The 115,343-nt window shown below is 71.7% G+C and carries 55 protein-coding genes, 2 pseudogenes and 1 riboswitch (2 of these 58 running past the window's edge); of the genes and pseudogenes, 44 read left to right on the top strand and 13 right to left on the bottom strand.

The genetic code is table 11. The annotated features are described in order from the left end of the window. On the bottom strand, nt 1-1,954 hold the 5' portion of the coding sequence (locus OHT74_RS10470) for a restriction endonuclease (protein WP_328620114.1). The gene continues 137 nt to the left of window position 1, outside the view; 1,954 of the gene's 2,091 nt are visible here — the first part of the coding sequence; it begins with the start codon at nt 1,952-1,954; its stop codon lies beyond the left edge, outside the window. Nucleotides 1,955-2,055: 101 nt separating this feature from the next. Then, a complete protein-coding gene (locus tag OHT74_RS10465; protein WP_266662973.1) occupies nt 2,056-4,512 on the bottom strand; it encodes a DNA gyrase/topoisomerase IV subunit A in 2,457 nt (818 codons plus the stop codon). Nucleotides 4,513-4,747: 235 nt separating this feature from the next. Here OHT74_RS10465 and OHT74_RS10460 point away from each other — a divergent pair, with 235 nt between their 5' ends. The 4 genes from OHT74_RS10460 (at nt 4,748) to OHT74_RS10445 (ending at nt 9,503) form a co-directional block, all read left to right on the top strand. After that, nucleotides 4,748-6,097 (top strand): M16 family metallopeptidase, encoded by a 1,350-nt coding sequence (locus tag OHT74_RS10460; RefSeq protein WP_266997374.1) that lies wholly within the window; start codon nt 4,748-4,750, stop codon nt 6,095-6,097. A gap of 20 nt (nt 6,098-6,117) precedes the next feature. After that, complete coding sequence (locus tag OHT74_RS10455; protein ID WP_266672623.1) at nt 6,118-7,485, top strand: M16 family metallopeptidase; 1,368 nt, start codon at nt 6,118-6,120, stop codon at nt 7,483-7,485. A 184-nt stretch (nt 7,486-7,669) separates the two neighbouring features. Further along, a riboswitch (cyclic di-AMP (ydaO/yuaA leader) is annotated at nt 7,670-7,828 on the top strand. A gap of 13 nt (nt 7,829-7,841) precedes the next feature. Then, nucleotides 7,842-8,636, top strand: a complete 795-nt coding sequence (locus OHT74_RS10450) for a M23 family metallopeptidase (RefSeq protein WP_266662969.1) — start codon at nt 7,842-7,844, stop codon at nt 8,634-8,636. Nucleotides 8,637-8,837: 201 nt separating this feature from the next. Then, a complete protein-coding gene (locus OHT74_RS10445; protein ID WP_266997376.1) occupies nt 8,838-9,503 on the top strand; it encodes a GntR family transcriptional regulator in 666 nt (221 codons plus the stop codon). 166 nt (nt 9,504-9,669) lie between these two features. On the opposite strand, the gene OHT74_RS10440 is transcribed toward OHT74_RS10445, so the two are convergent. Then, nucleotides 9,670-9,951, bottom strand: a complete 282-nt coding sequence (locus OHT74_RS10440; protein ID WP_266635998.1) for an HPr family phosphocarrier protein — start codon at nt 9,949-9,951, stop codon at nt 9,670-9,672. Nucleotides 9,952-10,136: 185 nt separating this feature from the next. Here OHT74_RS10440 and OHT74_RS10435 point away from each other — a divergent pair, with 185 nt between their 5' ends. The 12 genes from OHT74_RS10435 (at nt 10,137) to OHT74_RS10380 (ending at nt 25,721) form a co-directional block, all read left to right on the top strand. Further along, nucleotides 10,137-12,905 (top strand): bifunctional acetate--CoA ligase family protein/GNAT family N-acetyltransferase, encoded by a 2,769-nt coding sequence (locus OHT74_RS10435; protein ID WP_328620113.1) that lies wholly within the window; start codon nt 10,137-10,139, stop codon nt 12,903-12,905. Between the two features lie 68 nt (nt 12,906-12,973). Then, the gene (locus tag OHT74_RS10430) at nt 12,974-13,579 is read left to right on the top strand and encodes a DUF5998 family protein (protein WP_078864899.1); all 606 of its coding nucleotides are present in this window, start codon (nt 12,974-12,976) and stop codon (nt 13,577-13,579) included. Then, complete coding sequence (locus OHT74_RS10425) at nt 13,579-14,781, top strand: alkaline phosphatase family protein (protein ID WP_266662962.1); 1,203 nt, start codon at nt 13,579-13,581, stop codon at nt 14,779-14,781. Before OHT74_RS10430 ends, OHT74_RS10425 begins: the two co-directional genes overlap by 1 nt. Nucleotides 14,782-14,842: 61 nt before the next feature. Continuing rightward, on the top strand, nt 14,843-15,493 hold the full coding sequence (locus OHT74_RS10420; protein WP_328620112.1) for a thymidine kinase: 651 nt from the start codon (nt 14,843-14,845) through the stop codon (nt 15,491-15,493). Between the two features lie 157 nt (nt 15,494-15,650). After that, complete coding sequence (locus OHT74_RS10415; RefSeq protein WP_328623293.1) at nt 15,651-16,058, top strand: hypothetical protein; 408 nt, start codon at nt 15,651-15,653, stop codon at nt 16,056-16,058. Further along, nucleotides 16,058-16,615 (top strand): hypothetical protein, encoded by a 558-nt coding sequence (locus OHT74_RS10410; protein ID WP_266997382.1) that lies wholly within the window; start codon nt 16,058-16,060, stop codon nt 16,613-16,615. The genes OHT74_RS10415 and OHT74_RS10410 overlap by 1 nt, the downstream gene beginning before the upstream one ends. Beyond that, on the top strand, nt 16,615-21,279 hold the full coding sequence (locus tag OHT74_RS10405) for a putative T7SS-secreted protein (protein ID WP_328620111.1): 4,665 nt from the start codon (nt 16,615-16,617) through the stop codon (nt 21,277-21,279). The genes OHT74_RS10410 and OHT74_RS10405 overlap by 1 nt, the downstream gene beginning before the upstream one ends. 2 nt (nt 21,280-21,281) lie before the next feature. Next, the gene (locus tag OHT74_RS10400) at nt 21,282-21,722 is read left to right on the top strand and encodes a hypothetical protein (protein ID WP_266662942.1); all 441 of its coding nucleotides are present in this window, start codon (nt 21,282-21,284) and stop codon (nt 21,720-21,722) included. Between the two features lie 231 nt (nt 21,723-21,953). Next, complete coding sequence (locus OHT74_RS10395; protein WP_328620110.1) at nt 21,954-23,150, top strand: cytochrome P450; 1,197 nt, start codon at nt 21,954-21,956, stop codon at nt 23,148-23,150. A 14-nt stretch (nt 23,151-23,164) separates the two neighbouring features. After that, on the top strand, nt 23,165-23,362 hold the full coding sequence (locus tag OHT74_RS10390) for a ferredoxin (protein WP_266662938.1): 198 nt from the start codon (nt 23,165-23,167) through the stop codon (nt 23,360-23,362). A gap of 362 nt (nt 23,363-23,724) precedes the next feature. Continuing rightward, the gene (locus OHT74_RS10385) at nt 23,725-24,708 is read left to right on the top strand and encodes a Gfo/Idh/MocA family protein (protein ID WP_328620109.1); all 984 of its coding nucleotides are present in this window, start codon (nt 23,725-23,727) and stop codon (nt 24,706-24,708) included. After that, nucleotides 24,705-25,721: a Gfo/Idh/MocA family protein gene (locus OHT74_RS10380; protein ID WP_328620108.1), complete on the top strand. Its 1,017-nt coding sequence runs from the start codon at nt 24,705-24,707 to the stop codon at nt 25,719-25,721. Before OHT74_RS10385 ends, OHT74_RS10380 begins: the two co-directional genes overlap by 4 nt. 86 nt (nt 25,722-25,807) lie before the next feature. Here the strand turns inward: OHT74_RS10380 and OHT74_RS10375 are convergent, their stop codons facing one another. After that, on the bottom strand, nt 25,808-27,058 hold the full coding sequence (locus OHT74_RS10375) for an acyltransferase family protein (protein WP_328620107.1): 1,251 nt from the start codon (nt 27,056-27,058) through the stop codon (nt 25,808-25,810). A 410-nt stretch (nt 27,059-27,468) separates the two neighbouring features. On the opposite strand from OHT74_RS10375, the gene OHT74_RS10370 reads away from it, so the two are divergent. The 14 genes and pseudogenes from OHT74_RS10370 to OHT74_RS10305 all read left to right on the top strand — a co-directional run bounded on the left by OHT74_RS10370 (nt 27,469) and on the right by OHT74_RS10305 (nt 90,637). Continuing rightward, the gene (locus OHT74_RS10370) at nt 27,469-28,662 is read left to right on the top strand and encodes a cytochrome P450 (protein WP_328620106.1); all 1,194 of its coding nucleotides are present in this window, start codon (nt 27,469-27,471) and stop codon (nt 28,660-28,662) included. Nucleotides 28,663-28,691: 29 nt separating this feature from the next. After that, nucleotides 28,692-44,156 (top strand): annotated as a pseudogene (locus tag OHT74_RS10365) (type I polyketide synthase); the annotation flags it as partial. A gap of 258 nt (nt 44,157-44,414) precedes the next feature. Continuing rightward, nucleotides 44,415-55,196 (top strand): type I polyketide synthase, encoded by a 10,782-nt coding sequence (locus tag OHT74_RS10360; RefSeq protein ID WP_443047342.1) that lies wholly within the window; start codon nt 44,415-44,417, stop codon nt 55,194-55,196. A 37-nt stretch (nt 55,197-55,233) separates the two neighbouring features. Continuing rightward, nucleotides 55,234-66,087: a type I polyketide synthase gene (locus OHT74_RS10355; protein WP_328620103.1), complete on the top strand. Its 10,854-nt coding sequence runs from the start codon at nt 55,234-55,236 to the stop codon at nt 66,085-66,087. Nucleotides 66,088-66,216: 129 nt separating this feature from the next. Continuing rightward, nucleotides 66,217-71,730, top strand: a pseudogene (locus tag OHT74_RS10350) (SDR family NAD(P)-dependent oxidoreductase); the annotation flags it as partial. Nucleotides 71,731-71,781: 51 nt separating this feature from the next. Next, entirely contained in the window at nt 71,782-82,452 is a 10,671-nt protein-coding gene (locus OHT74_RS10345; protein WP_328620101.1) for a type I polyketide synthase, read from the top strand. Beyond that, nucleotides 82,449-83,243 carry an arylamine N-acetyltransferase gene (locus OHT74_RS10340; RefSeq protein WP_328620100.1) on the top strand — a complete coding sequence of 265 codons (795 nt, stop codon included), beginning with the start codon at nt 82,449-82,451 and terminating at the stop codon, nt 83,241-83,243. The genes OHT74_RS10345 and OHT74_RS10340 overlap by 4 nt, the downstream gene beginning before the upstream one ends. 77 nt (nt 83,244-83,320) lie before the next feature. Further along, on the top strand, nt 83,321-84,418 hold the full coding sequence (locus tag OHT74_RS10335; protein ID WP_328620099.1) for a 3-dehydroquinate synthase family protein: 1,098 nt from the start codon (nt 83,321-83,323) through the stop codon (nt 84,416-84,418). Further along, nucleotides 84,415-85,677: a 3-deoxy-7-phosphoheptulonate synthase gene (locus OHT74_RS10330; RefSeq protein WP_328620098.1), complete on the top strand. Its 1,263-nt coding sequence runs from the start codon at nt 84,415-84,417 to the stop codon at nt 85,675-85,677. Before OHT74_RS10335 ends, OHT74_RS10330 begins: the two co-directional genes overlap by 4 nt. Further along, entirely contained in the window at nt 85,674-86,486 is an 813-nt protein-coding gene (locus OHT74_RS10325; protein ID WP_328620097.1) for a shikimate dehydrogenase family protein, read from the top strand. The genes OHT74_RS10330 and OHT74_RS10325 overlap by 4 nt, the downstream gene beginning before the upstream one ends. A gap of 232 nt (nt 86,487-86,718) precedes the next feature. Further along, a complete protein-coding gene (gene rifK, locus OHT74_RS10320) occupies nt 86,719-87,879 on the top strand; it encodes a 3-amino-5-hydroxybenzoate synthase (protein ID WP_328620096.1) in 1,161 nt (386 codons plus the stop codon). Next, on the top strand, nt 87,876-88,958 hold the full coding sequence (locus OHT74_RS10315; protein WP_328620095.1) for a Gfo/Idh/MocA family protein: 1,083 nt from the start codon (nt 87,876-87,878) through the stop codon (nt 88,956-88,958). Before rifK ends, OHT74_RS10315 begins: the two co-directional genes overlap by 4 nt. A 98-nt stretch (nt 88,959-89,056) precedes the next feature. Then, nucleotides 89,057-89,722, top strand: coding sequence for an HAD-IA family hydrolase (locus tag OHT74_RS10310; RefSeq protein WP_266662908.1), 666 nt, complete (start codon nt 89,057-89,059; stop codon nt 89,720-89,722). 15 nt (nt 89,723-89,737) lie between these two features. Beyond that, entirely contained in the window at nt 89,738-90,637 is a 900-nt protein-coding gene (locus tag OHT74_RS10305; RefSeq protein WP_328620094.1) for an ROK family protein, read from the top strand. Nucleotides 90,638-90,650: 13 nt separating this feature from the next. On the opposite strand, the gene mhpA is transcribed toward OHT74_RS10305, so the two are convergent. Next, nucleotides 90,651-92,291: a bifunctional 3-(3-hydroxy-phenyl)propionate/3-hydroxycinnamic acid hydroxylase MhpA gene (gene mhpA, locus OHT74_RS10300; protein WP_328620093.1), complete on the bottom strand. Its 1,641-nt coding sequence runs from the start codon at nt 92,289-92,291 to the stop codon at nt 90,651-90,653. A gap of 360 nt (nt 92,292-92,651) precedes the next feature. On the opposite strand from mhpA, the gene OHT74_RS10295 reads away from it, so the two are divergent. Next, nucleotides 92,652-93,923 (top strand): cytochrome P450 family protein, encoded by a 1,272-nt coding sequence (locus OHT74_RS10295; protein ID WP_266662902.1) that lies wholly within the window; start codon nt 92,652-92,654, stop codon nt 93,921-93,923. A gap of 108 nt (nt 93,924-94,031) precedes the next feature. Here OHT74_RS10295 and OHT74_RS10290 read toward each other — a convergent pair whose 3' ends face one another. Then, nucleotides 94,032-95,099 carry a methyltransferase gene (locus OHT74_RS10290; protein WP_328620092.1) on the bottom strand — a complete coding sequence of 356 codons (1,068 nt, stop codon included), beginning with the start codon at nt 95,097-95,099 and terminating at the stop codon, nt 94,032-94,034. A 334-nt stretch (nt 95,100-95,433) separates the two neighbouring features. Between OHT74_RS10290 and OHT74_RS10285 the strand changes: the two genes are divergently transcribed. The 4 genes from OHT74_RS10285 (at nt 95,434) to OHT74_RS10270 (ending at nt 99,587) form a co-directional block, all read left to right on the top strand. After that, nucleotides 95,434-96,210, top strand: a complete 777-nt coding sequence (locus tag OHT74_RS10285) for a class I SAM-dependent methyltransferase (RefSeq protein ID WP_266997410.1) — start codon at nt 95,434-95,436, stop codon at nt 96,208-96,210. Between the two features lie 206 nt (nt 96,211-96,416). After that, nucleotides 96,417-97,211, top strand: a complete 795-nt coding sequence (locus OHT74_RS10280) for a thioesterase II family protein (protein WP_328620091.1) — start codon at nt 96,417-96,419, stop codon at nt 97,209-97,211. A gap of 1 nt (nt 97,212) precedes the next feature. Then, nucleotides 97,213-98,544 carry a cation:proton antiporter gene (locus OHT74_RS10275; RefSeq protein ID WP_266662894.1) on the top strand — a complete coding sequence of 444 codons (1,332 nt, stop codon included), beginning with the start codon at nt 97,213-97,215 and terminating at the stop codon, nt 98,542-98,544. A gap of 182 nt (nt 98,545-98,726) precedes the next feature. Next, nucleotides 98,727-99,587 carry a metallophosphoesterase family protein gene (locus OHT74_RS10270; protein WP_328620090.1) on the top strand — a complete coding sequence of 287 codons (861 nt, stop codon included), beginning with the start codon at nt 98,727-98,729 and terminating at the stop codon, nt 99,585-99,587. 29 nt (nt 99,588-99,616) lie between these two features. Here OHT74_RS10270 and OHT74_RS10265 read toward each other — a convergent pair whose 3' ends face one another. Continuing rightward, on the bottom strand, nt 99,617-100,933 hold the full coding sequence (locus OHT74_RS10265; RefSeq protein WP_328620089.1) for a LuxR C-terminal-related transcriptional regulator: 1,317 nt from the start codon (nt 100,931-100,933) through the stop codon (nt 99,617-99,619). Between the two features lie 464 nt (nt 100,934-101,397). On the opposite strand from OHT74_RS10265, the gene OHT74_RS10260 reads away from it, so the two are divergent. Next, nucleotides 101,398-101,844, top strand: a complete 447-nt coding sequence (locus tag OHT74_RS10260; RefSeq protein WP_266662888.1) for a type II 3-dehydroquinate dehydratase — start codon at nt 101,398-101,400, stop codon at nt 101,842-101,844. A gap of 32 nt (nt 101,845-101,876) precedes the next feature. On the opposite strand, the gene OHT74_RS10255 is transcribed toward OHT74_RS10260, so the two are convergent. Next, nucleotides 101,877-102,674 (bottom strand): VOC family protein, encoded by a 798-nt coding sequence (locus OHT74_RS10255; protein WP_266662886.1) that lies wholly within the window; start codon nt 102,672-102,674, stop codon nt 101,877-101,879. A gap of 175 nt (nt 102,675-102,849) precedes the next feature. On the opposite strand from OHT74_RS10255, the gene OHT74_RS10250 reads away from it, so the two are divergent. Beyond that, nucleotides 102,850-103,704 carry a sulfurtransferase gene (locus tag OHT74_RS10250; RefSeq protein ID WP_443047340.1) on the top strand — a complete coding sequence of 285 codons (855 nt, stop codon included), beginning with the start codon at nt 102,850-102,852 and terminating at the stop codon, nt 103,702-103,704. A 157-nt stretch (nt 103,705-103,861) separates the two neighbouring features. On the opposite strand, the gene sepH is transcribed toward OHT74_RS10250, so the two are convergent. After that, complete coding sequence (gene sepH, locus OHT74_RS10245; RefSeq protein WP_266662884.1) at nt 103,862-104,887, bottom strand: septation protein SepH; 1,026 nt, start codon at nt 104,885-104,887, stop codon at nt 103,862-103,864. Nucleotides 104,888-105,424: 537 nt separating this feature from the next. Here sepH and OHT74_RS10240 point away from each other — a divergent pair. Further along, nucleotides 105,425-106,228, top strand: a complete 804-nt coding sequence (locus tag OHT74_RS10240) for a hypothetical protein (protein ID WP_328620088.1) — start codon at nt 105,425-105,427, stop codon at nt 106,226-106,228. Nucleotides 106,229-106,242: 14 nt separating this feature from the next. Here OHT74_RS10240 and OHT74_RS10235 read toward each other — a convergent pair whose 3' ends face one another. Together OHT74_RS10235 and OHT74_RS10230 are read right to left on the bottom strand one after the other, a co-directional pair. Beyond that, the gene (locus tag OHT74_RS10235; protein WP_328620087.1) at nt 106,243-107,580 is read right to left on the bottom strand and encodes a D-arabinono-1,4-lactone oxidase; all 1,338 of its coding nucleotides are present in this window, start codon (nt 107,578-107,580) and stop codon (nt 106,243-106,245) included. After that, on the bottom strand, nt 107,522-108,787 hold the full coding sequence (locus OHT74_RS10230; RefSeq protein WP_266662877.1) for an MFS transporter: 1,266 nt from the start codon (nt 108,785-108,787) through the stop codon (nt 107,522-107,524). Before OHT74_RS10230 ends, OHT74_RS10235 begins: the two co-directional genes overlap by 59 nt. 172 nt (nt 108,788-108,959) lie before the next feature. Between OHT74_RS10230 and OHT74_RS10225 the strand changes: the two genes are divergently transcribed. Both OHT74_RS10225 and OHT74_RS10220 read left to right on the top strand, forming a co-directional pair. After that, nucleotides 108,960-110,129, top strand: a complete 1,170-nt coding sequence (locus OHT74_RS10225; protein WP_328620086.1) for a ferrochelatase — start codon at nt 108,960-108,962, stop codon at nt 110,127-110,129. 12 nt (nt 110,130-110,141) lie between these two features. Then, nucleotides 110,142-110,945, top strand: coding sequence for an inositol monophosphatase family protein (locus tag OHT74_RS10220; RefSeq protein ID WP_443047339.1), 804 nt, complete (start codon nt 110,142-110,144; stop codon nt 110,943-110,945). 128 nt (nt 110,946-111,073) lie between these two features. On the opposite strand, the gene OHT74_RS10215 is transcribed toward OHT74_RS10220, so the two are convergent. After that, nucleotides 111,074-111,241 carry a hypothetical protein gene (locus OHT74_RS10215; RefSeq protein ID WP_199920421.1) on the bottom strand — a complete coding sequence of 56 codons (168 nt, stop codon included), beginning with the start codon at nt 111,239-111,241 and terminating at the stop codon, nt 111,074-111,076. A 244-nt stretch (nt 111,242-111,485) separates the two neighbouring features. Here OHT74_RS10215 and OHT74_RS10210 point away from each other — a divergent pair, with 244 nt between their 5' ends. The 4 genes from OHT74_RS10210 to OHT74_RS10195 all read left to right on the top strand — a co-directional run bounded on the left by OHT74_RS10210 (nt 111,486) and on the right by OHT74_RS10195 (nt 115,002). Further along, nucleotides 111,486-112,139 (top strand): response regulator transcription factor, encoded by a 654-nt coding sequence (locus tag OHT74_RS10210; protein ID WP_030154340.1) that lies wholly within the window; start codon nt 111,486-111,488, stop codon nt 112,137-112,139. A 5-nt stretch (nt 112,140-112,144) separates the two neighbouring features. After that, nucleotides 112,145-113,389, top strand: coding sequence for a sensor histidine kinase (locus tag OHT74_RS10205; protein WP_266662868.1), 1,245 nt, complete (start codon nt 112,145-112,147; stop codon nt 113,387-113,389). A 383-nt stretch (nt 113,390-113,772) separates the two neighbouring features. Next, nucleotides 113,773-114,069 carry a DUF4193 domain-containing protein gene (locus OHT74_RS10200; RefSeq protein WP_053676268.1) on the top strand — a complete coding sequence of 99 codons (297 nt, stop codon included), beginning with the start codon at nt 113,773-113,775 and terminating at the stop codon, nt 114,067-114,069. Nucleotides 114,070-114,081: 12 nt separating this feature from the next. Further along, nucleotides 114,082-115,002, top strand: a complete 921-nt coding sequence (locus OHT74_RS10195; RefSeq protein ID WP_266662866.1) for a hypothetical protein — start codon at nt 114,082-114,084, stop codon at nt 115,000-115,002. 54 nt (nt 115,003-115,056) lie between these two features. Here the strand turns inward: OHT74_RS10195 and OHT74_RS10190 are convergent, their stop codons facing one another. Beyond that, nucleotides 115,057-115,343: the 3' portion of a DUF3093 domain-containing protein gene (locus OHT74_RS10190; RefSeq protein ID WP_266662864.1), read on the bottom strand. Its footprint extends 169 nt past the window's final position; the window shows 287 of its 456 coding nt (coding positions 170-456); the start codon falls outside the window, past its right edge; its stop codon occupies nt 115,057-115,059.

Raw genomic sequence — 115,343 nt, 5'->3', positions numbered from 1 at the left:
GCCCGTCGGAGACGTCCAGTCGGCCGAGTTCCTCGCCGCCGGGGGACAGCAGGCGGATGTGGGCGTCTGTGAACCCGGCGAGGTCGGCGTGCGGATCGGCCTCCGGGTCGATCGCGGCGACGAGGACCAGGCGGTCGGCGGGCTCGGGCAGGGCGTCGAAGGAGACCTCCAGCGCGGCCTTGTCGGGGGCCGAGTGGGCGCGGGCCCGTACCGAACCGTCCGGGGTCCGCGGGTTGTTGAAGAACACGAAGTGGTCTTCGCTCAGCACCCGGTTGCCTGCGCAGACGAGGGCGCACACGTCCAGGGCGACCGCGCCCGACCAGGACATGCCGAGCACGTTGTGGTCCGCCGAAGGGGCGGCGGGCTCCGGCTCGGTCGCGCGCTGCGCCGGACCGCCGCCGAGCCGGCCGCGCAACCCGTACTGGTGGAGCAGCTCGACCAGGTCCGCCCCGGGAACCAACTCCAGCGGCTTGCCGTTGGCAAAGGTGTACGACCCGGGCCCGAAGGACGCGGTGGTGACCAGCACCCCCTTGTTCGCCCCCTTGTCCTGGACCGTGCCGTACAGATCACGCACGGCCGTCGGCGGCACCGTGTTCCGGTAGCGCTTGACCTGCACCACGATCCGCCCGCCCCGGATCGGGGCCGGGTCCAGCGCCTCCACGTCCACTCCGCCGTCGCCCGACCGCTGCGTGGTCACCGCCTCCATGCCCATCGCCCTGAAGAGCTCCGCCACCAGGTTCTCGAAGGCGATCGGATCCATCACGAACAGATCCGGCTCGTCCTCGTCCGCGTCGCCCGCCTGCCCGCCGTGGCTGACGACGCCCCCGCCGACCTCTTCGGGCCGGCGCCCGGGGCGTACCGCCGTCAGCTGGTCGGGGCGCGCCGACAGCTGCCCGCCGAGCCCCGACACCAGACAGTCCACCGCGCTGACCTGCTCCAGCCGCAGCCCCGCGAAAGCGCTGCGCGCCGCCGGCACGGAGGAGAGTACGAACCGCGTCTCCTGCCCCGTCGCCGGATCGTGGCAGTCCACGAACCCGTTGACCACGACCGAGTCCAGTACGCCGAACTCGTCCGCCGCGTACAGCTCGCGCACCACCAGCAGCATGCACTGCGCCAGCAGGTCCCGGTACAGCGCCCGCCGTTCCGTGACCGGGCGGGGCTTCACCCTGTCCTGGTCCGTGCTCGGCAGGTACTGCACCGACCTGGCCTCCGGCACCACCGCGTACCCGGGGAGCTCCCAGTCCAGCACCAGCTGGCGGGCCGCAGGGTCGTACGCGGCCGCCACCTGCCTGGGCAGCGCCTCGGGCCAGGCCGTCGAGGCGTACAGGGCGGCCGAGAAGTACTCCACCGCCGCCTCCGCGTCGCCCGAGCGCAGGGCGCCGGCCAGCTCGGTGAGCCCGCTGTTGTGCGCCCGCACCCCGGCGAGCTGCTGCTCCGCCCACCGGTCGTACTGCTGCCGGTACGCCGCCAGTTGCTGTTGCCGCTGCGCCTCCGCGGCGTTCGCGGCCTGCCAGGCCTGGGTGTACCGGGCGTGAGCCTCCCGCTCCGCCTGGGCCCGGTGGCTCGACCCGAGCGTCCAGCCGCTGCTCTGCTGCTGGAACTGGTCGATGCGTGGCATCGGCACCGGCTGCGCCAGGGCCCCGGGGTCGAAGGATTCCAGTTGCTCGGACCGGGCCAGGGCAGATATCCGGAACGCCGGTGCCCGGCAGCCCGCGACCAACAGGCCCTTGAGGGCGTCGACCTCGGCGTCGAACTGCGCGGTGCGCCGTAGGGCCTCGGCCTCGCGGTACTGCCGGTGGCTCCGGTTCGCGTCGCGTTCGTGGGCCCGCTGCCGGTCCCGTTCGTAGGAGTGCTGCCGGCGCTCGGCCTCCCGCTGCTGGATCAGCTGTGTCTGCTGCTGCCGGCGCTGGGCCTCGGCCCAGTCCCCGATCAATCCGCCCGACCGACGACTCATCAGCTGTGTACTCCCCCCCACCAACACCCGGAGGGAAAACACTAGTCGGCATTCGGGTGGTACGTCCCCCCGGTCGCACCACCCGAACGCCGCCGTACGTCCTACAGCACGCCCCCCGCCAGCGCGGCGACGACCGCGGGCAGCGCGGCACCCGAGCCGTCGCGGCGCGGGTCCACGGCCGGCAGTTCGGCCGGGCTGCCGTTCGCCGCGGCAGCGCGGACCGGTGCGTTGCCGGCCCAGGCCAGTACCAGCAGGTCCTCGCCCTTCAGGAACCGCTGGCAGCGCACGCCGCCGGTGGCCCGGCCCTTGCGCGGGTACTGGTCGAACGGGGTGAGCTTTCCGGACAGCATCGAGTCGTCCAGCGTCCCCTGCGAGCCCGCCACCGTGAACACCACGGCGTCGCGCGCCGGGTCGATCGCCGAGAAGTGGATCACCTTGGCGTTCTCGGCGAGCTTGATGCCCGCCATGCCGCCCGCCGGGCGGCCCTGCGGGCGCACCTGGCCCGCGGGGTAGCGCAGCAGCTGGGCGTCGTCGGTGAGGAAGACCAGGTCCTCCTCGCCCGTGCGCAGTTCGACCGCGCCGACGATCCGGTCGCCCTCCTTGAGGGTGATGACCTCCAGCTCGTCCTTGTTCGCCGGGTAGTCCGGCACGACCCGCTTGACCACGCCCTGCTCGGTGCCCAGGGCCAGGCCCTGCGAGGACTCGTCCAGCGAGGTCAGGCAGATCACCTTCTCGTCCGCCTCCAGCCCGGAGAGGAACTCCCCGACCGGGGCGCCGCCCGCCAGGTTCGGCGCGGCGTGGGTGTCCGGCAGCTGCGGCAGGTCGATCACCGACAGCCGCAGCAGGCGCCCGTACGAGGTGACCACGCCGACATCGGCCCGGGCGGTCGCGGCGACCTGCGAGACGATCAGGTCGTGCTTAGCGCGGGCGCCGCCCTCCTCCTCCGGCAGCGCCTCGCCGTTGGCGGTGCGCGCCAGCAGGCCCGTGGAGGACAGCAGGACCCGGCACGGGTCGTCCGCGACCTCCAGCGGAACCGCGGCGACGGCCGTCCCCGCCGACTCCAGCAGGACCGTACGGCGCTCGGTGCCGAACTTCTTCGCGACCGCCGCCAGTTCCGTGGAGACCAGCTTGCGCAGCTCCGTGTCGGACTCGAGGATCCCGGTCAGCTCGTCGATCTCGCCGGTGAGGCGGTCGCGCTCGGACTCCAGCTCGATCCGGTCGAAGCGGGTGAGCCGGCGCAGCGGGGTGTCCAGGATGTACTGGGTCTGGATCTCGCTCAGCGAGAAGCGCTCGATGAGCCGCTGCTTCGCCTGCGCCGAGTTGTCGCTGTCCCGGATGATCCGGATGACCTCGTCGATGTCGATCAGGGCAACCAGCAGGCCCTCGACCAGGTGCAGCCGGTCGCGGCGCTTGGTCCGGCGGAACTCGCTGCGGCGGCGCACGACCTCGAAGCGGTGGTCGAGGTAGACCTCGAGCAGCTCCTTGAGGCCGAGCGTCAGCGGCTGGCCGTCGACCAGCGCGACGTTGTTGATGCCGAAGGACTCCTCCATCGGCGTCAGCTTGTAGAGCTGCTCCAGCACGGCCTCCGGGTGGAAGCCGTTCTTGATCTCGATGACCAGGCGCAGGCCGTGCGAGCGGTCCGTGAGGTCCTTGACGTCCGCGATGCCCTGGAGCTTCTTCGAGCCGACCAGGTCCTTGATCTTCGCGATGACCTTCTCGGGGCCGACCGTGAAGGGCAGTTCGGTGACGACCAGGCCCTTGCGGCGGGCCGTCACGTTCTCCACCGCGACCGTCGCGCGGATCTTGAACGTGCCGCGACCGTTCTCGTAGGCGTCCTTGATCCCCGAGAGGCCGACGATCCGGCCGCCCGTGGGCAGGTCCGGACCCGGCACGAAGCGCATCAGCGCTTCCAGGTCCGCCTGCGGGTAGCGGATCAGGTGGCGGGCGGCCGCGATGACCTCGCCCAGGTTGTGCGGGGGCATGTTGGTGGCCATGCCGACCGCGATCCCGGAGGCGCCGTTCACCAGCAGGTTCGGGTACGCCGCGGGCAGCGCGACCGGCTCCTGCTCCTGGCCGTCGTAGTTGGCGGTGAAGTCGACGGTGTCCTCGTCGATCGACTCCGTCATCAGCGACGTGGCGTCCGCCATCTTGCACTCGGTGTAACGCATCGCGGCCGGCGGGTCGTCGTTGCCGAGCGAGCCGAAGTTGCCGTGGCCGTCGACCAGGGGCAGCCGCATCGAGAAGGGCTGGGCCATGCGCACGAGCGCGTCGTAGATCGACGCGTCACCGTGCGGGTGCAGCTTGCCCATGACCTCGCCGACGACGCGGGCGCACTTCACGTAGCCGCGGTCGGGGCGCAGGCCCATCTCGTTCATCTGGTAGACGATGCGCCGGTGTACCGGCTTCATGCCGTCGCGGGCGTCGGGCAGGGCGCGGGAGTAGATCACCGAGTACGCGTACTCGAGGAAGGAGCCCTGCATTTCGTCGACGACGTCGATGTCGAGGATCTTCTCCTCGAAATCCTCCGGCGGCGGGGTCTTCGTGCTGCGGCGGGCCATCGCTGCGCGGCTCCTTAACCAAGAAAGAAGGTGTGCTGGGGGTCTTGCGGGTGGTCTGGCGGGTGGTGCGAGAGGGGCTGACGGGGGTTGTCGCGGACCATTGTGGCCCGAGGCACCGACAACGCCGACTCCGACCCAGGTCTGAGCCGGGAACTTCTCCGGTCCCCGACGCGCTTGCATACAGTGGCAGGTCTGACGGAAATCTCTGCATCGCGATCGAAGGGACCACATGCCCATGGGTCACACGGCCACAGCCCAGGCCGGCTCCGGCGGCCTCACAGCGACCGAGCACAGGCTGGCCAACGGCCTGCGCGTGGTGCTCTCCGAGGATCACCTGACCCCGGTCGCCGCGGTCTGCCTCTGGTACGACGTCGGCTCGCGCCATGAAGTCAAGGGGCGAACCGGTCTGGCTCACCTCTTCGAGCACCTGATGTTCCAGGGCTCGGCGAGCGTACCCGGCAACGGCCACTTCGAGCTCGTCCAGGGTGCCGGGGGTTCGCTCAACGGCACGACCAGCTTCGAGCGCACCAACTACTTCGAGACCATGCCGGCCCACCAGCTGGAGCTTGCGCTCTGGCTCGAGGCGGACCGGATGGGCTCGCTGCTCGCCGCCCTGGACGACGAGTCCATGGAGAACCAGCGCGACGTCGTCAAGAACGAACGCCGCCAGCGGTACGACAACGTCCCGTACGGCACGGCCTTCGAGAAGCTGACCGCCCTGGCGTACCCCGAGGGCCACCCGTACCACCACACGCCGATCGGCTCCATGGCCGACCTGGACGCGGCCTCCCTGGAGGACGCCCGCGCCTTCTTCCGTACGAACTACGCGCCCAACAACGCGGTGCTGTCGGTCGTCGGTGACATCGACCCCCAGCAGACGCTCGCCTGGGTCGAGAAGTACTTCGGCACCATCCCCGGGCACGACGGCAAGCAGCCGCCGCGCGACGGCACGCTGCCCGAGATCATGGGCCGGGAGCTGCGCGAGGAGATCGTCGAGGAGGTTCCGGCCCGCGCGCTGATGGCCGCCTACCGGCTCCCGCACGACGGCACCCGCGAGTGCGACGCCGCCGACGTGGCGCTGACCGTCCTGGGCGGCGGCGAGTCCTCCCGGCTGCACAACCGCCTGGTACGCCGCGACCAGACGGCGGTCGCGGCCGGCTTCGGCATGTTGCGGCTCGCCGGCGCGCCCTCGCTCGGCTGGCTGGACGTGAAGACCTCCAGCGGGGTCGAGGTGCCCGACATCGAGGCGGCCGTCGACGAGGAGCTCGCGCGGTTCGCCGCCGAGGGCCCGACGGCCGAGGAGATGGAGCGCGCCCAGGCGCAGCTGGAGCGCGAGTGGCTGGACCGGCTGAGCACGGTGGCCGGCCGCGCCGACGAACTCTGCCGCTTCGCCGTACTGTTCGGCGACCCGCAGCTGGCGCTCAGCGCCGTCCAGCGGGTCCTCGACATCACCGCCGAGGAGGTGCAGGCCGTGGCCGCGGCCCGACTGCGCCCCGACAACCGCGCGGTGCTGGTGTACGAGCCGCTCCCGGCAGAGGCCGACGGGGCCGACGAGAACGACGAGAACGAGGGGGCGGAGCAGTGAGCGACACCGCAGCCGTCACGATGACCTTCCACCCGCAGCCGCAGGCCGGCCAGGCCCGGCCCTGGGCCTTCCCGGCCCCCGAGCGGGGCTCGCTGTCCAACGGGCTGACCCTGCTGCGCTGCCACCGCCCCGGCCAGCAGGTCGTCGCCGTCGAGGTCAACCTCGCCGCGCCGCTCGACGCCGAGCCCCAGGGCCTGGACGGCGTGGCGACCATCATGGCCCGCGCGCTGTCCGAGGGCACCGACAAGCACTCCGCCGAGGAGTTCGCGGCCGAGCTGGAGCGCTGCGGCGCCACGCTCGACGCGCACGCCGACCACCCGGGCGTGCGCGTCTCCCTGGAGGTCCCGGCCTCCCGGCTGGCCAAGGCGCTGGGCCTGCTCGCCGAGGCGCTGCGCGCGCCCGCCTTCGCCGACAGCGAGGTCGACCGGCTGGTGCGCAACCGGCTCGACGAGATCCCGCACGAGCTGGCCAACCCGCAGCGCCGCGCCGCCAAGCAGCTCTCCAAGGAGCTCTTCCCGGCCACCTTGCGGATGTCCCGCCCGCGCCAGGGCACGGAGGAGACGGTCGCCCGGATCGACTCCGCGGCCGTGCGTGCCTTCTTCGAGGCCCACGTACGCCCCGCCACCGCCACCGCGGTGGTCGTCGGCGACCTGACCGGCATCGACCTGGACGCCGTACTGGCCGACACCCTGGGCACCTGGACCGGCAACACCGCCGCGGCGCTCCCGGTGCCGCCGGTGACCGCCGACGACAGCGGCCGCGTGGTCATCGTGGACCGGCCCGGCGCGGTCCAGACGCAGCTGCTCATCGGCCGGATCGGGCCGGACCGGCACGACCGGGTCTGGGCGGCGCAGGTGCTCGGCACGTACTGCCTGGGCGGCACCCTCACCTCGCGACTGGACAAGGTGCTGCGCGAGGAGAAGGGGTACACGTACGGCGTGCGCTCCTTCGGCCAGGTGCTGCGCTCCACCGCCGACGGCAAGGGCGCCTCGATGCTCGCCATCAGCGGCTCCGTGGACACCCCCAACACGGGCCCGGCGCTCGACGACCTCTGGAAGGTGCTCCGCACCCTCGCGGAGGGCGGCCTGACCGACGCCGAACGGGACGTGGCGGTGCAGAACTTGGTGGGCGTGGCCCCGCTGAAGTTCGAGACGGCCGCGGCCGTCGCCGGCACGCTCGCCGACCAGGTCGAGCAGGAGCTCCCGGACGACTACCAGGCCCGGTTGTACGCGCAGCTGGCCCAAACGGGCACGGTGGAGGCGACGTCGGCCGTCCTGGCCGCCTTCCCGGTGGACCGCCTGGTCACCGTGCTGGTGGGCGACGCCTCGCAGATCGAGGCGCCGGTGCGGGCGCTCGGGATCGGTGAGGTCACCGTCGTCACCAACTGACGGACATCCCAAGGGGCTCCAGCGGCTTGTCCACCGGAGCCCCTTTTGTCTGTTTAGTGGAGAGGTTGCTTGTATGCGGTGTGGCGTACGCAACAAAAAGGCGTGTCTGTTTGGCGATTGACTGATGATCCGCCTAGCGTCGGCCGTGCTGTCCGTCAGTTGTACGCGCCGCATCCGCGGCACCGGGCAGCGATCGCCGAGTCCCCGTCAGGCGCGAGCCTGGGGAGCCGGGGACCCACATGTGTCCCTGGGGTGAATCGGACCGCCTCGTCAGAGGGGGCCCGTAGGAGACCTTCCTGCTCCGAACCCGTCAGCTAACCCGGTAGGCGAGAAGGAAGGAAAGGATCAGCCCCTTCATGGCGTTTGGCAGTCGTGCCGCCGGTAAGCACCGTGGTTCCAGTCGTCTGAGCCGCAAGACCGCCGGCTACGCCGGCATCGCCGCCCTCGCCACCACCGGTGTCGTCGGCTCCCTCGCAGGCCCGGCGTTCGCCGCGTCGGACAAGGCCCCCTCCATGGAGGACACCGGCCTGAACGCCGTCGTGACGGCCGAGGACCTTCCCGTCCAGATCGAGGCCCAGGCCGAGGCCCAGGAGCACGCGGCAGAAGCCGCGGCCGCCAAGGCGAAGGCGGAGGCCGACGCTGCGGCGCGCGCCGCCGAGGCCAAGCAGAAGGCCGAGGAGAAGGCGAAGGCCGAGCGCGAGGCCGCCGAGCGCGCCGCCCGCGAGGAGGAGCGCAAGCGCCTCAACACCTTCGTCGCCCCCGTCGACGGCTCCTACATCAGCACCCAGTGGCACGCGGGCGGCGGCATGTGGTCCTCCGGCAGCCACACCGGCATCGACTTCCACGCGGCCTCCGGCACCTCGGTGCACGCGGTGGGCTCCGGCACCGTGGTCGAGGCCGGCTGGGGCGGGGCGTACGGCAACAACGTCGTCATCAAGCACAACGACGGCACCTACACCCAGTACGGCCACATGACCTCGCTGAGCGTCTCCGTCGGCGAGCAGGTCACCCCGGGCCAGCAGATCGGCCTGTCGGGCTCCACCGGCAACTCCAGCGGCCCGCACCTGCACTTCGAGGCCCGCACCGGCTCCCAGTACGGCTCGGACATCGACCCGGTCGCGTACCTGCGCAACCACGGCGTCGACGTCTGACCCGCAGCACTTCACCGAAGGCCCCGGCTCCCCGAGCCGGGGCCTTCGCGTTGTGGCCGCAAGCGGCCGCATTGTGGCTGTAAATATTCGCGATTTCCGTCTGCGCTCGGAAAACATCGCGTGTTGCAATAGAGTCCCAGTACGATCCCAGCACGGTCGCGGCAATGGCGTCGACAGTCGGAAATAGGCGGAGGTCCGGACTTGCGTATTCCTGCGCACGCGGTATGCACGGCAATCCGCGACGACATCGTCTCCGGAGTCTTCGAGCCGGGCGGCCGGCTGACCGAGGAGCTGCTGGCCCGCCGGTACGGGGTCTCCCGCGTCCCGGTCCGTGAGGCGCTGCGGACCCTGGAGTCCGAGGGCTTCGTCACCACCCGGCGGCATGCGGGTGCCTGCGTTGCCGAGCCCACCGAGCAGGAGGCGGCCGACCTCCTGGAACTGCGGATGCTGATCGAGCCGCTGGCAGCGGCCCGGGCCGCCCGCCGGCGGACCGAGGCCCACCTCAAGGTGCTGCGCGGGCTGGTCAGGCTGGGCCAGGAGCGGGCCAGGCGGGGTCAAGGGGAGGATCTGCGGTCCCTGGGAGGCTGGTTCCACGAGACGCTCGCCCAGGCCTCCGGCAGCCCCGGGCTGATCGCGCTGCTCACGCAGATGCGGCACAAGATCGCGTGGATGTACGCCGTGGAGGCGCCGGCCCGGCCCGTGGAGTCCTGGGCGGAGCACGGGGCGATCGTGGACGCGCTGGCGCGCGGGGACGCCGAGCGGGCGCGGGCGCTCACGGCGATCCACGCGGACCGGGCGGCCGGGGCGCACCGTCTGCGCGTGAGGACTTCGCAACATCCCGTAAACATGGCGAGCGGTCCGCATTAACAAATAGCGCGTATTAATGTGGAGCGGCGGCCTAATTCACGGCACATTGGCAGTGCATTCGCGCTCGCCCGGCGCGGACGATGGAATTCCTGAAAACGGCGAAGCCGCGGCATCCGGAATTCCGGCGGCCGCGGCTTCGTCACATGCCCGGGGCGAACCCGAAGGGTCAGACGGTCTCGGGGAGCTCCTCGAGACCCTCGGCGACCAGCTTCGCGAGGCGGTCCAGCGCCGCCTCGGCGCCCTCGGCGTCGGACGCGAGGATGATCTCCTCGCCGCCCTGGGCACCCAGGCCCAGCACCGCGAGCATGGACGCGGCGTTGACGGGGTTCCCGTCGGCCTTCGAGATGGTCACCGGGACGCCGGAAGCGGTCGTCGCGCGGACGAAGATCGAGGCGGGACGAGCGTGCAGGCCCTCGGCCCAGCCGACGTTGACGCGGCGCTCTGCCATGGTGATGCCCTTCAGGGTTCTTACGGTTGTCTAGACCAGTCTCTCACGACGCCTCGAATGCTCCGACCGACCTTCGGCCCGGATCCTCCGCCGTTCGACCTACCCCAGCTTGCACTCATTTGCCCCTACTTGCCTCGCGCGCCGCGCAGGGGCTGTCCGGCCTGTCCTGGCCTTAAGATCGCCGCATGACCACCGCGTCGGACCCCTCGTACCCGGCCCACTGGGAAGCGGACGTCGTCCTGCGCGACGGCGGCACCGCCCGGATCAGGCCCATCACCACGGAGGACGCGGGCCGGCTGGTCAGCTTCTACGAGCAGGTCTCCGACGAGTCGAAGTACTACCGCTTCTTCGCGCCCTACCCCCGGCTGTCCGACCGCGACGTGCACCGCTTCACGCACCACGACTACGTGGACCGGGTCGGCCTCGCGGCGACCATCGGCGAGGAGTTCATCGGCACCGTCCGCTACGACCGGATCGGCCCCGACGGCCGGCCCGCCTCCGCCCCCGCCGACGAGGCGGAGGTGGCCTTCCTCGTCCAGGACGCCCATCAGGGCCGCGGGGTCGCCTCTGCCCTCCTCGAACACATCGGCGCGGTCGCCCGGGAGCGGGGCATCCGCCGGTTCGCGGCCGAGGTGCTGCCCGCCAACAGCAAGATGATCAAGGTCTTCACCGACGTCGGCTACCAGCAGAAGCGCAGCTTCGAGGACGGCTCCGTCCACCTCACCCTCGACCTCGAACCCACCGCAGAGTCCCTGGCCGTGCAGCGCGCCCGCGAGCAGCGCGCCGAGGCCCGCTCCGTGCAGCGGCTGCTGGCCCCCGGTTCGGTGGCGGTGATCGGAGTCAGCCGCTCCGGCGGGGGAGTCGGCGCGGCGGCCCTGCGGAACCTGCGCGACGGCGGCTTCCAAGGCCACCTGTACGCCGTGAACGAGGCCGTCACCACCGACCTGCTGGACGGCGTACGGGCCTACCGCGCGCTCGGCGACATCGACTCCCCGGTCGACCTCGCGGTGATCGCGATCCCCGCCGAGCGCGTCCCCGAGGCCGTGGCCGCGTGCGGGGAGCACGGGGTGCAGGGGCTGGTGGTGCTTTCCGCCGGCTACGGGGAGAGCGGCGCCGCCGGGCTCGACCGGCAGCGCGAACTGGTGCGCCAGGTGCGCTCGTACGGGATGCGGCTGATCGGGCCGAACGCGTACGGCGTGATCAACACCGCGCCGGAGGTCGGACTCAACGCCTCCCTGACCCCGGCGCCCGCGCCGATCCGGGGCCGCATCGGGCTGTTCACCCAGTCCGGGGCGATCGGCATCTCGCTGCTCTCCGCACTGCTGCGGCGCGGCGAGGGCCTGTCGTCCTTCGTCTCGGCGGGCAACCGGGCGGACGTCTCCGGCAACGACATCCTGCAGTACTGGTACGAGGACGAGGCCACCGACGTCGCGCTGATGTACCTCGAAACCCTGGGCAACCCGCGGAAGTTCACGCGGCTCGCGCGGCGGACGGCAGCCGTGAAGCCGGTGGTCGTCGCGAAGGGCGGCCGCCACACCCCGGCCGGGCACGTGGTCCCGGGGACCAGGCTCCCGGACGCCACGGTCTCGGCGCTGCTCCGGCAGGCCGGGGTGATCCGCGTCGACACCGTGACGGAGCTGGTGGACGTCGGGCTGCTGCTGGCCTCGCAGCCGCTGCCGGCCGGGCCGCGCGTGGCGATCCTCGGGAACTCGGAGTCGCTGGGTGTCCTCACCTACGACGCCTGCCTCACGCAGAGGCTGCGGCCGGGGGCCCCGCTGGACCTGACCACGGCGGCGACGCCGGAGGACTTCCGGGAGGCGCTGGGCACGGCGCTGGCCTCCGCCGAGAACGATGCGGTGATCGTCACCGTGATTCCGTGGGTGAACGAGCAGGAGCCGCAGGACGACCTGGCCGAGGCCCTTCGGGGTGCGGTGGCCGGGCATCCCGGCAAGCCGGTGGCCGTAGTCCACGTGGAGCTGGCGGAGCTCGTCGACGCCCTCTCCCCGGCGGGCCTGGGTGCGGCGCCGCTTCCGGGGGCCCTGTCCCCCCGCCTCCGTGCCTCGAACGCCGGCGGGGCCGGAACGGACGTGCGGATTCCGGCGTATCCGGCAGCCGAGAGGGCGGTACGGGCCGTCGCCGAGGCCGTCCGGTACGGGCAGTGGCGGCGGGCCAACGCCGAGGCCGGGCAGGTGCCCGAGTACGAGGACATCGACGAGGCCGGAGCCGCCGCCCAGCTCGCCGGCCTCCTGGCCGATGCCGGCGACGCCGTCCTCACCCTCACCGAGGCCGACGCCGTCGCACTGCTCGCCCGGTACGGGATCCGGGTGCTCCCCACCCTGCCCGCGCCCACCGCGGACGACGCGGTCAGGGCCGCCCGGGCCCTCGGCTACCCGGTCGCCCTCAAGACCACCGCCCCGCACCTGCGCCACCGCGCGGACCTCGGCGGCGTACGCCTCGACCTCGGAGGCGAGGCCGATCTGCGCCGTTCGTACGAGGAGCTCACCGACCTCCTCGGGACGCCCGGCGAGCTGCTCCCCGTCGTCCAGGCCATGGTGCCCCGCGGGGTCGACACCGTCGTGAGGTCCGTCATCGACCCCGCGGCCGGCGCCGTCCTGTCCTTCGGGCTCGCCGGCGTCGCTTCCGAGCTGCTCGGCGACACCGCCCACCGGCTCGTCCCGGCCACCGAGCGGGACGCCGCCGGGCTGATCCGGTCCATCCGGACCGCTCCCCTCCTCTTCGGCTGGCGCGGCAGCGACCCCGTCGACACCCCGGCCCTCGAGGAGCTCCTGCTCCGGCTGTCCCGGCTCGTGGACGACCACCCCGAAGTGGTGGGAGTCACCCTCGAGCCCGTCGTCGTCGCCACGGAGGGCCTCTCCGTGCTCAGCGCCACGGTCCGGGTGGCCCACCCGCCCGCCCGCACCGATCTCGGCCCCCGGACACTCCCCAGCTATTGAGCCGGTCCGAGGGCCCGGTCCGGAAGGCAGGCCCTTGGGCGCCCGGGGTGCCCCGTACGGGCCTTAGGATGGACCCCATGGCGAAATCCGGTACGACGACCCAGGGGCTGCGCACGGCGATCGAGCGCAGCGGCTACTACCCGGCCCTCGTGGCCGAGGCCGTGGAGGCCGCGGTGGGCGGCGAGCCGATCTCGTCGTACCTGGTCCACCAGGAGACGACCTTCGACTCCAACGAGGTGCGCCGGCACGTCACCGTCCTGGTCCTGACCGGCAACCGCTTCATCGTGAGCCACACCGACGAGCAGGCCGCCGACGCCGGGTCCCCGTCCCCGTACGCGACCACCTCGACCGAGTCGGTCAAGATCGGCGCGATCTCCTCCGTGGTGCTCAGCCGCGTCGTCGCCAACCCCGAGTCGTACACCCCCGGCACCCTGCCCCGCGAGGTCGTCCTGACCATCGGCTGGGGCGCGGTCTCGCGGATCGACCTGGAGCCCGCCGCCTGCGGCGACCCGAACTGCGACTCCGACCACGGCTACACCGGCAACTCCACCGCCGACGACCTCAGCCTGCGCGTGAGCGAGGCCGGCGACGGCCCGGAGGCGGTCCGCCAGACCCTCGTCTTCGCGCAGGCCCTCAGCGAGGCAACGGCAGCCACCTCCACCTCCGCCCGCTGATGGCCTACTCCGCACCGTCGAACTGGGACGAGCCGGAGCTGCTGGACCTGGCCGGCGCCCCCGTGCCGGAGTACGGCACCGGCTCGCTCGCCGACCTGCTGCCGACCCTCGTGGCCGGCCAGGGCGTCCCCGGGTTCACCGCCGCCATCGCCGAGCTGACCCCGGCCGACCGGAACTGCGTGTTCCTGGTCGACGGCATGGGCTGGGAGCAGATCAAGGCCCACCCGGACGAGGCCCCGTACCTGACCTCGCTCCTCGGCAGCTCGCGCGGCGGCACCGGCCGGCCGATAACGGCAGGCTTCCCGGCGACCACCGCCACCTCGCTGGCCTCCGTAGGCACCGGCCTGCCGCCCGCGCGGCACGGCCTGCCCGGCTACGCCGTGCGCAATCCGGCCACCGGCGAACTCATGAACCAGCTCCGCTGGTACCCCTGGACCCAGCCGAAGCCCTGGCAGCCGTACCCGACCGTCTTCCAGCAGGCCGACAAGGCGGGGGTGGCCACGGCCCAGGTGTCCTCGCCCGCCTTCCAGACCACCCCGCTCACCAAGATCGCGCTGAGCGGCGGCACCTTCCTCGGCCGGATGACCGGCGAGGAGCGGATGGACCTCGCGGCCGAGCGCCTCGCGGCCGGCGACCGCTCCCTGGTGTACACGTACTTCAGCGAGCTCGACGGGGCCGGCCACCGGCACGGCGTGAACTCCGACGCCTGGCGCGGCCAGCTGATGTACGTCGACCGGCTGGTGCAGCGGCTCGCCGAGCAACTCCCGCCGCGCACCGCGCTGTACGTGACCGCCGACCACGGCATGGTGGACGTCCCCTTCGACGAGGACTCCCGGATCGACTTCGACGAGGACTGGGAGCTGGGCGCCGGCGTGGCCCTGCTCGGCGGCGAGGGCCGGGCCCGGCACGTGTACGCCGTACCGGGCGCGGAGGCCGACGTCCTGACGGTGTGGCGCGAGGTGCTGGGCGACCGGTTCTGGATCGCGAGCCGTGAAGAAGCCCTGGAGCTGGGCTGGTTCGGCGCGCCGGGGGAGTGCGACGAGCGCGTGCTCGGCCGGATCGGCGACGTGGTCGCGGCCGCCCAGGCCGATGTGGCCATCACCGCCTCGCGCAAGGAGCCCAACGAGTCCGCCCTCGTCGGCATGCACGGCTCCATGACCGCCGCCGAGCAGCTCGTCCCGCTGCTCGAGATCCGCACCTGACCGACCCCTTCCTCCTCCGCCCCTGCCTGCCGCCCACGACCCGAAAGGTCCCGTACTTCCCATGCCCGAGCTGGTGTTCTTCTCCGGAACGATGGACTGCGGAAAGAGCACTCTGGCTCTCCAGATCGGCCACAACCGGTCCGCTCGTGGGCTCCAAGGCGTGATCTTCACCCGGGACGACCGGGCGGGGCAGGGCAAGCTCTCCTCGCGCCTGGGACTGGTGACGGAGGCGGTCGAGGCGGCCCCCGGCCTGGATCTCTACGGGTACCTGGTGGGGCAGATGTCCAAGGGCGACCGGGTTGACTACGTGATCGTGGACGAGGCGCAGTTCCTGGCGCCCGAGCAGATCGACCAGCTGGCGCGGGTGGTGGACGACCTCGATCTGGACGTCTTCGCCTTCGGTATCACGACAGACTTCCGTACCAAGCTGTTCCCGGGCTCGCAGCGGCTGATCGAGCTGGCCGACCGGCTGGAGACCCTCCAGGTCGAGGCGATGTGCTGGTGCGGGGCCCGTGCCACGCACAACGCCCGCACGGTGGGTGGTGAGATGGTCGTGGAGGGCGAGCAGGTCGTCGTCGGCGACGTCAACCGTTCCCCGGAGGAGATCGGCTACGAGGTCCTCTGCCGCCGCCACCACCGCAAGCGGATGACCTCGGCCTCGGCCCACGCCGGTGCCCTCTCCCCGGACGTCCTCCCCGTCAACCACGCCTGACCCGCTGGTCGCAGCGGCGCGCCCGGCACCGAACCGATGGCAGGCCTCCTGGCGGGGGCAGGCCATCGGCCGGGGTGGAACCGTTTGAACCCTGCGTTCCTCTTAGTAACGTGTGCGAATCGGGGACTGCTGACTGCCATCGGGGACAGGGGACATGATGGGACTGGCTGAGGAGATAGCCGCCATGCGGGGCGGATCTGGGCATTCGGGTCGTTTGCTGGGTGAATTCCGCCGCACTGCGCTGCTCGTGCCGCTGTCCGGGGGCGATGACGGCGGTCTGATGTCCGGGTGGCAGGGCGGTGTCCGCTGGATCTACGCGTTCACGGACGAGGAGGCGCTGGCGCGTTTCGCCGTGCAGCGCGGTGCCGGGGTCCATGAGTGGGACTACCTCTCGATCCTGGGTGCCCGTCTCGTCGACGCGGTGATTCCCACGGTCGACGGTCCGACCGGGGTAGCCGTCGATGTGGCGGATGAGGGCGGTTCGATGCTGTTCCCGCCGGTCGTGGGGATCGTTGCGGACGCGTACGCCGTGGACGCCGGGCCCGACCGTGCGGAAGCCGTCTGATGGCCGGCGACGGGGACCTCGAGGTCTCGCCGGCAGCCGTCAAGAACATCCAGGACGGTCTTCGCAAGGCCATCGCCGAGTTGCGCGAGTCGGGGGATGCGGCCGGTGCCTCCCAGGGCGCCGGTTTCAGTGACTTGTCGATGACGGGGATGGAGGCCGGACACATGGGTCTGTCCACCGACTTCGAGGACTTCTGCGAGCGCTGGGAGTGGGGCGTGCGCAGTCTCGTACAGAACGCCAGCACCCTCGCCGGGAACCTCGGCATCGCGGCGGGCACGGTGTGGGAGGAAGAGCAGTACCTCCAGGGGGCCTTCAAGGTCGTCGCGAACGCCGCGTACGGCAATCCGCACGCGAGCGAGGACGAGATCGAGCAGAAGAGCTGGGACGACATCTGGCGGGCGGACGTCTACAAGCCGGACTACAGCGCGGAGTCCTTCGAGAAGAGCCGGCAGGACATCAAGCAGACCTGGTCGGACACGGGCGACAAGCTGACCTCCAGCGGGAAGATCGGCTCGATCAAGGACCTGCTGGACCAGGCCGACGGGGGCGGTAACTGATGGGCTGGCGGGACTTCGTACCGGACTCGGCGGAGGACTGGGTCGAGGACCGGGCCGAGGACGTCGGCGATGCGATCGAGTGGACCGGCGACAAGGTCGCCGACGTGGCGGAGGAAGTCGGCCTCGACGAGGCGGGTGACTGGGTCCGCGACAAGAGCCGTTCCGCTGCCAACCAGCTCGGCGCGGATGTCTCCGAGCTGGAGCTCGGGCAGACCGAGGACCCGAACAAGCTGGTCTACGGCAGCGTGTCGAAGATCCGCGCCCAGGTCTCGCACCTGAACGACTTCAAAGCCTCCTTCACCATGGTCGGCAACGGTCTGAAGGGTCTGGAGGGCGATGGCCTGAAGGGCGCGTCGGCGAACGCGTTCCGGGAGGCGATAGCCAAGGAGCCGCCGCGCTGGTTCGAGGCGGCGGAGGCCTTCGGCAAGGCCGCGGACGCGATGGGCCGCTTCGCGGAGACCGTCGAGTGGGCGCAGGGCCAGGCCAAGGAGGCCCTGGAGGAGTACAACAAGGCCAAGAAGGCCTCGCAGGACGCGCGCACCGCCTACAACAAGTCGATCACCGACTACAAGGCCGCGGTGAAGGCGGAGAAGGACACGCTGCCGCCGCGGCCGGCCGACGACTTCACCGACCCCGCCGATCCGCTGTTCAAGGCGGCCGACGACAAGCTCCAGACCGCGCGCACCCAGCGCAACGAGGTCGCGGAGACGGCCCGTACGGCGGTCCGCGCGGCCCGCGACGCCGCCCCGCCCAAGCCCTCGTACGCCGAGCAGCTCAAAGACGGCATGGACTACCTCGAGCTCGCCGAGACCCACCTCGCCGGCGGCGTGGTCAAGGGCACGGCGGGCCTGGTCAACTTCGTCCGCGCGGTCAACCCGATGGACCCCTACAACCTGACCCACCCCGCCGAGTACCTGACCAGCCTCAATTCGACGGTCGCAGGCCTGGCCGTGGCGGTCAACGACCCCATGGGCGCGGGCAAGCAGATGCTCGACGAGTTCATGAAGGACCCCAGCGAGGGCATCGGCAAGCTCCTCCCCGAACTCGTCGGCACCAAGGGCCTCGGCGCCCTGAAGAAGACGGCGTCGATCGCCAAGCACGCTGACGACCTCCCGGGCCCCGGTCGCAGGCACCTCGACAAGGACGGCCCGGACGGACCCTCCCGCGACTCGTCCAAGGACAAGGTGTGCGAGGAGGACCCGGTCGACGTCGCGACCGGCCGCATGATCCTCACCCAGACCGACGTGGCCCTGCCCGGCACCCTGCCGCTCCTCTTCGAGCGGACCTTCGAGTCCTCCTACCGCGCGGGCCGGTGGTTCGGCCCGGCCTGGGCCAGCACCATCGACCAGCGGCTGGAGATCGACGCCGAGGGCATCGTCTTTCTGCGGGAGGACTCCAGCGTCCTGGCCTACCCGCACCCGGCGCCCGGCGTCCCCGTCCAGCCCACGCACGGCCACCGCTGGCCGCTCTCCCGGGACGCCGACGGGCGCGGTTACCGCATCACCGACCCCCGCACCGGCCGTGTGTGGCACTTCGCCGTCCACAGCGACGAGCTGGCCCTCCTGGTGCAGATCGACGACCGCAACGGCAACCACGTCTCCTTCGTCCACGACGAGGCCGGCACCCCTCAGGAGGTGGTCCACAGCGGTGGCTACCATCTGAAACTGACCACCGCCGAGGGCAGGATCTCCCGGCTCGCCCTGGCGGACGGGACCGAGATCCTGCGCTACGGCTACGCCGACGGCCACCTCAGCGAGGTCACCAACTCCTGCGGCCGCCCCTTCCGGTTCGGCTACGACGACCACGGCCGGATCATCTCCTGGACCGACACCAACGACCGCCACTTCGACTACGCCTACGACGACCGCGACCGCTGCGTCGCCCAGTCCGGCACCAACGGGCACCTCAACGCCCGGTTCGAGTACGGCGACAGCGTCACCACCGTCGTGAACGCCCTCGGACACCGACGCCGGTACCAGGTCAACGAGCGGGCCCAGATCGTCGCCGAGTTCGACGCCACCGGCTCCGCCACCCGCTTCGCCTACGACCGGTTCAACCGACTGGTCTCCCGGACGGATCCGCTCGGCCGCACCAGCCGCATGGCGTACGACGAGGACGGCCGGCTGGTCTCCTTGATCCGGCCGGACGGCCGCGAGGCGACCGCCCGGTACGGCGATCAGGGCGGCCCGACCCACCTCACCCGCCACGACGGCACGACGGTCCGGCGCACCTACGACGAGCGCGGCAACATCACCTCCGCGACGGACAGCGCCCGCAGCGCGACCACCTTCACCTACGACGAGCGCGGCAACCTGGCTTCGCTGACCGACGCCCTCGGCCGCACCACCTCCATCCGCTGCGACCGCTCCGGACTGCCGCTGGAGATCACCGACCCGCTGGGAGCCGTGACCCGCTACCGACGCGACGCCTTCGGACGCCCCGTCTCCGTCACGGACCCGCTCGGCAACACCGCCCGCCTGGCCTGGAGTACCGAGGGCCGCCTGCTGCGCCGTACCGAACCGGACGGCACCGAGCAGTCCTGGGAGTACGACGGCGAGGGCAACTGCGTCCGCCACACCGATGCCCTGGGCGGGGTCACGTCCTACGAGTACGGCGACTTCGACCTCCTGGTGGCACGCACCGGGCCCGACGGGGTGCGCCACGCCTTCGAACACGACGCCGACCTCCAGCTCACCCGGGTCACCAATCCCCAGGGCCTGCACTGGTCGTACACCTACGACCCGGCGGGCCGGCTGATCGCCGAGACCGACTTCGACGGCCGGACCGTGGCGTACGCCTACGACGCGGCGGGTGTGCTGCTGAGCCGGACCAACGCCCTCGGGCAGGCCGTCTACCACCGCAACGAGCTCGGGCAGATCGTCCGCAGGGAGTGCGAGGGGGCGGTCACCACCCTGGAGTACGACGTGTTCGGGAAGCTCGCCCATGCGGCGGGGCCGCACGGCACGCTGACCCGGCTGCGCGACAGCGCCGGCCGGCTGCGCTCGGAGACGGTCGACGGGCGCACGCTGACGTACGCCTACGACGAGCTGGGCCGCCGTACCGGGCGCACCACCCCGGCGGGATCCGTGAGTTCCTGGAACTTCGACGAGGCCGGCCACTGCCGCGAGATGACAGCCTCGGGTCGCACGATCACCTTCGAGTACGACACGGCAGGCCGCGAGCTCGTGCGGCGGATCGGTGACCAGCTCAACCTCTCCAGCACCTGGGATGACCGGGGCCGGTTGGCGGACCAGACCGTCACCGGTCACGACGGCAGGCTGATCCAGCGCCGCGGGTACTCCTACCGCCCCGACGGATCCCTCACCGGGATCGACGACGTGCACGCCGGCCCACGGCGGTTCGAGCTGGACCCGGCCGGACGGGTCACCGCCGTGCGGGCCGCGCAGTGGACCGAGCGCTACGCGTACGACGAGGCGGGCAACCAGACCTCGGCGTCCTGGCCCGAGTCCCACCCGGGCGGCGAGTCCGCCACCGGGGTCCGCTCCTACGAGGGGACGCGGCTGACCCGGGCGGGCCGGGTCACCTATGAGTACGACGCGCTGGGACGCGTCGTCCTGCGTCAGCAGCCCCGGCTCTCGCGCAAGCCCGACACCTGGCGTTACGAGTGGGACGTCCAGGACCGGCTGGTCGCCGTGCGGACGCCGGACGGAACCCGTTGGCGCTACCGGTACGACGAACTGGGCCGGCGCACGGCCAAGCAGCGGCTGACAGAGGCCGGCGAGGTCGCCGAGGAGGTGCTGTTCACCTGGGACGGCTCGACCCTGTGCGAGCAGACGACGCGCACGGCCGGCTCGGCCCGGGAAGTGACCCTCACCTGGGAGCACCGCGGCCTGCATCCGCTGGCGCAGACCGAACGCATCCGCACGGCCGACCAGGGCGAGGTCGACCAGCGGTTCTTCGCGATCGTCACGGATCTGGTCGGCACCCCGACGGAACTGGTCGACGAGCGGGGCACCGTCGCCTGGCGCACCCGCTCCACCCTCTGGGGCAGCACCACCTGGAACCGGGACGCGACGGCCTACACCCCGCTGCGGTTCCCGGGTCAGTACTTCGACCCGGAATCGGGTCTGCACTACAACGTCTTCCGCCACTACGACCCGCTGACGGCCCGCTACCTCAGCCCCGACCCGCTGGGACTGGCCCCCGCGCCGAACCCTTCGACGTACGTCGTCAACCCGCACACCTGGGCCGACCCGCTGGGACTGGCCCCGGACGGCTGCCCGCCCAAGGGCGAGAAGAGCAACCCGTTCAAGACCAGGGAGGAGGCCCGGCAGGCCGCGCACAAGCTGGCCGGGGTGGACCCCGAGGTGGACGACCTGTGGGCCACCTGGAAGGTCACCGACGACATCAGCCTCAAGCACGTCGAGGGCTACACCTACTCCGACAATGCCTCCCACCTGGGTACGTTCTGGCAGTACGAGCTGAAAAACGGCGGGGGTTCCCGCGTCGTCGTGGAGCACACCCACGACCCGGCGGGCCCGCACTTCCATGCGGGCATGCCGAAGGCCATGGGTGAGCGGCCCGACGGGGGTCAGTTCGTCAACTTCGGTTGGGACAACAGTAATTACAAGGAGATGGAACGCTACGCCAAGATCAACAAAGAAGGCGGCGACCATCACCTGTTCTACGAGAACGGCGGCTGAGGATGACAGACGAACAGAGCGGGAACGCGCCGGCGCCGCAGTTGGCGAAGGCCGGGCTGGAGGTCGTGGCCCAGGGCGTCGCCGAGGGGCTGCCTTCGTACGCGCGGGCCTTCAAGGCCGTCGTCAACGTCGAGGTGGCCCCGCAGGCCACCGTGGCGCGCACGGATCCGGGGGCGCTGCAGGAGGCCGACAGGCTGTGGCTGGAGCACGCGCGGGCCGCTGCCGTCATCGACGACGAGGGCTGCTTCCTGGTCCGGGGGGCCGATCGCGACTGGGTCCGGGTGCGCCGCACCGCGCACACCGCGCTCTCCGCCGCCCTCGTGCCCGGGGCCGGCTCCATGGTCATCGCGATGTCCCCGGACGGCCGACGGCTGTGCGCCCTTACCGAGGAGGACGACGACTACTGGATCGTCGTGCACCATTTCGACGACCGTCCCATGTGACCCGGGGCGAGACGGCGCGGTACCGGCGGCAGTGCCCCCGCTCTGTGGAGCCTGCCGCCGTTCTTCGCCTTCGCCTTCGGTTACCACGGCCGGCGTCACGCCAGGCCGATCCGTGCCGCGGCAGGGAGGCTTCAGGCCAGCTCCAACCTCACTCGAACTTCACGTCGTTCCGTAGACGCCTGTCATCTAATGAATATCTGCAAGATGCACCCTTCATTTACGAGGTCTTCGATGACGGACACGAACGCACCCCTCGCCTTCCCTCAGGACCGGACCTGCCCCTACCGGCCTCCTGCCGCCTACGACTCGCTGCGTACGACCCGGCCGCTGTCGCGGATCACCCTTTTCGACGGCCGTGAGGTCTGGGCGGTCACCGGGCACGCGGTCGCCCGCGAACTGCTGGCCGACCAGCGCCTGTCGTCCGACCCCAGCCGCCCCGGCTTCCCCTTCCTCACGCCGTACTTCGTCGACATGGGCGACCGCAAGTTCCCGCTGTTCGGCGTCGACGACCCCGAGCACCGGACCCAACGGCGCGCCATCATCGGTGAGTTCACGCTCCCGCGAGCCGTCGCGCTGCGCCCGCGGATCCAGGAGATCGTGGACGAGCGGATCGACGCGATGATCGCGCAGGGGTCGACCGCGGAACTGGTGAGCGCATTCGCGCTGCCCGTGCCCTCCATGGTGATGTGCGCCGTGCTCGGAGTGCCCTACGCCGACCACGACTTCTTCGAGACGCAGTCGCTGCGGCTGGTGCGCGGCCCTGAGGCCACCGATGTGATGGACGCCCTCAACCAGCTCGAGGCGTACTTCGGCGAGTTGATCGACCGCAAGCGCAAGGAACCCGGCACCGGCCTGCTCGACGACCTCGTGCAGCGCCAGGAGGCGGAGGGCTCCTTCGACCGCGAGGGCCTGATCGCTCTTGCGCACGTCCTGCTGGGCGCCGGCCACGACACGGTCGCCAACATGATCTCGCTCGGTGTCTACACGCTGCTCCAACACCCCGAGCAGCTGGCCGAGTTGCGAGGCGACTCCACGCTGCTGCCCGCCGCGGTGGAGGAGCTGGTGCGAGTGCTGTCGATCGCGGACACGGTGCTGCGCGTGGCGGTCGAGGACATCGACGTGGCCGGGACCACGATCCGGGCAGGCGACGGCGTGGTCTTCGCAGCCTCCGTGGTCAACCGCGACGAGAGCGCCTACCCCGAACCGGACAACCTCGACTGGCACCGTCCGTCCCGCCACCACATCGGCTTCGGCTTCGGCATCCACCAGTGTCTCGGCCAGAACCTTGCCCGCGCCCAGCTGGAGATCGCTCTGGGCACCCTCATCGACCGCCTGCCCGCGCTGCGCCTGGCCGCTCCGGCCGACGAGATCCCCTTCAAGCTGGGTCAGACCGTCCAGGGGATGGTGGAACTCCCCGTGACCTGGTGAGAGGGGCGACGGACATGCATATCGACATCGAGAAGGACGTCTGCATCGGCGCGGGCCAGTGCGCCCTGGTCGCTCCGGACGTGTTCACCCAGGACGACGACGGATTCAGCACCCTCCTGCCGGGCCGCGACGGCGGTCACAGCGCACTGGTGCGGGAGGCGGCCCGGGCCTGCCCCGTTCGCGCCATCACCGTGTCGGAGACGGTGAGCTGACCCCGGCGGGTCCGGGAGGACGACGCCGAGCCGGCGGCAGCGGCTCCGGCTCGGCGATCACCTCGTACGCGGGGACGACACCTGCTGAGACTACCCACGTTGGTGATGCCCCCGACGATCGGTTCGGGCGAGACTGATCAGACCTCAGACGCGCAGGGCGGCGGAAGCCGGGCCAGGAGTGACTCTTCCGCCGGCCGTCCGCATCGGCACTCCATCCGAAGGACCTCGCTTCGCGGTCGGAAGCCCGTCTTCGAGGAGACATGCCAGGAGGCGTACGAGCCGGCCCGAGTCCGGCCGGAGAGCACCGCTCCCTTGGTCGCGCCCGCCTGTGAGGACAACACGGAAGAAGGGCTGGGGATGCCGTGCAACAGCTTGAGGTAGCGCTGATCGGCGCAGGACTGATAGCACGTATACATCTGGACGCGTGGGTCGATGCCGGGGCGTCCGTTCGCATCTATTCCACGGACGACCGGGCCGCGGACCTGGCCCGCGAATTCGGCGTCAAGGCCGTCGGATCCCTGGCCGAGGCGCTGGACGGTGCGGATGCCGTGGACATCTGTGCCCCGACGGGCAGTCACCACGCCATAGCCATGGCCGCCATTGCCGCGGGTGTGGACGTGGTGTGCGAGAAGCCGTTGGCGGCCAGCACTGCAGAGGCCGAGGAGATCGTCGACGCGGCGGAGCAGGCCGGCGTGCGGCTCTACCCTGCCCACGACATACGTTTCGTTTCGGCGTACTCCCGGCTGCACGACCTGGTGGCAGCCGGCCGCGTGGGCGCCGGCGCGGTCGCCCGGTTCACCGTGGCCGCCTACCACCCGCGGCCCTGGACCGGCCACGCGTCCGCGCAGTCGGGCGGGATCCTGACCGATCAGATGATGCACGGAGTCGACATCGCCTATTGGATCTTCGGGGACGTCGTGCGGGTGCACGCCCAGTACCAGGGCGAGATCGCCGCACCGGCACCCCAGGGGGCCGTCGCGGTCGGAACCGTCGTCCTCACCCACGCCAGTGGCGCGCTCAGCCAGATCGTGAGCCGGTGGACCGCGACGCCGCAGCCACCCGTTCGCGTCACGTACCACGTCTCGGGTACGGGCGGGACGGTGCAGTACGACTCCGAGTGGCCTCAGGAGATCCAGGGATACGGCGCCAAGGCGGGGAACTTCGCGCACTTCGGCGAGACGCCGTTCTCCTCCGAGATCCGCGAGTTCGCTCAGGCATTCATGGGCGGTCCCGAGCCGCGTCTGGGACCTCGGGACGCGCTGGCCGCCGTCCGCATCACCCAGGCGGCGGCCGAGTCCGCATGGACAGGCCGTGCCGTGGAACTGCCCGTGAAGGGGGCCGCATGAAGGTCGCTGTGTTGTCGTTCGCCCACGAGCGCGCCGCCACGTACGCCCGGCTGTTGCACGGCATGCCCGGCGTCGACGTGATCATCGCAGACCCTGACGGCTCGCCGGATGATCCGGCTCGCGGTGAGGCCGTGGCCCGGCAGCTCGACGCAACGTACGCCGGCAGCTGGGACGAGGTCTTCGCGCTGCGCCCCGAGGCCGTGGTGGTGACGAGCGAGACCGCCCGCCGTCGGGAACTGGTCGAGCGGGCGGCCGGGATCGGGGCACACGTGCTGTGCGAGCAGCCGATGGCGACCGACGAAGCGGATGCCCGGGCCATGGTGCGCGCCTGCGAGGACGCGGGTGTACGGCTGACTCTCGCCTCCCCGGTGTGCTTCAGTCCGGCGTTCGACGCCGTGCGCAAGGAGCTCGCCGACGGTGACGCCATCGGTCGGCTGACGACCCTTCACGGTGTGTACAACAGCCCGGGGCCGACCCTGTCGCACCCCGAACGGGCGCCCCGGGAACCGGCCGAGGGCGGAGCGCTGGCTGCCAACGCGGCCTTCCTGCTCGACATGGTGGACGCGGTGCTCGGCGGAGAGCCTGCGGAGCAGGTGTACGCGCAGACGAACAGCGTCCTCGGCGCGGAGCCGGGCGTCGAGAGCGCGGCACTCGTCACCGTTCGCTATCCGAGCGGGACGGTCGCGGCCATCGACTGCAGTTGGAGCGTGTCGGCGGACCAGGCGGCAACAGACGGACCCAGGATGACCTTCATCGGCGACCAGGGGAGCCTGGAGTTCAACGCCCGCCCGCGGCTGCTCGGCGGATTCGACTCCGCCGCCGGCGGTGAACGGTGGGAACCCGGCGGGTCCGACGCGGACGCGGCCATGCTCGGCGCGTTCATCGCCGCCGTCGGCACGGGACGGGGAGCCGGTCCGGACGGCGCAGCAGGGGTGCGTACGCTGCGGATCGTCCAAGCGGCCTACGCATCGGCGCACAGCGGCCAACCCGTCGATCCGGCCGTTCGGCCCTGACGGAAACCCGCCGCCGCCTCGGGAAGCGGACCAGCCAGGGGCTGGCGCCTTCCCGAGGCGGCGGCGGGCTGTGTGTCCGGGGTCTTTCAGCCGGCTTCGCGGACCAGCACGGAATCCGAGACCAAGGGCCTGCTCTGCGTCGTCTTTCCGCGCGCGTCCTGCGAGGCCTGCTGTTCGCCGGACTGCTTCTCCTTCTTGCTGCGGCTCCAGCGGCGCATCACCGGCTGCTCCACCAGGCTGTACAGCAGCCAGGCGGCCAGCAGGTTCGCGAGGAACAGGGCGATCTCCAGCCCGACGGCGGGGATGAAGTCGAAGGTGCGGCCTCCCAGCAACTTGGAGCGGCCGTAGAAGATCACCACGCCCTGAAGGATGTAGAAGGCGAAGGAGATCTCGCCCAGCCGCACCATGGTCGGGCTGGTGAGCCAGCCGCCCTTGCCCCGCAGGTCCGACGAGGCCCCGGCGCAGATGATCATGCCGACCGGGATGATCGTGCAAGCGCTGAAGAAGTACGGGGCCGGGACGTGGTTGGCGAGCCAGTAGCCGCCTGCGAAGAGGAGCGCCGAGGGCAGCAGGCCGATGCGCGGCCAGAGGTTCGCGGCGACGATGCGGGCCAGGATCATGCCCAGCACGAACTCGAAGAGGCGCGGCGGGGGGAACGAGTAGGAGAACCAGAACTGGTTGAGCGACAGCTCGTAGCCGAGGTCGAGGCCGCCCCGGACGTACTTCGTCGCCGCGGCCACGGCCATCACACCGGCGACCATGCCGGAGGCCCACAGCCACAGCCTCCGCTCGGCGATCTTCCGCACCGGAATGATGAGCAGCGGGAACAGTGCGTAGAACAGCAGCTCGGAACAGAGCGACCAGGCCACGGGGTTGAGGCTCCCGAAGACCTCCGGCTGCGGTGTGAACGTGTGCACCATGAAGAGGTTCGGCAGCCAGGCGTGCATCGGGGTGGCCGCGGTGAACAGCACCATCGCCAGCACCCAGGTCACGATGTGGTTCGGGTAGATCTTCAGCGCGCGACGCCGCCAGAAGCTCGTGATCCGGTCTCCCGGCGTGGCCGACCACGTCAGGACGAAGCCGCTGAGCACGAAGAAGAACGAAACGCCGATGGCGCCGGCCTTCTCGCAGAAGTCGGCCACCGCCTTCGCGACGCCCTGATCGGCGAAGAAGTTCACCGGCTCCGTGAAGCTCAGGACGTTGTGGAGCATCGTGCTGTGGGTGAGGAACACGAGCATGGCGGCCACGAACCTGAGGCCGGTGAGCGAGGGCAGCGGGGCCCGGCGTTGCGGTGAACTGCTGATGGTCGATGCGGCGGCTGGGTCTGCCGTGAGCATGGCTGTCCTTTCGATCGGAGATGCGGCCTGCTGGGCGGCCGACCCGCGGTGAACCGGTGCATGGGCACTCGACGGCCGATGACACGTCGGCTTTCGTACTCCAGCTCTCGGAGCGGAAGTTAGTCAGCCGAACCTGGGCCCTGGTAGCACGGCGCTCGAGGCCGGGTCGGCATGCGCTGCATTTCCGGGGTGACTGCTCGCGTGCGGCAGGCCTTTCGGAGGAGTATTCGAGCCGCAGGTGAAGCCCCGCCGAGTTGCCGCCCGGGCCCTACCAGGCTGAGGGATGTCGTGCCGTCAGGGCTCGTCTACTGTGAAGTGAGAGATCTAAGAATGCTTTCCGGCGACGATTCGCGGACCGCCTTGGCGCGCGGTTCCCCGAATTGGACATTATCTCGAGTGAGAAGGATTTCATGAGCGACGCAATTTCCTTCGAGGAGCATTGGGCGCGGACCCATCAGTTCGACCCTCCTGCGATATTTGATTCGCTGCGTGAAGAGCGCCCGCTCGCGAGAATGGTCTACCCCGACGGTCACGTCGGCTGGATCGCCACCAGCCACGAGCTGGCGCGCAAGGTCCTCAGCGACCCGCGGTTCAGCCACAGCATGGAGTTCTGTCACTTCCCGACGACGCACTGGGGAGAGCTGACGCCGAACTCTCCCGAGATCCCCGGGATGTTCATCTACATGGACCCGCCCGACCACACCCGGTACCGGCGGCTGCTGACGGGTGAGTTCACCGGCCGTCGGGCGAGCCAGATGACGTCGCGCGTCGAGGCCATGGTCGCCGATCAGATCGCCGCGATGCGCGAGCGCGGGACGGCTGCGGACGTGGTGGAGGACTTCGCCGATCCGCTGGCCCTGCGGGTGTTGTCCGAGGTGATCGGCCTGCCCTACGACGAACGTGACCGCTACGCGAATGCGCCGACCGTCATGCACGACCCGGACTCCAAGATGGAGGACGTCGGGCCCGTCTACGAGCAGGCGCTCACCTTCTTCGCCGAGCTCATCGAGCGGAAGCGGAAGCAGCCCGAGGACGACATCCTCAGCCGGCTCGTCGCCGACGGCGGGCTGACCGACGAAGAACTGTGCAACATGGTCGCCCTGCTGCTGTTCGCGGGCTTCGGGACCACGGCGCCCGCGCTGGCCGTCAGCGTCTTCGCGCTGCTGCACCACGAGGACCAGCTGGCGGCGCTCCGCGCGGACCCGGCGAAACTCGACGGCGCGGTGGAGGAGCTCCTGCGCTACCTCACCATCAACCAGTACGAGATCTTCCGCACGGCGCTGGAGGATGTCGAACTGGGCGGTGAAGTGGTCCAGAAGGGGGATACCGTCACGGTGTCCCTGCCCGCCGCCAACCGTGACCCGGCCAAATTCGGATGCCCCGCGCAGCTCGACATCGAGCGCGACACCGCAGGCCACATGTCGTTCGGCTACGGCGTCCACCAGTGCCTGGGGCAAAATCTCGCACGCGTCGTACTGCGAGTCGGCCTTTCCGCTCTCCTCCGGGAATTCCCCGACCTCCGGCTGGCCGTCGATTTCGACGAGGTGCCGCTTCGGCTCAAAGGTTCCGTCTTCGCGTTGAAGAGCCTGCCTGTCTCCTGGTAGCTCTTTTCTCTGAAAGGATTTGCGGCGCAGTGCGTACCGAACTCATCAAGCCACTTCCCGTCGCACTCCTGGAGAACGCGACCCGTTTCCCCCACAAGGTGGCCTTCGCAGACGACCGGCGAGCGGTCACCTACGGCGACCTGGAGGCGCGCACGCGCCGGCTCGCCGGACATCTGGCGAGCCTGGGCGTCCGGCGCGGGGACCGGGTGGCCATCTGCCTCGGCAACACGGTGTCCACCGTGGAGAGTTACCTCGCGGTCGTGCGCGTCGCCGGCGTCGGGGTGCCGCTCAACCCCGCCTCGGCCCTTGCCGAGCTGGAGTACCTGCTGGCCGACAGCGGGGCCACGGTGGTCATCACCGATTCCGCGCAGGCGGAGAGGTTCCGGCGCTCACCGGCCGTGGCGCCCGGCATCACGCTGCTGGTGACCGGCGAGGTCCCGGCGGGGGTGGGAGCCCACTCGTACGACGAACTCGCCGTCCGCGAGCCGGCCGTGGCCGCCGGGGACGACCTCGGCCTCGACGACGTGGCCTGGATGTTCTACACGTCGGGGACGACCGGCCGGCCCAAGGGCGTCCTGTCGACACAGCGCAACTGCCTCTGGTCCGTGGCCTCTTGCTACGTGCCGATTCCGGGACTGACGGACCAGGACCGGGTGCTCTGGCCCCTCCCGCTGTTCCACAGCCTCTCGCACATCGCGTGCGTCCTGTCCGTCACCGTGGTCGGCGCCACGGCCCGGATCATGGACGGCAGTTCCGCGGAGGACGTGATCAGGGCACTGCGCGAGGACAATTCGACGTTCCTGGCCGGGGTTCCCACCACGTACCACCACCTGGTGACGGCCGCCCAGCAGAACGGTTTCTCCGCACCTCACCTGCGGATCGGCCTGGTCGGCGGAGCAGTCACCGGATCCCGGCTGCGCCGCGACTTCGAGGAGATCTTCGGCGTCCCGCTGGTCGACGCCTACGGCAGCACCGAGACGTGCGGGGCCATCACCATCAACCCGCCGGACGGCGCCCGGGTCGACGGCTCCTGCGGCCTGCCCGTGCCGGGCGTCGGCGTCCGCATCGTCCACCCCACCACCGGGCTCGACGTCCCCGCCGGACAGGAGGGGGAGGTGTGGGTCAGCGGACCGAACGTCATGGTCGGCTACCACAACAGCCCGGAGGCGACGGCCGCGGCGATGCAGGACGGCTGGTACCGGACCGGAGACCTGGCCCGGCGTGACGACGCCGGATACTTCACCATCTGCGGCCGGATCAAGGAACTCGTCATCCGCGGCGGGGAGAACATCCACCCCGAGGAGATCGAGGCGGTCCTGCGCACCGTCGAGGGCGTCGCCGACGCGGCGGTGGCCGGCGTACCGCACGAGACGCTCGGGGAGGTACCGGTCGCGTACGTGGTCCCCGGCCCCTCCGGCTTCGACACCGCGACGCTGATCGACCGGTGCCGCGAGCTGCTCTCCGCCTACAAGGTGCCGGAGCAGGTCCACGAGGTCGACGCCATCCCCCGGACCGCGTCGGGCAAGATCAAGCGCCGCCTGCTGGCCGATCAGCCGAGCCGGCTGCGGTACGAGGCGATCGCGCACCACGACGCACTGCTGGGCAGCCGGCCCGACGCGACCGTCGCGGCAGCCCTGCGTGACCGGCTGTCCGGTCTGGAGGAGCGCGCGCAGCTGGCACTGCTGGAAGACCTGGTCCGTACGCAGGCCGCCGTCGTGCAGCAGCAGCCGGGACCGGATGCCATCCCCTCCGACCGGGCTTTCCGCGACCTGGGCTTCACCTCGATGGCCATCGTCGCCTTGCGCAACCGGCTGGTGGAGAGCACCGGGCTGCCGCTGCCCACCACCGTCGTCTTCGACCACCCCACTCCGGTGGCGCTGGCAGGCTGCATACGGGCCGAGGTCCTCGGGATCACCGGGCCGGTGACCGAGCCGGTCAGGGCGGCCGACCCCGATGAACCGCTCGCGATCGTGGGCATGGCGTGCCGTCTGCCGGGTGGCGTGGCGGGGCCGGAGGACCTGTGGCGCTTGGTGTCCGAGGGCCGGGACGCCCTGTCGTCCTTCCCCGAGGACCGGGGCTGGGATCTGGACGGCTTGTTCGACCCGGACCCCGGCCGTGCGGGTACCTCGTACACGGATCAGGGTGGGTTCCTGCACGAGGCGGGGCTCTTCGACGCGGGGTTCTTCGGGATTTCGCCGCGTGAGGCGCTGGCGATGGACCCGCAGCAGCGGCTGCTGCTGGAGGCCTCATGGGAGGCGCTGGAGCGGGCGGGTATCGACCCGGTCTCGCTGAAGGGCGCCGACGTCGGTGTGTTCTCCGGGCTGTTCGGCCAGGGATACGGGACCGGCGCCGCCGCGGTGGCACCGGAGCTGGAGGGCTTCGCGACCACGGGTTCGGCGACGAGTGTGGCGTCGGGCCGGGTGTCGTACGTGCTGGGTCTCGAGGGTCCGGCGGTCACGGTGGACACGGCGTGCTCGTCGTCGCTGGTGGCGATGCACCTGGCGGCGCAGGCGCTGCGGCAGGGCGAGTGCTCGATGGCGCTCGCCGGCGGTGTGTCGGTCATGGCGACCCCCGACCACTTCGTGGAGTTCTCCCGGCAGCGGGCCCTGGCGGCCGACGGCCGGTGCAAGGCGTTCTCCTCGGCGGCCGACGGAACCGGCTGGGCCGAGGGCGTCGGCGTGGTGGTGCTGGAGCGCTTGTCGGTGGCGCGCGAGCGCGGGCACCGGGTGCTGGCGGTGCTGCGCGGCAGTGCGGTGAACCAGGACGGCGCGTCGAACGGTCTGACGGCGCCGAACGGGCTGTCGCAGCAGCGGGTGATCCGCAAGGCGCTGGCCGGCGCCGGGCTGGTCTCGGCGGATGTGGACGTGGTGGAGGCCCACGGGACCGGTACGGCCCTGGGCGACCCGATCGAGGCGCAGGCACTGCTGGCGACGTACGGGCAGGGCCGGGACGCGGAACAGCCGTTGTGGCTGGGCTCGCTGAAGTCGAACATCGGGCACACGCAGGCTGCCGCGGGCGTGGCCGGCGTGATCAAGATGGTGCAGGCGCTGCGGTACGGGGTGCTCCCGGCGACCCTGCACGTGGACGCGCCCACCCCCCAGGTCGACTGGTCTGCGGGTGCGGTGGAGCTGCTGACCGAGGCCCGGGAGTGGCCGCAGAACGGCCGGCCGCGCCGGGCCGGCGTCTCCTCGTTCGGTGTCAGCGGCACGAATGCGCACCTGATCCTCGAGGAGGCGCCCGCGGAAGAGACGCAGGAGCCGCCGGCGCCCGCGGGTGTGGTGCCGTTGGTGGTGTCGGCGCGGAGTGCCGGTTCGCTCGCGGGTCAGGCCGGGCGGCTGGCGGAATTCGTCGAGGGTGCCGATGCGGTGTCCCTGGCGGAGGTGGCCGGGGCACTGGTGTCGGGCCGTGCGGTGCTGGGCGAGCGCGCGGTCGTGGTGGCCGGCTCGGACGAGGAGGCGCTCGCAGGTCTGCAGGCGCTGGCGCGCGGTGAGAGTGCGCCCGGTCTGGTGACCGGTTCGGGTGCGCCCGGCAAGGTCGTATGGGTGTTCCCGGGCCAGGGCTCCCAGTGGGCGGGCATGGGCCGTGAGCTCCTCGACTCCTCGCCGGTGTTCGCGGAGCGGATCGCGGAGTGCGCTGCTGCTCTGGAGCCGTGGACCGACTGGTCGCTGACCGAGGTGCTGCGCGGCGAGACCGAGCCCGAGCTCCTGGAGCGGGTCGATGTCCTGCAGCCGGCGAGCTTCGCCGTGATGGTGGGTCTGGCCGCGGTGTGGGCGTCGGTGGGCGTGGAGCCGGATGCGGTGCTGGGTCACTCGCAGGGTGAGATCGCCGCGGCGTGTGTGGCGGGTGCGCTCTCGCTGGAGGACGCGGCGCGCGTCGTGGCGCTGCGCAGCCAGGCCATTGCCGAGGAGCTGGCCGGGCGCGGCGGTATGGTTTCGGTCGCGCTGAGCGCGGACGAGGCGCTTGTACGGATCGAGCCGTGGGCGGCCCGCGTCGAGGTGGCCGCGGTCAACGGGCCGTCCTCCGTGGTGATCGCCGGTGACGCAGAGGCTCTGGACGAGGCGCTGGAGGCTCTCTCCGCCGAAGGCGTGCGCGTCCGCCGGGTTGCGGTGGACTACGCCTCGCACACGCGGCACGTGGAGGCGATCCGCGAGGCGCTCGCCGAAACGCTGGCCGGGATCACCGCGCAGGCCCCGATGGTGCCCTTCTACTCCACCGTGACCGGCGGCTGGGTGGCGGACGCGGACGTCCTGGACGGCGCGTACTGGTACCGGAACCTGCGCGGCCAGGTGGCCTTCGGCCCGGCTGTCGCCGATCTGCTCGGTCAGGGCCACGGGGTGTTCGTCGAGGTCAGTGCCCATCCGGTGCTGGTCCAGCCGGTCACCGAGGCCGTCGATGCCGGCCACGCCGATGCGGTGGTGACCGGTTCGCTGCGGCGCGAGGACGGTGGCCTGCGACGGTTGTTCGCCTCGATGGCCGAACTGTTCGTACGCGGTGTGGCCCTCGACTGGGCCGAGCTTCTGCCCGCCGGAGCGACGTCCGCCCGCATTGACCTGCCGACGTACGCCTTCGAGCACCAGCACTACTGGCTCCGGACGGCCGCTTCCGCGACCGACGCGGCATCGCTGGGACTCGCCGGGGCCGGACACCCGCTGCTGGGCGCGGTCGTCGGCATGCCGAACTCGGCCGGTCTCATGGCCACGTCGAGCTGGTCGCTCCGGTCGCAGCCCTGGCTCGTGGACCACCAGGTGTCCGATGCCGTCGTGGTACCGAACGCGGCCCTGGTCGAGATGTCCATCCGGCTCGGCGACCTGGCCGCCGCTCCCGTACTCGACGTACTGACCGTCGATATGCCGGTGGTGCTGCCGCAGCGGGGCAGCCGCAGCATCCAGGTGATCGTCGGCGAGCCCGATGAGGCGGGACGGCGGTCGGTGGAGATCTTCTCCCGCGCCGCGGACGCCCCTCTGGACGCGCAGTGGACGCGGCACGCGCACGGCGCGCTGGCTCCCGCCGGCGCCAACGTGACCTCCGCGAACGACGGGCCCGTCACCGAAGTGGCGCTCGACGGCTCCGCTCTCCGTGACGCCGGCCGTTACGGGGTGCACCCCGCGCTGCTGGACGCCGCCGTCCGTACGGTCGTCCCCGACGGCATGCTCCCGTCCGTGTGGACCGGGGTGTCCCTGCTGGCCTCCGGCGCCGCCGCTCTGCAGGTGCGCCCGGGCGGGACGTCGGCGGAGGGAACCGGTCTGCAGCTGACCGACCCCACGGGGCAGCCCGTCATGACCGTCGACGCGGTACGCGGAACTCCGTTCTCCCCCGAACAGGCAGGGATCGCCGGCGCGTTGCCGCACGACGCCCTGTTCCGCGTCGAGTGGACCGAGTGTGCGCTTCCCGCCCAGGACCGCTCCCTCGACATCGTGACCGTCGCGACCGCCGAGGACGTCGGCGCTTCGGCCGGCTCGGCCACGTCGATTCCCGACGTCCTGCTGTACGAGGCCGACGCCGCGAGCGCGGCGGCCGCCGACCCCCGCGCATCGGTCAACGCGGCGCTGGCCGTACTCCAGGCCTGGCTCGCGGAACCCGCCCTGGCGGAAACCCGGCTGGCCGTGGTCACCGGGGACTGCGCCGAACCCGACGCGGCCGCGGTGTGGGGCCTGGTCCGCTCGGCGCAGTCGGAGCATCCGGACCGGATCGTCCTGGCGGACCTCGACGACGTCTCCCGGTCCGCTCTGGCGGCCGTCGTACTGAGCGGCGAACCGCAGCTGAGGGTGCGGGAGGGCGTGGCGGAGGTGCCCCGGCTGGTCCGCGTGCCCGTCTCGCAGGACCGGTCGCCGTCCGGAGCCGGGCCGCACCCGCGGCCGCTGGACACCGAGGGCACCGTACTGATCACCGGCGGCACCGGGACGCTGGGTGCGATGACCGCACGGCACCTGGTCACCGCGTACGGCATCCGCCACCTGGTCCTGGCCGGCCGCCGCGGCCATGCCCCGGAACTCCACGACGAGCTGATCGCGATGGGGGCGTCCGTCACCATCGCCGCCTGCGACACGGCGGACCGGGCCCAGCTCGAGGCCCTCCTGCGGGCGATACCGGCCGAGCACCCGCTCACCGCCGTGGTGCACTCCGCCGGTGTGCTGGACGACGGGGTGCTCACCGAGCTGACCCCGGACCGGGTCGACACCGTACTGCGGCCCAAGGCGGACGCGGCGCTCCACCTGCACGAGCTCACCCGGGACCTGGACCTTGCCGCGTTCGTGCTGTTCTCCTCGGCGGCGGGCGTGCTGGGCAACCCCGGGCAGGCCAACTACGCCGCGGCCAACGCCTACCTGGACGCGCTGGCGCACCGGCGCCGCGGCCTCGGTCTGCCGGCCGTCTCCCTCGCCTGGGGCTACTGGGCGACGGTCAGCGGCATGACCGAGCACCTGGGCGCCGCAGACCTGCGCCGCAACCGGCGCATCGGCATGAGCGGGCTCTCCGCGGGCGAGGGGATGGCCCTGCTGGACGCTGCCCTGGCCGATGCGGGCACCGCCGACACGCTGGTGGCGGCGAAGTTCGACCTGTCCGCCCTGCGGGCGGCTGCGGCCGAGGCACCGGTCCCGCCGCTGCTGCGGGGTCTGGCCCCGTCGCCGCGACCGGCGGCCCGGGCTGCCGCTCCGTCCGGGCCCGAGTCGCTGAGGGAGCGCCTCGCCGGTCTGGGCGATGCCGAGCAGACCGAGGCCCTGCTCGAACTGGTCCGGCGGCACGCCGCCGAGGTGCTCGGACACACCACCGCCGATGCCGTCCATGCGACCCGGACCTTCAAGGAAGCCGGATTCGACTCGCTGACCGCGGTGGAGCTGCGGAACCGGCTGGCCGTCGCGACCGGGCTGACCCTCTCCCCGGCGATGATCTTCGACTATCCGAAGCCGACGGTGCTCGCCGAGCGCCTGCGCGCCAAGCTGTTCGGCGGTACGCCGCACCGTCCGGCCGAGCCCGAGGCGCCCGCCGGGACGAGCGACGAGCCGATCGCGATCGTGGCGATGGCGTGCCGCTTCCCGGCCGGCGTGCACAGCCCGGAGGACCTGTGGCGGGTCGTGGCCGACGGGGTCGACGTCGTCACCGAGTTCCCCGACGACCGCGGCTGGGACACCGAGCGGGTCTTCAACGCCGATCCCGACCACGCCGGGACCACCTACGTACGCCACGGCGCGTTCCTCGACGACGCCGCCGGGTTCGACGCCGCGTTCTTCGGCATCTCGCCGAACGAGGCGCTGGCGATGGACCCGCAGCAGCGACTGCTGCTCGAGACGTCGTGGGAGGCCTTCGAGCGGGCTGCGATCGATCCGACCACACTGGCCGGGGAGGACGTCGGCGTCTTCGTCGGGGTCAACAGCCACGACTACAGCGTGCGGATGCACCAGGCGTCCGGTGTCGAGGGATTCCGCCTCACCGGCGGTTCGGGCAGCGTCACCTCCGGCCGTATCGCCTACCACTTCGGCTTCGAGGGCCCCGCCCTCACGGTCGACACGGCGTGCTCCTCCTCCCTGGTGGCACTCCACCTGGCGGCGCAGGCGCTGAACCGGGGCGAGTGCTCCATGGCGCTGGCCGGCGGCGTGATGGTGATGGGCACCGTGGAGACCTTCGTCGAGTTCTCCCGGCAGCGCGGACTGGCCCCCGACGGCCGGTGCAAGGCGTTCGCCGACGGCGCGGACGGCACCGGCTGGTCCGAGGGTGCGGGGCTGCTGCTCGTGGAGCGGCTGTCGGACGCCCGTCGCCGGGGCCACCAGGTACTGGCCGTGGTCCGCGGGTCCGCGGTGAACCAGGACGGCGCCTCGAACGGTCTGACGGCGCCGAACGGTCCGGCGCAGCAGAGGGTGATCCGCAAGGCCCTGGCCCATGCCGGTCTCGGCACCGCGGACGTGGACGCCGTGGAGGCGCACGGCACGGGTACGACGCTCGGCGACCCGATCGAGGCGGATGCGCTCCTGGCGACCTACGGCCAGGACCGGCAGGCCGACCGGCCGCTGTGGCTCGGGTCCGTGAAGTCGAACATCGGGCACACCCAGGGGGCGGCCGGCGTCGCAGGCGTGATCAAGATGGTCATGGCCATGCGGCACGGTGTCCTCCCCAGGACGCTGCACGTGGACCGTCCGTCGTCCCACGTCGACTGGTCCGCGGGCGGTGTGGAGCTGCTGACGGAGGCCCGCGACTGGCCGCGCAGCGGCCGGCCCCGCCGGGCCGGCGTATCCTCCTTCGGCATCGGCGGCACCAACGCGCACGTCGTCATCGAAGAGGCCCCCGATCAGCCGCCGGCTCCAGCGCCGGAGTCCGGCCCCGAGCCGGCCGGCGTCCCGGTACCGGTGCCCGTCTCGGCGCGGACGCCCGCCGGACTGCGCGGCCAGGCCGACCGGCTCGCCCTGTTCTTCGACGCCAGGCCCGACGTACCCCTGACCGATGCCGCCCACGCGCTCGCCACCACGCGTGCGCAACTCGACCACCGCGCCGTCGTCCTGGCGTCCGACAGGGAACGGCTCTCTGCCGATCTGAGCGCCTTCGGGCGCGGCGAAGCGAGCCCCGCCGTCGTCTCCGGCACCCCGACCACCGGCAAACTGGCCGTCCTCTTCACCGGTCAGGGCAGCCAATGGGCCGGCATGGGCCGCGAACTCGCGCAGACCTACCCGGTCTTCCGCGAGGCTTTCGCCGCCGCCTGCGCCGCCGTGGAAGAGCACCTGAACGAGCACGCGGCGCGCCCGCTGCGCGACGTGGTGTTCGCCGCGCCGGGGTCGCCCGACAGTGATCTGCTCGACCAGACGATGTACACGCAGGGCGCCCTGTTCGCCCTGGAGACCGCGCTGTTCCGGCTCTTCGAGTCCTGGGGGGTGCGACCGGATCTCGTCGCAGGCCACTCGATCGGAGAGATCACGGCCGCGCACGTCTCCGGAGTGCTCGGACTGGACGAAGCGGGCAAACTCATCGCCGCCCGCGGCCGGTTGATGCAGTCCCTGCCCGAAGGCGGCGCGATGGTCGCCGTCCAGGCGACCGAGGCCGACGTCGCCCCCCTGCTGGCCCGGGCCCGCGGTGTGGTCTGCGTCGCCGCGGTGAACAGCCCCGACTCGCTGGTGCTCTCCGGCGCCGGGGACGCCGTGCTCGCCGTCGCCGACGAACTGGCCGGCCGCGGCCACAAGACCCGCAGGCTGCCGGTCAGCCACGCTTTCCACTCCCCGCTCATGGAGCCCGTGCTCGACGAGTTCCGCACGGTCCTGGAGAGCCTGTCGTACCAGCCGGGCGCTCTTCCCGTCGTCTCCACCCTGACCGGCGAACCCGTCCGGGAGGGGCAGCTCAGCAGCCCCGAGCACTGGGTCGACGAGGCGCGGAACGCGGTGCGGTTCAGCGATGCCGTCATCGCGCTGAGCGACCTCGGAGCGACGACGTTCCTCGAGCTGGGCCCCGGCGGGATCCTCGCCGCGATGGCGCTCGGCTCGCTCGGCGGCCGCGAGCAGAGCTGCATCGCCACCCTGCGCAAGGACGGCGCGGAGCCCGCCGGCGTCCTGACCGCCCTCGCGGAGCTGCACGTACGCGGTGTGGCCGTGGACTGGGCGGCCGTTCTCGGCCGGCCCGCCACGGCGGCCGGGGCCGACCTGCCCACGTACGCGTTCCAGCACCAGCGGTACTGGGTCGAAGCCGACGAGACCGCGAAGGGCGGCGCGGAAGCGCTCGGCACCGCCGGCGCCGGGCACCCGCTGCTCGGCACCGTCATCGAGATGCCGGGCGACGACGGCGAGACCGGCGTCGTACTGACCGGGCGGCTGTCGCCGCGAAGCCGCGGCTGGCTCCCCGGCGCGACGGAGACGGACGGCGCCACCGGGGTTCCGGCCGCCGCGCTCCTGGAGATGCTCGTCAGGGCCGGCGACGAGGTGGGCTGCGGAAGCCTCGAACAGATCGTCGTCGAGGCGCCTTTGACGGTGCCGGGGCACGGCCACACCCAGGTACGGGTGTCGGTGGACGGCCCGGGCCCCGACGGGCGCCGCCGGGCCGCCGTCCACGGCCGGCCCCTCGGCCCGGAGCAAGGGCCCTGGACGTGCCATGCACGAGCCGTGCTCGTCCCCGGAATGCCGCAGTCGGCGTTCGACCTGCGGGACTGGCCGCTGCCCGCAGACGGTGACGCACCCCTCCCGGGGGCGCACCGCGTGTGGCAGCAGGACGGACAGACCTTCGCAGAGATCGCACTTCCGGCCGAACTGGCCGACGAGGCCGCCGAGTTCACCCTGCACCCGGTGCTCCTCGACACCGCGCTGCGCGTCCTGGACGCCCGTACGACTGCGGACCTGTCCGTCTGCGCCCGCTTGGCCGTGTACGCGGAAGGCGCCGCCTCGCTGCGGCTGCGCATCACGCCGGCGCCGGACGGCCGCCACCTGCTGGAGCTCGCGGACCCGGCCGGCGAACCGGTGGCGGTCCTCGGCCCGTTGGCCCTGGGCACCCTGCCCGGAGACGCCGCCGGGGCGCCGGTCACGACCGTCGAGCCGGGCGCCTCCGCTGCCGAGGCGCAGACGACTTCCGGTGCCCTCACCCGGCGCGTGGTGTCGCGGAGCGAAGGGGCCGGCGATGCGATCGCCGGCCGGCTGGCCGGGCTGTCGGCCGCGGAGCAGCAGCGCGTGGTGATGGACCTGGTCCAGCAGAGCACTGCGTTCGTGCTCGGCCACCGCGCGTCGGACGGGCTGGACGAGGAGCAGTCCTTCAAGAGCCTTGGATTCGACTCGCTCAGCGCGGTCAAGCTCTGCAACCGCCTGCGCGACTTCACCGGGGTGGACCTGCCCAGCACGCTGGTCTTCGACTACCCGACGCTCACCCTTCTCGCGGCCCACCTGCGCGGCGAACTGCTGGGCGAGCAGGCAGCGGTGCCCGCCCCGGCCACGGCGGCGGCCTCCGTCTCCGACGAGCCGATCGCGATCGTCGCCATGAGCAGCCGGCTGCCGGGCGGGGCGGACAGCCCCGAGGAACTGTGGAAGCTCGTGGTGGAGCAGCGGGACGCGGTGTCCGGCTTCCCGCTCGACCGCGGCTGGGACCTCGAGGGGCTGTACCACCCGGACCCGGCCCATCCGGGCACCAGCTACACCCGCTCGGGCGGATTCCTCCACGAGGCCGCGCAGTTCGACGCCGGGCTCTTCGGGATCTCCCCGCGCGAGGCGCTGGCGATGGACCCGCAGCAGAGGCTGCTGCTGGAGACGTCCTGGGAGGCGCTGGAGCGGGCGGGCATCGACCCGCAGTCCGCCAAGGGCAGTGACATCGGCGTCTTCACCGGAATCGTCCACCACGACTACGTGACCCGGCTCCACCAGGTGCCCGAGGACGTCCAGGGCTACCTCATGACCGGTACGGCGGCGAGCGTGGCCTCGGGCCGCGTGTCGTACGTGTTCGGCTTCGAGGGCCCCGCGGTCACGGTGGACACGGCGTGCTCGTCGTCGCTGGTGGCCATCCACCTGGCTGCACAGTCGCTGCGGCAGGGCGAGTGCTCGATGGCGCTCGCCGGCGGCGCGACGGTCATGGCCAGCCCGGACGCCTTCATGGAGTTCTCGCGGCAGCGCGGCCTGTCCGCCGACGGCCGGTGCAAGGCGTTCTCCTCGGCGGCCGACGGCACCGGCTGGGCCGAGGGCGTCGGTGTGGTCGTACTGGAGCGGCTGTCGGTGGCGCGCGAGCGCGGGCACCGGGTGCTCGCGGTGCTGCGCGGCAGCGCCGTCAACCAGGACGGCGCTTCCAACGGCCTGACCGCGCCGAACGGTCCCTCGCAGCAGCGGGTGATCCGCAGGGCGCTGGACACGGCGGGACTCACTCCGGCGGATGTCGACGTCGTCGAGGCGCACGGGACCGGTACGGCCCTGGGCGACCCGATCGAGGCGCAGGCACTGCTGGCCACGTACGGGCGGGACCGGGATCCGCAGCAGCCGCTGTGGCTCGGCTCGCTGAAGTCGAACATCGGCCATGCACAGGCGGCTGCCGGTGTGGCCGGTGTGATCAAGATGGTCATGGCCATGCAGCACGGCGTCATGCCGGCCACGCTCCATGTGGACGAGCCCACGCCTCAGGTCGACTGGTCCGCGGGTGCGGTGGAGCTGCTGACCGAGGCCCGCGAGTGGACGCGCAACGGCCATCCGCGCCGGGCCGCGGTCTCCTCGTTCGGGGCCAGCGGGACGAATGCGCACCTGATCCTGGAGGAGGCGCCCGCGGAAGAGGCACAGCAGCCGCCGGCGCCCGCGGGTGTGGTGCCGCTGGTGGTGTCGGCGCGGAGCGCCGGTTCGCTCGCGGGTCAGGCCGGGCGGCTGGCGGCGTACGTCGAGGGCGCCGACGGTGTGCCGCTGCCGGGAGTGGCCGGGGCGCTGGTGTCGGGCCGTGCGGTGCTGGGCGAGCGCGCGGTCGTGGTGGCCGGCTCGGACGAGGAGGCGCTCGCAGGTCTGCAGGCGCTGGCTCGGGGCGAAAGCGCGCCCGGTGTGGTGTCCGGCAGTGCCGGTTCGGGCAAGCCGGGCAAGGTCGTGTGGGTCTTCCCGGGGCAGGGTTCGCAGTGGGCGGGCATGGGCCGGGAACTGCTCGACTCCTCGCCGGTGTTCGCGGAGCGGATCGCGCAGTGCGCTGCCGCTCTGGAGCCATGGATCGACTGGTCGCTGATCGAGGTGCTGCGCGGCGAGACCGAGCCCGAGCTCATGAAGCGGGTCGACGTCCTGCAGCCGGCCAGTTTCGCCGTGATGGTGGGCCTGGCGGCCATGTGGAGCTCCGCGGGAGTGGAGCCGGGCGCCGTGCTCGGTCACTCCCAGGGCGAGATCGCCGCTGCTTGCGTCGCGGGGGCCCTGTCCCTGGACGATGCGGCGCGTGTGGTGGCATTGCGCAGCCAGGTCATCGCGAAGGAGCTGGCGGGCCGCGGCGGTATGGCGTCGGTCGCGCTGAGCGTCGACGACGCGGTTGCGTGGCTGGAACCGTGGGCGGACCGGGTCGAGGTGGCCGCGGTCAACGGGCCGTCGTCGGTGGTGATCGCCGGTGACGCCGAGGCGCTGGACGAGGTGCTGGAGGCGCTGTCGGGTCAGGGTGTCCGGGTGCGTCGGGTCGCGGTGGACTACGCCTCGCACACCCGGCACGTGGAGGACGTTCGCGACACGCTCGCCGAGGCACTGGCCGGGATCGACGCGCAGGCGCCGAAGGTGCCGTTCTACTCCACCGTGACCGGCAGTTGGGTGGCGGACGCCGACGTCCTCGACGGCGGGTACTGGTACCGGAACCTGCGGGGCCAGGTGGGCTTCGGCCCGGCCGTGGCCGACCTGATGGGTCAGGGCCACGGGGTGTTCGTGGAGGTCAGCGCCCACCCGGTGCTGGTCCAGCCGATCACCGAGACCGCTGACGACACCGGGACCGATGCGGTGGTGACGGGTTCGCTGCGGCGCGAGGACGGCGGCCTGCGGCGGCTGTTCGCCTCGATGGCGGAGCTCTTCGTCCGCGGTGTGGCCGTGGACTGGAGCGGTGTCCTGCCGGCCGGCTCAGGGTCCGTACGCGTGGACCTGCCGACGTACGCCTTCGAGCACCAGCACTACTGGCTCCAGGAGGCGGAGGCAGCCACCGACGCCGCCGGCGATGCGGCCGAGGGCGCGGACTTCGACTTCTGGGCCGCGATCGAGCGGGCCGATCTGGACTCCCTCGGCGAGTTGCTGGAGATGGCGTCGACCGACCAGCGCAGCGCCCTGGACACCGTCGTCCCCGTACTGGCGGAATGGCGGGGCAAGCGCCGCGAGCGGTCGACGGCGGAGAAGCTGCGCTACCACGTCACCTGGCAGCCGCTCGAGCGCGAAGCCGCCGGCGTACCCGGTGGCCGCTGGCTGGTCGTCGTACCGTCCGCACGTCCGGACGGCAGTGCGGCCGGCGCCCTCCTGGAGGAGCTGACCGGTCTCGGACTGGGCACCGTCCTGCTGGAGGTCGGTGAGCCCGACCGTACGCGGGAGGGGCTCGCCAAGCGGCTGACCGGCGTCCTGGCCGAACACGACCTCACCGGAGTGCTGTCCCTGCTGGCCCTGGACGAGCGGACGGGCAGCGGTCTGCAGGACCCGACCCCGGTCACGGCGTCGACGCTCGCGCTGATCCAGGCCCTGGGGGACAACAACGCCACCCAGCCGCTGTGGTGCCTGACCAGGGGCGCGGTGAACATCGGCATCCACGACACCCTCACCTCACCGGTGCAGGCGTCGCTGTGGGGCCTCGGCCGCGCCGCCGCGCTGGAACGGCTCGACCGGTGGGGCGGTCTGGTCGACCTGCCTGCCGTGAGCGACCCGCGTACGGCCCAGTACCTGCTCGGAGTGCTGAACTCCGCTGCCGACGAGGACCAGCTCGCGGTCCGGCGATCGGGTGTGTACACCCGGCGCCTGGTGCGCAAGCCCGTCCCGGAGTCCACCGGCGACGCCGGCTGGCAGCCCCGGGGCACGGTCCTGGTGACCGGCGGCGCCGAGGGACTGGGCAAGCACGTCGCGCTCTGGCTCGCGCAGGCCGGCGTCGACCGGCTCATCGTCACCACGACCGCGCAGGCATCCGACGCGAGTGTGTCGGACCTGCGGGCCGAACTGGCCGGGCTGGGCGTCGCCACCACGGTGGAGTCGTGCGAAGACTCCGACCGGGACGCGATCGCGCAGCTGGTCTCCGAGGCGGCCGCGGAGCAGCCGGTCACGGCCGTGGTGCACGCCGCCGACGTCACGCAGACCAGCTCCGTCGACGACACCGGAGTGCAAGACCTCGCCGGGGTGTTCGCGGCCAAGGTGGACACCGCGGTGTGGCTGGACGGGCTGTTCGAGGACACCCCGCTCGACGCGTTCGTGGTCTTCTCCTCGATCGCGGGTGTGTGGGGCGGCGGCGGCCAGGGTCCGTCCGGAGCGGCCAACGCCGTCCTGGATGCCCTGATCGAGTGGCGTCGCGCCCGTGGACAGCGGGCGACGTCGATCGCCTGGGGAGCCCTCGACCAGATCGGCGTGGGCATGGACGAGGCCGCCCTCGCCCAGCTCCGGCGCCGTGGCGTCCTTCCCGTGGCCCCCCGGCTGGCGGTCACCGCGATGGTGCAGGCGGTACAGGGCAACGAGAAGTTCGTGGCAGTGGCGGACATGGACTGGGGGGCCTTCATCCCCGCGTTCACCTCGGTCCGCACCAGCCCCCTGTTCGCCGACCTGCCCGAGGCGAAGAAGGCCCTCCAGGCCTTGCAGGGCGACGGCGAGAACAGCGACGCCGCCACGTCCCTCGCGGACTCCCTGCGGGCGGTCTCGGACACCGAACAGGACCGCATCCTGCTCCGGCTGGTCCGCGGCCACGCCTCGACGGTCCTCGGCCACAGCGGCGCGGAGGGCATCGGCCCGCGCCAGGCGTTCCAGGAGGTCGGCTTCGACTCACTGGCCGCCGTCAACCTCCGCAACAGCCTGAACGCGGCCACCGGACTGCGCCTGCCCGCAACCCTCATTTTCGACTACCCCACCCCGGAGGCGCTGGTCGGATACCTGCGCTCCGAACTTCTCCGGGAGGCCGACGACGGCCTGGACGAGCGGGAGGACGAGCTCAGGCAGGTCCTGGCGTCCGTGCCGTTCGCCCGGTTCAAGGAAGCCGGGGTGCTGGACACCCTCCTCGGCCTCGCCGAGGCCGACACGGACGCGGACGCGGACGCGCCGGAAGTGGAGCCGTCGGCGGCCGCCGACGACGTGGAACTGATCGACGCCATGGACGTTGCCGATCTGGTGCAACGGGCCCTGGGCAAGACGAGCTGATCGCCTGTGAACGAATCGTGGAGGATGGATATGTCGGCGCCCGACCAGCAGGTCGTCGAGGCACTGCGTGCCTCGCTGAAGGAGAACGCCCGGCTTCAGCAGGAGAACAGCACACTCGTCGCGGCAGCCGCGGAGCCCATCGCGATCGTGTCCATGGCCTGCCGGTACGCCGGCGGGATCCGCGGGCCGGAGGACTTCTGGCGGGTCGTGTCCGAGGGCGCCGACGTGTACAGCACGTTCCCCGAGGACCGCGGCTGGGACGTGGAGGGCCTCTACCACCCGGACCCCGACAACCCCGGTACGACGTACGTGCGGGAAGGCGCCTTCCTGCACGACGCGGCGCAGTTCGACGCCGGGTTCTTCGGCATCTCGCCGCGTGAGGCACTGGCGATGGACCCCCAGCAGCGACAGCTGCTCGAGGTGTCCTGGGAGACCTTCGAGCGGGCCGGCATCGACCCCCACTCGGTCCGCGGCAGCGACATCGGGGTGTTCGCCGGAATCGTGCACCAGGACTACGCGCCTGACCTCAGCGGCTTCGAGGGGTACCTCAGCCTGGAGCGCGCCCTGGGCACGGCCGGCGGCGTCGCCTCCGGGCGCGTCGCCTACACCCTCGGGCTCGAGGGCCCCGCGGTGACGGTCGACACCATGTGCTCCTCCTCGCTGGTCGCGATCCACCTCGCCGCACAGGCGCTGCGCCGGGGCGAGTGCTCCATGGCGCTCGCGGGCGGCTCGACGGTCATGGCGACGCCGGGCGGGTTCGTCGGCTTCGCGCGTCAGCGCGCACTCGCGTTCGACGGGCGCTGCAAGTCCTACGCCGCCGGCGCCGACGGCTCCGGCTGGGCCGAGGGCGTGGGCGTGGTGCTGCTGGAGCGGCTCTCGGTGGCGCAGGAGCGCGGGCACCAGGTACTGGCCGTGATCCGCGGCAGCGCCGTGAACCAGGACGGTGCGTCCAACGGCCTGACCGCGCCGAACGGTCCGTCGCAGCAGCGGGTGATCCGCAAGGCGCTCGACAGCGCAGGGCTCTCCCCGTCCGACGTGGACGCGGTCGAGGGCCACGGCACCGGCACGGTGCTGGGCGACCCGATCGAGGCGCAGGCACTGCTGGCCACCTACGGCCAGGGCCGCGACCCGCAGCAGCCGCTGTGGCTCGGCTCGGTCAAGTCCGTCATCGGTCACACGCAGGCGGCGTCCGGCGTCGCCGCCGTGATCAACATGGTCCAGGCGCTGCGGCACCGCACGCTCCCGGCCACCCTGCACGTGGACGCGCCCACACCCCAGGTGGACTGGTCCGCAGGTGCGGTCGAGCTGCTGACCGAGGCGCGGGAGTGGCCGCAGAACGGCCACCCGCGCCGCGCCGGCGTCTCCGCCTTCGGGGCCAGCGGCACGAACGCGCACATGATCCTGGAGGAGGCGCCGCAGGAGGCCCCGGAGCCCGTCACGGAAGAGGCCCGGCCTGCCGGTGCGGTGCCGCTGGTGGTGTCGGCGGGGACCGCCGGCTCGCTGGCGGCCCAGGCCGGGCAGCTCGCGGAATTCCTCGAGGGCGCCGACGAGGTGCCGCTGGCGGACGTGGCCCGAGCGCTGGTGTCGGGCCGGGCGGCGCTGGGCGAGCGCGCCGTGGTGGTAGCGGGTTCGGACGAGGAGGCGCTGGCCGGTCTGCAGGCGCTGGCGCGCGGTGAGAGTGCGCCCGGTCTGGTGACCGGTTCGGGTGCGCCCGGCAAAGTCGTCTGGGTGTTCCCGGGCCAGGGCTCCCAGTGGGTGGGCATGGGCCGGGAACTGCTCGACTCCTCCCCGGTGTTCGCCGAGCGGATCGCGCAGTGCGCGGCCGCGCTGGAGCGGTGGGTGGACTGGTCGCTGCTGGACGTGCTGCGCGGCGAGGCGGACCCCGAGCTCCTGCAGCGGGTCGATGTGCTGCAGCCGGCCAGTTTCGCCGTGATGGTGGGACTGGCGGCGGTCTGGGCGTCGGTGGGCGTGGAGCCGGATGCCGTGCTCGGCCACTCGCAGGGTGAGATCGCCGCGGCTTGCGTCGCGGGTGCGCTCTCGCTGGAGGACGCGGCGCGCGTCGTGGCGCTGCGCAGCCAGGCCATCGCCAAGGACCTGGCCGGCCGTGGCGGTATGGCTTCGGTCGCGCTGAGCGCGGACGAGGCCGTCGCGCGACTGGAGCCGTGGGCGGACCGGGTCGAGGTGGCCGCGGTCAACGGCCCGTCGTCCGTGGTGATCGCCGGTGACGCCGAGGCTCTGGACGAGGCGCTGGACGCGCTCGACGACCAGGGCGTCCGGATACGTCGGGTGGCCGTGGACTACGCGTCCCACACCCGGCACGTGGAGGCCATCCGCGAGACGCTGGCCGAAGCGCTGGCCGGCGTCAACGCGCAGGCCCCGAAGGTGCCGTTCTACTCCACCGTGACCGGCGGTTGGGTGGAGGACGCCGATGTCCTCGACGGCGGGTACTGGTACCGGAACCTGCGGGGCCAGGTGGGCTTCGGTCCGGCCGTGGCCGAGCTGCTGGGTCAGGGCCACGGGGTGTTCGTGGAGGTCAGCGCCCACCCGGTGCTGGTCCAGCCGATCACCGAGACCATCGACAAGAGCGACACCGACGCCGATGTGGTGGTGACCGGCTCGCTGCGCCGTGAAGACGGTGGCCTGCGACGGCTGTTCGCCTCGATGGCCGAGCTGTTCGTCCGCGGTGTGGCCGTCGACTGGGCCGAGGTTCTGCCCGCCGGAGCGGCGTCCGCCCGCATCGACCTGCCGACGTACGCGTTCGACCACCAGCACTACTGGATCCAGATGGCCGGGTCGGCCACGGACGCGGCGTCCCTGGGGCTGACCGGGGCCGATCACCCGCTGCTGGGCGCGGTGGTGCAGCTGCCGCAGTCCGACGGGCTGGTCTTCACCTCGCGGCTCTCGCTGCGGACGCACCCCTGGCTGGCCGGTCACGCGATCGGCGGCGTGGTGATCATCCCCGGCACGATGTACGTCGATCTCGCGGTGCGGGCAGGCGACGAGTTCGGCTACGGCGTCCTGGAAGAACTCGTGATCGAGTCGCCGCTGGTGCTGCCCGAGCAGGGCGGCGTGCGGTTGCAGGTCGCGGTCGGCGGACCGGGCGAGACCGGCTCGCGCACGGTGGACGTGTACTCCCAGCGAGAGGACGCAGCCGGCGAGGGCGGCGCGAACGAATGGACGCGGCACGCCACCGGACTCCTGGCGGCGTCGTCGGCGTCGTCGGCGAAACGGGGAACGGGACAGGATTACGACTTCGCCGCGTGGCCGCCCCCGGGTGCCGAGCCGGTCGAGGTCGGGAACTTCTACACCGACCTGCTCGAGCGCGGCTACGCGTACGGCCCGGCGTTCCAGGGCCTGCGGGCGGTGTGGCGGCGCGGTGACGAGGTCTTCGCCGAAGCCGTCCTGCCCGAGGAACAGCGGGAGGAAGCCGGCAAGTTCGGCATGCACCCGGCGCTGCTGGACGCCGCCCTCCACACGAACGCCTTCGCCAATCCGGACGACGACCGCCGGGTGCTGCCGTTCGCGTGGAACGGGCTGGTGCTGCATGCCGTGGGTGCCTCGGCACTGCGGGTGAGGGTCGCCCCGTGCGGGCCGGACGCGCTGTCGTTCCAGGCCGCCGACGAGACCGGCGACATGGTCCTGACGATGGACTCGCTGGTGTCCCTGCCCGTATCCACCGACCAGTTGGGCGCCGCGGCAGGCGATGAGAGCCGCGACTCGCTGTTCGGGGTGGAGTGGACCGAGCTGCCTGCGGCTCAGGGCGGGGAGCCGGCGCCGTCATGGGTGCCGGTGGCCACCGCTGACGAGGTGGTGGCTCTGGCCGGGAGCGCCGGCGTCCCGGCGGTGGCGGTCCTGCAGGCCGTGGCCGGCGCCGACGGCGAGGACGCGGCACTGGAGTCGACCTCCCGGGTGCTGGAGGTCGTCCAGGCCTGGCTGGCCGGGACCGGGCTGGAGGAGTCGCGCCTGGCCGTGGTGACCCGGGGCGCCGTCCCCGCCGGCGACGGTACGGTGACCGACCCGGCCGGATCGGCCGTGTGGGGTCTGGTGCGTGCCGCGCAGGCCGAGAACCCCGACCGGATCATCCTGATCGACACCGACCCGGCCTCCGGTGACGGAGCGGGTTCCGTCCTGGGCGCGGTGCTGGCCAGTGGCGAGCCGCAGGTCGCGGTGCGCGGATCGGCCCTCTCCGTCCCCCGGCTCGTCCGGGCCGGCGGTGAGGTGCCGGACGAGCCCGCGGTGTTCGGGGCCGAAGGGACCGTCCTGGTCACGGGGGGCACCGGAGCCCTGGGCGGTCTGGTGGCCCGGCACCTGGTCACCCGGCACGGGGTGCGGCATCTGCTGCTGGCCGGCCGTCGGGGTCAGGCCGCCGAGGGTGTGGAGGAGCTGGTCGCCGAGCTCACCGAGCTGGGTGCTGCGGTGTCGGTGGCGGCTTGTGACGTGTCCGACCGCGGCCAGGTCGAGGCGCTGCTGGCTTCGGTGCCGGCCGAGCACCGGCTGACCGGTGTCGTGCACATGGCCGGTGTGCTGGACGACGGCGTGATCGCGACGCTGACCCCGGAGCGACTGGCGGGCGTGTTCGCGCCGAAGGTGGACGCGGTGCGGCACCTCGACGAGCTGACCCGCGGCCTGGACCTCGACGCGTTCATCGTGTTCTCGTCCGCCGCCTCGCTCATGGGGTCCGCCGGCCAGGGCAACTACGCGGCGGCGAACGCCTTCCTCGACGGCCTGATGGCCGGCCGCCGGGCGGCGGGCCTGCCCGCACTGTCGCTGGCCTGGGGCCTGTGGGAGCAGAGCAACGGCCTGACCGCTCACCTCAGCGCCGTCGACCAGGCCCGTATGAGCCGTGGCGGTGTGCTGGCGATGACGCCGGCCGAAGGCCTGCACATCTTCGACGTCGGCCTGCACGCGGACCAGCCGCTGTTGGTGCCGATCAAGCTGGACCTGAAGACCATGCGAAGCCAGGCCGCAGCCGGCGGGGGAGTCCCGCATCTGCTGCGCGGCCTGGTCCGCGCGAGCCGGCGCGTGGCGCGGGCGGCTGCCGGGGACAGCAGCGGACTGGTCCGCCGGCTCGCCGGGCTGTCGCCGGCCGAGCAGGAGAGCATCCTGCTGACCGTCGTCCAGGCCGAGTCGGGCAACGTACTCGGTTTCAGCGGCCCCGAACTGGCGCAGGGCACCCGGGGGTTCAGCGACATCGGGTTCGACTCGCTGACCGCGGTCGAGCTGCGGAACCGGCTGAGCGCGGCGACCGGCGTGAAGCTGCCGGCCACGCTGATCTTCGACTACCCCACCCCGGTTGCCCTCGCCCGCCACCTGCGCGAGGAGCTCGGTGACGCGGCGGCCGGCACCCCTGCCTCGGCTGCGGCCGTCGTCGCGGATCCGGACGAGCCGATCGCGATCGTCGGGATGGCGTGCCGCCTGCCGGGCGGCGTGGCGGACCCCGACGGCCTCTGGCAGCTGGTGTCCGAGGGCCGTGAGGGCATGTCGTCCTTCCCCGACGACCGCGGCTGGGACCTGGACGGTCTGTCCGACCCCGACCCCGACCGTACGGGCACCTCGTCCGCCGGCCAGGGCGGATTCCTGCACGAGGCCGCGCAGTTCGACGCCGCGTTCTTCGGCATCTCGCCGAACGAGGCGCTGGCGATGGACCCGCAGCAGCGGCTGCTGCTGGAGGCCTCCTGGGAGGCGCTGGAGCGGGCGGGCATCGACCCGAGCACGGCACAGGGCAGCAACATCGGCGTCTTCTCCGGCGTCTCCATCCACGACTACGTCGAGTCGCTGACGAACATGCCCGCGGAGCTCGAAGGCTTCGTCACGACCGCCACGGCGGGCAGTGTGGCCTCGGGCCGGGTGTCGTACGCCTTCGGCTTCGAGGGTCCGGCGGTCACCGTGGACACGGCGTGTTCGTCGTCGCTGGTGGCGATGCACCTGGCGGCGCAGGCGCTGAGGCAGGGCGAGTGCTCGATGGCGCTCGCCGGCGGTGTCGCCGTGATGGGATCGCCGATCGGAATCCTCGGCATGTCGCGCCAGCGGGGCGTGGCCGCCGACGGCCGGTGCAAGGCGTACGCGGACGGCGCGGACGGCACGGTGCTGTCCGAGGGCGTCGGTCTGGTCGTACTGGAGCGGCTGTCGGTGGCGCGCGAGCGCGGGCACCGGGTGCTCGCGGTGCTGCGCGGCAGCGCCGTCAACCAGGACGGTGCGTCCAACGGTCTGACCGCGCCGAACGGTCCCTCGCAGCAGCGGGTGATCCGCAAGGCCCTGGACAGCGCCGGCCTCACCGCGTCCGACGTGGACGTGGTCGAGGGCCACGGCACGGGCACGGCCCTGGGCGACCCGATCGAGGCGCAGGCGCTCCTGGCCACGTACGGGCGGGACCGGGACCCGGAGCAGCCGCTGTGGCTGGGTTCCCTGAAGTCGAACATCGGTCACACGCAGGCGGCTGCCGGTGTGGCCGGCGTGATCAAGATGGTGCAGGCGCTGCGGCACGGCGTCATGCCGCCCACGCTGCACGTGCACGAGCCTTCACGTCAGGTGGACTGGTCTGCGGGTGCCGTCGAGCTGCTGACGCAGGCGCGGGAGTGGCCGCGCAACGGCCATCCGCGTCGGGTCGGTGTCTCCTCGTTCGGCATCAGCGGGACGAATGCGCACCTGATCCTGGAGGAGGCGCCCCCGGAGACGGCTGAGACCGCCGCGGAAGCGCCGGCGCCTGCCGGTGTGGTGCCGTTCGTGGTGTCGGCGCGCAGTGCCGGTTCGCTGGCCGGTCAGGCCGGGCGGCTGGCGGCGTTCATCGAGGGCGCCGATGAGGCGTCGCCGGCGGACGTGGCCGGAGCGCTGGTGTCGGGCCGTACGGTCTTCGGCGAGCGTGCGGTGGTTGTCGCCGGCTCGGGCAGGGAAGCAGTGGTCGGGCTGCAGGCGCTGGCGCGCGGTGAGAACGCGGCCGGTGTGGTGTCCGGTAGCGCGACTGCTCCGGGCAAGGTCGTGTGGGTGTTCCCCGGCCAGGGCTCCCAGTGGGCGGGCATGGGCCGGGAACTCCTCGACTCCTCGCCGGTCTTCGCCGAGCGGATCGCGCAGTGCGCTGCCGCGCTCGAGCCGTGGACCGACTGGTCGCTGATCGACGTACTGCGCGGCGAGGCCGCCCCCGAGCTCCTGGAGCGGGTCGACGTACTCCAGCCAGCCAGCTTCGCCGTGATGGTGGGCCTGGCGGCGGTCTGGGAGTCGGTCGGGGTCAAGCCCGATGCGGTGCTCGGCCACTCCCAGGGTGAGATCGCCGCCGCCTGTGTGGCGGGTGCGCTCTCACTGGAGGATGCCGCGCGTGTGGTGACACTGCGCAGCCAGACGATTGCCAAGGAGCTGGCGGGGCTCGGCGGCATGGCTTCCGTCGCCCTGAGCGCGGACGCAGCGGTTGCGTGGCTGGAGCCGTGGGCCGACCGTGTGGAGGTCGCCGCGGTCAACGGGCCGTCGTCCGTGGTGATCGCCGGTGATGCCGAGGCTCTGGACGAGGTGCTGGAGGCGCTGTCCGCCGACGGTGTCCGGGTGCGTCGGGTCGCGGTGGACTACGCGTCGCACACCCGGCACGTGGAGGCCATCCGCGACACGCTCGCCGAAACCCTGGCCGGGATCGACGCCCAGGCTCCGACGGTGCCGTTCTACTCCAGCGTCGCCGGCGGCTGGGTGGCGGACGCCGGCGTCCTGGACGGCGATTACTGGTACCGGAACCTGCGCGGACAGGTGGGCTTCGGTCCCGCCGTGGCCGATCTGCTCGGTCAGGGCCATGGGGTGTTCGTGGAGGTCAGCGCCCACCCGGTGCTGGTCCAGCCGGTCACCGAGATCGTCGACGGCACGGATACCGATGCGGTCGTGACCGGCTCGCTGCGCCGCGAGGACGGCGGCCTGCGACGGCTGCTGGCCTCGATGGCCGAGCTGTTCGTACGGGGCGTGGCCGTCGACTGGAGCGGCGTGCTCCCGCAGACGGCGCCCTCCCGGCGCGTGGACCTGCCGACCTATGCCTTCGACCACCGGCACTACTGGCTCCGGACGGCCGGGTCGGCCACGGACGCTGCGTCGCTGGGCCAGACGACGGCCGATCACCCGCTGCTGGGCGCGGTGGTGCAGCTGCCGCAGTCCGACGGGCTCGTCTTCACCTCGCGGCTGTCGCTGAAGTCGCACCCCTGGCTGGCCGATCACACGATCGGTGGCGTGGTGCTCCTTCCGGGCACCGGGCTGGTGGAGCTCGCGGTGCGGGCCGGTGACGAAGCCGGCTGCGGGGTCCTGGACGAACTCGTCATCGAGGCACCGCTGGTGGTGCCCGAGCACGGCGGAGTCCGCGTACAGGTCGCCGTCGGCGGACCGGGTGAGAACGCATCGCGGACCGTGGAGATCTACTCCCAGCGCGAGGACGCTGCCGCTGAGGGCCTGTGGACGCGGCACGCCACCGGTGTGCTGTCGGCTCCGGTTCAGCCGGGTGGCGTGGGCACCGGGTTCGACTTCGCTGCCTGGCCGCCGGCCGGCGCGGAGCCGGTCGAGGTCGGGGACTTCTACTCCGGCCTGGTCGAGCGTGGTTATGGCTACGGTCCGGCGTTTCAGGGCGTACGGGCGGTGTGGCGGCGCGGCGAGGAGCTCTTCGCCGAGGTCGCCCTGCCCGAGGAGCAGCGCAAGGACGCCGGCAGGTTCGGCATCCACCCCGCGCTGCTGGACGCGGCCCTGCACGCAGGGACGGCCGGCGCCGCGGCGTCGGACGGACAGCTGCAGCCGCTCGACTGGAACGGTCTGGAGCTGCACGCCGCGGGTGCCTCGGCCCTGCGGGTACGGCTGACGCCCTCCGGCCCGGATGCGCGGGCGGTCGAGGCTGCCGACGAGACCGGCGGCCTGGTCCTGACGCTGGACTCACTGGTGTCCCGGCCGGTCTCTGCCGAGCAGTGGGAGACCGCGGCGGGCACGGCGCGCGCCGACTCGCTGTTCCGGGTGGAGTGGACCGAGCTGCCCCAGGCTCAGGGTGCCGGGCTCGCTCCCTCGTGGCTGCCGGTGGCCGATGCAGACGATGTGGCGGCTCTCGCCGGGAGCGCAGATGCCCCGTCGGTGGCGGTCCTCGAGGCTGTCGGTGGTGCCGGCGAGGGCGCGGTGCTGGCGTTGACCTCCCGGGTGCTGGAGGTCGTACAAGCGTGGCTGGCCGGGGCCGGGCTGGAGGAGTCGCGGCTGGTGGTCGTGACCCGAGGCGCGGTTCCCGCCGGTGACGGCGCGGTGACCGACCCGGCCGGGTCGGCGGTGTGGGGCCTGGTCCGTGCCGCCCAGGTCGAGAACCCCGACCGGATCGTCCTCCTGGACACCGACCCCGCTGCCGAAGGCGCCGCGGAGCTGGTGCTGGGTGCGGTGCTGGCCGGCGGGGAGCCGCAGGTCGCGGTCCGTGGCACGGTCCTCGCCGCCCCCCGGCTCGTCCGGGCGGGCAGCGAGGTCCCGGATGGACCCGCGGTGTTCGGGCCGGAGGGAACGGTCCTGGTCACGGGTGATACCGGGTCGTTGGGCGGCCTGGTCGCCCGGCATCTGGTCATCCGTCACGGGGTGCGGAGTCTGGTGCTGGCCGACCGTCGGGGTCCGCAGGCCGAAGGCGTGCAGGAGCTGGTCGCCGAACTGACCGAGCAGGGCGCTGCGGTGTCGGTCGTGGCTTGTGACGTGTCCGACCGTGAGCAGGTGGAGGCGCTGTTGGCGTCGGTGCCGGCCGAGCACCGGCTGACCGGTGTGGTCCACACGGCGGGTGTGCTGGACGACGGCGTGATCGGGGCGCTGACCCCGGAGCGGCTGGCGACGGTGTTCGCGCCGAAGGTGGACGCGGTGCGGCACCTGGACGAGCTGACCCGCGGCCTGGACCTCGACGCGTTCGTCGTGTTCTCGTCCGCCGCCGGGCTCATGGGTTCGGCCGGGCAGGGCAACTACGCGGCGGCCAACGCCTTCCTGGACGGGCTGATGTCCGGCCGCCGGGCGGCAGGCCTGCCGGGTGTGTCCGTGGCCTGGGGCCAGTGGGAGCAGACCGCCGGCATGGCAGGAAGCGTCGACGAGCTCACCGGGACCCGGGCGAACCGGCGTGGGGGATCCCTGCGGCTGGCCGCGGCTGAGGGCATGGAACTGTTCGACGCCGCTGTGGGATCCGGGCAGGCGCTGTTGGTGCCGGTCAAGCTGGACCTGCGGAAGCTGCGAACCCAGGCCGCAGCCGGCGGGGAAGTCCCGCACCTGCTGCGGGCCCTGGTACGGGCGGGTCGTCAGCAGGCGCGGGCGGCATCCGCCACGGACGGCGGGCTGGTCCGTCGGCTGGCCGGGCTCGGTGCGGCCGAGCAGGAGGCCCTGCTCCTCGATCTGGTGCGGACTCAGGCCGCGGTCGTGCTCGGGCACACCGGACCGGGGGGTGTGCAGGCGGAGCTGGCATTCAAGGACGCCGGATTCGACTCACTCACCTCGGTGGCATTGCGCAACGGGCTGTGCGAGGCGACCGGTCTGAAGCTGCCGGCCACGCTGATCTTCGACTACCCGACCCCGCAGACCCTCGCACGGCACCTGTACCGCGAATTGCTCCCGGAGGGCAACGCAATTGACTTTGAAGTGGAGGAGGAACGACTGCGGCACGCACTCGCATCTCTCCCGCTGGCCCGATTCCGGGAAGCTGGATTGATGGATGCCCTGGTCAAGCTGGTCGCCCTCGGCGACGGCGAATCGGAAATCGGCTCGATCGAAAAGGCCGATGAAGAGATAGCGATTGCCGAGCTGGGCGTCGATGATCTCGTGCAAATGGCGCTCGGCGACTAAGAATCCTTCGAAACTACTAAATGATTGGGGCAGTTAAGTGAGTGCATCCTACGAGAAGGTCGTCGACGCGCTACGGAAGTCGCTGGAAGAGGTCGGCTCGCTCAAGAAGCAGAACCGCCAACTCCTCGGCGCTTCCCGCGAGCCGATAGCGATCGTGGGTATGGCGTGCCGTCTGCCGGGTGGCGTGGCGGGTCCGGAGGACCTGTGGCGGCTCGTGTCGGAGGGCCGGGACGCGGTGTCGTCCTTCCCCGAGGACCGGGGCTGGGACCTGGAGGGCCTGTTCGACTCGGACCCCGACAACGCGGGTACCTCGTACACCGACCAGGGCGGGTTCCTCCACGAGGCCACCCAGTTCGACGCCGGGTTCTTCGGTATCTCGCCGCGTGAGGCGCTGGCGATGGACCCGCAGCAGCGGCTGCTGCTGGAGACCTCGTGGGAGGCGCTGGAGGGCGCCGGCATCAACCCGGTCTCGCTGAAGGGCACCGACGTCGGGGTGTTCTCCGGGGTGGCCGGCCAGGGCTACGGCGGCGGCACGGGCGCGCCGGAGACCGAGGGCTTCGCGGTCACGGGGACGCTGTCGAGTGTGGCGTCGGGCCGGGTGTCGTACGTGCTGGGTCTCGAGGGTCCGGCGGTCACGGTGGACACGGCGTGTTCGTCGTCGCTGGTGGCGATGCACTTGGCGGCGCAGGCGCTGAGGCAGGGCGAGTGCTCGATGGCGCTCGCCGGTGGCGCGACGGTGATGGCCACGCCCGGCGCCTTCGTCGAGTTCTCCCGGCAGCGGGGCCTGGCGGCCGACGGTCGGTGCAAGGCGTTCTCCTCGGCGGCCGACGGAACCGGCTGGGCCGAAGGCGTCGGTGTGGTGGTGCTGGAGCGTTTGTCGGTGGCGCGTGAGCGTGGTCACCGGGTGCTGGCGGTGCTGCGCGGCAGTGCGGTGAACCAGGACGGTGCGTCGAACGGTCTGACGGCGCCGAACGGTCCGTCGCAGCAGCGGGTGATCCGCAAGGCCCTGGCCGGCGCCGGGCTTTCCCCGTCCGATGTGGACGTGGTGGAGGGTCACGGCACGGGTACCGTGCTGGGCGACCCGATCGAGGCCCAGGCGCTCCTGGCGACCTACGGGCGGGACCGGGACCCGCAGCAGCCGCTGTGGCTGGGTTCGCTGAAGTCGAACATCGGCCATTCGCAGGCTGCCGCAGGTGTGGCCGGTGTGATCAAGATGGTGCAGGCGCTGCGCCACGGCGTCATGCCTCCCACGCTGCACGTGGACGAGCCCACGAGCCAGGTCGACTGGTCTGCGGGTGCGGTGGAGCTGTTGACGGAGGCGCGGGAGTGGCCGCAGAACGGCCGGCCGCGTCGGGCCGGTGTGTCCTCGTTCGGCGTCAGCGGTACGAACGCGCACCTGATCCTGGAGGAGGCGCCGCAGGAGGCTGCGGAGCCCGTCTCGGAGGAGACGGCGCCCGCCGGTGTGGTGCCGCTGGTGGTGTCGGCGCGGAGCGCCGGTTCCCTCGCGGGTCAGGCCGGGCGGCTGGCGGAATTCGTCGAGGGTGCCGATGCGGTGTCCCTGGCGGAGGTGGCCGGGGCGCTGGTGTCGGGCCGTGCGGTGCTGGGCGAGCGCGCGGTGGTCGTCGCGGGTTCGAACGAAGAGGCGCTGGCCGGATTGCAGGCGCTGGCGCGCGGTGAGGGTGCGCCCGGTGTGGTGTCCGGGCGTGCGACTGCTCCGGGCAAGGTCGTGTGGGTGTTCCCGGGGCAGGGTTCGCAGTGGGCGGGCATGGGCCGTGAACTCCTCGACTCCTCGCCGGTGTTCGCCGAGCGGATCGCGGAATGTGCTGCCGCTCTTGAGCCGTGGATCGACTGGTCGCTGATCGACGTACTGCGCGGCGAGGCCGACCCCGAGCTCATGGAGCGGGTCGACGTCCTGCAGCCGGCGAGCTTCGCCGTGATGGTCGGTCTGGCGGCGGTGTGGTCGTCCGTGGGCGTGGAGCCCGACGCGGTGCTGGGCCACTCGCAGGGTGAGATCGCGGCCGCGTGTGTGGCGGGCGCGCTGTCCCTGGAGGACGCGGCGCGCGTGGTGACGCTGCGCAGCCAGGCCATTGCCGAGGAGCTGGCCGGGCGCGGTGGTATGGCGTCGGTCGCGCTGAGCGCGGACGAGGCCGTCGCGAGGATCGAGCGTTGGGCGGACCGGGTCGAGGTGGCCGCGGTCAACGGTCCGTCCTCCGTGGTCATCGCCGGTGACGCGGAGGCTCTGGACGAGGCGCTTGAGACGCTGTCGGGCGAAGGCGTCCGGGTGCGTCGGGTTGCGGTGGACTATGCCTCGCACACGCGGCACGTGGAGGCGATCCGGGACACGCTCGCCGAGGCGCTGGCCGAGGTGACCGCTCTGGCGCCGAAGGTGCCGTTCTACTCCACCGTGACCGGCGGTTGGGTGGCGGACGCCGGCGTCCTGGACGGCGCGTACTGGTACCGGAACCTGCGCGGCCAGGTGGCCTTCGGCCCCGCCGTGGTCAGCCTGCTCGCGCAGGGCCACGGGGTGTTCGTGGAGGTCAGTGCCCACCCGGTGCTGGTCCAGCCGGTCACCGAGACCGTCGACAACACCGACACCGACCCTGACGCCGATGTGGTGGTGACCGGTTCGCTGCGGCGCGAGGACGGCGGCCTGCGACGGCTGCTGGCCTCGATGGCGGAGCTCTTCGTCCGTGGTGTGGCCGTGGACTGGAGCGGAGTCCTGCCCGCCGGGTCCGGGTCCGTACGCGTGGACCTGCCGACGTACGCCTTCGAGCACCGGCACTACTGGCTCCAGCCGGGCGAGTCGGCCACCGACGCGGCCTCGCTGGGACAGGTGACGGCTGATCACCCGCTGCTGGGTGCTGTGGTGCGGCTGCCGCAGTCCGACGGACTGGTCTTCACCTCGCGCCTGTCGCTGAAGTCGCACCCCTGGCTGGCCGATCACGCGATCGGCGGTGTGGTGCTCCTTCCGGGTACCGGGCTGGTGGAGCTCGCGGTGCGGGCCGGCGACGAGGCCGGATGCGGCGTGCTCGAAGAGCTCGTGATCCAGGCGCCGCTGGTCGTGCCCGAGCACGGTGGGGTGCGCGTACAGGTTGCCGTCGGCGGACCGGACGAGGCCGGCTCGCGGACCGTGGAGGTGTACTCCCAGCGCGAAGACGCCGTCGGCATGTGGACGCGACACGCCACCGGACTGCTGTCCGCCTCGACGGCGGCGGATGAGACGGGGCTGGGATTCGACTTCGCTGCGTGGCCGCCGGCGGGTGCGCAGCCGGTCGAGGTCGGGGACTTCTACTCCGACTTGGTCGAGCGCGGCTTCGGTTACGGTCCGGCGTTCCAGGGCCTGCGGGCGGTGTGGCGTCGCGGCGAGGAGGTCTTCGCCGAGGTCGCCCTGCCCGAGGAGCAGCGCAAGGAGGCCGGCAGGTTCGGCGTCCACCCGGCGCTGCTGGACGCGGCCCTGCAGGCCGGGACCTTCGCCGCCGAGACGGGCACGGAAGGAGAGGAACCCCGGGAGGTGGTGCTGGCGTTCGCGTGGAACGGGCTGGTGCTGCATGCCGCGGGTGCCTCCGCACTGCGTGTACGGCTGGCGCCGTCCGGCACGGACGCGCTGTCGGTCGAGGCTGCCGATGAGACCGGTGGCCTGGTGGTGACGCTGGATTCGCTGGTCTCCCGGCCGGTGTCCGCCGACCAGCTGGAGGCTGCGTCGGACACGGCGGTTGCCGACTCGCTGTTCGGCGTGGAGTGGACCGCGCTGCCCCCGTCCGAAGGGGCGGAGTCCTCTCCGTCGTGGACGCCGGTGGCCAATGCCGACGATGTGGCGGCCCTGTCCGAGAATGCGATGACGGGTGCCGACGTGCCGGAGGCGGCGGTCCTGGAAGCCGTCGGTATCGACGGCGAGGACGCGGTACTGGACCTGTCCTCCTGGGTGCTCGGGGTCCTGCAGGCCTGGCTGACCGGCGCAGGCCTGGAGGATTCGCGGCTCGTCGTCGTGACGCGTGGCGCGGTCCCCGCCGGCGAAGGTGCGGTGAGCGACCCGGCCGGAGCGGCGGTGTGGGGTCTGGTGCGTGCCGCCCAGGCGGAGCACCCCGACCGGATCATCCTGGTCGACACCGACCCGGCCTCCGGCGAGGGAGTGGAATCCGTACTCGGGGCGGTCCTGGCCGGCGGCGAGCCGCAGGTCGCGGTCCGCGGAACGACCCTCTCCGCACCCCGGCTCGTCCGGGCCACCGGTGAGGTCCCGGACGTCCCGGCGGTGTTCGGGCCGGAGGGCACCGTCCTGGTCTCGGGTGCCGGGGCGTTGGGTGCTGTGGTGGCCCGCCACCTGGTGACCCGGCACGGCGTGCGGCACCTGGTGCTGGCCAGCCGTCGGGGCCCCGATGCCGAAGGTGTGGAAGAGCTGGTCGCCGCGCTCGCGGAGCAGGGGGCCACGGTTTCGGTGGCTGCCTGTGACGTGTCCGACCGTGACCAGGTGCAGGCACTGCTGGCGTCGGTGCCGGCCGAGCACCCCCTGACCGGTGTGGTCCACACCGCGGGTGTGTTCGATGACGGCGTGATCGGGGCGTTGACCCCGGACCGGCTGGCGACGGTGTTCGCGCCGAAGGTCGACGCGGTCCGGCACCTCGATGAGCTGACCCGCGGCCTGGACCTCGATGCGTTCGTCGTGTTCTCGTCCGTCGCGGGCGTGTTCGGTGGCGGTGGCCAGGGCAACTACGCGGCGGCCAACGCCTTCCTGGACGGGCTGATGTCCGGCCGCCGGGCGGCGGGTCTGCCCGGGCTGTCGCTGGCGTGGGGCCTGTGGGAGCGGTCCCTCGGCATGGCCGCTCATCTCAGCGACGTCGACCAGGCGCGTGCGAGCCGTGGTGGAGTGCTGGAGATCACGGCCGCCGAGGGCATGGGCCTGTTCGACGCCGGCCTGCACATGGGTCACGCGCTGCTGGTGCCGATCAAGCTGGACCTGCAGACGCTGCGCACCCAGGCCGCAGCCGACGGAACGGTCCCGCACCTGCTGCGTGGCCTGGTACGCGCGGGCCGGCAGCAGGCGCGGGCGGCATCCGCCACGGACGGCGGGCTGCTCCGCCGCCTGGCCGGGCTCGATGCGGCCGAGCAGGAGGCACTGCTCCTCGATCTGGTGCGTACGCAGGTCGCGGTCGTGCTCGGGCACGCCGGACCGGAGGGCGTCCGTGCGGAGCTGGCGTTCAAGGACGCCGGGTTCGACTCGCTCACCTCGGTGGAACTGCGCAACCGGCTGCGTGAGGCCACCGGCCTGAAGCTTCCGGCCACACTGGTCTTCGACTACCCCACCCCGATGTCCCTGGCCCGCCACCTGCAGGACGAGTTCGGCGACGTGGCGCCCTTGCCGGCGCCACCGGCAGCACCGGCGGCCATGGTGGCCGATGCGGGTGAGCCGCTCGCGATCGTGGGTATGGCGTGCCGTCTGCCGGGTGGCGTGGCGGGTCCGGAGGACCTGTGGCGGCTCGTGTCGGAGGGCCGGGACGCGGTGTCGTCCTTCCCCGAGGACCGTGGCTGGGACCTGGAGGGTCTGTTCGACTCGGACCCCGACAACGCGGGTACCTCGTACACCAGCAAGGGTGGATTCCTCGAGGGCGCGGGTCTCTTCGACGCCGGGTTCTTCGGTATCTCGCCGCGTGAGGCGCTGGCGATGGACCCGCAGCAGCGGCTGCTGCTGGAGACCTCGTGGGAGGCGCTGGAGGGCGCGGGCATCGACCCGGTCTCGCTGAAGGGCACCGACGTCGGAGTGTTCTCCGGGGTGTCCGGTCAGGGCTACGGAGCCGGCGCCGTTGCACCGGAGCTGGAGGGCTTCGCCGTTACGGGATCCGTGTCGAGCGTGGCGTCGGGCCGGGTGTCGTACGTGCTGGGTCTCGAGGGTCCGGCGGTCACGGTGGACACGGCGTGTTCGTCGTCGCTGGTGGCGATGCACTTGGCCGCGCAGGCGCTGAGGCAGGGCGAGTGCTCGATGGCGCTCGCCGGCGGTGCAATGGTGATGGCGTCGCCCGCAGGCTTTACGGCGTTCTCCCGGCAGCGGGGTCTGGCCGGGGACGGCCGGTGCAAGGCGTACGCGGACGGCGCGGACGGCACGGTGCTGTCCGAGGGCGTGGGCGTGGTGCTGCTGGAGCGGCTGTCGGTGGCGCGTGAGCGTGGTCACCGGGTGCTGGCGGTGCTGCGCGGCAGCGCCGTCAACCAGGACGGTGCGTCGAACGGTCTGACCGCGCCGAACGGTCCCTCGCAGCAGCGGGTGATCCGCAAGGCCCTGGACAGCGCCGGCCTCACCGCGTCCGACGTGGACGTCGTCGAGGGGCACGGCACGGGCACGGCCCTGGGCGACCCGATCGAGGCGCAGGCACTGCTGGCCACGTACGGCCAGGGCCGGGACGCCGACCAGCCGCTGTGGCTGGGTTCGCTGAAGTCGAACATCGGCCACTCGCAGGCTGCCGCAGGTGTGGCGGGGGTCATCAAGATGGTGCAGGCGCTGCGGCACGGGGTCATGCCTCCGACGCTGTATGCGCAGGAGCCCTCGACCCAGGTGGACTGGACCGCGGGTGTCATCGAGCTGCTGACGGAGGCGCGGGAGTGGCCGCAGAACGGCCGGCCGCGCCGGGCCGGTGTGTCCTCGTTCGGCATCAGCGGGACGAACGCGCACCTGATCCTGGAAGAAGCGCCCGGGGAACCGGTGCCGGCGGCCGCAGAGACTCAGCAGCCCCTGGCGCCTGCTGGGGCGATGCCGCTGGTGGTATCGGCCCGGAGCGCTGGTTCCCTTGCGGGTCAGGCCGGTCGGCTGGCGTCGTACCTGGAGTCTGTCGGCGGGACGTCGCTGGCGGACGTGGCCGGGGAGCTGGTGTCGGGCCGTACGGTCTTCGGCGAGCGTGCGGTCGTGGTGGCCGACTCCACTGACAGGGCGCTGGCCGGACTCCAGGCGCTGGCGCGCGGCGCAAGTGCTGCAGGTGTCGTGGCCGGAAGTGCCGGTTCGGGCATGCCGGGCAAGGTCGTGTGGGTGTTCCCGGGGCAGGGTTCGCAGTGGGCGGGCATGGGCCGTGAACTCCTAGACTCCTCGCCGGTGTTCGCCGAGCGGATCGCGGAGTGCGCGGCCGCCCTGGAGCGGTGGATCGACTGGTCGCTGATCGAGGTGCTGCGCGGCGAGGCCGACCCCGAGCTCATGGAGCGGGTCGATGTCCTGCAGCCGGCGAGCTTCGCCGTGATGGTGGGCCTGGCGGCGGTGTGGGCCTCGGTCGGCGTCAAGCCGGATGCGGTGCTGGGTCACTCGCAGGGTGAGATCGCGGCCGCGTGTGTGGCGGGTGCGCTGTCCCTGGAGGATGCGGCGCGTGTCGTGGCGCTGCGCAGCCAGGCCATTGCCGAGGAGCTGGCCGGGCGTGGCGGTATGGCGTCGGTCGCGCTGAGCGCGGACGAGGCCGTCGTACGGCTGACTCCGTGGGCCGACCGCGTGGAGGTCGCCGCAATCAACGGGCCGACCTCCGTGGTCATCGCCGGTGACGCGGAGGCGCTGGACGAAGCCCTGGAAGCACTGTCGGGTGAAGGCATCCGGCTGCGCCGGGTTGCGGTGGACTATGCCTCGCACACGCGGCACGTGGAAGCGATCCGCGACACGCTCGCCGAGGCGCTGGCCGAGGTGACCGCGCAGGCCCCGAAGGTGCCGTTCTACTCCACCGTCACCGGCGGCTGGGTGGCCGACGCCGACGTCCTGGACGGCGGGTACTGGTACCGCAATCTGCGCGGCCAGGTGGGCTTCGGCCCGGCCGTCGCCGACCTCCTCACGCAGGGCCACAGGGTGTTCGTCGAGGTCAGTGCCCACCCGGTGCTGGTCCAGCCGGTCACCGAGACCGTCGACGACACCGACGCCGACGCCGGTGTGATCGTGATCGGTTCGCTGCGACGTGAGGAGGGCGGCCTGCGACGGCTGCTCGCCTCGATGGCCGAACTGTTCGTCCGCGGGATGGACGTGGACTGGGCCCGGATTCTGCCCGCAGGGGCGACGCCCGGACGAGTGGACCTCCCGACCTACGCCTTCGACCAGCAGCACTACTGGCTCCAGCCGGCCGAGTCGGCCACCGACGCGGCGTCGCTGGGGCTCGCCGGATCCGATCACCCGCTGCTGGGTGCCGTGGTGCGGCTGCCGCAGTCCGACGGACTGGTCTTCACCTCGCGCCTGTCGCTGAAGTCGCACCCGTGGCTGGCCGATCACGCGATCGGGGGTGTGGTGCTCCTTCCGGGTACCGGGCTGGTGGAGCTCGCGGTGCGGGCCGGCGACGAGGCCGGATGCGGCGTGCTCGAAGAGCTCGTGATCCAGGCGCCGTTGGCGGTGCCCGAGCACGGTGGGGTGCGCGTACAGGTTGCCGTCGGCGGACCGGACGAGACCGGCTCGCGGACCGTGGAGGTGTACTCCCAGCGCGAAGACGCTGCCGGTCAGGGCGGTGCGGACGTGTGGACGCGGCACGCCACCGGTGTGCTGTCGGCGCCGGTACAGCCGGGCGCCGTGGGCACCGGGTTCGACTTCGCGGCCTGGCCTCCGGCCGGCGCGCAGCCGGTCGAGGTCGGAAACCTCTATGGCGACCTGGTCGAGCGTGGCTTCGGTTACGGTCCGGCGTTCCAGGGCGTACGGGCGGTGTGGCGTCGTGGCGAGGAGGTCTTCGCCGAGGTGGCCCTGCCCGAGGAGCAGCGCAAGGAGGCCGGCAGGTTCGGCATCCACCCGGCGCTGCTGGACGCGGCCCTGCAGGCCGGGACCGCCGGTGCTGCGGCGGGCACCACGGCGGAGGAACCCCGGGAGGCCGTGCTGGCGTTCGCGTGGAACGGGCTGGTGCTGCATGCCGCGGGTGCCTCTGCACTGCGGGTGCGGGTCGCGCCGTCCGGCCCGGACGCGATGTCGGTCGAGGCTGCCGACGAGACCGGTCGCCTGGTGGTGACGATGGACTCGCTGGTCTCCCGGCCGGTGTCCGCCGACCAGCTGGAGGCTGCGGCAGGGGACGAAAGCCGTGACTCGCTGTTCGGCGTGGAGTGGACCGAGCTGCCCCCGGCCGAGGGAACGGACTTCTCTCCGTCGTGGGCGCCCGTGGCCAATGCCGACGATGTGGCGGCGCTGTCCGACGACGCGATATCGGGCGCCGACGTGCCGGAGGCGGCGGTCCTGGAAGCCGTCGGTATCGACGGCGAGGAGGCGGTACTGGACCTGTCCTCCTGGGTGCTCGGCATCGTGCAGGCGTGGCTGACCGGGACCGGGCTCGAGGACTCGCGCCTGGTGGTGGTGACCCGGGGCGCGGTTCCCGCCGGCGACGGTACGGTGACCGACCCGGCCGGATCGGCCGTGTGGGGTCTGGTGCGCGCCGCCCAGGCGGAGCACCCCGACCGGATCGTGCTGGTCGACACCGACCCGGCCTCCGGCGAGGGAGTGGAATCCGTCCTGGGTGCGGTGCTGGCCGGCGGCGAGCCGCAGGTCGCCGTGCGCGGAACGGCCCTCTCCGTGCCGCGGCTCGTACGGGTCACCGAGCAAGCTCCGGATGTTCCGGCGGTGTTCGGACCGGAAGGCACGGTCCTGGTCACGGGTGCCGGGGCGCTGGGTGCGCTGCTGGCCCGGCACGTGGTCACCCGGCACGGAGTACGGCACCTCGTGCTGGCCAGCCGCCGCGGTCCGCAGGCCGAGGGTATGGAAGAGCTGGTCGCCGAGCTCGCGGAGCAGGGCGCGGCGGTGACGGTGGCGGCCTGTGACGTGTCCGACCGCGACCAGGTGCAGGCTCTGCTGGCGTCGGTGCCGGCCGAGCACCCCCTGACCGGTGTGGTGCACACGGCCGGTGTGTTCGACGCCGGCGTGATCGGGGCGCTGACCCCGGACCGGCTTGCGACGGTGTTCGCACCGAAGGTCGACGCGGTGCGCCACCTGGACGAACTGACCCGCGGCCTGGACCTCGACGCCTTCATCGTCTACTCCTCCGCAGCGTCAGTCTTTATGGGAGCTGGTAGTGGCGGCTACGCGGCGGCCAATGCTTTCCTGGACGGGTTGATGGCCCGTCGTCGGACGGCTGGCCTGCCGGGTCTGTCACTGGCCTGGGGCCCGTGGGATCAGGCCACCGGACTGGCGGACACCATGGACGACCTGACCCTGACTCAGATGAGTCGGCGTGAGGGACGTGGGGGAGTCATGGCGCTCAAGCCCGTGGAGGGGATGGAGCTGTTCGGTGCGGCCGTGGGGTCGGGGCAGGCGCTGCTGGTGCCGGTCAAGCTGGACCTGCGGGGCGTACGGGCAGACGCGGTGGCCGGTGGCGGGGTCCCGCATCTGCTGCGCCGCCTGGTGCGGGTGGGCCGGCAGCAGGCGCAGGCGGCGGGCACCGGCGGCGACGAGCGCCGGCAGCTGTCCGACCGGCTGGCCGGGCTCGGCGCGGGAGAACAGGAGGCACTGCTTCTCGACCTGGTGCGTACTCAGGTCGCGGTCGTGCTCGGGCACGCCGGGCCGGAGAGCGTCCGGGCGGAGACGGCGTTCAAGGACGCCGGGTTCGACTCGCTCACCTCGGTGGAGCTGCGCAACCGGATGCGTGAGGCCACCGGCCTGAAGCTTCCGGCCACGCTGGTCTTCGACTACCCCACCCCGATGGAGCTCGCCCGCCACCTGGGCGACGAGCTCGCGGTCGACAAGGCGTCCCCCGCCGATCCGGTGCTGGCCGGTCTCGCCGGCCTGGACGCGGCGATCGAGTCCGCGGCATCCGATGAGGAGGCCCGCGACCGGATCACCGTCCGGCTGCGGGAACTGCTGAAGGCGGCAGAGGCGGCGGCGGGAGGTTCCGACGGGACCGCGGAAACTGCGGACGCATCCGACGAGGATCTCGAAACGGCCAGCGACGAGGACCTGTTCGCGATCTTCGACCGGCTCAGCTGATCCGGACCGTACGGCCGGGCCCGGGTGGGCCCGGCCGTACGGCCCGCGCAGAAGGAGCGGGGCCCCCACCATCCACAGCAATCGCACACATCACTTTCCTGGGAGCTGAATTCAGTGGCTGACGAGGTACAACTCCGCGACTACCTCAAGCGGGCCATCGCCGACGCACGCGATGCCCGCAAGCGGCTGCGCGAGGTCGAGGACGAGGCGCGGGAGCCGATCGCCATCGTCTCCATGGCGTGCCGATACCCAGGTGGTGTGTCCTCGCCCGAGGACCTGTGGAAGCTGGTGGCCGACGGGGTCGACACCGTCTCCGATTTCCCCGACGACCGTCACTGGGATGTCGAGGCCCTGATCGACCCGGACCCCGGCCGTGCGGGTACCTCGTACACCAGTCAGGGCGGTTTCGTGCAAGGCGCGGGTCTCTTCGACGCGGGGTTCTTCGGTATCTCGCCGCGTGAGGCGCTGGCGATGGACCCGCAGCAGCGGCTGCTGCTGGAGACCTCGTGGGAGGCACTGGAAGGCGCGGGCATCGACCCGGTCTCACTGAAGGGCGCCGACGTCGGGGTGTTCTCGGGCGTGTCCAATCAGGGCTACGGGACCGGTGGCGGCGGGGTCGCGCCGGAGCTGGAGGCTTTCGCGGGTGCGGCGACGGCGTCGAGTGTGGCGTCGGGCCGCGTGTCGTACGTGTTCGGTTTCGAGGGTCCGGCGGTGTCCGTGGACACCGGGTGTTCGTCATCGCTGGTCGCGATGCATCTGGCCGCGCAGGCGCTGCGGCAGGGTGATTGCTCGATGGCGCTGGCCGGCGGTGTGATGGTCATGGCGACCCCCGGCACCTTCATGGCGTTCTCCCGGCAGCGGGGTCTGGCCGGGGACGGCCGGTGCAAGGCGTACGCGGACGGCGCGGACGGCATGGGGCTGTCCGAGGGCGTGGGCGTGGTGCTGCTGGAGCGGCTGTCGGTGGCGCGGGAACGCGGGCACCGGGTGCTGGCGGTGATGCGCGGCAGTGCGCTGAACCAGGACGGTGCGTCGAACGGTCTGACCGCGCCGAACGGTCCCGCGCAGCAGCGGGTGATCCGCAAGGCCCTGGCCAACGCCGGGCTCTCCCCGTCCGATGTGGACGCGGTGGAGGGCCACGGAACCGGGACGACCTTGGGCGACCCGATCGAGGCGCAGGCCCTGCTGGCCACGTACGGGCGGGGCCGAGACCCCGAGCACCCGTTGTGGCTGGGTTCCCTGAAGTCGAACATCGGTCACACGCAGGCTGCCGCGGGCGTGGCCGGTGTGATCAAGATGGTGCAGGCGCTGCGCCACGGGGTGCTCCCGGCAACCCTGCACGTGGACGAGCCCTCGACCCAGGTGGACTGGACTGCGGGTGCGATCGAGCTGCTGACCGAGGCGCGGGAGTGGCCGCAGAACGGCCGGCCGCGCCGGGCCGGTGTGTCCTCGTTCGGCATCAGCGGGACGAACGCGCACCTGATCCTCGAGGAGGCGCCCGTCGAGGAGGCGGAGCTCGCCTCGGAAGAGGCGGCACCGGCCGGTGCGGTGCCGTTGGTGGTCTCGGCGCGGAGCGCCGGGTCGCTCTCGGGCCAGGCCGGGCGTCTGGCGTCGTATCTGGAATCGGCTCCCGACGGCGTGCGGCCGGCGTCGGTGGCCAGGGCGCTGGTGTCGGAACGCGCGGTCTTCGGTGACCGTGCGGTGGTCGTGGCCTCCTCGGGTGAGGAGGCGTTGGCCGGGCTGGAGGCGCTGGCTCGCGGTGAGAACGCGGCCGGTGTCGTCGTCGGCAGTGTCGGCTCGACCGCCCCGGGCAAGGTCGTGTGGGTGTTCCCGGGCCAGGGTTCGCAGTGGGCGGGCATGGGCCGTGAGCTGCTGGATTCCTCGCCGGTGTTCGCGGAGCGGATCGCGGAGTGCGCTGCCGCTCTGGAGCCGTACGTGGACTGGTCGCTGCTGGACGTACTGCGTGGTGACTCTGAGCCCGAGCTCATGGAGCGGGTCGATGTCCTCCAACCGGCGAGCTTCGCTGTGATGGTGGGTCTGGCCGCGGTGTGGGCGTCGGTGGGTGTGGAGCCGGATGCGGTGCTGGGTCACTCGCAGGGTGAGATCGCCGCGGCGTGTGTGGCGGGTGCGCTCTCGCTGGAGGACGCGGCGCGCGTCGTGGCGCTGCGCAGCCAGGCCATTGCCGAGGAGCTGGCCGGGCGCGGCGGTATGGTTTCGGTCGCGCTGAGCGCGGACGAGGCGCTTGTACGGATCGAGCCGTGGGCGGCCCGCGTCGAGGTGGCCGCGGTCAACGGGCCGTCCTCCGTGGTGATCGCCGGTGACGCAGAGGCTCTGGACGAGGCGCTGGAGGCTCTCTCCGCCGAAGGCGTGCGCGTCCGCCGGGTTGCGGTGGACTACGCCTCGCACACGCGGCACGTGGAGGCGATCCGCGAGGCGCTCGCCGAAACGCTGGCCGGGATCACCGCGCAGGCCCCGATGGTGCCCTTCTACTCCACCGTGACCGGCGGCTGGGTGGCGGACGCGGACGTCCTGGACGGCGCGTACTGGTACCGGAACCTGCGCGGCCAGGTGGCCTTCGGCCCGGCCGTCGCCGACCTCCTCACGCAGGGCCACGGGGTGTTCGTCGAGGTCAGTGCCCATCCGGTGCTGGTCCAGCCGGTCACCGAGATCGTCGATGCCGGCCACGCCGATGCGGTGGTGACCGGTTCGCTGCGGCGCGAGGACGGTGGCCTGCGACGGTTGTTCGCCTCGATGGCCGAGCTGTTCGTACGCGGCGTGGCCGTCGACTGGAGCCGTGTCCTGCCCGCAGGGCCCGGATCCGTACGCGTGGACCTGCCGACGTACGCCTTCGACCACCGGCACTACTGGCTCCAGCCGGGCGAGTCGGCCACCGATGCGGCATCGCTCGGACTGGTCGGGTCCGATCACCCGCTGCTGGGTGCTGTGGTGCAGTTGCCGCAGTCCGACGGACTGGTCTTCACCTCGCGCCTGTCGCTGAAGTCGCACCCCTGGCTGGCCGATCACGCGATCGGCGGTGTGGTGCTCGTCCCCGGCACGGTGTATGTCGATCTCGCGGTGCGGGCCGGCGACGAGTTCGGGTCCGGCGTCCTGGACGAACTCGTGATCGAGGCGCCGCTGGTCGTGCCCGAGCACGGCGGGGTGCGCATACAGGTCGCCGTCGACGGTCCGACCGAGAACGGCTCGCGGACCGTGGAGGTCTACGCGCTGCGCGAGGACGCTGTCGGTGACGGCGTGTGGACGCGGCACGCCACCGGTGTGCTGTCGGCTCCGGTTCAGCCGGGTGCCGTGGGCACCGGGTTCGACTTCGCTGCCTGGCCGCCGGCCGGCGCGGAGCCGGTCGAGGTCGGGGACTTCTACTCCGGCCTGGTCGAGCGTGGTTATGGCTACGGTCCGGCGTTCCAGGGCGTACGGGCGGTGTGGCGGCGCGGCGAGGAGCTCTTCGCCGAGGTCGCCCTGCCCGAGGAGCAGCGCAAGGACGCCGGCAGGTTCGGCATCCACCCCGCGCTGCTGGACGCGGCCCTGCACACCGGCCTGGTCGACGCCCCGGCGGGCCCGGAGACCGACGGACGGGCCGTACTGCAGCCGCTGGACTGGAACGGGTTGGTGCTGCACGCCGCCGGTGCCTCGGCACTGCGCGTACGGGTCGCGCCGATCGGCCCGGATGCACTGTCGCTGGAGGCGGCGGACGAGACCGGTGGCCTGGTCGTGACGCTGGACTCGCTGGTGTCCCGGGCCGTGTCCACCGACCGGTTGGGGACGGCGGCGGACGAGAGCCGCGACTCGCTGTTCGGCGTGGAGTGGACCGAGCTGCCCCCGGCCGAGGGAGCAGACCCCTCGCCGTGGTGGGTGCCGGTGGCCACGGCGGACGATGTGGCGGCCCTGGCCGAGAGCGGAGTGGTCCCGGCGGCGGCAGTCCTGGAGGCGGTCGGCAGTGCCGGGGAGGGCGCGGTACTGGCCCTGTCCTCCCACGTGCTGGAGGTCGTTCAGGCATGGCTGACCGGGGCCGGACTCGAGGAGTCGCGGCTGGTCGTGGTGACCCGTGGCGCGGTGCCCGCCGGTGGCGAGGGCACGGTGTCCGACCCGGCCGGAGCGGCTGTGTGGGGTCTGGTCCGTGCCGCCCAGGTGGAGAACCCCGACCGCTTCGTCCTGATCGACACCGACCCGGCCTCCGGCGAGGGCGTGGACTCGGTGCTGGGTGCGGTGCTGGCCGGCGGCGAGCCGCAGGTCGCGGTCCGCGGAGCGGCACTCTCCGTCCCCCGGCTCGTCCGGGCCGGAGCCGAGGTCGCGGACGATGCTCCGGCGGTGTTCCGGCCGGAGGGAACGGTCCTGGTCACGGGTGCCGGGGCGTTGGGTGCGCTGCTGGCCCGGCACCTGGTCACCCGTCACGGTGTGCGGAGTCTGGTGCTGGCCAGCCGGCGAGGTCCGCAGGCAGACGGGGCGCAGGAGCTGGTCGCCGAGCTCGCCGAGCAGGGCGTGGCGGTCTCGGTCGTGGCTTGTGACGTGTCCGACCGTGACCAGGTGGAGGCGCTGCTGGCGTCGGTGCCGGCCGAGCACCGGCTGACCGGTGTGGTCCACACCGCGGGTGTGCTGGACGACGGTGTGATCGGGGCGCTGACCCCGGAGCGGCTGGCGACGGTGTTCGCGCCGAAGGTCGACGCGGTCCGGCACCTGGACGAGCTGACCCGCGGCCTGGACCTCGACGCGTTCGTCGTGTTCTCGTCCGCCTCGGGTGTCTTCGGATCCGCCGGACAGGGCAATTACGGGGCGGCGAATGCCTTCCTGGACGGGCTGATGGCCCGCCGTCGGGCGGCCGGCCTGCCCGGGCAGTCGCTGGCGTGGGGCCTGTGGGAGCAGGCCACGGGTATGACCGCCCACCTGGGCGGCGCTGACCAGGCGCGTGCGAGCCGCGGTGGTGTGCTGGCGATGACGGCGCAGGAGGGCATGGCCCTGTTCGACGCCTCGCTGCACGAGGGCCGGGCGCTGCTGGTGCCGGTCCACCTGGACCTGCGGACGCTGCGCAGCCAGGCCGCAGCCGGCGGGGGAGTCCCGCACCTGATGCGGGGCCTGGTGAGGGCCGGCCGGCAGCAGGCGCGGGCGGGATCCGCCACGGAGGGCGGGCTGGTCCGTCGGCTGGCCGCCCTCACCGGGGCAGAGCAGGAGGCGCTGCTCCTCGATCTGGTGCGTACGCAGGTCGCGGTCGTGCTCGGACATGCCGGGCCGGAGGGCGTCCGTGCGGAGCTGGCGTTCAAGGACGCCGGGTTCGACTCGCTCACCTCGGTGGAACTGCGCAACCGGCTGCGTGAGGCGACCGGCCTGAAGCTGCCCGCCTCGCTGGTCTTCGACTACCCCACCCCGCTGACCATCGCCCGCTACCTGCGCGACGAACTCGGTACCAGCGACGATGCGCTTTCCCGGGTGAACGCGAAGATCGAAGACGTCGAGTCGCTGCTCGATGAACTGCGCCTCGACCAGAAATCCAGTATCGCGCTTCGCCTTCAAGGTTTGGTGGCCAGGTGCAACGGAGTGCTCGAGCAGACGGACACGTCCGCGGTGGCGGAGCAACTGGAATCCGCATCAGCCGATGAAATCTTCGACTTCATCGATGGTGAATTCGGGCTCATCTGAAACCAGTTCAGGCTTTTGCGGTTCCATCAAATCTTCGTAAGGACTTAGAGAATGGCCACGGACGAAAAGCTCCTCAAGTACCTCAAGCGCGTGACCACCGAGTTGCACACCTTGAAGCAGCAGGGTTCGCGTCATGCTGACGAGCCGATCGCGATCGTCGGGATGGCGTGCCGGTTCCCGGGTGGCGTGGCGGGGCCGGAGGACTTGTGGCAGCTGGTGTCCGAGGGCCGGGACGCGGTGTCGTCCTTCCCCGAAGACCGCGGCTGGGACCTGGAGGGCCTGTTCGACCCGGACCCCGACCACGCGGGAACCTCCTATACCGATCAGGGCGGATTCCTGCAGGGTGCTGGGCTTTTCGACGCGGGGTTCTTCGGTATCTCGCCGCGTGAGGCAGTGGTGATGGACCCGCAGCAGCGGCTGCTGCTGGAGACCTCGTGGGAGGCGCTGGAACGGGCGGGTATCGACCCCGTCTCGCTGAAGGGCACCGATGTCGGAGTGTTCTCCGGGGTGTTCACTCAGGGGTACGGGGCCGGCGCCGGCGCCATTCCGCCGGAGCTCGAGGGGTACGCGGGGACAGGAGGGGCATCGAGCGTGGCGTCGGGCCGCGTGTCGTACGTGCTCGGCCTCGAGGGTCCGGCGGTCACGGTGGACACGGCGTGCTCGTCGTCGCTGGTGACGATGCACCTGGCCGCGCAGGCGCTGCGGCAGGGCGAGTGCTCGATGGCGCTCGCCGGCGGCGCGACCGTGATGGCGTCGCCCGGCACCTTCGTGGCGTTCTCCCGGCAGCGGGTTCTGGCCGTCGACGGGCGCTGCCGCGCGTTCGCGGACGGCGCCGATGGCACGGGCTGGGCCGAGGGCGTCGGTGTGGTGGTGCTGGAGCGGTTGTCGGTGGCGCGTGAGCGCGGGCACCGGGTGCTGGCGGTCCTGCGCGGCAGCGCCGTCAACCAGGACGGTGCTTCCAACGGTCTGACCGCGCCGAACGGTCCGTCACAACAGCGGGTGATCCGCAAGGCCCTGGCCAGCGCAGGGCTGGCGACAGCGGACGTGGACGTCGTGGAGGCCCACGGGACCGGTACGGCCCTGGGCGACCCGATCGAGGCGCAGGCACTGCTGGCGACCTACGGGCAGGGCCGTGACGCCGACCAGCCGCTGTGGCTGGGCTCGCTGAAGTCGAACATCGGGCACACGCAGGCAGCTGCGGGCGTGGCCGGCGTGATCAAGATGGTGCAGGCACTCCAGCACGGGGTCCTGCCCCCCACCCTGCACGTGGAGAAGCCCACGACCGAGGTGGACTGGTCTGCGGGCGCGGTGGAGCTGCTGACGGAGGCGCGGGAGTGGCCGCAGAGCGGCCGACCGCGCCGGGCGGGTGTGTCCTCGTTCGGCGTCAGCGGTACGAACGCGCACCTGATTCTGGAGGAGGCGCCGGCGGAGGAGGCGGAGCCCGTCTCGGAGGAGGCGGCGCCTGCCGGTGTGGTGCCGCTGGTGGTGTCGGCGCGGAGCGCCGGTTCCCTGGAAGGCCAGGCCGGGCGCCTGGCGTCGTACCTGGAGTCTGCTGCCGGCGGGGTGTCGCTGACGGACGTGGCCGGGTCGCTGGTGTCGGAGCGTGCACTGCTGGGTGAGCGTGCGGTGGTCGTGGCCGGCTCGGATCAGGAGGCGCTGGCCGGTCTGCAGGCGCTGGCGCGCGGTGAGAGTGCGGCCGGTGTGGCCTCCGGTAGCGCGGCCGGTTCGGGTGTGCTGGGCAAGGTTGTCTGGGTGTTTCCGGGTCAGGGCTCGCAGCGGGTGGGCATGGGTCTGGAGTTGTATGGCCGGTATCCGGTGTTCGCGCGGGCGTTGGACGAGGCGTGTGAGGCGTTGGATGCGCGTCTGGCCGGGTGGGTTGATCATCCGGTGAAGGATGTGGTGTTGGGCCGGGTGGCGGGCAGTGGGGAGCTGCTGAACCAGACGGTGTTCACGCAGGCGGGGCTGTTTGCGGTCGAGAGTGCTCTGTTCCGGCTGGTGGAGTCGTGGGGGGTGCGGCCGGATGTGGTGATCGGGCATTCGGTCGGCGAGATCACTGCCGCGTATGCGGCGGGTGTGTTGTCTTTGCGGGATGCGGCGCGGGTGGTTGCGGCGCGGGGCCGGTTGATGCAGGCGCTGCCGTTGGGCGGGGCGATGGTTGCCGTGGCGGCCGGCGAGGAGGAGGTTGCCGAGCTGCTGGGCGAGGGCGTGGAGGTCGCGGCGGTCAACGGCCCGTCCTCGGTGGTGCTCTCCGGTGAGGAGGACGCGGTTCTTGCGGCGGCCGACCGGTTGCGGGAGCAGGGGTGCAAGACGAAGCGGCTGGCGGTGTCGCATGCGTTCCATTCGCTGCGGATGGAGCCGATGCTGGCCGAGTTCGCCGCGGAGCTGGCCGAGGTCGTGTGGCAGCCGCCGGTGATTGCGGTGGTCTCGAACGTGACGGGGCGGCTGGCCGGGCCCGATGAGCTCGCCGACCCGCAGTACTGGGCCGGGCATGTGCGGCGGCCGGTGCGGTTCGCCGAGGGCATCGCGGCGGCGGTGGAGTTCGGCGGCACGCTGTTCGTGGAGCTGGGGCCGGGCGGGGCTCTGACGGCTCTGGTGGAGGAGACGGCCTCCGCGGTGGACGCCGAGGTGGCCTGCATCGCCGCGCTGCGTGACGGGCGTCCGGAAGAGCAGACCTTGCTGACCTCGGTGGCGGAGCTGTTCGTCCGCGGTATCCCCGTCGACTGGGCGGGCATGCTGCCCGCCGGGTCCGTACGGGTCGACCTGCCGACGTATGCCTTCGACCACCGGCACTACTGGCTCAAGCCGGCCGCGACGGCCACCGACGCGGCGTCGCTGGGGCTCGCCGGGTCCGATCACCCGCTGCTGGGCGCGGTGGTGCGGTTGCCGCAGTCCGACGGACTGGTCTTCACCTCGAGGCTGTCGCTGCGCTCACAGCCGTGGCTGGCCGATCACGTGATCGGCGGTGTGGTGCTCGTCGCAGGTACCGGGCTGGTGGAGCTCGCGGTTCGGGCCGGCGACGAGGCCGGATGCGGCGTCCTGGAAGAGCTCGTCATCGAGGCGCCGCTGGTGGTGCCCGACCACGGCGGGGTACGGGTCCAGGTCGCGGTGGGCGGCCCGAGCGGGAACGGCTCGCGCACGGTGGACGTGTACTCCCAGCGGGAGGACGCTGCCGACGAGGGTCGCGCGGACATCTGGACGCGGCACGCCACCGGCGTACTGTCCTCCGCCTCCCCGGCGGAACAGGGGACGGGGCAGGGACAAGCCCAGGGCCAGGACTTCGACTTCGCCGCGTGGCCGCCGGCCGGCGCGCAGCCGGTCGAGGTCGGGGACTTCTACACCGAACTGGTCGAGCGCGGCTACGGCTACGGTCCGTCCTTCCAGGGTCTGCGTGCCGTATGGCGGCGCGGCGAGGAACTCTTCGCCGAGGTGGCCCTGCCCGAGGAACACCGCAAGGAAGCCGACAGGTTCGGCATCCACCCCGGGCTGCTGGACGCGGCCCTGCACACCGGGATGTTCGGTGCCCCGGGAGGCACGACGGCGGAGGAATCCGGGAAGCCGGTACTGCCGTTCGCGTGGAACGGGCTGGTACTGCATGCCGCGGGTGCCTCTGCACTGCGGGTGCGCATGGCTCCCGGCGGGCCCGGTGCCGTGTCGCTGACGGCCGCCGACGAGGCCGGCGGCCTGGTCGTGACGCTGGATTCGCTGGTGTCCCGGCCGGTGTCCGCCGAGCAGTTGGAGACGGCGGCGGACACCGTGGCCGCCAACTCGCTGTTCCAGGTGGAGTGGACCGAGCTGTCCCCGGGGCAGGGTGTGGAGCCTTCGCCGTCGTGGGTGCCGGTGGCCACCGCTGACGATGTGACGGCCCTGGCCGGGAGTGCAGCAGTCCCGGCGGTGGCGGTCCTGGAAGCGGTCGGCGGCGACGGCGAGGACGTGCCGCTGGCGTTGACCTCCCGGGTGCTGGGGGTCGTGCAGGCGTGGCTGGCCGGGGCCGGACTCGAGGAGTCGCGGCTGGTCGTGGTGACCCGTGGCGCGATGCCCGCCGGTGGCGAGGGCACGGTGTCCGACCCGGCCGGAGCGGCGGTGTGGGGTCTGGTGCGTGCCGCCCAGGCGGAGAACCCGGACCGGATCATCCTGATCGACACCGACCCCGCTGCCGAAAGTGGCGTGGAGGCGGTGCTGGGTGCGGTGCTGGCCGACGGGGAGCCGCAGGTCGCGGTCCGCGGAGCGGCCCTCTTCGTCCCCCGGCTGGTCCGGGCCGGAGCCGAGGTTGCGCAGGACGCACCGGCGGTGTTCGGGCCGGAAGGCACCGTCCTGGTCACGGGCGCCGGATCCCTCGGTGCCCTCGTGGCCCGGCACCTCGTGTCGCGGCACGGAGTACGCAATCTGGTGCTGGCCAGCCGGCGCGGCCCGGAGGCCGACGGTATGGAGGACCTGGTCGCCGAGCTCATCGAGCAGGGAGCCACCGTCTCGGTGGCGGCCTGTGACGTGTCCGACCGTGACCAGGTGGAGGCGCTGTTGGCGTCGGTGCCGGCCGAGCACCGGCTGACCGGTGTGGTCCACACCGCGGGTGTGCTGGACGACGGCGTGATCGGGGCGCTGACCCCGGAGCGGCTGGCGACGGTGTTCGCGCCGAAGGTCGACGCGGTGCGCCACCTGGACGAGCTGACCCGCGGCCTGGACCTCGACGCGTTCGTCGTGTTCTCGTCCGCCTCGGGAGTGTTCGGGTCCGCCGGACAGGGCAACTACGCTGCGGCGAATGCCTTCCTGGACGGATTGACGGCCGGCCGTCGGGCCGCGGGCCTGCCGGGCGTGTCGCTGGCCTGGGGCCTGTGGGCGCAGACCAACGGCATGACCGCTCACCTCAGCGACGTCGACCAGGCGCGTGCGAGCCGCGGTGGTGTGCTGGCGATCACCGCGACCGAGGGTATGGAGCTGTTCGACGCCGCGGTGGAGTCCGGGCAGGCGCTGCTGGTGCCGGTCAAGCTGGACCTGCGGGGCGCGCGAGCCGACGCGGCGGCAGGCGGCGGGGTTCCGCATCTGCTGCGTGGCCTGGTACGGGCGGGCCGGCAGCAGGCGCGGGCGGCATCCGCCACGGACGGCGGGCTGGTCCGCCGCCTGGCCGGGCTCGGTGCGGCCGAGCAGGAGGCACTGCTCCTCGATCTGGTGCGTGCTCAGGTCGCGGTCGTGCTCGGGCACGCCGGGCCGGAAGGCGTCCGTGCCGAGCTGGCGTTCAAGGACGCCGGGTTCGACTCGCTCACCTCGGTGGAACTGCGCAACCGGCTGCGTGAGGCCACCGGCCTGAAGCTTCCGGCCACACTGGTCTTCGACTACCCCACCCCGCTGGCCATCGCCCGCTACCTGCGCGACGAGCTCGGTGACACGGTGGCCGGCACCCCTGCCACGACGGTGGCCGTCGTCGCCGATCCCGACGAACCGATCGCGATCGTCGGCATGGCGTGCCGCCTGCCGGGCGGTGTGGCGGACCCCGAGGACCTGTGGCGGCTGGTGTCCGAAGGCCGTGAGGGCCTGTCGTCCTTCCCCGAGGACCGGGGCTGGGACCTGGAGGACCTGTTCGACCCGGACCCCGACAACGCGGGTACCTCGTACACCAGCAAGGGCGGATTCCTCGAAGGCGCGGGTCTCTTCGACGCGGGGTTCTTCGGTATCTCGCCGCGCGAGGCGCTGGCGATGGACCCGCAACAGCGGGTGCTGCTGGAAGCCTCGTGGGAGGCGCTGGAGGGCGCCGGCATCAACCCGGTCTCGCTGAAGGGCACCGACGTCGGAGTGTTCTCCGGGGTGTCCAATCAGGGCTACGGAGCCGGCGCGGCCGCGCCGGAGCTGGAGGGCTTCGCGAGCACGGGTTCGGCAGCGAGTGTGGCGTCGGGCCGGGTGTCGTACGTGCTGGGCCTCGAGGGTCCGGCGGTCACGGTGGACACGGCGTGCTCGTCGTCGCTGGTGACGATGCACCTGGCCGCGCAGGCGCTGAGGCAGGGCGAGTGCTCGATGGCACTCGCCGGCGGCGCGACCGTGATGGCGTCGCCCGGCACCTTCGTCGAGTTCTCCCGGCAGCGGGGCCTGGCGGGCGATGGCCGGTGCAAGGCGTACGCGGACGGCGCGGACGGCACGAGTTGGGCCGAGGGCGTCGGCGTGGTGGTGCTGGAGCGCTTGTCGGTGGCGCGCGAGCGCGGGCACCGGGTGCTCGCGGTGCTGCGCGGCAGCGCCGTCAACCAGGACGGTGCGTCGAACGGTCTGACCGCGCCGAACGGTCCCTCGCAGCAGCGGGTGATCCGCAAGGCCCTGGACAGCGCCGGCCTCACCCCGTCCGACGTGGACGTCGTCGAGGGGCACGGCACCGGTACCGCCCTGGGCGACCCGATCGAGGCCCAGGCTCTCCTGGCCACATATGGCCAGGGTCGTGACGCCGACCAGCCGCTGTGGCTGGGCTCGGTGAAGTCGAACATCGGCCACTCGCAGGCTGCCGCAGGTGTCGCGGGGGTCATCAAGATGGTGCAGGCGCTGCGCCACGGCGTCATGCCTCCCACGCTGCACGTGGACGAGCCCACGAGCCAGGTCGACTGGTCGGACGGTGCGGTCGAGCTGCTGACGGAGGCGCGGGAGTGGCCGCGGAGCGGTCGGCCGCGTCGGGCGGGCGTGTCCTCCTTCGGTATCAGCGGTACGAACGCGCACCTGATCCTGGAGGAGGCGCCGGCGGAGGAGGCGGAGCCCGTCTCGGAGGAGGCGGCGCCTGTTGGTGTGGTTCCGCTGGTGGTGTCGGCACGGAGCGCCGGTTCCCTCGCGGGTCAGGCTGAGCGTCTTGCGTCGTTCGTCCAGGGCGCCGGCGGGGTGTCGCCGGCGGACGTGGCCGGGGCGCTGTTGTCGGAGCGTGCACTGCTGGGTGAGCGTGCGGTGGTCGTGGCCGGCTCGGACGAGGAGGCGCTGGCCGGGCTCGAGGCGCTGGGCCGTGGTGAGGCCGCTGCCGGTGTAGTGATCGGCAGTGTCGGTTCGGGTGTGCTGGGCAAGGTTGTCTGGGTGTTTCCGGGTCAGGGCTCGCAGCGGGTGGGCATGGGCCTGGAGTTGTATGGCCGGTATCCGGTGTTCGCGCGGGCGTTGGACGAGGCGTGTGAGGCGTTGGATGCGCGTCTGGCCGGGTGGGTTGATCATCCGGTGAAGGATGTGGTGTTGGGCCGGGTGGCGGGCAGTGGGGAGCTGCTGAACCAGACGGTGTTCACGCAGGCGGGGCTGTTTGCGGTCGAGAGTGCTCTGTTCCGGCTGGTGGAGTCGTGGGGGGTGCGGCCGGATGTGGTGATCGGGCATTCGGTCGGCGAGATCACTGCCGCGTATGCGGCGGGTGTGTTGTCTTTGCAGGATGCGGCGCGGGTGGTTGCGGCGCGGGGCCGGTTGATGCAGGCGCTGCCGCTGGGCGGGGCGATGGTTGCCGTGGCGGCCGGCGAGGAGGAGGTTGCCGAGCTGCTGGGCGAGGGCGTGGAGGTCGCGGCGGTCAACGGCCCGTCCTCGGTGGTGCTCTCCGGTGAGGAGGACGCGGTTCTTGCGGCGGCCGACCGGTTGCGGGAGCAGGGGTGCAAGACGAAGCGGCTGGCGGTGTCGCATGCGTTCCATTCGCTGCGGATGGAGCCGATGCTGGCCGAGTTCGCCGCGGAGCTGGCCGAGGTCGTGTGGCAGCCGCCGGTGATTGCGGTGGTCTCGAACGTGACGGGGCGGCTGGCCGGGCCCGATGAGCTCGCCGACCCGCAGTACTGGGCCGGACATGTGCGGCGGCCGGTGCGGTTCGCCGAGGGCATCGCGGCCGCGGTCGAGTTCGGCGGCACGCTGTTCGTGGAGCTGGGGCCGGGCGGGGCCCTGACGGCTCTGGTGGAGGAGACGGCCTCCGCGGTGGACGCCGAGGTGGCCTGCATCGCCGCGCTGCGTGACGGGCGTCCGGAAGAGCAGACCTTGCTGACCTCGGTGGCGGAGCTGTTCGTCCGCGGAGTCCCCGTCGACTGGGCGGGCATGCTGCCCGCCGGGTCCGTACGGGTCGACCTGCCGACGTATGCCTTCGACCACCACCACTACTGGCTCAAGCCCGCCGCGACGGCCACCGACGCCGCGTCGCTGGGCCAGGCGGCGGCCGATCACCCGCTCCTGGGCGCAGTGGTGCAGGTGCCGCAGTCCGACGGGCTCATCTTCACCTCGCGGCTGTCGCTGCGGTCGCACGCTTGGCTGGCCGACCACAGGGTCGGTGGCGTGGTGCTCGTCCCGGGCACCGGGCTGGTGGAGCTCGCGGTTCGCGGTGGCGACGAGGCCGGATGCGGCGTTCTGGAAGAGCTCGTGATCGAGGCGCCGCTGGTGGTGCCCGACCACGGCGGGGTACGCGTCCAGGTCACGGTGGGCGGCCCGAGCGGGAACGGCTCGCGGACCGTGGAGGTCTATTCCCAGCGCGAGGACGCTGCCGCTGAGGGTGTGTGGACGCGGAACGCCACCGGCCTGCTGTCGGCCACGGCCCAGCCGGGCGGCAGCGGCACCAGGTTCGACTTCGCCGCATGGCCGCCGCCCGGCGCGCAGCCGGTGGACATAAGCGGCAGCTACGGTCTGCTGGCGCAGGGGGGCTACGGGTACGGCCCTGCCTTCCGGAGCGTGCGGGCCGTGTGGCAGCGTGACGGGGAGGTCTTCGCCGAGGTGGCCCTGCCCGAGGAGCACCGCAAGGAAGCCGGCAGGTTCGGCATCCACCCAGCGTTGCTGGACGCGGCCCTGCACTCGACCATGCTGAACACCGTGGCGGCGGCCACGGCGGCCGGTGGCTTCGAAGGCGAGCGGGACGGGCAGGGAATACGACTGCCGTTCGCGTGGAACGGGCTGGAACTGCACGCGGCCGGCGCCTCGGTGTTGCGCGTGCGCGTCGCACAGACCGACCGCGACGCGCTGTCGCTGCAGGCCGTGGACGAGGCCGGTGGCCTCGTCGTCACGCTGGACTCACTGATGTCCCGGCCGGTGTCCGCCGAGCAGTTGGAGACGGCGGCGGACACCGCAGTCGCCGACTCGCTGTTCCAGGTGGACTGGACCGAGCTGTCATCGGCTCAGGGGGCGGGGCCTTCCCCGTCGTGGGTCGAGGTGGCCACCGCGGGCGACGTGGCGACTCTGGCCGACGACGTGCTGTCCGGTGCGGACGCCCCGGCGATGGCAGTCCTGCATGCCGTCGGCGGCAGCACCGAGGGTGTCGCAAGCGAGGACGTGGTGCTGGAGCTGGCCGGCCGGGTGCTGGACGTGTTGCAGTGCTGGCTGGCCGGGGCGGGGCTGGAGGATTCGCGGCTGGTCGTGGTGACCCGGGGCGCCGTGCCCGCGGGAGAGGGCGCGGTGAGTGACCCGGCCGGATCGGCGGTGTGGGGTCTGGTGCGTGCCGCCCAGGCGGAGAACCCCGACCGGATCATCCTGATCGACGCCGACCCCGCAGCCGAAGGTGCCGTCGAGCCGGTGCCGGGTGCGGTGCTGGGTGCGGTGCTGGCCTGCGGGGAACCCCAGGTCGCCCACCGCGGCAGCTCGCTGTCGGTTCCCCGGCTTGTCCGGGCCCGCAGTGAGGTCCCGGATGTCCCGGCGGTGTTCGGACCGGAGGGGACGGTCCTGGTCTCGGGTGCCGGTTCGCTGGGCGCTCTCGTGGCCCGGCATCTGGTCGCGCGGCACGGAGTGCGGAGTCTGGTGCTGGCCAGCCGGCGGGGACCCGATGCCGAGGGCATGGCGGACCTGGTCGCCGAGCTGGCCGAGCAGGGGGCCACGGTCTCGGCGGTGGCCTGTGACGTGTCCGACCGTGACCAGGTGCAGTCGCTGCTGGCGTCGGTGCCGGCCGAGCACCCCCTGACCGGTGTGGTGCACACGGCGGGCGTGTCGGATGCCGGCGTGATCGGGATGCTGACCCCGGAACGGCTTGCGGGGGTGTTCGCGCCGAAGGTGGATGCGGTGCGGCATCTCGATGAGCTGACCCGCGGCCTGGACCTCGACGCATTCATCGTCTACTCCTCCGTCTCGTCCCTCTTCATGGGCGCCGGCAGCGGCGGTTACGCGGCGGCGAACGCCTTCCTGGACGGACTGATGGCCGACCGCCGGGCGGCGGGCCTGCCCGGACTGTCGCTGGCCTGGGGCGTGTGGGAGCAGGCCACCGGCATGGCGGAACACATCGACGACCTCACCAGGACCCGGATGAACCGGCGCGGGGGAGTCCTGCCGATGACGGCCGTGGAGGGCATGGAGCTGTTCGATGCCGCTCTGGAGTCCGGGCGGGCGCTGCTGGTGCCGGTCAAGCTGGACCTGCGGGGGCTGCGTTCCGGCGCGGCCGGCGACGGGGTGCCGCACCTGCTGCGCGGCCTGGTACGGGCCCGCCGGCAACTGGCGCACGTGGTGGGCACCGGCGACGACCACCAGCAGCTGACCGGCCGACTGGCCGGACTGCCCGCTGCCGAGCAGACGAAGGTCCTGCTCGACCTGGTGCGGGCTCAGGTGGGCGCTGTCCTGGGCTTCAGCGGGACGTACCAGATCGACGCGGACCAGGGGCTCTTCGAGATCGGCTTCGACTCGCTCACGGCGATCGAGCTCCGTAACCGGCTCCGCAACATCACCGAAGTGAAAATCGCGCCCAACATTGTCTTCGACTACCCGACGCCAGGAATGCTTTCCGCGCATCTGCACGAGCTGATGTGCGGCGAACAGGGCGCGGCCCAGGTGGCGATCTCCGTATGAAAGAGTGTGATGGCGTGTTCGACGTGAGTGTTTATCTCGAGCGGATCGGCTGCGGCGGAGAAACCGGTGTGGACATCGCGACGCTGCGAAAGCTGCACAAGAGCCACCTGATGGCGATTCCGTACAACGGTGCCGCCTACGACGTCAGCGACGGAGTGCACCTCGTCGACCTCGACGAGGACGCCATGTTCGAGGCGAGCATTCTCCAAGGGCGGGGCGGTACCTGTTACCACCTGAACCGTCTGTTCTTCCGGCTTCTCCGCGAGCTGGGCTACGACGTGACGCTGCTGGCGGCCAGCACCGGCGAGGGCTGGGACAACTTCGCGGTCAAAGTCGAGCACATGTTCATCCGTGTCGCCCTGGACGGTGATGAATGGCTCGTGGACGTCGGCTACCCGGGCCCTTCCTACACCGAGCCGCTGCTGGTCTCCGACGCGGTGCAGTCCCAGTACGGGTCCCAGTACCGGCTGGTCGAGCGCGAGTCCGAGATCGCCCTCCAACGCCGGGGGGCGGTCACCCGGTGGGGCGTCGTCTACACCTTCACGATGCAATCCCGGCAGTGGAGCGACTGGAAGGAACTGGAGGACCGCCTCCGGGAGATCCTGTCGGACGCGAACCGGCCCGACAGCCGGGAAATCCTGTGCGGCCGGACTTTCGAGAACGGTCAGGTCGTCATGAAGAAGCGACGGCACCTGACGGTCCGCGACGGTCGTGAGCAGGTGCGCACGATCACCGACGACGGCGAGCTCCAGACACTGGTCTCCGGCATTCTGTCCGGCGCGTCGGGCTGAGCTTGCACTCCGGCCGCCGCCCGTACCGCAATTCATCCCGGGCGAAAGAGGAACGAGTGGGAATCAGAAGTGGGAAAATGATGGACAAAGACACGGCTGATGCGGCTTCCATTCCTCTGCGCCTCAGAGATCACGCGTACGACGTGGTCATCGGCCCGGGAGTGCGTACGTCGCTGGCCGACGTGATCCAACGGCTGGGCGCCAGGCGGGCCGTCGTCGTGTCGGCCCGCCCGGAGGAATGGGTGCCGGACACCGGTGTGGAGACCCTGCTGCTGCCGGCCCGGGACGGCGAGCAGGACAAGACCCTCGCCACGGTGGAGGCGCTGTGCGGTGAGTTCGTGCGGTTCGGGCTCACCCGCACCGACGTCGTCGTCTCCTGCGGCGGCGGTACGACCACCGACGTGGTCGGGCTCGCGGCAGCGCTCTACCACCGGGGCGTGCCCGTGGTCCACCTGCCCACGACGCTGCTCGCCCAGGTGGACGCCAGCGTCGGCGGGAAGACGGCGGTGAACCTGCCGGCCGGCAAGAACCTGGTCGGCGCGTACTGGCAGCCCAGTGCGGTGCTGTGCGACACCGACTACCTGTCGACCCTGCCGCGGCGGGAGATGCTGAACGGTCTCGGTGAGATCGCCCGCTGCCACTTCATCGGCGCGCCGGACCTGCGCGGGCTGTCCCTGAAGGAGCAGATCACCGCCAGTGTGAGCCTCAAGGCCCGCGTCGTGGAGACGGACGAGCGGGACAGCGGACTGCGGCACACGCTCAACTACGGCCACACACTGGGCCATGCGCTGGAGAAGGCGACCGACTTCGCGCTGCGCCACGGCGAGGCGGTGGCCATCGGAACGGTCTTCGCGGGCCGGCTGGCCGGCGCCCTGGGCCGTATCGATCAGGCGCGGGTGGAGGAGCACGAGGACGTCGTCCGGTACTACGGACTCCCCGCCGCCCTGCCCGCCGGGGCCGAGCCCGCCGCCCTCATCGATCTGATGCGACACGACAAGAAGGCGATGAACGGACTCGCGTTCGTTCTGGACGGCCCGAACGGAGCGGAACTGGTGAGCGACGTACCGCACGAGGTGGTCGCGCGCGTCCTGGACCGGATGCCCCGAGTGCGCATGGCCGATCTCGTCGGCGGCGCTGCGCTCGGAGCCTCCACGACCGATGCGGCTCAGAAATGACACGTGGAACGCAATGGCCGGCCGATCTCGACGCACCGGTCGGCGCCGCCCGGCCGGCGGACCGCCTGCTGTTCGCCGAGCTGGAGGCGGCACTGGCCAAGCCGGCCGCGCAGCAGCCGGCCTGGCCGGACCCGGGACGGGCGAGGGAAGCAGTGGCGCTGCTGAGCCGGGCCGAGCCGATCGTCGCGCCGGCCGAGACGGCACGGCTGAGCAGCCGCCTCGCAGCGGTCGCGCGCGGCGAGGGGTTCCTGCTCCAGGCCGGTGACTGCGCCGAAACCTTCGCCGCCAACACCGAAGCCCACGTGCGGGCCAATCTGCGGACGCTCGCGGACATGGCCGCAGTGCTCACCCGCCGTACCGGACTGCCCGTCGTCAAGATCGCCCGGATGGCCGGCCAGTACGCCAAGCCCCGCTCCCAGGCCGTCGACGCACGGGGGCTGCCCGTCTACCGCGGCGACATGATCAACTCCGTCGAGCCCACGCTCGCGGCCAGGACGGCCGATCCCCGCCGGATGCTGCGCGCCCATGCCGAGGCTGCGGACGCGATGGCCCTGGTCCGCACGTTCGGCGACGTCTACGTCAGCCACGAGGCGCTCCTGCTCGACTACGAGCGGTCGTTGCTGCGCGTGGACACCGGCGGGCCGGCACCCCGCCTGTCCAGTGGGCTGGGGCACTTCCTGTGGATCGGCGAGCGCACCCGCCGGCTCGACGGCGCGCACATCGCGTTCGCGGAACTGCTGTCCAACCCGATCGGCCTCAAGATCGGACCGGGCACGAGCCCGGAGACGGCTGCCGCATACGTGCGCCGGCTCGACCCGCACCGTGAACCCGGGCGGCTGACGCTGGTCAGCCGCATGGGGCACGCGCAGGTCCGGGACATCCTGCCGCCGATCGTGGAGAAGGTCACCGCCTCCGGCCATGAGGTGATCTGGCAGTGCGATCCGATGCACGGCAACACGTACACGTCGTCGAACGGATTCAAGACGCGCGATCTGCGGCACATCACCGACGAGATCGCCGGATTCTTCGAAGTCCACCGTCAGCTGGGCACCCACCCGGGCGGGATTCACGTCGAGGCGACGGGTGACGACGTCACGGAATGCATCGGAGGCGTGTCGGGAATGGCGGAAGCCGACCTGCCCGCCCGCTACCGCACGGCCTGCGATCCCCGCCTCAACGCGGACCAGTCGCTGGAACTCGCCTTCTCCGTAGCGGAGATGGCGGCGGCCGTCACCGGAATCGAGGCAGTGCTGCGATGACCGGACATCCTGCCGGTACGCCCATCAAGGGCACCACCCGGCTGTACGCCGTCCTGGGGGATCCCATCGCCCAGGTCCAGGCACCCGCACTGATGAATCCGCTCTTCGCGCAGCTGCAGATGGACGCGGTGCTCGTTCCGGTGCACGCCCGGCCGGAGAACCTGGAGCAGATCGTGCGCGGCCTGCAGCACGTGGAGAACCTCGACGGCATGTTCGTCACGGTGCCCCACAAGGTGGCCGTCCGCCGGCTCGCCGACCGCTGCGGCCCCACCGTGGACATCGTCGGCAGTGCGAACGTGCTGCGACGGGAGCCCGACGGCAGCTGGCTCGCGGAGAACTTCGACGGCTCGGGCTTCGTCACGGGCCTCGTCGGGGCCGGGCACGACCCCCGGGGCAGACGGGTGGCGCTCGTCGGCGCGGGCGGTGCGGGCAGCGCCGTCGCCGCGGCGCTGCTGACGGCCGGCGTCGACCGGTTGTCGGTGTACGACACGGACACCTCGAAGCTCGGCGCGCTCGTCGCCCGCCTCGGGACGTACTGGCCGGGCCGGGTGTCCGCCTTGACCGGACCGCAGCTGCGCGACATCGACATCGCGGTGAACTCCACCCCGCTCGGCATGCGTCCGGACGATCCGCTCCCGTTCCCCTTGAGCGCCCTGCCGCCGGGCAGCGTGGTGGCCGACATCGTCATGAAACCCCGTGAGACGCGGCTCCTCCGTGAAGCAGCCGCACTGGGCCACCCCGTCCACCACGGTATTCACATGCTCGAGGGCCAACTGAATTCGTATCGAGTTTTCTTCGATTTGCACTGAGGCCCCGGTAAAACTACCGAATCCGGGGATGCGGGGTCACAGGCATTCCTCTACGTTGGACCCGTAATTCAGCTTTTTCTTACCGCACATGACGCTGCACGGGGCGGAGTGTGCGCCTCTTCCGCGATCTCGACGGCGAGTGCTCGTGTGCGCGCGTCCCCTTCCGTAGCATGCTGCTCCGCCCGCTCCGCTCCGCACCTCGCGTCGAGTCAGATCCATTCCTTGGAGAAACATGAACGTGCGACAGGCGCCGGAATTCCCTCAGTGGCCTCAGTATGACGAGAGTGAGCGGGACGGGCTCATCCGTGCACTCGAACAGGGCCAGTGGTGGCGGATGGGCGGAAGCGAAGTCGATTCCTTCGAGCGGGAGTTCGCCGAGCACCACGGCGCCGCCCACGCTCTCGCGGTCACGAACGGAACCCACGCACTCGAACTGGCCCTGCAGGTCATGGGCGTCGGCCCGGGCTCCGAAGTCATCGTCCCCGCCTTCACCTTCATCTCGTCCTCCCAGGCGGCGCAGCGGCTCGGCGCCGTCGCCGTCCCGGTGGACGTCGACGAGCACACGTACAACATCGACGTGGCGGCGGCTGCCGCCGCCGTGACGTCGCGGACCCGGGCGATCATGCCGGTGCACATGGCCGGATTCCTTGCGGACATGGACGCACTCGCCAAGCTCTCCGCCAATACGGGCGTCCCGCTGCTCCAGGACGCCGCGCACGCGCACGGCGCCCGCTGGCAGGGCAAGCGCGTCGGCGAGCTCGGCTCGGTCGCCGCGTTCAGCTTCCAGAACGGCAAGCTGATGACCGCCGGTGAGGGCGGCGCCGTGCTGTTCCCGGACACGGAGATGTACGAGACCGCGTTCCTGCGGCACAGCTGCGGACGGCCCCGAACCGACCGCCGGTACATGCACGCGATCGCCGGCTCCAACCTGCGGCTCAACGAGTTCTCCGCGTCGGTGCTTCGGGCACAGCTGCGCCGCCTGGACAGTCAGATAGCCACGCGTCATGAGCGCTGGGCCCTGCTGTCGCACCTGCTCGAGTCGATCGACGGTGTGGTCCCGCAGCGCGCCGATGAGCGCACCGACGTTCCCTCGCACTACATGGCGATGTTCCGGGTGCCCGGCATCGGCGAGGAGAACCGCAACGCCCTGGTCGACAGGCTCGTGGAGGCCGGCCTGCCGGCGTTCGCAGGATTCCGCGCGATCTACCGCACCGACGCCTTCTGGGAGTTCGGCGCACCGGACACGACCCCGGACGAGCTCGCCGATCGTTGCCCCAACTCCGAGGCCATCAGCCAGGACTGCATCTGGCTGCACCACCGCACTCTGCTCGCCTCCGAGGAAGACATGCACCTCACGGCCGCGATCATCGCCGACGCTGTGAGCACGGTATGAGCGTCCGGGTCGCCATCGTCGGGCTCGGCTGGGCGGGTCGGGAGCTGTGGCTCCCCCTGCTGACCGAGCACGCCGACTTCGAAGTGGTGGCCGTCACGGACACCGAACCGGCGGCGCGCGAGGCGTTCGGCGTGGTGCCGGGCATTCCCGTGTACGCGACGCTGGACGCGCTCACCCCCCGGTCGATCGACCTCGCCGTCGTCGCAGTCCCCAACTACCTGCACGCCGAGGTGGCCGCGACCCTGCTCGGCAAGGGCATCTCCGTCTTCCTGGAGAAGCCGGTGTGCCTGACCTCCGACGAGGCGGAAACTCTGGCGGCCGCCGAACGCAGCGGCGGCGCCATGCTGCTGGCGGGCAGCGCCGCGCCCTACCGCAGCGACGTGGGAGCCCTGGCGCGCCTGGTGCCGGACCTCGGCCACATCCGGCACGTCGACCTGTCGTGGGTCCGCGCACGCGGCATCCCCAAGGCCGGCGGCTGGTTCACCCAGCGCAGCAAGGCCGGCGGCGGTGTGCTGTTCGACCTCGGCTGGCACCTGCTCGACACACTCGCGTCCCTGCTCGGTCCGGCCCGCTTCGCCGAGGTCGTCGGCGTGACGGCGAACGATTTCGTCAACGTCGGTTCCTGGAGCGCGGCATGGCGCCACGACCAGCCCGTCGCCGATACCGACGGCGATGTCGAGGACACCGCCCGGGGCTTCCTCGTCCGCGAGGACGGAGTGTCCGTCGCCCTGCACGCCAGCTGGGCCTCGCACGAGGCACGGGACGTGTCCCGGATCCAGGTGGTGGGCAGCGACGGAACCGCCGAGCTGCGGTGCACCTTCGGCTTCAGCCCCAACCGCCACCCCCAGTCCGTGCTGACGCTGACCCGTGAAGGCATCACCATGCCGGTCCCGGTGCCGGACGAGCCCGTCGGCAACGAGTACCGGCGGCAGCTGGACGGCCTCGCGGCGGTACTGGGGGACCCGGGCAACCGGGGCAGGGCCATCGGCGAGGCACGTACGACGGTCCGCGTCATCGAGGACTTCTACGCGTCGGCCCGCTCCGCCCGCGCCGGCAACGCCGTGCCCGCCTACCGGTAGACGGCGCGGAAGACCAGTGGAACCACGGTTCCAGGACAACGAGCAGACGTACGGGATGGCATGACGTGACAGTTTCAATGGCAGGGACATCAGCGACGGTGACACAGACGCGCCCGTCGGTCAGGCGCGCCGTGATCTTCGACCTGGACGGGGTCATCGTCGACAGCTTCGCGGTGATGGAAGAGGCTTTCGCCATCGCCTACAAGGAGGTCGTGGGGGAGGGCCAGGCGCCGTTCGAGGAGTACCGACGCCACCAGGGGCGCTACTTCCCGGACATCATGCGGATCATGGGCCTCCCGCTGGAGATGGAGGAGCCCTTCGTCCGCGAGAGCTACCGGCTCGCGCACCAGGTGCCGGTCTTCGAGGGCATGGCCGAGCTGCTGCTGACCCTGCGGACGCGTGGGTACAAGCTCGCAGTGGCCACCGGCAAGAGCGGGCCGCGGGCGCGGTCCCTGCTCGAACAGCTGGGCCTGCTCCCCTTCTTCGACCACGTGATCGGCTCGGACGAGGTCGCCCACCCGAAGCCCGCCCCGGACATCGTCGTGCGCGCTCTCGAGCTGCTGGGACTGCCGGCCGAGGAGGCGATCATGATCGGTGACGCACCGACCGACATCGCCAGCGCCCACGGCGCCGGTGTGGCCTCGGCCGCCGCGCTGTGGGCCGAGGTGGACGACGAGGACGCACTGCTGGGTGCTCTGCCGGGCGCCGTCCTGCACCGCCCGGCCGAACTGCTGGCGCTGTGCCCCTCCGTGCCCCGCGGCTGAGGGTCGTCCAAGGGCATGGAGAAGGCACATCACCTCGGTGTCGACATCGGGGGCACCAAGGTCGCCTTCCGGGTGGAGGCCGGCGCGGAGTGCGTCGACGAGTCCGCCTTCCGGTGGGGCCCGCGGCACAGCGCCGACCGGGACCTCGCCCAACTCGCCCACCACGTGGAGCAACTGCGGGCGAGACTCGGAGTACCGCTCCGCGCGGTGGGCGTCGCGATGCCCGGCACGGTCGACCCGGCCGGCCGGGTCACCGCCTGGCCCAGCCGGCCGGAGTGGAACGGGCTCGACCTGGACGCGTCGCTGCGCGCGCTGTTCCCCGAAGCAGCCGTCGCCCGGGCGGACGACGGCGACCTCGGTGCCCTCGCGGAAGCCCGGGCGTCGGGCTGCGACGACCTGCTCTACCTCGGGGTGGGCACCGGCATCGGCGGCGGCCTCGTCCTGCAGGGGGCGCTGTGCCCCGGGCTCGGCCGCGGCTCCTTCGAGATCGGACACGTGATCGTCGCGATGGGCGGTGCGCAGTGCGTCTGCGGCCGCCGGGGATGCCTCCAGGCGATCGCCTCCGGACCGGCCACCCTGGGCCGCGCGGCCCTTGTGCGGGGAGCGCCCGTCCCCTTCGAGGAACTGCGGCGGGCGCTGCGCGAAGGGGCGCCGTGGGCGGTCACCGCAGTCGAGGAGACCTCCCGAGCCCTGGCCGCCGCGGTGGCCGGCGTCCAGGAACTGGTCCATCCCCGGCTCGCCCTGATCGGCGGCGGCTTCGCGGCCGGCCTCCCCGAGCTCATCGGGCTGGTGTCCGGTCACCTCGCCGAGCTGGCCCGCCCGGGCCAACCCCCGCTGCCGGTGGAGCCGGCAGCGCTGGGGGGCCTTTCCTCGTTGCGCGGCGCGGTGGCGCTCGCCCGCCTGGCCGCGCCCTGACCGCGTACGACCGTCAGCCGGCCCGGTGCGGTGCACCGGCCGGCACCGCGGCGCGCAACTGGTCCCGCAGGTCGTCGACCAGCGCTTCGGTGCCGCCCGGGCCGCTCGCGGCGCCGAAGACGTGGTAGTCCGGACGGACGAGCAGCGAACTCGCCCCGAACCGCGCCAGATACGGCCCGTAGACCTCGTCCGTATCCACCACGCCGATCGCACCGGCCGAGCCGTGCCCGTCGGATGCCTGTCCGGGCGGCAGCAGCCGCACCACGTGGGCCCCGATGCCGGCGAGGAAGGACAGCCGCTCCTCGTCGAGCAGGGTGTGCGGATCGTCGGTGGTCAGCAGGACGAAACCACGGCCGACGACATCGTCGAACAGCTCGGCGGGGCCCTGGTGCGCCACGCGTCCCTGCGGTACGACGGCACCCGCGGGCGCCTCGGCCGCCTCCGCTCCGGCCGGCCGGTGCAGCAGCCCGCCCGAGAGTGCCTTCGCCGGCTCCGGCCGCCCCGCCGGCTTGCCTCGCCGGTTGGCCAGCACCGTGGCATCCCGGTCGGCGGCCGCCGCCGGGTCCGTCACACAGATCACCCGGCCCAGCTGGACCGACGCCAGGATCGCCTCCTTGGCCTGCGCCCGGCGTTCCTCCGTGTAGCTGTCCAGTACGGACTCGTCCGCGAGGCCGCGCAGCGTCAGGTCCAGCTTCCACGCCAGGTTGACGACGTCCCGGATGCCGGAGCACATGCCCTGCCCGGCGAAGGGCGGCATGAGATGGGCCGCGTCTCCGGCCAGCAGGACACGGCCCACGCGCCACTGGTCGGCCCAACGGGCCTGGAAGATGTACGTGGTGCTGCGCAGCAGGGTGGCCGTGTCGGGGGTGACGCCGAACGGCGCCAGCAGCCGCCAGGCCGTCTCGTCCCGGTTGAGCTCGGCCGTGCTCTCGCCGGGCAGGCGCATGAACTCCCAGCGCCGGCGCCCGGGGCCGCTGGCCACCACGGTCGTGGGCCTGGCCGGATCACAGATCTGCACGTTGGTGGGGGTGAACTCGCGCGGCCGGCGCAGTTCGACGTCGCAGAGCAGCCACTCGTAGGAGAACCCGAGGTCCGTCACGGAGACGTCGAGGTGGTCGCGCACGAAGCTGTTGGCTCCGTCGCACCCCACGACCCACCGTGCGGAGAGGACGCGTGTCGCGTCGTCGTCGGTGGCCGCCGTCACCTCAACCCGTTCCCCGCCGTCGGCGATCTTCACGACCTCGTGCCCGCGCAGCACCGTGATGCCGGGAAGTGCCGCCGCCCTGGCGGCGATCAGCTCTTCCAGGGCCGGCTGGTGCATCGTGTTGGCGTCCGGCCAGCCGTAGGGACCGGCCGTGGTGAACTCGATGTCCAGCAGCGCCGCGCCGGAGGGGGTCTGCCACTGGTAGCCGTTGGCCGGCTCGGTGACCCGGCCCAGGTCCGGGCCGATCCCGGTGGCCGCCAGGAGCCGCGCGGTCTCCCCGTCGAAGCTGGTCGCCCGGGGAAGCCGGTACGGCCGGGCGCGGCGCTCGAGTACGGTCACCCGCCAGCCGCGCTGGGCGAGCAGCACCGAGAGCGCGGCACCGATCGGCCCGTTGCCCACGATGACGACGTCGGTGTCCGTCGGATTCGAGTTCGTTTCGTTCGGTCGCATGGTTGGCATCGTGCCCCTACTCGCATGCCGTGGGCAGATCAGCGCGCACTTCGAAAAACGGCGTCAAGGAAGACTTCACAGGTCCGCGCTGTTTGAAGGGCTGAATTCCGCCACGCTGGAAAATTGCCAGAATAGTATTCCGGTGTTCGAGGCGTGTCAAGGATCAGGAAACTCTATCAGGATGAGGGATGTGTTGTCGGTCATTCCTGCCATAACTTGCCGAAGAGCCGGGCCCGCTGAAGCGGCCGGTGCAGTTCGAAATCCGGTTGTGCCGGTTTCGTTCGGCCCTGAACGGCAAAAGCCCGTCCCGTGTGCCCACCTCATATCGGTGGGTCGGTAAGCCTTTTCTCCGATACGGAAGTGAGCGACCTTATGACCGCCACCGCCGAGACCCCGGCCGACCCGGTCGAGCTCCTCTCGCCGGACCTGATAGCCGACCCGTTCGCCGGGTACGCGCGGATGCGCGAGCAGGCGCCGATCCTGACCGGCACGATGATGGGCGGGCCGCCGATGTGGCTGGTCACCCGCTACGCCGATGTCCGCCGGGTTCTGACCGACCCACGGTTCCTCAACAACCCGGCCTCGGTGCCGGGAGGCCCGGACGTCCGGACCACGATCATGAAGCGGCTCAACATCCCGTCCGACCTGGTCGACTACCTCGCCGACAAGATCGTCGAAGTCGACGGCGCCCACCACCGCCGGCTGCGCAAGCTGGTCTCCCGGGCGTTCACCGCGCGGCGCGTGTCCGCGCTGCGCCCACGGGTCGAGGAGATCACCGCGGCGCTCCTCGACCGGTTGGCCGAGGCCGCACGCGACGGCGCGCCGGTCGAACTCATGGAGTCCTTCTGCTACCCGCTGCCGATCACCGTGATCTGCGAGCTGGTCGGCATCGACGAGGCCGATCGTCCCCGGTGGCACGAGTGGGCGGGCATGCTGTCCGCCCCCTTGGCGCACGTCGAGAGCCTCCCGACCGTCTTTCGCGAGTGCGTCGACCACGTGCTGGACCTGATCGCTCGCCGGCGTGCCGAGCCGCGCGACGACCTGGTCACCGCACTCGTGCAGGCCCAGGAGGACGACGGCGACCGCCTCTCCGACCGGGAGATGGTCACGCTGGTCTTCACCCTTGTGATCACCGGGCACGAGACGACGACCTCCTTGCTCGGCAATTCGGTACTCGCCCTGCTCGGGCACCCGGACCAGCTCGCACTGCTGCGCGCCGACCCGTCCCGGTGGCCTCAGGCGGTGGACGAGCTGACGCGACTGGGGCCGGTCCAGTTCGGGCAGCCCCGGTACCCGTCGGAGGAGGTCGAGCTGGGCGGCGTGACGATCCCGGCGGGGGCGCCGGTCATCCCGCTGCTCCTCGCCGCGAACACCGACCCGCGCCGATTCGACGACCCCGAGCGGCTGGACGTCGGCCGGGAGACCGAACGCACCGAGAGCCACCTCGGTTTCGGGCAGGGGTTGCACTACTGCCTCGGTGCCGTGCTGGCCCGCCAGGAGGCGGAGGTGGCGCTGCACGCGCTGTTCACCCGGTTCCCCGACCTGTCCCTGGCGGTCGGGCGGGAGCAGATCCCGTGGACGCTGCGACCCGGGTTCACCAGGGTCGACCGGCTTCCGCTGCAGCTCGTCTGAACCCGGCCCCCGCCGGGCGATCCCGGCCGGCGGGGGCCGGGTCCGCACCCGGTCCGGCCGGCCGGGGTCGCAGCCCCCCGGCGCGCGGGCCCACCCGCGTTCACCTGCTCATGCGACCTTCGTCGCGCACAGGATGCCGTGCGCGATAAGGGCTCCCGGTGTCTTGGTGAGGTCCTGGGCCACCGTCTTCGTGACCTCGAACCCGCACTCCTCCACCCAGCTCCGGTAGGCCGACAGCTTCTGCGGCCCTCCCTTGCCCATGGCGCCGGAGAGGAAGTAGACGGGGAACAGGTCGACGCCGGCGCTGCTGGGGTCCTTGACGTCGTCGGGGTACACCGGCACCAGGATGTTGACCTGCCCGCCGACTTCCAGCGCATTGCTGACGCTGGTGAGGATCCTGACCACGTCCTCCTTGTCGAACATGTCCAGGAAGTGCTTGATCAGGACGACGTCGAAGCCCTTGGGAACGCTTGCGAAGACGTCACCGCCGATGAACGAGCAGTGCTTCTCGACGCCGTGGGTGCGGAAGGTCTCGAGGCATTCCTCTTCCTTCTCGGGCAGGTCGAAAGTCGTCACGCGAAGCCCGGGCGACGCCTTCAGCCGATAGGTCATGATCGCTCCGAGACCGGTGTTCCCGGCGAGATCGAGCACCTTCGAGCCTGCTGGTATGCGGAGGTTGCGGAAGAACCAGGGATCCACGTGGGCGGTGACGTCGTCCATCATGGTGGCCCAGGATTCGCGCAGGTCCTTGTGCTCGCCCACGGCCTCGTACAGATTTCCCTTGAACCCGTAGAACTTGTCCAGGCCGACGACCGTGCCGGTCTGAACGCTTTCGGTGAGGTAGAACATCTGCCTGAGCATGACGACCTTGATCATGTCCATCACGGTGAGCAGCCGCCCGAGGTCGGCCTCGGCAATGTCCGCGAGAGCGTCGAGGGAGTAGCCGCCGGAAGCCTCGTCGTACGCGATGAACCCCTCCTTGACCGGCAGGTGGAGGAGCTGTTCCACGGCACCCGCCGTGGCACCGACGGTCTCGCCGAGCCGGTCCGTGGTCATGCCGGGCTCTTTCCGGAGCGCATCGATGATGCCGAGCTCGAAACAGGACAGCAGGGTCATGAACCTCGCCGGTCCCAGCATGTATTCGCGGAACCGCACGAACGTGTCTTCTGGAGTCATTGCACTCATTCCTTCGGGCCAGGCGAGCGCGCCACGATTCAGGACGGCACCGGCCGCGCTCCCGCTCGCGGGCGACACCCCGGAACCGGGCGGTGCGTTCGCGAGAATTTCCTTTCAGGGTAGGGAATGCGCGACGGGCCGGGCATCCCTTGATCTGGTAGCGCACCTCGTATCTCGAGGCGTTGCGCATTGTCCTATCAGATCGAGGGATGCCCGGCCCGTCAGGTCTGTCCTAGGGTCTGGAAGGATCATGCAAGTCGCGGGATCGGCACCGGTCCCGACCAATTCAAAATGGGTCCGCCGATTTCACTCGGGGCGCTCGCTGGAGGATCACGTGACCGAACAGAACCTAGAGAACTTCTCGCTGGAACACCTCAACCTGGAAGCCGTTTACCAGGGATATCGGGGAGACGCGCCGGTCGGGATCCTCGCGCCGTGGGACATCGCCGATGCGCAGCCGGCCGTGATCGCGGCCGAGGGTGCGGGCCAGGTCAGCGGCGACGTGATCGACGTCGGCTGCGGACTCGGCGACAACGCGATCTTCCTCGCCTCGCGCGGCTATAGGGTCACCGGCATCGACGGGGCGCCGACCGCGATCCAGGAGGCGCAGAAGCGGGCCCGCGCCAAGGGGCTCGACGTCGATTTCGCCGTTGCCGACGCGACCAGCCTGGACGGTTACGAGAACCGTTTCGACACGGTCATCGACAGCGGGCTCTACCACTGCCTGACCGAGGACAACCAGCGCCGCTACATGGATGCGCTGTACCGCGCCACCAAGCCCGGCGCGCGGCTGCACCTGCTCTGCTTCGCCGAAGAGCTGCCCGCGGTCTTCCCCGTCGCACAGCGCGTCAGCGAGAAGAACCTCCGTGAGATCGTCGGCAAGCAGTGGAACATCACCTTGCTCCGCCCGGTCCTGTACCAGACCTCGCTCACCCCCGAGAGCATTCGGCAGCTGATCAGCCTGGCGGCCTCCGAGACGGAGGACGTCAGCGAATCGCTTGCCCGCTTCGACCCGGCGCTCTCCTCGAATCCCATCGATTCCGTCGAACTCGACGAACAGGGACGGATCAAGGCTCCCGTCTGGCAGCTCGCCGCGGAACGCATCGGTTAGCGGTAACCGGCCGCCGGCGTTGCCGATTCGTCCAGCAGGCGAAGTATTTCGCCATCCGGCAGAGTGGGCCAGGTTTCACCTGGTCCACTCATCGGCGTAACCGGAGATTTCGCACGAGCCGGAACCCCGGACGTCCGGCCGGATGCGAGACGCCCTATCAGATCGAGGGATGCCCAGCCCGTCAAGCCCGCCCTAGGCTCTGGAAGATGTCGAAAAAAGTGGAGCAATTCGAGAAATGGGTCCGGCGACGCCCCCCGGCGCCGAACAGCAAAGTCCGCCTCATATGCCTGCCGCACGCAGGCGGATCGGCGAGCTTCTACTTCCCCGTGTCCAAGGAGCTCGCGCCCGAGGTGGATGTGCTGGCGATCCAGTACCCGGGGCGGCAGGACCGGCGCCACGAGCCGAACATCCCCAGCATCCCCGACCTGGCGGATCAGATCTTCGCGGCCGTGCGCCACCTCGACGATCTGCCCCTGGCGTTGTTCGGGCACAGCATGGGCGCCGTCATCGCCTACGAGCTTGCGCTGCGCATGCAGGACGCCGGCCTCCCCTCGCCCGTGCGGTTCTTCGCGTCCGGCCGGCGGGCCCCCTCCCGCCACCGCGACGACATGGTCCACCTCGGGTCGGACGCACAGATGGTGGCCGAGCTCCGCAAGCTGAGCGGAACCGACGCGGCCATGCTGGCCGACCCGGAACTGCTGGAAATGATCATGCCGGCCATCCGCAGCGACTACCAGGCTGTCGAGACGTACCAGTACGAACCCGGCCGGAAGCTGGACTGCCCGGTGACGGTGCTCACCGGAGACAACGACCCCCGGGTCTCGATCGACGAAGCGGCGTCCTGGGAAGCGCACACCACAGGGCCGACGGAGCTCCGGGTATACCCGGGAGGCCACTTCTTCCTCACCGATCAGAGCACAGACGTGATCGAACTGCTGACGGAGAGACTGGTCCGCCAGAGCGTCCTGACGCCCGGCAGGCCCCGGGTCGAGGTGATGTGAGATGGGCTCCGTACCGGTCCCGACCATCGCCCACCACTCGCTGTTGGTGCTCCTTCTCCAGCTGGCGCTCCTCCTGCTCCTGGCCATCACTCTGGGGCAGCTGGCCGCATGGTTCAAAATGCCTGCGATCGTCGGCGAGTTGTTCGCCGGAGTGCTCCTCGGTCCCTCGGTCCTCAGCCACGTGCTGCCGGATTTCGCCGACTGGCTGCTGCCGAAGCAGCCCGCCCAGATGCACCTCCTTGATGCGGTGGGTCAGCTGGGGGTCCTGCTGCTCGTCGGTGTCACCGGCATGGAGCTGAAGTTCGACCTCGTCAAACGGCGCGGGGCCACCGCGATGAAGGTCAGTCTCGCCGGTCTGATCCTGCCCCTGGTACTCGGCGTCGGCACGGGCCTCCTGCTGCCCGCCTCGTTCCTCCCGGGCGACACCGACCCGACGGTCTTCGCCCTGTTCCTCGGGGTGGCCCTGTGCGTCAGCGCGATCCCGGTGATCGCCAAGACGCTGATGGACATGAACCTGCTCCACCGCGACATCGGACAACTGACGCTCGCCTCCGGCGTGATCGACGACGTCATCGGCTGGTTCCTGCTCTCCATCGTGTCGGCGATGGCAACGGCCGGACTGACCACCGGGAAGATCGCCACCTCGCTGCTGTACCCCATAGGCGTCGTGCTGTTCGCCGTGCTGGTGGGCCGCCCCGTGGTGAAGATCGCGCTGCGGGCGGCCAACCGGTCCCCGGACGCCGGGCCGACCGTTGCGGTGGCGGCGCTGATCGTCCTGCTGGGCTCCGCGGCGACGCACGCGATGGGACTGGAGGCGGTCTTCGGCGCCTTCGTGTGCGGCCTGCTGATCAGCACCTGCGGCGAGCTGGACCGGGAGAAGCTGGCCCCGCTGCGGACGACCGTGCTGGCCTTCCTCGCCCCGATCTACTTCGCCACGGCAGGTCTCCGGATGGACCTGACCGCGCTGACCAGGCCCGCCGTTCTGGCCGCTGCATGCGCGGTGCTCGCCGTCGCCATCCTCGGCAAGTTCGTGGGTGCCTACATCGGCGCGAAGATGAGCGGGCTCAACCGGTGGGAGGCCCTCGCGCTCGGAGCCGGCATGAACTCCCGCGGGGTGATCGAGGTGATCGTGGCGATGGTCGGGCTGCGGCTCGGCATCCTCGGCCCCGAGACGTACACCATCATCATCCTCGTCGCGATCGTGACCTCGCTCATGGCGCCGCCCATCCTGCGCGCCGCCATGGCCAGGGTCGAGGAGAACGCCGAGACGGAACTGGGTATGGGCACAGGCAAGCCGCGCGACCTCGCGTCGCAACCACCCGCCACCGTCTGAGGATGTGCCGTCGCCCTCGAGCGGAGGGCCTGACTGGCACTCGACGAGTGCCAGGAGGAGAGAAACATGACTTCCAGTTCGCCGCCGCACGGGGCCTGCGCCCCCTCGCGGACAGTTGCGTGCGCGAAGCAGGCGCAGAGGTCCCTCCTGGCACCCGTCGTGTGCACCGAAGGGGACGAGGGATGACCGGGAAGGCCGGCGGTACGGGCAAGGGGCAGTTGCTGGCCATCAGCGACCTCCACCTCAACTACGCCGAGAACCGTGCCCTGGTCGAGCGGATGAGACCCGGTTCGGAGGACGACTGGCTGCTGGTAGCCGGGGACGTGTCGGAGAACGTGGCCGACATCCGCTGGTGCCTGAAAACCCTCGCGAGCCGTTTCCGCAAGGTCGTCTGGGTCCCCGGCAACCACGAGCTGTGGACCCACCCGAGCGACACCCTCACCCTGCGCGGTGTCGCCCGGTACGAATACCTGGTCGAGCTGTGCCGCGAACTGGGCGTCACCACGCCCGAGGACCCCTACCCGATCTGGGAGGGGCCGGACGGCCCCGTGGCCGTGGCGCCGCTGTTCCTGCTGTACGACTACTCCTTCCTGCCGGCGGATTGCACCACCAAGGAGGAGGGGCTGGCCTACGCGCACAGCACCGGAGTCATCTGCAACGACGAGTACGTCCTGCACCCCGACCCCTACCCGAGCCGCGAGGCCTGGTGCCGGGCCCGGGTCGCCGAGACGGAGCGCAGGCTCGCCGAACTCCCCGACGGCCTGCCCACCGTCCTCGTCAACCACTACCCGCTCGACCGGCACCCGACGGACGTCCTGTGGTACCCGGAGTTCGCCATGTGGTGCGGCACCCGGCTGACCGCCGACTGGCACCGCAGGTTCAACGTGGCCGCCATGGTCTACGGCCATCTCCACATCCCGCGGACCACGTACCACGAGGGCGTCCGCTTCGAAGAGGTGTCCGTGGGATATCCCCGCGAGTGGCGCACGCGCCAGGATCCACCGGGAAGGCTGCGCCGGATACTGCCCGTGGAGGCCGGGTGACCGTGTGACCGGGTGATCACCGCCGGACGTCAGCCGACCTGTGCGAGCTCAGGAGCCGGACTCGAAATACGGCTCCACGTCCGCGTCAGTTCCACACGAGAAGCCACGTTCATCTTGCGGAAGATCTTCTTCAGATGGAACGCCACGGTGTGACCGGAGATGAACAGGTGCTCGCCGACCTGGGAGTTGGTGAACCCCTGGCTCACCAACTCGGCCACCGCAGCCTCGGTGACGGTGAGAGAGCCGGCGCTCACACCGTCCTGGCCGGCGTACTGCGGATAGCGGCCGCGTCGCACACCGAGCGAGCGGAGCTTGCTCACGACCCTGCGGGCATCCCGCGGGGCCGCGGAATGCGTATACCCCTCCACCGCCCGTTCGAGGATCTCGACGGCCCGATCCCGCTCCTGGTCCAGTTCGGACAGGAGAGTCCCGGCATCTTCGTAGGCGGACGCGCCGGCCCACAGGTCCAGATGCGATTCGGCCGCAGCGATGACCCGTTCGGGATTCTCTTCGAGCAGCCCCTCGGCGTGTACCGCCGCCGCTTCTATGGACCGGAGCCCGCAGTTGCGCGCGGCGAGTCCGGAAGCCTCGGAGGCCACCCGCGCGGCGAGGGATTCGTCGCCCAGCTTCCTCGCGGTCCGCACGAGCCAGGCGGCAGCGGCCGGCTGCGAGGCCAGGAGCTCCAGGATGAGCTGGTCGTCCGTGATGATGCCCGCGATGAGATGAGCCGCACTCTTCGCGCCACCCTGCACTTCCAGGAACTGGGCCGCGGCCCAGGCGCACTGACTGGGCCTGTCGACCGTCCGGCCGAGAAGGGCGTCCTGCCGCAGCTGATCGACGAAGTCCAGGCTCACGCTCATGTTGCCCTGCCGGAGAGCGCTCAGCGCCAACATGGTGTGCGCATCGGGAAGCAGGGAGTTGAGGTCGGCCTGCTGCGCCCTGTGGACGCCCCGGCCCGCCAGATCGGCAGCGGAGTCGACATCTCCCCGGGTGAACGCGAGTTCTGCCGAACAGATCAGCGCAGCCGCCACCAGTCCGCCGGTTTCCGCAGCGCGGGCCGTCAGCTCCTCCACGCCGGCGAGTACACGTGCCCCGGAGGCGAGTTCACGGACCCGGACGAGCAGTACGGAATACCAGACCATGGCCGGCCCCACGCAATTGTCTGCGCATTCAGGGTTGATCCGGGCGGCTACGGCCGCCAGGCGAATTGCCTCGACGAGTTCGCCGCGCGACCAGGCGGAAAACGAGAGCTCGGACAATCTGACCGTCTCGCAGGAGTTGCCGTCGCAGGTGCGCATGACGGAAAATACCGGGGGCGTCTGCAGGCGAATCAGAGAGTCGAGCATCACATCTCCTGTCATCGGATCATCAGTCGCGCCGCTTCGTCCGAGTGGTGGCGGTGGACGTGCCAGTCATGATTCAGCACCGGGCTCCCGAGGGCCGGAGTGTTCCAGCCGGGCTCAAGTGCAGATCAAGACAGCTGCCGGAAGGGCGAAGTTCGCTTCGCGAGGGCCGGGCAGCCTCGCCGAACGGGAGTTTGCCGCCCACCACGCGGTCTCGGGTCCGCCGCCCGCCGGATCGCCCTCGCACCGGACGCGCGCGGCATCGAGCCGGTCCCCAGCGGTCCTCTTGCGGCGGCCCTCGGCGAGAGCCGGCCCGGTGGGCGCCAGGTGGAAGCACCGCCCGCCAGGACGACGATCACGCGGGTGCCCGACGGACTATCAATTCTGATGATGGCGCACCCAGAAGGGCGTCGACAGTATGGAGGTGTTCCGGAACCCTCCGGTGGAATGGATAACGAGGTGTCCCCTTGAGTGTCGTTCTTCTCTTGAACGGTCCCAACCTGGGCATTCTGGGGCGACGCGAGCCGGAGATATACGGCACGGATACGCTCGCCGACATCGAAGCGGCGGTCGCCCGGGAAGTGAGCGTCAAGGGGTGGGAGGTTCGCTCCGTCCAGCACGATTCGGAAGGCGACCTCGTCGGCGCCATTCACAGGCATTCCGACACCACGGTCGGGGCGATCGTCAATCCCGGTGCCCTGATGATTGCCGGATGGAGTCTGCGTGACGCACTGGCGAGCTATTCACCGCCGTGGGTCGAGGTGCACCTCAGCAACGTGTGGGCCCGCGAACAGTTCCGGCACGAGTCGGTGATCGCCCCCCTGGCGAGCGGTGTCGTGGTCGGCCTGGGTGCTTTCGGCTACCGCCTGGCCGCCCAGGCGCTGATGCACCTGTCCGAGGCCAAGCCCTCGTAGCCATCACGGCGAGGGCCGGCGAGGGCCGCCGGTCAGTGGCCGTTCCCGGGACGCGACTCCAGGAGGGTGAACACCGCGCCCTCCGGATCCGTGACCGTGGCCACCCTGCCGGTCAGCCCCTCACGGGGCGGCTGGACGACGCGCCCGCCGAGCCGGTGGACCCGGGCCGTGGCCGTGTCGGCGTCCTCGACCTCGAAGTACGTCATCCAGTGCGGGCCCCGGTCGTGCGGGAGCGAGCGTCCGACCCCGTGCACGGCGGCGACCGGGCGCCCGTCCAGCAGCAGCGTCACGTAGTCGAAGTCGGCGGAGGCCGTGCCGTGCGTCTCGGCCTCGTGGCCGAAGACGTGCTCGTAGAACTTGCCGACGGTCGACGTGTCCTGCGTGACCAGCTCGCTCCAGACCGGCGTGCCGGGGACCCCGGGCTGCTGGGTCCCGATCTGCTCCTCGGCCTGCCAGAGGCCGAAGATCGCCCCCAGCGGGTCGGAGCAGATCGCCAGGCGTCCCGCGGCCCCCGCGTCCAGCGGGCCCACCGCCACCGTGCCGCCGCAGGAGCGGATCGTCTCGGCCGTCGAGTCCGCGTCGTCGGTGGCGAAGTACGTCGTCCAGGCCACCGGAAGATGCCGGTCCGGCGGCATCTCCCCGATGCCGGCCACTTCCTGGCCGTCGAGCAGGGCGCGGACGTACGGGCCGAAGGGCTGGGGGCCGGGCTCGTACTCCCAGCCGAACAGGTCGGTGTAGAAGGCCTCGGTGGTCCCGAGGCCGTGCACCATCAGACTCGACCAGCACGGTGTGCCGGGCGGGCGCCGCGTTGCTTCCGGTGCCTCGGTCATGTCAGCCGTCTCCTCCGTCGTCACTCATCCCGGACCAGATGCTTCCACTCCGGCGTGTCCGGCGCGCCCCGACCGGCCGGGTTTCGCCGGAGCGGGGAGAGATGACCGAATCGGTGCGGCCTGTCGATGTCGGGCTTGTTACACGGGCTGTGGAGCGGGGAGGAAGATGGGCCGCATGACTGCGAACTCTGCACCCTCTGTGATCGTTTCCGTCCCCGAACTGATGGCCGGGTCGGCCCGGTCCCGGCCGCCGGTGCTGCTGGACGTCCGCTGGCAGCTGGGCGGCCCGAACCTGCGGTCCGAGTACGAGGCCGGGCACCTGCCGGGCGCGGTGTACGTGGACCTCGACCGCGAACTGGCAGGTCCGGCGGGGGCGGGCGGCCGGCACCCACTGCCGCAGCCGGAGGAGTTCGGGGCGGTGATGCGCAGGGCCGGGGTCTCGGCCGACATGCCGGTGGTCGTGTACGACGGGGGGCAGGGGTGGGCCGCCGCCCGGGCGTGGTGGCTGTTGCGCTGGACGGGTCACACGGACGTGCGGGTACTGGACGGGGGACTGGCCGCGTGGACGGCGGCGGGCGGGCCGGTGACGGCTGACGCGGTGACCGTCGAGGAGGGCGATTTCAAGCCAAACCCGGGGGCGGTGGGGCTGCTGGACGCGGACGCCGCGGCGGCGCTCGCGCGCAGCGGGATCCTGCTGGACGCGCGGGCGGGGGAGCGGTACCGGGGCGACGTCGAGCCGATCGACCCGGTCGGCGGGCACATTCCGGGGGCGGTGTCGGCGCCGACGGCGGAAAACGTGGGCGCGGACGGGCGGTTCCTCGCGGCGGACGCGCTGCGGGCGAGGTTCGCCGGGCTGGGTGTCTCGGGCTCGGCGCCGGTCGGGGTGTACTGCGGCTCGGGCGTCTCGGGGGCGCACGAGGTGCTGGCGCTCGCGGTCGCGGGGGTTCCGGCCGCCCTGTACGCGGGCAGCTGGTCGGAATGGTCCGCGGACCCGACCCGCCCGGTGGCCACGGGCCCGGACCCGCAGTAGCCACTCCAGCCCCGCCGGCAACATCCAGCCCCGCCGGCGTTGGCGGCGTGGGGGTACCCCCGGACGGGGGCTGGGGGAGGGCCTGGGGCGGAGCCCCGGGAAGCCGGGCGCAGCCCGGGCCCGCTCGCGCAGCGCTGGCGCAGCCGAGCGGGGGTGGCTACTCCTGTTTCTTGCGGCGGGTGCCGAAGACGATCTCGTCCCAGCTCGGGACCGCCGCGCGGCGGCCCGGGCGGACGCCGTCGGCTTCCGCCTGGCGGTCCGTGGTGCCCGTCAGGCGGTCGCGGTGGCCCGCCACCGTGCGCGGCATCAGGACGTCCGCGTACGCGGCACCCGCACCGGTGCTCGCCGAAGCCGCCGGGGGCTCCTCCACCTCCGGCTCCTCCGCCGGGGGCTCGGCGCGTTCCGGGACCACCAGGTCGCCGCGGAAGCTCGGTACCGCCTCCAGCAGGCTCGTCAGCGTGTCCCGTTCCTCCTCCGGCTCCGGAGCCGGGGCTGCGTGGTTGGCCGTTCGCTCCAGCTGCCGGTCGAGCGCGCGGTCCAGCGGCCGGTCCCGCGGCAGCCGCGCGATCCTGGGCACGAACGGAAAGCTCGGCTCCGGCGTCGCCGGCAGGTCGTCCGCCTCGCCGATCAGGGAGCGGGCCTCGTCGTCCACGGCCACGACCAGCCGGCGCGGCGGGTCGTACGTCCAGCTGGCCGAGTGCGGTTCGCCCGCCACCCGGTAGACCAGCAGGACCTCCCAGGTGCCGTCGTCACGGCGCCAGGAGTCCCACTGGACGGACTCCTTCTCGGCGCCGCGCAGCGTGAGCCGCTCCTGCACCGCCTCGCCGAGCTGGGGTCCGGTGTTCTCGCCGGGACGGCGTACGGGGGTCTTGCGGGCCCGCTCCGCCATGAACGCGCGCTCGGCCAGCACCGGGCCCTCGAAGCGGCGTACGCGGTCGACGGGGATGCCGGCGAGTTGAGCGACCTCCTCAGCGGAGGCGCCGGCCCGTATGCGGGCCTGGATGTCGCGGGGGCGGAGGTGGCTCTCCACCTCGATCTCGATCTGGTTCAGGCGCGCGCGGTCGTTGCGCACGGCAGCCCGCAGCCGCTCGTCGATCGGAAGCGTGTACTCCGTGCTGTCCGCAGCCTTGAGCACCAGTCGTGTGCCGTCATTTGAGACGGCCACGACACGCAGTTCGGGCATGGGGACCTCCCGGGTGGTGCCTGCCGACGTCACGTGCGTCGCTGCTTCCGCTAGTCGAGTGTGGCCTGCCCGGGTGCAGCCTGCCACAACCTTGCCGAGTTCAACCGGCGTGTCGGGCATGCGCCCTTGATCGCCGTTATGGCACGGTTACCTGTTGGGCACACACAGTGACCGAACGGTTACTGTGCGCAGCAGGAATCCGTGCAATGCCGCGGGATCACCGGTCTCGAGTGCCGTTTCTCCATCAGTCGGCCCCCTCTCCCGAGTCCGGACATCCGTAAGGAAGGACGGCCCCAGGGCTCGCCACAGTACTCCATTCGGGCCACCTGGGTGGACCGCCGCGCCGCCGAACTTGTCGCGGGCGGCGGGAGTTGGGCTGCCCCGAATCGGGCCGGACCTGCGACCGCGCCCGTTTTCGGGTGTCTTGCTTCACAGAATCCCCAGAATCGGAACCATCCGTTTCGCTCGGCGGTCAGTAACTGCTGAGAGCGGTGAAGCGCGAGAGGTCGCGAGAGGCAGCACACACAGGGGGTGAGGATGGGTCAGAAGGCCGCGCCGGAAGTCGAACCGGGGTCCGGGACGGACGGGACGAAGAAGCTCGATCTGAGCGTGGCCCAGATCGCGGGCTCCTCCCTCGCCACCGTCGCGGCGGCTCTGCTCGCCTCGAAGCTCGGCGTCTACGGGACCATCCTCGGCGCCGGCGTGGTGAGCGTGGTCGCCACCGCCGGCGGCCCCGTCATCCAGCACCTCTTCAAGCGCACCGGCGACCAGCTGCGCGAGAGCGCCCGCCCTGGGAGGTGTCGTCAGGTCCCGCTGCCCCGTGGGGAGAAGGCGGCCGACGGCACTCTGCTGCTCCGTGCGGTCCCGCCCTCCGAGGAGTTCGGCGAGGCCACTGTGCACGGCACCCGGGTACGGGGCCGGAAGCGCACGGCGGTGGCCTCGGGTGCGGCCTTCGCCATCGCGCTCGGCGGCCTCGGCGCGTACGAGGCGTTCTCCGGTACGGCGATCAGCCAGGGCGGCGGAACCATCTGGTCCGGCGGCACGCGCAAGGTGAACGACGAACGGCCCGCCGGCCCCGGGAAGGAACCCGGCGCCGGCGGGAAGGGCGGCGGAACCCCGGAGTCCGGGACCTCCCCGGGCCCTTCGGCTCCGCACGGCGGCCGGGGCCCGAGCACGAGCCCCGGCCCCGAGCCGTCGTCCCCGGACTCCCCGGACTCCCCGGGCCCGGGCTCCGGGAGCCCGGCGCCGAGTCCGAGCCCGCCGACGCCGAGCCCGAAGCCCACCCCGACCCCGACGCCCACACCCACTCCGAGCGGAAAGGGGCAGCAGGACTCCCCCTGAGCACCGGGCGGGGGTTACTCGCCCAGCACCCGCCGCAGGTAGTCGTTGCCGAACAGCCGCTCCGGGTCCAGCCGGTCCCGCAGCGCGGTGAACTCGCCGAAGCGCGGGTAGACCCGGGCGAAGTACTCCGCGTCCCGCGTGTGCACCTTGCCCCAGTGCGGCCGTCCGCCGTGCGCGGTGAAGATCCGCTCGGCGGCCGTGAAGTAGGCCTGGTACGGCGTGCCCTTGTACATGTGCACCGCGATGTACGCGGTCTCCCGCCCCGAGGCGGTCGACAGCGCGATGTCGTCCGCCGGGGCCGTGCGGACCTCCACCGGGAAGCTGATCCGCAGACCGGAGCGGTCGACCGTCGTCTTGAGCTCTCGCAGCGCCTCGACGACCTGCTCGCGCGGGAGTGCGTACTCCATCTCCACGAAGCGCACCCGGCGCGGGCTGGTGAACACCTTGTACGGGATGTCCGTGTAGGTGCGCGCGGACAGGGCGCGGCTCGCGATCCGGGCGATGGAGGGGATGGCCGCCGGGACCGCGCGGCCCAGCGAGTTGACGGCCTGGAAGACGCCGTTGGACAGCAGCTCGTCCTCGACCCAGGCGCTCACCGCTCCGGGCGGGGCGGCGGGGCCCTGGCTGCGGTTGTTGCGCTTGGTGTTGCAGTTGCCGGTGTGCGGGAACCAGTAGAACTCGAAGTGCTCGTTCTCCGCGAAGTGCTGATCGAACTCGGCGGTCACCCGGTCGAAGCCCATGGGCTCCTCACGGGCGGTCAGGAAGAAGATCGGCTCCACCGCGAAGGTGATCGCGGTGACGATGCCGAGGGCTCCGATGCCGATCCGGGCGGCCGCGAAGACCTCCGGATTGTCCTTCTCGGAGCACGTGATCAGCCTGCCGTCCGCCGTGACCAGCTCCAGGCCGCGGATCTGGGCGGCGATGGAGGCGGAGTCCCGGCCGGTGCCGTGGGTTCCGGTGCTGGTGGCGCCGGAGACCGTCTGCTCCATGATGTCGCCCATGTTCGTGAGCGACAGGCCCTCCCGGGCCAGGGCCTGGTTGAGGTCCTTGAGCACCGTGCCCCCGGCCACCGTCACGGTGCCGGCGGCCCGGTCGATCTCCCGGATCCCGGCCAGCGCCTGCGGGCGTACGAGCACCCCGTCGGTGGCGGCGGCCGCGGTGAAGGAGTGGCCGGTGCCGACCGCCTTCACCTTCAGCCCGTCCTCGGCGGCCCGGCGGACCGCCTCCTGAAGCTCCCCGACCGAGGCCGGGGTCACCACCCGGGCGGGCGCCGCCGTGACGTTGCCCGCCCAGTTATGCCACGCGCCCGCTGTCGCCGGCCCGTTCTTCCCTGCTGCTGTCGCCGTCCCCATCGCTAGAGGGCTCCTCCCCTTGCGCCGGCCTCGTCAGCCGGCGGTAACCCGCGAACGCCACCGCCGCCGCGGCGGTCCCCGCCGAGACCGAGACGACGAACCCGCGCTGAGCCCCGGCCGCGTCGATGACCAGACCGGTCACGGAGGAGCCGACCGCGATACCGACGGCGAGGCCGGTGGTGATCCACGTCATGCCCTCGGTGAGCTTCGCGCGTGGTACGTGCGCCTCGATCAGGGCCATCGTGGTGATCATCGTGGGAGCGATGGCGAGGCCCGAGACGAAGAGCGCCACGGCCAGAAACGGAAGGTTCCCGGCCAGTAGGAGGGGGATCATACTCACGGCCATCGCACAGATGCCCAGTACCCACCTGCGTTCGGTCCGGCCCTTGAGATGGAGCAGGCCGAAGACGATGCCGGCCAGACAGGATCCGGCCGCCCAGATGGCCAGGATGAAACTGGCGGCGGGCTTCTGGCCCTGCTCCTCGGCGAAGGCCAGGGTGGATACATCGATGGATCCGAAGATCGCGCCGGTCGCCACGAACGTGGCCGTCAGCACCTGCAGGCCGGGGGAGCGCAGGGCGGAGGTCCGGTCGCCGTCCTGGCTGCGCGGATGCGGCGCCGGCTCGGTGGAGCGCTGCGCGGTGAGCAGCCAGACGCCGACGAGCAGGCAGCCGGCCGCGATCACCGGGCCGGCTTCCGGGAACCAGGTGGTGGACAGCCCGATGGCCAGGATCGGGCCGAAGATGAAGCAGACCTCGTCCACCACGGACTCGAAGGAGTACGCGGTGTGCAGTTCGCGCGGCGCGTCGTGGTAGAGCACCGTCCAGCGGGCGCGGATCATCGAGCCGACGCTCGGCACGCAGCCCGCGACGGCCGCGAAGACGAAGAGGGTCCAGTCGGGGAGTCCGTTCGCCGCGGCCAGTACCAGGGCGATGACGGAGGCGACGGAGATCAGGGTGGCGGGGCGCAGCACCCGCCGCTGCCCGTACTGGTCCACCAGCCGGGACACCTGCGGGCCGATGAATGCGGCGGCCAGGGCCAGGGTGCCGGTGAGGGCGCTGGCCATCGCGTAGCGCCCGGTGATCTCGGAGATCATCGTGAGGATGCCGACGCCCACCATGGATATCGGCAGCCGGCCTATGAGGCCGGCTGCGCTGAACGCCTTGGTGCCGGGCGCTGCGAAGATCGCGCGGTAGGGACTGGGCAAGGTCTCTCCGTAAGGGACGTCATTGGCCCATACAGGTTACGACTGCCGACAGGGCACCCGCACGGGGAGGATTCGCACATAGAAACTTAGGGTCACCTTACCTATGCCGCGATGCGGGACGCGTGGCCGGGCCGTTTCCCCGGCGCGGACGCCGGGTGGCAGGATTCGAGCCATGTCAGACCAGCTCCGCGCCGCCGCCCCGCCATCGGCCGAAGGCCTCGCCGGCCCCTACGACGCCCTCCTGCTGCTCTCCTTCGGCGGCCCCGAGGGGCCCGACGACGTCGTGCCGTTCCTGGAGAACGTCACGCGCGGGCGCGGCATCCCGCGCGAGCGGCTCAAGGAGGTCGGGCAGCACTACTTCGGCTTCGGCGGGGTCAGCCCGATCAACGGGCAGAACCGCGAGCTGCTGGACGCGCTGCGCAAGGACTTCGCCGACCACGGACTGGACCTGCCCGTGTACTGGGGCAACCGGAACTGGGCCCCCTACCTCACCGACGTGATGCGGGAGATGGCCGCCGACGGGCGCCGCCGGATCGCGGTGCTCGCGACCAGCGCGTACGCCTCGTACTCGGGCTGCCGCCAGTACCGCGAGAACCTCGCGGACGCGCTGGCGGCACTGGCCGAGGAGGGCGTCGCCGAGCTGCCGAAGGTCGACAAGCTGCGGCACTACTTCAACCACCCCGGCTTCGTGCAGCCGATGATCGACGGGGTGCTCGCCGCGCTGGAGTCGCTGCCGCAGGAGGTGCGCGCCGGCGCGCACCTGGCCTTCACCACGCATTCGATCCCCACCGCGGCCGCCGACACCTCCGGCCCGGTCGAGGAGCACACCGCCGACGGCGAGGGCGGGGCCTACGTCAGGCAGCACCTGGACGTCGCACAGGTGATCGCGGACGCGGTGCGGGCCGAGACGGGCACGGAGCTGCCCTGGGAGCTCGTCTACCAGTCGCGCAGCGGCGCCCCGCACATCCCGTGGCTCGAGCCGGACATCTGCGACCACCTGGAGGCCCTGCACGGCGCCGGGGCGCCCGCGGTGGTCATGGTCCCGATCGGGTTCGTCTCGGACCACATGGAGGTCCTGTACGACCTCGACACGGAGGCCACGGCGAAGGCGGCGGAGCTCGGGCTCCCGGTCGCCCGGTCGGCGACGGTCGGGGCCGACCCGCGGTTCGCGGCGGCGGTCCGGGAACTGGTGCTCGAGCGCGCCGCGGCCGAGCGGGGCGAGCCGGTGGAGCGGTGCGCGCTCGGGCTGCTCGGGCCCAGCCACGATCTGTGCGCGGTGGGCTGCTGCCCGGCGCGCGGGCCCCGGCCGGCGGCCGCGGGCGTCGACAGCCCGTACGCCTAGGAAAGGGCGAGCGTGATCTCCGAAGAGCTGAAGGCCGAACTGCTGGACGTGGGCCTGGACGCCGCCCGGCAGGCCGGGGAGCTGCTCCGGGACGGCCGGCCGGCCGATCTCGCGGTGGCGGCGACGAAGAGCAGCCCGATCGACGTGGTGACCGAGATGGACATCGCGGCGGAGAAGCTGATCACCGGTGTCCTCGCGCGGCGGCGGCCCGAGGACGGGCTGCTGGGCGAGGAGGGCGCGGACAGCCCCGGGACGAGCGGCGTGCGGTGGGTCGTGGACCCGCTGGACGGCACCGTCAACTACCTGTACGGGCTGCCGAGCTGGAGCGTGTCGATCGCCGCCGAGTACGAGGGCGCGACCGTCGTCGGGGTCGTGGCGGCCCCGATGCGGGGCGAGACGTACCACGCGGTGCTCGGGGGCGGGGCCTGGCTGGGGGAGGTCCGCCTCGCGTGCCGGGCGGCCGCCCCGCTGGACCAGGCGCTGGTCGCGACGGGGTTCGCGTACCTCCAGGTGCGCAAGGAGCAGCAGGCGGACGTCGCGCAGCGGGTGATCCCGAAGGTGCGGGACATCCGGCGGGGCGGATCGGCTGCGCTGGACCTCAGCGACGTGGCCGCCGGGCGGCTGGACGCGTACTACGAGCGGGGGCTGAACCCCTGGGACCTGGCCGCGGGCGAGCTCATCGCCCGGGAGGCCGGGGCGCTCACGGGCGGGCGGCCCGGCCGGCCGGCCTCGGGGGAGCTGGCGCTCGCCGCCACCCCGGCGGTGTTCGCGTCGCTGCAGCCCCTGCTGGAAGAGGCCGGGGCCTGGCACGACTGAGGGCGGTGGCCCCGGCCCGGCCGCCGCGGCGCCCGTACGGCCGGGGCCGGGGCCGGGCATGAGGGAACCCCGGCTGCCGCATGCGGTCGCCGGGGTTCGGGTCGGACTGGCGGGGTCAGGGAGATGAGTCAGCAGGCGGAGACGGGGACTCCGTGTTCGGCTGCGAGGCGCTGGAGATCTTCCAGTTCCGCCTGCTCCACTTCCACGAGGAAGTCGTCGCCCGTCTCACGGGCCTGATTGAGGTCCGACTGCGTGGCCCGGATGCGCTGCAGGAGACCCGCGGTGAATGCGTCCATGGTGGGTTCGCCCCCTCTTCGTGGGTCGGCGGCGGCACGTGGCAGTCCGCCGTCAGGGAGTGGTTGGGGTGTGCTGACGTCCTCCCCGGCACCCTGGGCCCAGAAACCTCGAGAGGCGAGGGAATCCACACTTCCGGCCCGGGCAGGCTCCCGAGGGACGCCTTACAGCCGGTTTACGGCTGAAACGTGCAGGATGGACGACGCAATACACGTGTGCCCTCAGGGCTCGATGGAAGGAAACGACGTGCGCGTACTCGTCGTCGAGGACGAGCAGCTGCTCGCCGATGCGGTGGCCACCGGGCTGCGCCGGGAGGCCATGGCCGTGGACGTCGTGTACGACGGCGCCGCGGCCCTGGAGCGCGTCGGGGTGAACGACTACGACGTGGTCGTGCTCGACCGGGACCTCCCGCTCGTGCACGGTGACGACGTCTGCCGGAAGATCGTCGAGCTCGGCATGCCCACCCGCGTGCTGATGCTGACGGCGTCCGGTGACGTGAGCGACCGGGTGGAGGGCCTGGAGCTGGGCGCGGACGACTACCTGCCCAAGCCCTTCGCGTTCAGCGAGCTGACCGCCCGCGTGCGCGCCCTGGGGCGGCGCACCACCGTGGCTCTGCCCCCCGTACTGGAGCGGGCCGGCATCAAGCTGGACCCGAACCGGCGGGAGGTGTTCCGTGAGGGCAGGGAGGTACAGCTGGCGCCCAAGGAGTTCGCGGTGCTGGAGGTTCTCATGCGGAGCGAAGGGACCGTCGTCTCCGCCGAGCAGCTGCTGGAGAAGGCATGGGACGAGAACACCGACCCCTTCACGAACGTGGTGCGGGTGACGGTCATGACCCTGCGGCGCAAGCTCGGGGAGCCGCCGGTCATCGTGACCGTGCCTGGCTCCGGATACCGGATCTGACGCGGGTGGCGGCGACCCCGGCACCACCGACGGTGCCGCCGAGACCGACCTGGGACCCCGGCCAGCCCGAGGGTCCCTTCCCTTGGCTGCGACCGACCATCCGCATACGCCTCACGCTGCTGTACGGCGGGATGTTCCTGATCGCCGGCATCCTGCTGCTGTCGATCATCTACCTGCTGGCGGCGCAGGCGCTGCGCGAGGGCAACGGACTGCCGTTCAAGATCGTGGGCGGCACGGACATCCAGGTCACCAGCACCTGCCCCGGCGTGGTCGGCAAGCCCCAGATGTACGACGAGTTCAACGCCGCGATCAACACCTGCATCCTGGAGCAGCGCAGGCACGCCCTGGACGACCTGCTCAGCCGGTCGCTGATGGCCCTGCTCGGCCTCAGCATCATCGCGTTCGCCTTCGGCTACGCCATGGCCGGGCGGGTGCTCATGCCGCTCGGCAAGATCACCCGGACCGCCCGCCGGGTCGTCGGCTCCGACCTGACCCGGCGGATCGAGCTGGACGGGCCGGACGACGAGCTCAAGGAGCTCGCCGACACCTTCGACGAGATGCTCGACCGGCTGGAGCGGGCCTTCACGGCCCAGCAGCGGTTCGTCGCGAACGCCTCGCACGAGCTGCGCACCCCGCTGGCGATCAACCGGACGCTGCTGGAGGTGCACCTGTCGGATCCGGGTGCGCCGGTGGAGCTCCAGCAGCTGGGCAAGACGCTGCTGGCCACCAACGAGCGCAGCGAGCAGCTCGTCGAGGGCCTGTTGCTGCTGGCGCGCAGCGACAACCAGATAGTCGAGCGCAAGCCCGTGGACCTGGCGGAGGTCGCCTCGCGCGCCATCGACCAGGCGCGCGGGGAGGCGGCGGTGAAGGGCGTGGAGATCCGCGGCGAGCGGGCGCTCGCCGTGGTCCAGGGCAACGGCGTCCTGCTGGAGCGGATCGCGCTCAACCTGGTGCAGAACGCCGTCCGGTACAACGTGCCGGAGGACGGCTGGGTCGAGGTCACCACCGAGTCCCAGCACGGCCAGGCAGTCCTCGTGGTCTCGAACACAGGTCCCGTGGTTCCCGCGTACGAGGTGGACAACCTCTTCGAGCCCTTCAGGCGGCTGCGTACGGAGCGAACGGGCAGTGACAAGGGTGTGGGGCTCGGCCTGTCGATCGCGCGCTCCGTGGCGCGCGCACACGGCGGACGGATCTCCGCGACGCCGCGCGAGGGCGGTGGCCTCGTGATGCGTGTCACTTTGCCCCTCTGAGCCCCCTCGCCACTTGTTCGCTGTTGGCTGAATGACCGAAGGGTGGGGGGGCGGCGGCTGTGTGATCGATCACATTGTCGAGTGTTGGGTCATGTGCGTTCAGTGACCCCGAAGGGGGCCGGAAAGCCCGGGAAGTCCGGGTTTCCCGCCCCTCGAACGGCGGGAAATACACGGGGTGGCGTTTGTGCAAGACGGCCCCCGGACCGTGTACGGTCCCGGTCGTCATCCCAGCCAATCGCTCCTTCAGGTGTGCGGCTGGGTGTCGATTGAGTAACAGACCTTGATGTGAGGCAAAATCTCCGCCTCAGGTCGGGCACAAGTCCGGCCTCTCGCGCGTTACGTGCGCTGAGACACCGCTAAATCCCAGAGGGGGAGAGCGAAAAATGGCAACGGACTACGACACCCCACGCAAGACCGACGACGACGTCGACAACGACAGCATTGAAGAGCTGAAGGCCCGGCGTAACGAGAAGTCGTCTTCGAACGTCGACGTCGACGACTTCGACGCGGCGGAGGGCATGGAGCTCCCCGGCGCGGACCTCTCCAACGAGGAACTGGCCGTCCGGGTGCTGCCCAAGCAGGCCGATGAGTTCACCTGCATGAGCTGCTTCCTGGTGCACCACCGCAGCCAGCTGGCACGAGAGAAGAACGGTCAGCCGATCTGCCGCGACTGCGACTGAGAGGCGTCGGCCGTGACCGGCTCGACACCGTTCCGGAAGCGACGCTTCCGGAAAGCTGGTGATCCGGCGGAGACGCAGGCGGGAGCCACGGGCCCGGAAACGGGCCCAGGAGCCCCCGGCGTACCCGCCGTGTCTTCAGGCACCGCCGCGGCGGTGCCGTCGGCCACAGAGTCCGACGAGGCGGCCCGGCGCAGGTCCGGGGCTCGTCGGCTGCAAGCGGTCAAGAGTGGTGTGCGCAAGGGCGGCGAACATGCCAGGGCCGCCGTCCTGCACATTGCGGACCGCATCATCGAGAACGCACCGCGCGTTCCGGTTCGGGACCTCGCGACCCTGCGCGCGCAGTTCCCGGGCCTCGGTCCCGATCAGCTTGCCGACAAGCTGATCGCGGGCGCCTCGTACGGCACCTCCACCGTCGGCGCGGGCATCGGAGCCGCGGCCATGCTGCCGGTGCCGCCCGCCATGCCGGCCGAGCTGGCCGCGGAGGTCACCGGGGTCGCACTGATCGAGCTGAAGCTCATCGCGGAGCTCCACGAGGTGTACGGCCTGCGGGCCCCCGGCAACCTCAAGGACCGCAGCCTCGCCTACCTGACGTCGTGGACGGAGGAGCGCGGGGTGGACCTGACGAAGCCGACGACGCTGAACATCGCGCTCGGTGGGCAGATGAAGCGCGAACTGCGCCAACAGATCATGAAGCGGACGTTCCGCAACCTGCCGATGCTGCTGCCGTTCATGGTGGGCGCCGCCGTCGGCGCGGTCATGAACCGCCGGGACACCCGCAAACTCGCCGAGAAGGTCCGTGCCGACCTGCGGAGCCGGGCGGTGGCGTGGGACTCGCTCCCGCAGCTCCCGCCCCTTGAGCAGCCCTCCGAGCCCCTTCCCGAGGCTGCCAGAGCCGCACTGGAGGGTCCGGCCGGCGACCCGCCCCCGGTCTGACCCGCGGTGCGGCCTCCTGCCGGCCTCTGCCCCCGGCCGGTCAGCCTTGGCCGGTCAGCCCTTGGCCGACCGGATCGCCGAGGCCAGGGCCTGCGGCGCGCGGGTGGAGACGTACGCGTACGGGGTCGGGTCCTCGGGATCGGTGATCGGGATGCGCACCGCCGTCGGGACGTAGCTGCGCAGCAGCATGAAGGCGCGGGTGTCCGCCTTGTACGTGCGCCAGGCGCGCGCCTCCTCCGGCTCCAGCACCTCGGGCTCGCCCAGGGCCGCCACCGGGATCCGCGCCTCACCGGCGGCCAGCGCACCGTTCACCACGCGCACGCGCGCGGAGCCGTACGAAC

This window comes from Streptomyces sp. NBC_00354, assembly GCF_036106915.1.
Lineage (GTDB): Bacteria > Actinomycetota > Actinomycetes > Streptomycetales > Streptomycetaceae > Streptomyces.
Note: the sequence above shows the minus strand (reverse complement) of the source record. Positions and strands in the feature narration are given on the sequence as shown.

Bases quoted from the DNA above. Each gene is read 5' to 3' on its own strand.
- OHT74_RS10465 (WP_266662973.1), bottom strand. From the start codon at position 4,512: ATGGCCCGCCGCAGCACGAAGACCCCGCCGCCGGAGGATTTCGAGGAG.
- OHT74_RS10460 (WP_266997374.1), top strand. From the start codon at position 4,748: ATGGGTCACACGGCCACAGCCCAGGCCGGCTCCGGCGGCCTCACAGCG.
- OHT74_RS10455 (WP_266672623.1), top strand. From the start codon at position 6,118: ATGACCTTCCACCCGCAGCCGCAGGCCGGCCAGGCCCGGCCCTGGGCC.
- OHT74_RS10450 (WP_266662969.1), top strand. From the start codon at position 7,842: ATGGCGTTTGGCAGTCGTGCCGCCGGTAAGCACCGTGGTTCCAGTCGT.
- OHT74_RS10440 (WP_266635998.1), bottom strand. From the start codon at position 9,951: ATGGCAGAGCGCCGCGTCAACGTCGGCTGGGCCGAGGGCCTGCACGCT.
- OHT74_RS10435 (WP_328620113.1), top strand. From the start codon at position 10,137: ATGACCACCGCGTCGGACCCCTCGTACCCGGCCCACTGGGAAGCGGAC.
- OHT74_RS10430 (WP_078864899.1), top strand. From the start codon at position 12,974: ATGGACCCCATGGCGAAATCCGGTACGACGACCCAGGGGCTGCGCACG.
- OHT74_RS10425 (WP_266662962.1), top strand. From the start codon at position 13,579: ATGGCCTACTCCGCACCGTCGAACTGGGACGAGCCGGAGCTGCTGGAC.
- OHT74_RS10420 (WP_328620112.1), top strand. From the start codon at position 14,843: ATGCCCGAGCTGGTGTTCTTCTCCGGAACGATGGACTGCGGAAAGAGC.
- OHT74_RS10415 (WP_328623293.1), top strand. From the start codon at position 15,651: ATGGGACTGGCTGAGGAGATAGCCGCCATGCGGGGCGGATCTGGGCAT.
- OHT74_RS10410 (WP_266997382.1), top strand. From the start codon at position 16,058: ATGGCCGGCGACGGGGACCTCGAGGTCTCGCCGGCAGCCGTCAAGAAC.
- OHT74_RS10405 (WP_328620111.1), top strand. From the start codon at position 16,615: ATGGGCTGGCGGGACTTCGTACCGGACTCGGCGGAGGACTGGGTCGAG.
- OHT74_RS10400 (WP_266662942.1), top strand. From the start codon at position 21,282: ATGACAGACGAACAGAGCGGGAACGCGCCGGCGCCGCAGTTGGCGAAG.
- OHT74_RS10395 (WP_328620110.1), top strand. From the start codon at position 21,954: ATGACGGACACGAACGCACCCCTCGCCTTCCCTCAGGACCGGACCTGC.
- OHT74_RS10390 (WP_266662938.1), top strand. From the start codon at position 23,165: ATGCATATCGACATCGAGAAGGACGTCTGCATCGGCGCGGGCCAGTGC.
- OHT74_RS10380 (WP_328620108.1), top strand. From the start codon at position 24,705: ATGAAGGTCGCTGTGTTGTCGTTCGCCCACGAGCGCGCCGCCACGTAC.
- OHT74_RS10375 (WP_328620107.1), bottom strand. From the start codon at position 27,058: ATGCTCACGGCAGACCCAGCCGCCGCATCGACCATCAGCAGTTCACCG.
- OHT74_RS10370 (WP_328620106.1), top strand. From the start codon at position 27,469: ATGAGCGACGCAATTTCCTTCGAGGAGCATTGGGCGCGGACCCATCAG.
- OHT74_RS10345 (WP_328620101.1), top strand. From the start codon at position 71,782: ATGGCCACGGACGAAAAGCTCCTCAAGTACCTCAAGCGCGTGACCACC.
- OHT74_RS10340 (WP_328620100.1), top strand. From the start codon at position 82,449: ATGAAAGAGTGTGATGGCGTGTTCGACGTGAGTGTTTATCTCGAGCGG.
- OHT74_RS10335 (WP_328620099.1), top strand. From the start codon at position 83,321: ATGATGGACAAAGACACGGCTGATGCGGCTTCCATTCCTCTGCGCCTC.
- OHT74_RS10330 (WP_328620098.1), top strand. From the start codon at position 84,415: ATGACACGTGGAACGCAATGGCCGGCCGATCTCGACGCACCGGTCGGC.
- OHT74_RS10325 (WP_328620097.1), top strand. From the start codon at position 85,674: ATGACCGGACATCCTGCCGGTACGCCCATCAAGGGCACCACCCGGCTG.
- rifK (WP_328620096.1), top strand. From the start codon at position 86,719: ATGAACGTGCGACAGGCGCCGGAATTCCCTCAGTGGCCTCAGTATGAC.
- OHT74_RS10315 (WP_328620095.1), top strand. From the start codon at position 87,876: ATGAGCGTCCGGGTCGCCATCGTCGGGCTCGGCTGGGCGGGTCGGGAG.
- OHT74_RS10305 (WP_328620094.1), top strand. From the start codon at position 89,738: ATGGAGAAGGCACATCACCTCGGTGTCGACATCGGGGGCACCAAGGTC.
- mhpA (WP_328620093.1), bottom strand. From the start codon at position 92,291: ATGCGACCGAACGAAACGAACTCGAATCCGACGGACACCGACGTCGTC.
- OHT74_RS10290 (WP_328620092.1), bottom strand. From the start codon at position 95,099: ATGACTCCAGAAGACACGTTCGTGCGGTTCCGCGAATACATGCTGGGA.
- OHT74_RS10280 (WP_328620091.1), top strand. From the start codon at position 96,417: ATGTCGAAAAAAGTGGAGCAATTCGAGAAATGGGTCCGGCGACGCCCC.
- OHT74_RS10275 (WP_266662894.1), top strand. From the start codon at position 97,213: ATGGGCTCCGTACCGGTCCCGACCATCGCCCACCACTCGCTGTTGGTG.
- OHT74_RS10270 (WP_328620090.1), top strand. From the start codon at position 98,727: ATGACCGGGAAGGCCGGCGGTACGGGCAAGGGGCAGTTGCTGGCCATC.
- OHT74_RS10265 (WP_328620089.1), bottom strand. From the start codon at position 100,933: ATGCTCGACTCTCTGATTCGCCTGCAGACGCCCCCGGTATTTTCCGTC.
- OHT74_RS10255 (WP_266662886.1), bottom strand. From the start codon at position 102,674: ATGACCGAGGCACCGGAAGCAACGCGGCGCCCGCCCGGCACACCGTGC.
- OHT74_RS10250 (WP_443047340.1), top strand. From the start codon at position 102,850: ATGACTGCGAACTCTGCACCCTCTGTGATCGTTTCCGTCCCCGAACTG.
- sepH (WP_266662884.1), bottom strand. From the start codon at position 104,887: ATGCCCGAACTGCGTGTCGTGGCCGTCTCAAATGACGGCACACGACTG.
- OHT74_RS10240 (WP_328620088.1), top strand. From the start codon at position 105,425: ATGGGTCAGAAGGCCGCGCCGGAAGTCGAACCGGGGTCCGGGACGGAC.
- OHT74_RS10235 (WP_328620087.1), bottom strand. From the start codon at position 107,580: ATGGGGACGGCGACAGCAGCAGGGAAGAACGGGCCGGCGACAGCGGGC.
- OHT74_RS10225 (WP_328620086.1), top strand. From the start codon at position 108,960: ATGTCAGACCAGCTCCGCGCCGCCGCCCCGCCATCGGCCGAAGGCCTC.
- OHT74_RS10215 (WP_199920421.1), bottom strand. From the start codon at position 111,241: ATGGACGCATTCACCGCGGGTCTCCTGCAGCGCATCCGGGCCACGCAG.
- OHT74_RS10200 (WP_053676268.1), top strand. From the start codon at position 113,773: ATGGCAACGGACTACGACACCCCACGCAAGACCGACGACGACGTCGAC.